Below are 113,252 nucleotides of genomic sequence, written 5' to 3' on the forward strand. Positions count from 1 at the left end.
GGTCAGCAACATCCACTCAATGGGCTGCTCGTTGGCCGGCACGGGGCTGATTTCCACCGCCTGCACGGCGAAGACTTCCACCGGCAGCAGCTTCTTGGTCCAGCCGTGTTTCAGTGGCAGTACCAGCGCAGTGGCTCGCACCTGCATGGTTGCCTCGCGTGCGGTGCGCTTGGGGCCAGCTGGCACCGGCAGCTTGTAGCGCCCCAGGGGCTTTTGGGCCTCCACCACCTGCCACAGCTTGCCCTCCAGCGGCCAGTCCACGCACCTGTCCTGCGCGGCACGTACTGTCATCCAGCCGTCCGTCATGACGGCCCAGTGCAGGATGTCCCGGCAGTCTCCCCCTCTGTCCAACTGAAACCAGGGCCGCCCCTCATACCCGGCCGCTTCTCGCGCTCTCAGCACCTGCTCCATGACGTCCAGCCAGTGGCGCGTCTCCTTGTCCTCCAACGCCCGGCTGGCAGCGGGTTTCTTGCGCACTGCCTTGCGCGCCCACATGTGCTGCCCGCTCGGCCCCAGTGCCACCCCCTTGTCATTGACCACGATGGCACTGACCACCTCCAGGCCCCGTGCTTTGGCTCGCGTCGTGCCCACCGGGCCGAAGCCCTTGGCCTTCGGTTTCTTGCGCGCCGCTGGCAGCGTCAGTGACGTGCCATCCACCGGCACGTACACGTACGGGCCCTGCGCTCGGGCGAACGCCGCCTGGTGCGCCGCGCTCGCCATGTCCCTCGCCTCTACCGCCTCATTCTCCACCAGCCGATACGCCCCCTCCCTCTCGGCTCCCTCCTCCCATACCTGCGTCAGCTTGCCTGCTGGCCTCAGCGCCACATGCGCCGCCATCTCCACCAGCCGCTGCGTGCGCCTGTCATCCCCTATCTGCGCCCTACCGAACTCCTGCTGGGCCCATACCCGGGCTACTGCCGCCGTCACTTCCGTTTCCATTACTTCTCAAGTCATGGAATGCGGCGCCACATTCCTCCAGTTGGAGAAATGTGGCTAATGATCAGCTCCCAGAGGGAGAGGGGACACCTCGCGGCCGTACCAGCTGAGGGCGAGCAGCACATCGCCTCGCCAGGTGGCGTACAGGCCACCCTCGAAGTCCACTCCGGCGCGAGCGGTGAGGGCGAGCCCCCAGGGCCCCAGCCGCCCGCGCGCGCCGAGCAGTACGCGCAGGGGCACCCGGGGACCGCCAGTGCGCAGGAAGGCCTCGAGTCCGGCCTGGGCGCCGAGGAAGCCCTCGAACCGGGGACCCCCGAGGCTCGCGGTGAGGCCCGCGTGCGGCCCGAGTCCCAGGTCCGCGGGGCCTCGCACCACGCCATAGGCGGTGAGCCCGAGCTGCGCCGAGGCCTGGAATGCGCCCTGGCCCGAGGTGAGCTGCCATTGGCCGGCGCCGCGCAATTCCAGCACCCCGGTGGAGGGGAGGATGAAGAACTCGCCACCGAAGGCGGTGGGCCGGGACTCGGGGACGGGGGGCGAGGCGAGGAGGAAACCCAGGCCCACGCCCTGGGTGCCCGCGAGCAGCGACAGGTGCGAGGCATCCACGCGGCCGCGCGCGGTGAGGACGGGGGCCTCGGCGGCGGCCACCGGGGCGAGCAGCAGTGCACTGGCGAAGACGAGGGCCTTCATCGCGCGGTCACCTCCGTACCGGGCACCTGGCGGATGTCATCGGCGCCGGTGCCCTGTCCGGCCAGCGCGGCGTGGAGGAAGCGCGAGAGGACCTCGGCGATGCGCTCGTGCGCGGTGTCGAGCGGCACCGTGGGCGCGCAGCCATCCTCCACGTCCCGCTGGTCGCTGGAGGTGAACTGGAAGTGGGTGACGCCCTGGAGGACGGCGAGCACCGAGGGCGCGGGGAGCCGGGAGGCCTCCTCCCGGACGCGGGGCAGCTCCGAGAGGCAGTCCAGCTCTCCGGCCAGCGAGAGCGAGGGCACCGTGAGGGTGGGGATGCGCTCGGCGTCGGCCGGGTCCGGGTAGCTGGCGAGCAGGGCGAGGGCCGCGAAGCCGCCGTCGAGGGCGAGCTTGGCGGACACGACGCCGCCGAGCGAGTGGCCGGCCACGGCGATGCGCGAGGGTTGGACGAGGCCCTCGAGGAGCGAGCCCTCGGGAGGGGACGTGAGCAACTCGCGGGCGAAGTGGCCGTTGTCGATGGCGGACAGCGGCAGGTCGAGCGGGTGCGAGGGCATCGCGACGACGTAGCCGCGCGCGGCGAGGGACTCGGCGAGCCAGAGGTAGCCCTCGGGGGACACGAAGCCGCCGTGGACGAGGACGAGCCCGGGGAGTGGCGCTCCGTCGGCGGGCCGGGCGGGATGGCCCTCGGCGTCCGAGGGGAAGAGGACGCGCACGGACACGAGGTCCGTGTGCCGGCCGCGCACCTCGAAGAGGGCCTCGGAGACGGGAGTGGGTCCGGTGCTCCGCAATTTGCCCGAGCTGGGCGCGGGAAGCGCGCAGCCAGACAGGGCGGACACGAGGGTAAGGAGGAGGAACAGCGGGGCCGGCTTCATACGAGGGACTCGCGGGGGCTCACGGGTGGGCACTGTGTAAGGCCCGGAGCCGCGGTTCGCCAGCGCGTGTGGGAACCCGGGACGCGCGATACCCTCACCCTGGGGGGCTTGCCCCCCCTTTGAACGACGGGGGGCTCCTCTCCCGGAGGGCGAGGGGAGGGTTGAACAGCGCCCTCCGGTGACGATGTTCGCGAACTTGTCCAACTGTTGGACAAGTTGGAGAAGAGCGCGCCCGGCGGGGGCTCAGTCGCCCACGATGCCGACGCGGACGCGGTGGTGCTCGGCGCCGAGGGCCGTCTTGAGGGTGAAGTCGGCCACGTCCTCGGCGTAGACCTGACGGCCGCCGGTAGGCAGGGACTCCACGGCGGTGCGGTACTTGCCCGTCTTCACGCCGCTGGGCATGACGGGCGGGCACACCACCACCCAGTCGAGCTCGCTCTCCTGCAGCACCTGGAACGCGCCCCGGTGGTCCTCGAAGGCATGGCGCAGGAAGGGCGGCAGGCCGTGCTCTCCGGCGAGTCCCCCGGCCGGGTGGGGCAGCAGTCCCGCGGCGCCCACGGTGACGAGCCGTTTGAGGCCCTCGGTCTTCATGGCGGTGACGATGGAGCGCGTGGCCTCGGTCACCACGGTGACGGCGTGGGTGGCGTCCCGGGCGCCGATGGCACTGACCACGACCTCGGCGCCGCGGAGGGCCTCGGCCACGGTGGCGCCGTCCTCCAGGCTGCCTTTCTTCACGAAGAGCCGCCCGTGCTTCAGGCCCAGCCGCTTCGGGTCGCGTACGTACGCCGTCACCTCGTGCCCCAACCCGAGCGCATCGTGCACCAGCGTGTGCCCGACGCGCCCCGTCGCTCCGAAGACCGTCAACCGCATGGGTGTTGCTCCTCCGAGCCGCGTCCCGTGTACAGGGGCCGGGCCCCTCAGGCCCTGGCTCGGACGAGCGCGGCTCCGGGTGTATAGCGCCCCCGGCCCACGCTTGTCCGCAAGCTGTTCACGGCAGGAGCGTCCCGAGGCGGCCGGTGGGTCGTGGGTTCCCGCTACCGGGAGGCTCGGTGTGTGGCGTCAAGGTGACGCGGCCACCTGCGGGGCCTCGGTCTGGCGCTCATCGTATTTTTTGAGAGTCCGTTCCACCGCCTCCAGCCGGGTGTCGTGTTGAGCGAGCCGCTCGGACAGCGGGGTCCGGAACGAGTTCATCTCCGCGTACATGGTCTGGAGCGTCGCCTGCTGGGCACTCTTGATCTCCCCCACGAGCCAGACGGTCCGGTCCCGGTGGTCATCCTGCGCGTGCTTCAGTTGGCTGGCCAGCTCCCGGTCCCGCTGCTTGCTGCGGATGGCCTCCTCCGCCACGTCGAGCTTCAACTCCGTGAGCTGCCGGTCCATGCCCTCCAAGCGCTGGTCGGTGCGCTTCTGACCGTCTTCCAGCGATTGCAGGCGCTGCTCCAGCCGCTGCTGGCCCTGCTCCAGCCGCTGCTGGCCCTGCTCCATCAAAGCCAGGATGCGCTGCTCGCCTGGCGTGAGGGACTGCTCGCCCATCCCCATGGGCACCGACGTGGATCGATCCATCGACGCACTCCTCCTGTGGTGACTTCTCCAGTAGGTTGACCCATGAGGTCACCTCAAGTCAAGTCACCGCTCAGGTCAGGTGTCTGGCTGTCCGCTCCGTGGGGAAGCGCCGCTCACTCGCCGGTCAGCTTCGCTTCCAGCTCGTCCAGCTCGCGCTTCACTCCGGCGTCCGTCTCGCGCAGCTTCTCCACCTTGCGCACCGCCGAAATCACCGTGGAGTGGTCCTTGTTGAACCGCGCGGCGATCTCCGGGAACGAGCCCTTCGTCAGCTTGCGGCTCAGGTACATGGCCACCTGCCGCGCGTGCGCCAGCGCCTTGTGCCGCCGGTCCTCCTTCAGCGCCTCCACCGGCACCTTGTAGAACCGCGCCACTTCCTTCTGGATGCTCTCCACGTCCACCACCTGCCGCGACGGCAGCACGTCCTTCAGCACGTGCGAGGCGAAGTCCACCGTCACCGGGTGCCTCGACAGCGAGTGGATGGCGCTTACCTTCACCAACGCCCCCTCCAGCTCCCGCACGTTCTTCTGGAACGCCCGGGCGATGAAGTGCGCCACCTCGTCCGGCAGGTCCAACCCCTCCATCACCGCCTTCTTCTGGAGGATGGCCACCCGCGTCTCGAAGCTCGGCTCCTGGATGTCGGTGATCAGCCCCATGCTGAACCGGCTGCGCAGCCGATCCTCCAGCCCGGGCACCTCCGCCGGCACCATGTCGCTCGTCAGGATGATGGCCTTGCCCTGCTCGTGCAGCGTGTTGAACGTGTGGAAGAACTCCCGCTGCGTCTCTTCCTTCCGCCCCAGGAACTGCACGTCGTCGATCATCAGCACGTCGCACTCGTCCCGGAACTTCCTCCGGAACTCGGGCATCCGCTGCTCTCGCACGCTCTCGATGTACTCGTTGGTGAACTGCTCGCTCGACAGGTACACCACGCGCTGCGTCGGGTCCCTGTCCCAGATCTTGTTCCCGATGGCGTGCAGCAGGTGCGTCTTGCCCAGGCCCGTGCCGCCATAGATGTAGAGCGGGTTGTAGGCCCGGCCCGGGGTGTCCGCCACCGCCTGGGCCGCCGCGGCCGCCAGCTGGTTGCTATCCGCCACCACGAAGTTCTGGAAGGTGAACCTCGCGTTGAGCCGGGGCGGCCGGCTCCCATCCGACTTGACCGCCGGTGCGGGTTGCAGCTCCGGCGGAGGCGCCAGGCCCGGCACCACCTCGTAGCCCAGCCGGTTGGGCGTGTCCGTCACCCGCGCCAGCGTCGACTCGAGCAGCCCCCGGTAATGGTCATCCACCCAGTCCTGGTAGAAGCGGTCCGGCACCGCCAGCACCAGCGCGTCCTCGCGCACCTCCAGCGGCTGCATCCGGTTGAGCCACCCCAGCGCGTAGTCCTTCCCATCCCGCTTGAGACAGTCCAGGAGCATCTCCCAGACATTCTCGGCACTTGGCTGGACAGGCAGGGGGCGGGCGAGCGCGTTCACGAAAGGCCTCCAGGACCCCGGCGAGGCCGCCAGGGAGGGGGCCGTCCGTGCTAACAGGCCCCCCCTGGGCGATCAAGTTTGCCGCCCCTACTCCTGACATTCCGTGGCCCTACACCCCCTCGTCCGATCTCAGCCCCCACCGGAATCCTCACCCCCCTCCCACCGGTTGTGGTGCGAGTCTTCCCACCCCCCGCCCGTTTCACCCCGGGTGCGGGGCGCAAAAGGGTGCCGGTCCATCAGATCCCGACAGCCCGGAGTGATCCGACATTGACTTGGGTGGGAGATCGGGTTACGAGCGCCGCCTTCCTCAGTCTCGTGGATAAGGGCGCCCACTTCACGTTCGGGCGTCTCGTCGTCCCAGGAGTCCAGCCGTGTCCAAGCGCACCTATCAACCCTCGAAGATCCGGCGCAACCGCACCCACGGTTTCCGCAAGCGCAACTCCACCAAGGGCGGTCAGGACGTGCTCAAGAGCCGTCGCGCCAAGGGCCGTAAGCGCCTGGTGGTGTCGTCCTACAAGAAGTAGTCGGGACGCTCGCGTGAAGGCCGAGGGCCAGGCGCCACCTCGCGACGAGCGCTTTCCCAAGGCCCTGCGCCTGCTTACCCGGCGCGAGTTCCTCGAGGTCCAGGAGAAGGGTCAGAAGATTCCCTCTGACAGCCTCCTGGGACTCGCCCGGCCCAACGCCCGGCCCTACTGCCGCGTGGGCCTGACCGTCTCCAGCAAGGTGGGCAATGCCGTGGAGCGTGCCCGCCTGCGAAGGCTCCTCCGGGAGCTCTTCCGCAAGCGTCGTGGGCAATGGCCCTCCGGTGTGGACGTAGTCCTGGTCGTGCGCCAGTCCGCCAAGGATGCGTCGTTCTCGGACCTGTCTCGCGCCTTCGATGGCATCACCCGCAAGCTGCAGAGGTTGTTTCCGTCCGGCCCCCGGGAGTCCACCCGATGAGCCCTCTCGCCTGGCTGCTCGCGCTGCCCATCCGCTTCTACCGGCGCTTCCTCTCGCCCCTGCTCCCCCCGGCCTGCCGCTTCCACCCCTCCTGTTCCTCCTACGCCCTCCAGGCCCTCCACAAGCACGGGGGCCTGCGCGGCTCCCGCCTCATCCTCTGGCGCCTGCTGCGCTGCCAACCCTTCCACCCGGGTGGATTCGACCCGGTGCCCTGACGGCTCCCCTCTCCCTATGAACGATCTGGATCCGCTCTCGCCCAACTCGGCTGACTCCCAGCGGCGACTGATGGTGGCGCTCGCCCTCGCGATGGCGCTCACCTTCGCCTACACCTATTTCTTCGCCCCGCAGGGGCCGCCGCCCCAGGCCGGAGGCGCGGACGCGGGGCAGGTGGTGGCCGGCGCCGATGCCGGCACGGCCGCTCCCACCGCCGGTGCGGACACCACCGGGACGCCGTCCACCGGGACGGGCTCGGAGGCCGCCGTGGCCGCCGAGGCGACGCCGCCCCCGCCGGTGCGCACGCTCGACTTCCAGCGCGAGTGGGCCCGCTACTCCTTCTCCACCCAGGGCGCGGGCCTCGTGTCGGCCGAGCTCCAGGGCCAGAAGATGCGCGAGCAGGGCCAGGTGTCCATCGCCGAGGGCTACAAGCTGCTCTTCGGCGGCAACGTGGCGCCTCCGCCGCAGATGAACCTGGCGCAGCCGGTGGCCGGCCAGCCCCTGCCGCTGTCCGTGTCCATCACCGGCCCCGCGCCCCTGGCGGCCGACGCGCGCTACGCCGTGGCCGAGACGGGCACCCCCGGCAACGGCACCCTCTTCACCGCCCGCCAGGGCCCGTGGGAGGTGACGAAGAGCCTGCAGTGGCCTCGCGAGGGCTTCGAGCTGCTCTACACGCTGCAGGTGAAGAACACCTCGGCGCAGGCGGCCACCGGTGAGCTGCAGGTGCACTACAACCGCGCCATCGACCCGAACAACGAGCACGCCCCGTCCTTCTTCGGCGGCGTGGGCAACCTCAGCTACGCCTCGTGCCACGTGGGTGAGGAGAAGCACAAGCTGGCTCCCGAGCAGAGCGCGCCGGACGCCGAGGACTCGCGCGGCCTGGTGCACTACTTCGGCATCGACCAGCAGTACTTCCTCTCCGCGCTCTACCCGCTGGATGGCCCCCTGCAGGGCCGCTGTGACTTCGTGGCCACCCCCGCGGTGCGCGGTGTCACCGCCAGCTTCCCGCTCACCGTGGCCGCCGGCGAGACGGTGACGCTGCGCTTCGGCGGCTACTTCGGGCCCAAGGAGGATGACCTGCTCGCCGCCGTGCCCAGCCAGGCCCTGCGCGACGCCACCGGCCTGGCCGCCACCTCCTACAAGCCCCAGCTCACCGAGACGATCGACTACGGCATGTGGGCCGTCATCGCCAAGCTGCTGGTGGGCGTCATGAAGTTCTTCCACGGCCTCGCGGGCAACTGGGGCGTGGCCATCATCCTGCTCACCGTGCTGGTGAAGCTGATCCTCCTGCCCCTCACCCACCGCTCCATGGTGAGCATGGAGGCCATGAAGAAGCTCCAGCCCCGCGTCGAGGAGCTGCGCAAGAAGTACGCGGACGACCGCGAGCGCCAGAACACGGAGATGATGAAGCTCTATCAGGAGGCCAAGGTGAACCCGCTCGGCGGATGCCTCCCCATGCTCATCCAGATGCCGGTGTGGATCGCCCTCTTCACCGCCCTGCGCAACAGCTACGACATCTACCAGGAGCCCTTCTTCGGCCCGGTGTGGCGCGACCTGACCTTCAAGGACCCCACCTACATCCTGCCGCTGGCGCTGGGCATCAGCATGATCATCACCCAGAAGCTCCAGCCGCAGATGGGTGACCCGACCCAGGCCAAAATCATGACCTGGTTCGTCCCCATCCTCTTCACCGCCACGCTGCTCAACTACCCGGCCGGCCTCGCGCTCTACATCTTCACCAACAACATCCTCTCCATCGCCCAGCAGTACGGGCTGAGGAAGTGGCTGGAGAGCAAGGAGCACAAGGGCGGCGGGGATGGCGGACTGCCAGCGGGCACGGCCACGGCCACGGCGGGAGGCAAGCGCAAGTGAGCGACGTGCAGGCACCTCCGTCCACTTCCACTCCCGCGGGCGGCGCCGACATGCGCTCCCGCGTGGAGCGGCTGCTCACCGACATCCTCGGCATGATGGGCTTCCCCGCCCGGCTCGACTTCAAGGACGCCAGCGATGGCAGCCTCTCCGTCGCCCTGCACTTCCAGGGCGAGCCCCCTCCCGGGGTGGAGCCGGGCAAGCGCAGCCAGGTGGTGGACTCGCTCCAGTTCCTCCTCAACAAGATGCTCCACCGCCCGGGCACCGAGCGGCGCTTCCTCCTGGTGGGCGCCGGCGTCCACCCCGAGCCCCGCAGCGAGCGGTTGAAGCGCGAGCAGGCCACCGCCGCCGCTCAGCCCGCCGCGCCCGCGCCGCAGCCCGCTCCCCCGGCCGCCGCGCCCGCGCCCCGGCAGCAGCAGCCCAAGCCCGCCCGGGGAGCCCAGGCGGCCGCCCAGCACGCCAAGGCGCCCGCCGCCCCGGCCCGTGCGTCCGAGTCGGATGAGCGCTCCCTGGAGGTGGCCGAGGATGCCTCCCTGCGCGAGGTGGCTCGCAAGCTGGCCGAGAAGTCGGCCTCGCTGGGCCGCTTCTATGCCCTCGTTACTGTGAAGCAAGATGACCGCGCGCGCGTCCTGAAAGCAGTAGAGGGTGTGCCGGGGGTGAAGGTCTCTTGCGAGGGCGAGGGCCGCAACCGGCGCGTGGTGTTCACTCCGGAGAAGCCCGCCCCGCTCCCCAAGCGGAGCATGCTGCCGGAAGACGATGACGAGGACGACCTCGAGGGCTAGGCCCTCGGGGCCCACCGACGAAAGGGCATTCCATGGGCAAGGCCAAGTCGCTCAAGGACAAGCTATACGGCGCCGCCGTGATGAAGATGAGCTTCCGGCTGCGCGGGGACGAGGAGTCCCCGGCCTTCAAGTTCGTCTACCCCGGCGTGCTCCGCGACCTGGAGCTGGAGGACGCCGCGGTCGAGAAGTACATCGAGGAGAACCGCGAGAGCGTCGAGCGCGCCGCCCGCGGCTCCATCCCCGCGCAGAGTCCCCGGAGCTGACGTTCCCGGGGGCTCGTCTCGTCCCCGGGGGCTCGTCTCCCGGGGCGATGTCCCGCGGTCCCGGGTAGGTGTCGGCCGGTAGGCTCGCACCCGCGCGGGGCGCCGCTGGTGGACGTTCCGAGCGTCTCCTGGCCGCGCCCCCCCTCGGGTCCGATGGACGCGGCGAGAGAGCGCGCCTAGTTCCTGGAGGCTTCCCGCTGGAAGGGTTCCGGCGGCCGTGCCCCTCGGGGCTCAGGAGGCCTCTCGCATGCGGCGCCTCGTCGTCCTCCCCCTGTTGCTCCTGCTCGTCTCCGCCTCCGCTTGTGGAGGCAAGGGTGACCCCGGTCCCAAGGGAGAGCCGGGCGCCTCCGGTGAGTCCGTCCCCGGGCCTCGCGGTGAGCCGGGTGCCAAGGGAGACACCGGGCCCATGGGACCTCCCGGCAACTTCGCCCGCATCCGCGTCGTGCCCCCGGGGGACTCGCCCCTCATCGGCGGCGAGAACCTGCGCAAGGCCCTCCAGTCCATCACGAAGGTCTCCGCCGAGGAGCCCTGGCTCCTCTTCCTCGAGCCCGGCGTGTATGACCTCGGCACCCAGGGGATTCAGCTGCGCCCGTACATCCACGTGCAGGGCTCCGGACAGCAACTCACCACCGTGCGCTCCAGCGCCGCCGGCCCCACCGTGCTGACCGCGGACCATACCGAGCTGCGCTCCCTCACCGTGGAGCACCTCGGTGGCTCCGGCGAGGCCGTGGCCCTCTCCAATCCCTCGTCCCTGTTCCGCGCCCGCGATGTGGTGGCCGTGGCTCGCGAGGGCTCCTCGCGCACCGTGGCGCTGCTGTCCACCGCGGGCGCCGGCCCCGGTGGCTTCGAGCGCGTGCAGGCGAGTGCCGTGTCCTCCCGCGGCGATACCGTGGGCTTCTCCTGCGAGGGCTGCTCCGTGAAGGTGTCTGGCTCCACCTTCCTCGCCCACGGCGGAGCCCGGGCCACCGGCGTCTCCGTGCGCGGGGGCTCCATGGAACTGTGGGACTCCTCGGCCGTGGGCCAGGGCGGCTCGGAGGCCCTGGGCGCCGACGCCGAGGGCTCCCGCCTCGTGCTCGTGCGCGCCGAGGTCTCCGCCTCCGACGGCGGTGTGTCCGTCGGCCTGCGCCTGGCCTCCTCCCCCGCTTCCGTCCGCGATAGCACCCTCTCGGGCTCCGGCCCCTCGGGTCAGCAGGCTCGCGCCCTGGAGACGCTGCGCTCCGACTCCGCTCCCCAAGTCGTGGAAGTGCAGCGCTCCACCCTCTCGGGTGCTACCCAGACCCTGCGCTCCTCCGAGGGGTATTCCATCCGCATCGCCTCCTCCCAACTCCGTGGTGGCAAGGCCGATGGCAATGGCATCGTGTCCTGCAACGGTTGCTACGACGAGAACTTCCACTCCCCCGCCTCTCCCACCGGCTTGTAGTCCCCCCTCGCGGGGGCACCCTTTCATGAGCTCCCCCGCCACCCTCGCCGCGCTCGCCACCGCCCCCACCGCCGGCGCCGTCGGCATCCTCCGCCTCTCCGGCCCCGCCTCCCTCGAGGTGGGCCGCATGCTCGCCCCCGGCGTGCCCGCTTCGCCCACTCCCCGGCACGCGTACCTCGCCTCCTTCGTCGATTCCTCCGGCTCCGTGCTCGATGAGGGGCTGTTCCTGTTCTTCCGCGCTCCTCATTCGTTCACAGGGGAGGATGTCGTTGAACTCCAGGCCCATGGGAGTCCTCGGCTTCTGCGCATGTTGCTCGCTCGCGCCCTGGAGCATCCCGCCGTGCGCCACGCCGGACCCGGCGAGTTCACCCGCCGCGCCTTCCTGCATGGCCGCATCGACCTCACCCGCGCCGAGGCCGTCGCCGACCTCGTCGCCGCGGACTCCGAGGCCGCCGTGCGCGCGGCCGCGGCGGGATTGGCGGGGGCGCTCTCCGCTCGCGTCCGCGGGCTGGAGGAGCCCCTGCGCTCGCTCCATGCGGACCTCGAGGGGGTACTGAATTTTCCCGAGGAGGCCGAGGGCGCCGATGAGGGCATGGAGGCCCGTGTCTCCGAGTTGCGGAGCGCCGCGGATTCCCTGCTCGCCGAGGTGGGCCGTGGACGGCTCGTGCGCCGGGGGGCCCGTGTCGCCCTGTATGGGCCCGTGAACGCGGGTAAGTCCACGCTGTTCAACCGGCTCCTGGGGGAACAGCGCGCTCTTGTTGATGAGGAGCCGGGGACCACTCGTGATGTGCTGGAGGCCCGCGTCGAGTGGGAGGGGCTCGGTGTGGTGTTGCTCGATACCGCCGGGCTTCGCGAGGCCCCCGGACGCGTGGAGGCACTGGGGATTGCTCGCACTCGCGAGGTGCTTGCCTCTGTCGACCTCGCCGTGCTCGTGCTTCCCCCAGAGGCCAGTGGAGATGATGCACAGCGGTGGCTTCGTGACGCGGGGGCCACTCCTGCTCTTCTTGTCGCGGGGAAGTGTGATGTCCGCGGGTCTCGGGACCTCGCTGACCCTCACCCTGACCCTCTCCCAGAGGGAGAGGGGATTGACTCGGGCTCAACCCGGGATGCGGGCACCCTCACCCCGTCCCTCTCCCGAGGGGAGAGGGGTTCTGTCCGTGGGTCTGTTTCTTCTGCCCTTGGGTCTGGGGTGGTTTCGGCGGAGCCTGTGTTGGCCGTCAGTGGCCTCACGGGCGAGGGGGTTGAATCGCTCCGCTCCCTGATGCTCTCGCGCTTGTGGGGCGGCGGCTCTCCCTCCGCCGTCGCCCTCGTCTCCGAACGTCATGCCGATGCTCTTCGCCGCACCGCGGACGCTCTCTCACGCGCCGAGAGCGCCTGCCGCTTCTCCACCATCGAGGTCGTCTCCGGTGAGGTCGGCCTCGCCCTCGAATCCCTCGGCGAGGTGTCCGGTACCTCCGCTTCCGAGGCCCTCCTCGACGCCATCTTCCAGCGCTTCTGTATCGGTAAGTAGACACCCGCCCCATCGCCCGGCTCGTGTCAGACCCCTCCTTAGAATGCTTCCCCTGCCCGGCCCCCTCTCACCAGGGCCGGAGGAGGACAGGGTGATTCCGATGTGCAACAGCCAGGCGGCTTACTCGGCTCTCGAGGCGCTGCCGATGGGATGGGTTGGGGAGATCCTCGACGAGGAACTGGTGGCTTCGCCCCGGCCGGCGCCAGGTCAGGCCCGTGCCGCCTTCATGTTGGGAGTTGAACTCGGTGAACGGCTCGATCCCCGCCGCGGGGGCTCCGGCCGCTGGTGCTTCCTCCGCGCTCCCGAGCTCCGTCTCGGCCGCGATGTGCTCGTCCCCGATCTCGCCGGCTGGCGCCGCGACCGGCTCTCCGAGGCCCCCGCGCCCGATGAGCCCTTCCTCACGCTCGCCCCGGATTGGATCTGCGAGGTCCTCACGCCCTCCACCGCCGCGCTCGACCGCACCCGCAAGCTGCCCGCATACGCTCGCGCCGGCGTCTCCCACGTGTGGCTCGTCGACCCCGCCGCCCGCACGCTCGAGGTCTTCCAGCGCGTCAAGCGCGGCTGGCTCCTCGTCGCTACCTACGAGGGCGACTCCATCGTCCGCACCGAGCCCTTCCACTCGCTCCCGCTCGAGCTCTCCTCCCTCTGGATGCCCACCGAGAGCTTCCTGGAGCTGGTCCGCTGAGCCCCTGACTCCCGAGGCGCCTCAGCTCGCCGCCCGGAGCCGGGGCGCCTCTCCCTTCAACAGCCGCGCCGCCGGCACCCGAGGCCTCTCGCCCGCCGCGCGCAGCAGCCGCCTCACCGCCCGCAGCATCAGGTCCGTGTCCAGCGGCGCCGCCAGGAAGCCCTTCGCTCCCAGCGCCCGCGCCCTCTCCACGTCCAGCTCCGGCACCTTGCCCGCCGCCAGCAACTGCGCCACCGGCCTGCGCCCCATCGCCTCCAGCGACGGCAACGGCGCCAGCACCACCGCCCGCGCATTCGCCGCCAGCACCTGCTCCGTGCTCGCCACGCCCGCCCGGAATCCCGCCTCCCCCAACACCCGCACCAGCCCCGCCGCCGCCGCCGCGCCCCACCCGTAGACGAGCACCGCCCCCATCTCCGGCTCCGCCCGCTCCGGCAGCGCCAGCATCCCCGCCAGCTCCTCCATCTCCAGCGGCTCCAGCAGCGGAATGTCCAACGTCTCGCGCTCGGGATTCAGGTCCGGCAGCAGGACGCCGCGCACCACCTCGAAAGGCCCACCCTCCGTCAGCTCCGCCATGCCATCCAGGTGGACCGCCATGTCCGCGTCCGCCTCGGGCAGCGTGATGGCCTCCACCTCCGCGCGCCGGGGCGCTGCGTCCGCTCCTCCCTGGTAGAGCCGCTCGATGGCCCGGCCAATCGCCGCGTCCGTCGCCAGCCACGGCACCACCCGCGCCTTGCACGCCACGCTGCGCACCGCGTCCAGCGACTGAAGGCTCGCCGGCGCGGCGATCGCCACCACCAGCACCATGTCCCTCGGGCCCTCCAGCCGCAGCGGCACCACCCGGTGCATCTCCGCCAGCCGCCTCGGCACCAGCTCCCGCAGCCGCGCGTTCATCCGCTGCGCGTCCAGGTCCATCGCCGGCACGCCCGTCTGGTGCGCCAATGCCTCCAACACCTGCTCCGCCGTGCAGAATCGCAGGTCCACCACCACCTGCCCCAGCGGCACGCCCCACTTGCGCTGGTAGGCCAGGGCCGATTGCAACTGCAACCCGTCCATCACCCCCAGCTCCACCAGGATTTCGCCCAGCCGCTTCTTCGTCTGCATTGGCCGCTCCCCCGTGCGTGCGCGGCTCTCTAGAACGTTTCCACCCGGGCTGTCTTGTCTGTTCGCGTCAAAATGTTGCGGCCAGGCGCCATTTCCTGTCTGTCTTCAGGGGCTGTCTGGTTATTCCGGGCGTGCGACAGGCCCGGTGTCCGCTTCCGGACGGCGGCGGAGGACGCGCGCTCCCTCTGCGGGGAGCGCTCGGAACGGCCGGGGCGGGGGCGCTCAGTAACCGGTGCGGCTCGTCAGCGGCCCGGTGAAGCTGTAGGAGAGGCCGTCGGGCCTCTCCACCGAGCCCTTGAAATAGCTGTCGGACGCCATGGAACTGATCCAGACGTGACCCTTGCACCCGGCGCACGTGGGCACGCCATTCCTGGTCACGTCCCACTCGCCGTAGAGATCATCGGCGTAGGTGGCGCTGAGGCGCACCAGCTTGAACTCGAAGGTGTCCGTCTTCGTCTTCATCTGCATGTTGCCGAAGCCGTGCAGCGTCCCCTGCTGCCAGCTGAACGTCGCGTTGCTCGCCGTGGCCGTGTGCTCGATCCAGTCTCCCGGGATGCTCTCCCAGAGCGTGGTGACGGACGCGCGCACGTTGTGCACCGGGGCCAGGGTGCTCCACGCCACCACGGGGATGGCCACCGTCAGGGCCGCCAGGCCATTGAAGACAGACTTCGGCATGTTGCTCAGCATGATGTTCTCCTCGCGAGATGAGGGCCGACAGGCTCCTGCCGGCCACCATGCTGGGGCTCCCGTTCCGGGTCAAGAAACCATGGAATACGTGATTTCACTGACCCGGCGGAGCGCGTCCGCGCTCAGTAGTCGTAGCGCGTGTTGGGGTCCAGGTCGCCGTAGAAGGAGTAGGCAACCTTGTCGTTGCCGATGGAGCTCTTGAGGTACTGGGAGCTCAGCCCCGGCGCCGTCACGTAGAGATAACCCTTGCACCCGGCGCACGTGGGATTGCCATTCTTGAACACGTCCCACTCGCCGTTGAGCTCATCCGCGTCGGACGAGGTGGTGCGCACCAGCTTGAACTCGAAGCTGTCCGTCTTGGTCTTCAGATGCACGTGGCCGAAGCTCTGGAGCGTGGCCTCCTGCCAGCTGAACGTGGCCCGGCTGTAGCCCATCGAGTGGGTGGTGGTCTGCCCCGTGACGTAATCGGACTCGTGGAAGATGCTCACGTTCGACGAGCGCACGTTGTGCACCGGCGTCAGCGTGCTCCACGCCACCACCGGAATGGCCACCGTCAGCGCCGCCAGGCCATTGAAGACAGACTTCGGCATGTTGCTCAGCATGGTGTTCTCCTCGCGAGATGAGGGCCGACAGGCTCCCGCCAGCCACCATGCTGGGTGTCTTCACTCAGGTCAATGAAAACGAGTAATGCGAGCTTTCTCTGATGTGCCGGTGGGGGACTACCAGGTGGGCTCGGGCACCGGCGCGGAGAGCACCTGCCGGCGCGGCTCGCCCACCACGCCCAGTTGCACGCCCAGCCGGTAGAGCGCCCGCGTCTGCTCTTGCAGCGGCCGCCACGGCGCCTCCATCCGCACCCCCGCCTCGTCGTCGCTGTTGTCCCCCTGCTTCTCCCCCAGCAGCTCCGAGAGCACCTCCGCCGCCCCCTTCTTCCTCGGGAAGAGCTCCACCCTCACCGGGCCCTCCAGCTTCGCCGCCTCCTTCGCCAGCTTCAGCGCCACCGGGAATCCTCCCAGCTCGTCCACCAGCCCGTGCGCCTTCGCGTCCTCCCCCGTCCACACCCGCCCCTTCGCCACCTCCTGCATCTTCTCCAGTGGCATCTTCCGCCCCGCCGCCGCCTTGCTCGTGAAGTCCGCGTACACCTGATCCAGGTACGCCTCGTTCTTCGCGTGCTGCTCCGGTGTGAACTCCGCGTCCGTGCTGTACATCGTCGCGTTCTTCCCCGCCCCCAGCGGCTCCCAGTTCACGCCCAGCTTCTCCCAGAAGTCCGCCGTCACCATCTTCCCGTTGTACACGCCGATGCTCCCCGTCAGCGTCCCCGGCTGCGCGACAATCTTGTCCGCGTCCATCGCCACGAAGTACCCGCCGCTCGCCGCGTACGAGCCCATCGTCACGATGACCGGCTTGCCCTTCTCCCTCGCCCGCTGCACCTCGCGGCGCACCGTGTCGCTCGCCACGTAGCTGCCCCCCGGGCTGTCCACCCGGAAGACGATGGCCTTCACGCTCTTGTCCTCCACCGCCTTGCGGAACGCCGCCGCCACCGTGTCGCCCCCCATCGTCGCCTCACCCGACATGGGGCTGGAGCGGCTCTCGCCCCGCGCAATCTCTCCCGCCCCGTAGATGAGCGCCACCGTCTGCACCCCCGTCCGGTTCGGCCTCCCCGCTCGCTCCAGGTACTTCTCCAGGTACAGGAGCTCCGCCTTCCCGCCCGCCTCCTCCTTCACCTTCGCGTACACCTCGTCGCGGTACAGCAGCCCGTCCACCAGCTTCGCCTCCAGCGCCCCTTTCGCCAGCAGCGGCGCCGAGTCCATCGCCGCCCGCACCTGCTCCTCGCTCAGGCCCCGGCCCTCCGCGATTCCCTTCACCATCTGCCCGAAAAGACTCGTCAGGAAACGCTCCGTCTCCTCGCGGTGCGGCGCCGTGAACGTCTGCTCCGTGTACATGTTCACCGCCGCCTTGTACTCCTGGCGCTTGCTCATCCGCGGCTTCACCCCGAGCTTCGCCAACGCGTCCCGCGCGAAGGGCGTCTCGATGGCGATGCCCGTCACCGACAGCTCCCCCGAGGGCTGCACGTACACCTCGTCGAAGGCCGTGGCCAGGTAGTAGCCCCCCGTCGAGCTGTCCCCCTCGCCAAACGTGTCCGCGTACGCCACCGCCTTCTTCCCCTTCTCCCGGAAGGCCTTCACCGCGTCCCTCAGCTCCTGCACCACCGCCGTGCTCCCCGGCGTCCCGTTCACCTTCACCACCAGCCCCTTCACCCGCTCGTCCCCACCCGCCCGCTCCAGCGCGTCCACCACGTCCCGCACCGTCAGCCGCTCCGGGCCGAACGCGCTCGCCAACGAGTCCTCCGGCACGTGCTCCACCAGCCGGTCGTCCAGCTCCAGCTCCAACACCACCTGCCCCGGCACCCCCGGCTTGTTCGATGCCCCCAGGAAGAGCAGCCCCAGCAGCAGCCCGGTGAAGAGAATGGTCAGCGCGCCCACCAGCGCGAGCAGCCCAATCAAAATGCGTTTCATGCGCGAGGCTCCCACCTGCGTGTCCGTGTACGGCGAGGGCTTACTACTAACCGCCTCGCGTGACGACGTCCTCGCCCGCGCTCCCCCCGTGCTTCCCGGTGCGCAGGGCGGCCAGTCATCTGTCTCCTTCCTCGCACTTCCCCGGCCCGCGCCCTGCAAGCGGCCTCGTTCTGGCACCGCCGGGGAATGCGGATTGTCCTGGGATGGACGGGTTTCCCGTGCCCGCGGGGCTTCCGGAAGACTTCTGGAGAAGGGGGGCTCCCGCTCGTGCGGGGGATGCCTATTTCTAACGGAGTCGACTCCTGTGCAACTCGGAGGACCCCACGCCATGATGGACGAACTCCTCTCACTCTCCGTGCAGACGTCTGCTCCGATGGCGCGTGCCCGCCAGCGCCCGGCCGTGACGGTGATGGAGCCGCCCACGGCGTGGAGGGACCCGGAGAACGAGTCGCCCTTCTTCGAGCCCATCCCCGTCCGCGTCCACACCATTGAAGGCGCCGGGGGCGTGTCCCTGCGGGTGTACGACGCGGGGGACATGTACGGGCCGCCGCTCTTCTTCGTCCACGGCTTCTCGCAGTGCCACCTGGCGTGGAGGCGGCAGTTCCAGAGCGCCCTGGGCCTGGGCTTCCGGCTGGTGGCCATGGATCTGCGCGGGCATGGCCTGTCCGACAAGCCCCACGGGGCCTACGGGGACGGGCGCGTGTGGGCCCGGGACATTCAAGCCGTCATCTCCGCGCTCGAGCTGGAGCGGCCGTTGATGGTGGGCTGGTCCTACGGCGGCATGGTGGTGGCCGACTACCTGCGGCACTTCGGGCAGGAGCACGTGGCGGGAGTGCACTTCGTGTCCGCCATGGTGAAGAGCGGCTCGGAGGAGGCCTTCGGGCTGCTGTCGCCCGAGCTGCTCGCGCTCATCCCCGGGCTGTTCACCGAGGAGTCGGGGCAGAGCCGCGCCACCCTGGAGACCTTCGTGTCCCTGCTGCACCACCAGCCGGTGTCGCAGGAGACGCGCAAGCGCGTGTTGGCCTACACGGAGATGGTGCCGGCGTACGTGCGCGAGGCGCTCGGCTCGCGCGCCGAGGACTATGACGACGTGCTGCACCGGCTCACCGTGCCGGTGCTCGTGACGCATGGGATGGAGGACCGCATGGTGCTGCCCGCCTCCAGCCACCACATCCGCTCCATGGTGCCCGGGGCCCAGTTGTCCCTGTACTCGGGCGTGGGCCACTCGCCTTTCTGGGAGGACGCCCGCCGCTTCAACCGCGAGCTGGCCGCCTTCGCCGCCCGGTGCTGGTAGGCGGCGCCGTTACACCTCGGTGAACACCGGGCCGGTGAGGCCCTCGTGCTCCATGGCCTGTTTGACGTCCTCGGAGACGATGAGGACCATCGTCCAGCCCCAGGGACGGAAGACGTGGGCATCGCCGACCTTCGTGGGATCGATGCGCAAGCCCGAGACGACACGGTACTCGCCCACTCTCTCGGGTTGGCCATCCTCGGGCTTGAAGTGACGTACCTCCCTACACCGGGCCTCGTCGATGCAGCGGATGACGCGCAGCGCGTTGAGGATGAACCAGGGCCCGCCGTGGCCCTGTACTTCGACGGGGAGGAATTGAACGTCCTGGATGCCCAGGCGCTCGAAGAGCTGGACGACTCGATGGTGGACCACGGGGATGGAGAAAGAGCTCTGGGTGAACTCCAGCTCCCTTCCGTCTGGCTTCACAGGGAACCGGATGAGCCCATCGCAGTCGAGTCGGCGGCTTTCGATGAACATCCAGGGGTTGATTTTCTGCCCGTGCTCATCGACAGGGTGTCGCAGGTGCCAGCGTCCTGGCTGGTCCATGTCATCCGTCAGATCGTAGAAACGGTTCATCGCCATCACCTGGTGTTCCGCCTTACGTCTTCGTCAGCAGTTGGTGGAGGAGTGTCCCCGGCGTACAGACGTCATCCGCGATCTTCTTGAGCTCCTCCGCCAGGAAGCTTCGGCATTGATTCGGGGTGCGGCACTGGAGGAGCACGGATTCCAATCGACGGTGGACCTCCTGGTGGTACGCCTTGGAATGAGGGCCTTTGTGACCCTTGAGGTAGACGAGGTTCTCTTTCGCATCCAGGCTCATCCCCGCTTGTTCGAAGATATCCTCGAATCGGGGCGTCCACGGACCACCGTGCAGCGCGGAGATGCTGTTCTTGTTGGTGGCGAGGTGGTGCCAGTAGTAGCCGTCCTTGGCCTCGGAGCCATCGGTGCAGGCGCTGCCCACCGTGGTTGCCACGGTGCCCGCGGCCACGCCCGTGACGAGCACGGTGCCGTCGGCCACCATCTGTACCGCTGACGCGCCCTCCAGGGACAGGCCCTTGGGGAGTGCGTAGCGCGGGGCGCGCAGCAATGCTCCGAGTCCGCCCTCTGGTACCTGGGGCAGTGCCCTGGCCATGCCCATGCTGGCCACCAGCATCAGCACCCGCAGCCCCGTGCCGCCCAGCGCCTTGCCGAAGCGCTCGGCCACCGCTTCGAGTTGCTGGGGCGTGCTGGCCGCTTGGGCTTCCCGGTACAGCTGGACACAGGCGAGGGCCACGCGGGTGAGCTCGAGCACGCCCACGGCCAGAGACAGCCGGAGCGTCAGCATCGCCACGAAGGCCTTGGTGAAGACGGGCTCGGGAGCCAACCAGGCGGAGAAGTAGAGGAACACCGAGAGGGCGACACTGGAGAGGAATATGGGCGAGGAGAACAGCTCGTGCGCCGCCTCACGCACTCCTGCGCCCATGTAGCTGGGAGAGCGCTTCAGAGCGAGGAGGACAGGGCTCGTCTCCAGGGACGGGGGCAGGGGCAACTGGGAGGGGCCGAAGCGCGAGAGGAGCTCCTTGTGCAGGAGAGACCGCCATCCCTGGGGCGGGTGTTGTGCCGGGGCCGTGGAGGCCAGGACGAGCCTCAGCCGGGTGCTCTGCCGGGGCTGTAGGGATGTGTGCAGGGTCGTGAGCACTTCCCGGGCTTCCTCCACACGCAGCCGCTCCAGGGTCAGGTCGGATGACACCGGCTCGAAGGAGAGCCGCAGGCGGCCATCGGGCAGTGGACTCGTGCGCACCTGTTTCGGCGCTTCCCTCGGGGGCGAGGCCTCGGGAGCACCGGCTGGAGAGGTTGCGCATGAAGCGCACAGGATGAACCCTAGCGTGAGCACCACGCGTGACAGCGGACCGGCTCTTCTCATGCTCCGGTAGCCTGCACGAGCTTCGGTGCGCCGCGCACCTGTGTCCGCTCTGGACATGCTGGTGAGGGTTGGACGAGCGTGTCCCCTGGGGGATTCGCGCTCCGTGGGGCAGAGTCCGGGGATGCTCTCTTCCTTCCATCGGGCCCGAATCGTGCTCGCGGGCTGCGTGCTCGCCTTGTTCGCGGCGTGTGCGGCTCATCCCGTCGCCACGTCTCCCGCTCGTGAGACCCGGCTCCTCCGCGTCGGAACGAGCGGTGATTATCCTCCCTTCACTTCCATGCGAGACGGGCAGGTGTCTGGCTTCGACGCCGCGCTGCTGGAGTCCTTCGCCTCCGAGCGTGGATACCGCCTCGAATGGGTGCGCTTCCGCTGGCCGGAGCTGATGGCGGACTTCGGTGTTCAGCGCTTCGACATGGCGGCCAGTGGTCTCACCATCCGCCCCGAGCGCTCGCTGGCCGGACGTTACACCGTCCCCGTGGCGCGCAATGGTGCCCTGCTGCTCCTGCGTCGTCCGGCCTGGGCCCCTCCGCCCGCGACGGGAGATACCGAGGCGCCACTCGCGCTCCTGCGGGCGCTCGATCGGCCTGATTTCCGCCTGGCAGTGAATCGGGGCGGCCACCTGGAGCGCGTGGCTCGTGCCCATTTCCAGAATGCGCGCATCCTCGCCATTCCAGACAACGCGCCCGTGCGCGAGGCACTCGCCTCCGGGCAGGCCGACGCGGCGCTCACCAACACCGTCGAGGGACCTCGCTGGGCCGAGGGCCTCTCTGGCATCGAGCGCGTGGGGCCCTTCACCCGGGACGTGGTGGCGCTCTATGTGCAGCCCTCCCGGGCCGCGTTGGCCGCGGAGCTGGACACGTGGCTCCTACGGCAGGAGGCCAGCGGTGCGCTCGAGCAGCTCCGCTCGCGCTACCTGGGTTCCGGCGCCACCGGACCCACCGCGACCCCCGTGGACGCGCTGCTCTCCGCCACCGCCGAGCGTCTGGCTTTGATGCCCTGGGTGGCCATGGCCAAACAGCGCGCGGGGCAACCCATCGAGGTGCTCTCGCAGGAGGCCCGGGTGCTGGAGGCTGCTTTGAAGGAGGTCCACTCCGCCGCCGAGGCCCTGGGCGTTCCGGCCCCTCCGGACGAGGCCATCTCCGCCTTCTTCCAAGCGCAGATGGACGCGGCCAAGCGGATTCAACTCCGCACGCCTCCGGCCGCCGCGGAGGCTTCCGTGCATTCGCTCGACGAGGAGCTCCGGCCGGCGCTCGCGCGCATCAGTGCTCGCATCAGCGCACTCGTGCCCCGTGTGCCGGGAGGGTTGGACCGCGATGACACGCGGCGGAAGGCTCGCGAGGAGCTCGCGTCCACCGGCCTGGCGGGCGAGGAGATCGAGCGCCTCGCCGATGCGCTGGTGGCGCTCGGGGCGGCCCGACGTGAAACGGCCGGTAGGGGCCGGTGAGGACGGCTGTTTTCACACCTCGATGAAACGCGTGCCGGTGAGGCCCTCCTGTTCCAGGGCCTGTTTGAGATCCTCGGAGACGATGAGGGACAGCGTCCATCCCCAGGGGCGGAAGACGCGGGCGCCTTGTGTCTTCGCCGGGTCGATGTGCATGCCGCGCAGGTACTTGTACTCGCCGACCTTTTCCGGCTGGCCATCCTCGGGCTTGAAGTACCGCACCTCGGTGCAGCGGGCATCGTCGATGCAGCGGAGGATGCTCAGTGCATTGAGGATGAAATAGGGCCCGGCGTGGTTCTCCACCTGCACGGGGATGAATTGCACCTCATGCTGGAGGTCCATGCGTTCGAAGAGTTGGACGACGCGGCCGTGGACCACGGGGATGGAGAAGGAGTCCAGGGTGAAGTCCAGCGTCACCCCATCGGGCCTCACGGGGAATCGGATGATTCGCTGGGGCTCGAGCCAGCGGCCTTCGGTGAACTGCCAGGGATTGTGCTTCTGCCCATGTTCATCGATGGGAGTCCGCAGATGCCAGCGCGACGGAATGCTCATGTCATCGGTCAGTTCGTAGTGCTTGGACATGTCTTTCCCGCTTCCGCATCAGTGCTGAGACTTCGTCAACATCAGGTTCAGATACGAGCCAGGGGTGCATACCTCGTTGGCGAGCTCTCCGAGGGACTCCAGGAGTTTGCTCCTGCATTGAATGACGGTCGTGCAGCCTTGGAGCGCCCGGCTGAGCTTCTTGTACACCTCGTGATGGTACTCCTCGGGATGCGGGCCCTTGTGCCCCTTGAGGTAGATGCGGTTCTCCCTTGCATCCAGATCCATCCCCGCCTGTTCGAAGAGTTCCTCGAATCGGGGAGTCCACGGGCCACCGCGCAGAGCCGAGATGTCGTTCTTGTTGGTGGCGAGATGGTGCCAGTAGTAGCCGTCCTTGGCCTCGGAGCCATCCGAGCAGGCGCTGCCCGCGGTGGCAGCCACGGTGCCCGCGGCCACGCCCGTGACGAGCACGGTGCCGTCGGCCACCATCTGTACCGCTGACGCGCCCTCCAGGGACAGTCCCTCGGGGAGTGCGTAGCGCGGAGCGCGCAGCAATACTCCGAGTCCGCCCTCTGGCACCTGGGGCAGTCCTCTGGCCACGCCCAGGCTGGCCACCAGCATCAGCACGCGCAGCCCCGTGCCGCCCAGCGCCTTGCCAAAGCGCTCGGCCACCGCTTCGAGTTGCTGGGGCGTGCTGGCGGCATGGGCTTCCCGGTACAGCTGGACACAGGCGAGGGCCACGCGGGTGAGCTCGAGCACGCCCACGGCCAGTGACAGCCGGAGCGTCAGCATGGCCACGAAGGCCTTGGTGAAGACGGGCTCGGGCGCCAGCCAGGCGGAGAAGTAGAGGAACACCGAGAGGGTGATGCTGGAGAGGAATATGGGTGAGGAGAACAGCTCGTGCGCCGCCTCGCGGGCGCCCGCGCCCATGTAGTGGGGAGAGCGTTTCAGGGCGAGGAGGACGGGGCTCGTCTCCAGGGACTGGGGCAGTGGCAACTGGGCGGGGCCGAAGCGCGAGAGGAGTTCTTCGTGCAGGAGAGACCGCCAGCCCTGGGGCGGGTGTTGTGCCGGGGCCGTGGAGGCCAGGACGAGCCTCAGCCGGGTGCTCTGCCGGGGCCGTAGGGATGCGTGCAGAGCCGTGAGCACTTCCCGGGCTTCCTCCACACGCAGCCGCTCGAGGGGCAGGCCGGGTGACACCGGCTCGAAGGAGAGCCGCAGGCGGCCATCGGGCAGAGGCGTCGTCCACACCTGCTTCGGCTCTTCTCTTGGGCGCGACGCCTCGGGAGCAGCGGCCGGAGCGGTGGCGCACGAGGCACACAGGATGAACCACAGCGCGAGCACCACGCGTGGCAGCGGACGGGCTCTCTTCATGCCCGGGCAGCATGCTCGACCTCTCGGGCGAATGGCACTCGGGGTTCTGGGTCTTCTCTTGGAGCCGCCCGTTCCCCTGGATGCGGACCCTCACCCTGGCTCCTCTCCCAGAGGGAGAGGGGATGGCCCGGGTGCTCCCCTGGTCAGCTTCTCCCCCGCTTCGTTCAGCCCTGGGCTTTCTTCCTCCCCGCCCCTCTTTCGGGAACACCCCCCGGGCATGCCCGGTTGGTAGCTTCCAGATGCCTATGCGCCTTCATTCCCGCTTCCGCCTCCTCGTCGCGGCCCTCCTCGTCGCGGCCTGCACTCCCCCGCTCGTCAACGCGCCGGGCCCCTCCGCGCCCCCCGCTGACGCCGCTCCCCCTCCTCGCGCCGAAGCCCCCGCCTCCCCCGCCGCTCCCTTCACCAGCGTCGAGGGCATCACCGAGTACCGGCTCGACAACGGGCTGCGCGTCCTCCTCTTCCCCGACCCCACCAAGCCTACCGTCACCGTCAACGTCACCTACTTCGTCGGCTCCCGCCACGAGGGCTACGGCGAGACGGGCATGGCCCACCTCCTCGAGCACCTCCTCTTCAAGGGCACCCCCACCACCCCCAACGTGCCCCAGGCCCTCACCCAGCGCGGCGCCCGCCCCAATGGCACCACCTGGCTGGACCGCACCAACTACTACGAGACCCTCCCCTCCTCCGACGAGAACCTCCGCTGGGCCCTCTCCTTCGAGGCCGACCGCATGGTCAACAGCTTCATCGCCAGGAAGGACCTCGACAGCGAGATGACCGTCGTGCGCAACGAGCTGGAGCGCGGCGAGAACAACCCCTCGCGCATCCTCTTCCAGCGCGTCATGAGCTCCGCCTTCCTCTGGCACAACTACGGCAAGTCCACCATCGGCTCCCGCGCGGACCTCGAGCACGTCCCCATCGACCGTCTCCAGGCCTTCTACCGGAAGTACTACCGGCCCGATAACGCCATGCTCGTCATCGCCGGCGCCTTCGAGCCCCAGAAGGCCCTCGCCGAAGTGCAGGCCACCTTCGGCCGTCTGTCCAAGCCCGCAGAGCCCCTCCCCTCCACCTATACCGAGGAGCCCACCCAGGACGGCGAGCGGCTCGTCACCCTGCGCCGCGTGGGCGACGTGTCCGCCCTCTCCGCCGTCTACCACGTGCCCGAGGGCGCCCACCCCGACTTCGCCGCCATCGACGTGCTCACCCACATCCTCGGCAATGCCCCCTCCGGCCGCCTCTACAAGGCCCTCGTCGAAACCAAGAAGGCCTCCAGCGCCGGTGCCTCCAACTTCCAGCTCCACGACCCCGGCATCCTCTCCTTCTCCGCCGAGGTCCGCGAGGGCCAGTCGCTCGACGCCGCCCGCGAGGCCCTCCTGAAGACCGTGGAGGACGCCGCCCGCACGCCCTTCACCCAGGACGAGGTGGACCGCGCGAAGACAGCGCTCCTCAAGTACGTGGAGCTCATGCTCAACGACTCGGAGGACGCCGCCATCCAGCTCTCCGAGTGGGCCGCCATCGGCGACTGGCGTCTGTTCTTCCTCCACCGCGACCGGATCGAGGCCGTCACCGCCGCCGACGTCTCGCGCGTGGCCCAGAGCTACCTCAAGTCCTCCAACCGCACGCTCGGCCAGTTCATCCCCACCGCGAAGCCGGACCGCTCCGAGATGCCCGAGCGCGTCAACGTGGCCTCCATGCTCGAGGGCTACAAGGGCCGCGGCGAGGTCGCCGTGGGCGAGTCCTTCGACCCGTCTCCCGCCAACATCGAGCAGCGCGTGCGGCGCTCGCAGGCCGCTGGCCTCAAGCTCGCGCTGCTGCCCAAGAAGACGCGCGGCGAGATGGCCCACGTCACCCTCAACCTGCGCTGGGGCACCGAGAAGGCCGTCTGGGGCCGCGCCGAGGCCGCCGACTTCGCCGGCATGATGCTCATGCGCGGCACGAAGAAGCACACCCGCCAGCAGTTGCGCGACGCCTTCGACAAGCTCAAGGCCCGCGTGGGCGTGGACGGCGGCGCCACCGGCGGCAGCGTCTCCATCGAGGCCCCGCGCCAGAACCTCCCCGAGGTGATGAAGCTCGTCGCCGAGGTGCTGCGCGAGCCCGCCTTCGATGCGAAGGAGTTCGCCCTCCTCAAGGAGGAGCGGCTGGCCTCGCTGGAGGCCCAGCGCAGCGAGCCCAACACCCAGGGCGGTATCGCCTTCTCGCGCGCGCTGTCTCCCTACCCCGCCGGGCACCCGTACTACGCCGAGACGCTGGACGAGTCGCTCGCCGGGGTGAAGGGCACCACGCTGGAGCAGGTGCGGGCCTTCTACCGGGAGTTCTACGGCGCCTCGCAGGGCGAGCTCGCCGCGGTGGGGGACTTCGACGCCGAGGCCCTCTCGAAGCAGGTGGCCGAGCTGTTCGGTGGCTGGAAGAGCCCGGCGCCGTATGCGCGCATCCCCGTGCAGCCGTACAAGACGGGAGCCCAGGCGCTCATGCTCGAGACGCCGGACAAGGCCAACGCGCTGTTCCTCGCGGGCCATGGGCTGGGGCTGCGCGATGACAACCCGGACTACCCGGCGCTGGTGCTCGGCAACTTCCTGCTCGGCGGTGGATTCCTCAACTCGCGGCTGGCCACGCGCGTGCGCCAGCAGGACGGCCTGTCCTATTCGGTGGGCAGCTCGCTGAGCGCGGGCGCGTTGGAGCCGGTGGGCTCGTTCTCCACGTACGCCATCTACGCGCCGCAGAACGCCGCGAAGCTGGAGACGGCGGTGCGCGAGGAACTGGAGAAGGTGCTGAGCAAGGGCTTCACCGCGGACGAGCTGGAGAATGCGCGGGCGGGCATCCTGGAGTACCGGCGCACGAGCCGCGCGAATGACGGGGGCCTGGCGCGCACGCTGGCGTCGTACCTGTACTACGGGCGCACGCTGGAGTTCGACGCGGCCTTCGAGAAGCGCCTGAGCGAGCTCGAGCCCGAGGACGTGCGCACGGCGCTCTCGCGCTACCTGGACTGGAAGAAGGTGACGGTGGTCAAGGCCGGCGACTTCGCGGGAGCGGAGAAGAAGGCCAAGGCCCCCGTGGCCACGCCGCCCGCGAAGTAGGCACTTCCCCTCTCCCCTCGGGAGAGGGACGGGGTGAGGGTGGTGCGGACCCCGGGTTCGCCACTGCCCTCACCCTTCGTGTTTCCGGGGTCCACTGGTATCAGCGCAGGATTGCGCGGGTCATCGAGGCGTACTCCCCGGAATCCTGCCGCATGTCCTGGAGAAGTCTGCGGGCCTTCGCTGCCTCCGGGTCGCGGAGCGCGATGAGCCGCCGGAGTGCGTTCACCAGGCTCAGGTGCTTCCTGCGTTGCTCGGCCAGTGTTTCCCGCCGGAGACCCAAGGCGCGAATCGTCGCCTCCCCGCGTGCGTTGCCATCCACTGCGTAGGGCACTTCTTCACGGAACGAGATGAAGGACTCGGGGTCGTCCACCGCAGGGTCGAGCAGTAGCGGGTCTTCCGCCGTCACGTCCTCCTTGTGGCTTCGGGCCCGCCGCGCCGGGGTTTGGAGGGGGAAGAGGTTCTTCTTGAACTGCTGATTGCAGAGCGTGCAGGCCAGGAGCAGGTTCGACCACTCGTAGGCGAGCCAGTAGTAGCCCGGCCGGCTCAGTGGCTCATCTTCCCGCTGGCGCCAGCCCGCCTTGGGGCGGAAGTGCTCGACGTCTCCGTAGGAGATGTGAGCGACCTTCGATTCACAGAAGGCGCATTTGCCATGCTGTGCTTCCAGCAGCGCCTGCTTGACGGTCTCATGGGCGTAGATGCCTGGCTCGAACTCGAACAGCCTCTTGCCCTTCTCGTAGCTCCGAGGCGCACGCGAGTACGCCGTGCCCATGGCGCGACGGGCACGTGCACCTTTCGTTCGAAGGACCGCAGGAGGCTCGGCTGGCTTGCGGACGCGAATCACTTCCGGCCATCCCTCAGGCGCTTGGCGGCGCGCTGGATGATCTCGAGGGCTTCGCGCTCGGTCTTCGTCTCACCCGTGGGCAGGGGACCGATTGCCGTTTCCAGTTCCCGCAGTCTGGTTTTGTCCTTGGGTGTCAGTCGGGGTTTGGCGAGAAGCGTGGTCCGCTCCTTGAGCAGTTCCTCAACCTGGGGTGGGCGGGCCGTCTCCAACCCGAACAGGTCGCTCGTGAGGATCTGGTCCACCCGCCAGCCCCGGATGGATTCCACGTCGTTGTCGATGATGACGTGGTCTCCCTCCCGCTTGAGGAGCACGATGTTCGCATCAGGGGCGCTCTGGACGACGAGCGGGCTGTGCGCTGTCACGATGAACTGGGTGTTGGGGAAGCGCTCGGTCAGATAGCCGATGAGCTGGCGCTGCCACGTGGGATGCAGGTGGAGATCGATTTCATCGACGAGCACCACCGCCGGCTCGGCCAACGGGTTGGGGCTCTCGGGGTATCGCTCAAGCAGGCGGCTTGCGAGATCCACCATCCAGGCGATGAGCGTTCGGTACCCCAGACTCAGGCTTCGCATCGCGACCCACCCATAGGGAGTCTGGACCTCTACCCTGGCGGTCGGGTTGCTTGCATCGGGAGGTGCGAAGCGCAGATCACTCACCTCTGGGAGCAGTTCGATCAGGAGTTGCTTGATGCGATCCCGCCTCTGTGCGGCTCCGCCCTTCGTGGTGGACTGCTTGCTGGCCGCGTAGTCAGCCTGCAAGAGCCACTCTTCCGCGTTCCTCAGCGGAACATCTTCGGAGAAGAGACTCTCGCTGGGTGGAGACTCTTTCGCAGCGGACAACGAGCCCGCTCCCATCCGGCGCGTGGCGCCATAGCCATAGCAGACCAGATGGCAGAAGGAACCCTCGACCTCCGTGAATCTACTGCTCTCGTCGCGCACCAAATCATAGTTGATGTGGCCCTGATGTTCTTGGCTGCCTCCCTCCATCATCAACCGTCCAGCTCCAACCCTGGCGACAAAGCGGGCGGGCATGGCGGGATGACGAACAGGAGACCAGGCGGTGTGTCTCGAAAAGACACCCGAGGGGGCGTTGTAGAGTTCTCCCTCCTCGGTCCTGTATCGTTCGGGCTCGAGCGTGGCGAGGGCCTGCAGCAGGGTCGTCTTGCCCATGCCGTTGTTGCCGAGAATCACCGTCCATCTCGCCGGACGTTCCTGGCCATCGGAGAGATTCAGGGTCTGCTTGAGCCCGAAGCAGCGCACGTTCTCGAGCGTCAATGAAAGGAAGTACACGGGCAGAGGCTGATCAGGCGTTTGCTTGCGCGCGCCAGCCCGTCCCCTTCTGGCCTGCTGTGCTCTTCCCCGCGTCTTCGTGGCCATGTCACTCCTCGACCGGTGCCTCCTGGCCCGGCGCCAGACGAAGGCGGTGTACCACGAAGGTTGCACCTGAAAGAGCTGCTCCCCTCGGGGAAGCTCCGCGGGACTGTGGCCTCTCCGTCCCGCGGTCCCTCCGGGCGCTCCGCCCTACCCTCCCATCATCTTCTCCATGCGCCGCTGCATCTCCTCGAGCGACACCTCCTCCACGTGCTGCATCAGCGTCCACTTGTACCCCTCGGGGTCCTCCACCTGCGCCGTGCGGTCCCCGTAGAACTCGTTCTGCAGCGGCCTCAACTGCTTGCCTCCCGCCTTCAGGAAGCGCTCGTACAGCGCATCCACGTTCTCCGTGTACACGCACAGCCCCACCGGCGTGCCCCCGAAGTCCTTCGCGCTCTTGTTGCCCCACTCCGGCATCGAGTCCGCCACCATCAGCCGCGAGTCGCCAATCTGCAGCTCCGCGTGCGCCACCTTCCCGCCCGGCATCGGCAGCCGGAACAGCTCCTTCGCGCCGAGCGCCTCCTTGTAGAACTCGATGGCCTTCGCCGCGTCTCGCAGCGAGAGGGACGGCGTCAGCGAGTGGTATCCTTCCGGAATCGCCTTGGGCATGTGTTGCTCCTGGGGAGAGGCTCCCCGCTCCATACGGGGGCGAGCAGCCTCTCCGGCACCCCTCGTCCGGGCAAGTCCGGATGCTGGGACGGGTCACTCCCGTCCCGGGTCCGCGTTCAGGACACCACGAAGGTGCCTTCCCCCGTCAGGTCCACCTCGGTGTACGTCTCCAACTGCCGCGTAGTGGGGATGATGAACCCCGGCGTGCGCGTGGTGATGCCCAACGTGCGGATCTTCACGCTCTGGTCCCCGTTCGTCAGCAGGGCGTGGGGAATCAACACGCTGAAGAGGATTCCCCCCGCATCCGCCGCGTTCGACTGGAGCTCGATGGTGACCAGCGTGCCGATCCCCACATCCACCTGACGGATTTCATCCCCCTGCGCGTTCACCTGGCGGCGGCGATCCCGGTACTGCATGAGCGGCACACCGGCGAAGCTCGTCGCCGAGAAGCTCACCTGGATGTCCTTGCCGCGTAGGTCGAACTGGTTGGGGGCGACGGAAGATACGGCCGCGGGCTGCGCGGTGGGTTCTACCTGGTCCATGGAATGCCTCGTCTGTCTGGGCGGCGACCCTCCGGGGAACACCGCGGGTTTCGTCGAGGCAGAGCGGGCTCCCGAGAATCGTGACGAGCGCCCGGCCTACGGGGTCAGCCCTGCCAGAGCAGGCCGAGCTCCAGGCGCAGGGGCGTGAAGGGCTCGACGTGCACCTGGGCCTGCCCGGTGTGCGTGTCCAGCGGCGCCCAACGGCCACCGTCCAGCGCGTAGACTTCCAGTGCCTGCCGCCGTGGGTCCACCAGCCACAGGTGGCGCACGCCCACCCGAGCGTAGACCTTCATCTTCTTTTCCCGGTCCAGCACTTCCGTGAAGGGAGAAAGCACCTCGCAGACCCAGTCCGGCGCGAGGGTGACTCCCACCACATCGGGCATCACCGGCATGCGCGCGCGGCGCCAACCCACAATGTCTGGCACCAACACGTCCTCGCCCAGGTGCAGTTCGGGTTCGATGAGCAGCAGCCAGCCACCCTGCCCTCTTCTTCCCTGGTCGAAGGGTCCCTCAAGCGCACAGTACAGAGCCCCTTTCGCGAGTGCCTGGAGCGAGGGGGGCCGGGGACTCACGTACAACTCACCGTCCACCAATTCCGCCACGCGGTGCGGGGGAACCGCCTCTAGGTCCGCGTAGGTCGCCTTGCGTCTCTGGCTTCCGTTCGCGTCCGGAGCAAGGGCCGCCGGACGTGCTTCTTCGCTGGCGCTCTGGGGAGGGTCGTCGGATTCAGGGTGCATCCCCAGACACTACATCCTACTTCTGACATCAGGTAGCCCGGGGTGTCCTGAAACGTTGCCCCTTCCCCGGGCCCGCCTGCTTCCGGGCTCCGCTCAGTTGCCGCAGAACGTCGGGCGGCCGTACAGGCGGCAGAAGGTCTCGAGGTCCTTCCCGGTGAGCGCCGTGCGCGGCTGGGGCTGCTCCCGGCTCATCACGCTGTCCACGTCCGCCGCGGGCGTCCCCATTCCCAGCGCCTTGCCCACCCCCATCAGCCAGTCCCCCCGGCTCACCTCTCCGGGCTCGGCCGTGTTCACGTAGATGACGCTCTGAAGGAGGCGCCCCGTGCTCATCTGGAACGTGAGGGCCGTCTGCACCTTGCTCCCCTCCGTTCCCGGCGGCCTCCCCGACACCAGGTGCACGCGCCTCTGGGTGGTGTCCTCCACCGGCACCGTGCTCTCCACCGGCGCGCTGAAGCACAGGTCGCTGCACGTCTGCTCGTCCCACGCCGCCAGCGCCGCCTCGAACTCCTCCCGCGCGTCCTTCATCTCCGGCGCGTAGCTCGTCTGGATGCAGCCCTCCGAGAGCGCCCAGTGCGCCACCACCCCGTTGAGCTCCTTGAAGGGCACCGCCAGGTCCGCTGGGGGTTCCACGCACGCCGCCTCGGAGCCGCCGTCCACGCCCGGACAGCCCACGAGCAGTGCCGCTCCCAACGCCATCATGAGTCGCATCGGGCCAATCTACCACGCGCCTCCGGGCCTCCCCGCCGTGGCACGCCGTACGACCCGCTCGAATTCGAGGGATTAGCACCACACCCGCAACCCCCTCTCCCCCCTCGGCCTCCCGGCACCCCCGGTGCTATAGCCGCCTCCATGAGCACCGCTCCCCAGTCCTCCTCCGTTCCTCCCTCCTCCGAGACCCCCGCTCCTCGAGGCGGCTCGGGCGCCATGTTCGACATGATCGCCCCCCGCTATGACTTGCTCAACCGGCTCATGTCGTTCGGCGTGGATCAGCGCTGGCGCAACAAGACGGTGGACGCGCTCGAGCTCAAGCCCGGCGCGCGCGTGCTCGACCTGGCCACCGGCACCGCGGACCTCGCGCTCAAGGTGCTCCAGCGCCACCCGGAGACCAAGGTGGTGGGCGTGGACCCCTCCGAGCGCATGCTCGAGGTGGGCCGGCACAAGGTGGCCGCCAAGGGGCTCACCCGCGTGTGCGAGCTGCAGGTGGGTGACGCGCAGCAGCTCGCCTTCGAGGACAAGAGCTTCGACGGGTTGTGCATGGCCTTCGGCATCCGCAACGTGCCGGACCGCGCCCGCGCCCTCCGCGAGATGGCCCGCGTGGTGAAGCCCGACGGGCGCATCGCCATCCTCGAGCTGTCCGAGCCTCGCAAGGGACTGCTCGGCCCGCTGGCGCGCTTCCAGATTCGCACCGTGGCGCCCTTCATGGGCCGGCTGCTCTCCGGGGCTCGCGAGTACCGCTACCTCCAGCAGTCCATCGCCTCCTTCCCCCAGCCCGAGGTGTTCGCGGACCAGATGCGCGAGTCGGGCCTCGAGGTGCTGCGCGTCACGCCGCTCACCTTCGGCGTGTGCTGTCTGTACGTGGCCCGGCCCCGCTGAGGGCCCCGGGCGCTCCTCCCCCCTGGAGCGTGGACCTGTCGACGGAACCGGGGCCGGGGTGCCGCCACGTCTGGCGCGCGGTGTAGCCTCCCCTCCCGGTACCGCGCTCGAAGGGGGAGCTGGCCCACATGTCTGGCCTCTGGCGGCTCGTCGTCCTGGTGCTCGCGCTGCTGCTGCCTCCGGACGCGGTGGCGCAGGCGTTTCCGGTGGACCGGCCCATGCGCGTGGTTTTCCTCAATGCCCTGCCGCCGGGCAACCCGTGGCGGGACAACGTCCTGGGCAACCTGCGCGCCGCCGCGAATGACCTGCACATCGAGCTCACCATCCTCACCGTGGGCCACTGGCCCGGAGAAGTCCTCGAGCGGGCGCGCGAGGTGATGAGCGGGCCCGGCCGGCCCGATTACCTCCTCCTCACCATGCACCGGGGCATCGGCGCCCGCCTGCTGGAGCTCTCCAGGCGCGAGAAGGTCCCCGTCTTCGTCATCAACTCCGGCCTGCTGCCAGCGGATGCCGGGCGCCTGGGCGGGCCGCGCGGGCACTTCCCGCTCTGGCTCGGGCAGATGATGCCGGACGAGGCGCTCGCCGGCCGGACACTGGCCCGGCTGCTCCTGGAGGCCTCCACCCGGGGCCGCCCTCCGCGCGCTTCCGTGCGGCTCGTCGCGCTCGAGGGGCGGCTCGAGGACGCCTCCGGGCTGGGGCGCTCCGAGGGGCTGCTCCAGGCCGTGGACGCGTGGGAGGGCGCCGAGCTGCTCCAGAAGGTCTCCGCCTCGTGGGCCATGGACGCGGCCCTGCGCAAGGCGGAGCTGCTGCTGCTCCGCTACCCGGGGCTCCAGGTCATCTGGGCCGCCAACGACAACATGGCGCTGGGGGCCCTGCGCGCGGTGGAGGCCTCCGGCCGCCGCCCCGGCCAGGACGTGGTGCTGGGCGGCATGGACTGGACGCCCGAGGCCCTCCGCGCCGTGCACGAGGGGCGGATGGTGGCCTCGCTCGGCGGCCACTTCCTGGAGGGCGCCTGGGCCCTGGTGCTGCTGTATGACCACCACCACGGCCGCGACTTCGCCTCCGAGGGGCTCGACTGGCGCACCTCCCTGCTCCCCGTCTCGCGCGCCAACGTGGACGCCGTCCGCGCGTGGCTCGGCGAGGAGGACTGGGAGGCAATCGACTTCCGCGCCTTCTCCAAAGTGGCCAACCCCTCCCTGACGCACTACGACTTCTCGCTCCGGGCCCTGTTCCTCCAGCGGCACCGCCGCTTCCCGGGTCTTCTCCTGGAGTCGTATGGATTCACGCGCCCCCTCCCCTCCGAGCGTCGCCCCTGAGCGTGGCGGGCGGCGGATTCCCGGCAACCGGCTCGGCCGCCGGCTGCTCGTGGCCATCGTGCTCTTCAGCCTCGCCGCCAGCCTGGTGAGCACCGCCGTGCAGCTCGCCGCCGACTACCGCGGCGAGGTCCACGCCCTGGAGGAGCGTCTGGAGCAGTTGCGCCGGAGCTACGCGCAGAGCGTGGCCCAGAGTCTCTGGTCGCTCGACGAGGCGCCGCTGCGCATCCAGCTGGAGGGGATGACGACGCTGCCGGACATCGTCCGGGCCGAGGTGGACAGCGCGCTGGGCACCCACTACGCGGCCGGCATCGCGCCCGGGACGGAGCACGCGGTGGTGCGCTCCATCCCGCTGTACCACGGGACGCTCTTCCTGGGGACGCTGCGGGTGAGCGCCACCCTGGCGGGCATCCACGCGCGGCTGGGAGAGCGGGTACTCGTCACCCTCGCCACCCACGGGGCCCAGACGTTCCTCATCGCCCTCTTCGTCCTCTTCGTCGTCCAGCGCATGGTGACGCAGCACCTGGCCACCATGGCGGCCTACACGCGCGGGTTGGAGCCGGGGCACCTGGACTCGCCGCTGGTGCTGCGGCGCCGCGCCCCCGCGCCCGGCGGTGGCGACGAGCTGGACGAGGTGTGCTCGGCCATCAACGAGATGCGCGAGTCGCTGCGCCAGGAACTCGGCGAGCGCCAGCGCTCCGAGGCCTCCAACGCCCTGCTGGCCGAGGCCGGCGAGGTCCTCCTCACCTCGCTGGAGGTGGAGAAGGTGCTGCCGCGCGTGGCCTCGCTGTGCGTGGGCGCGCTGGCGGACTGGTGTGTCATCGACCTGCTGGACGGCGGGGAGATGCGCCGGGTGGGAGGCGCGCACGTGGACGCGGCGAAGCGGCCCCTGCTCGACGAGCTGCAGCGCCGCTACCCGCCCGGCCCCGGCTCGGCGTCGCCTCCGGCCCACGTCGCGCGCAAGGGCCCGCCGGTGGTGGTGCCCCTCGTCACCGACGAGAAGCTGCGCGCCATGGTGGTGGACGAGGCGCACTTCCAGCTCGCGCGCTCGCTCGGCATCCAGAGCCTGCTGGTGGTGCCGCTGGTGGCGCGGGAGCACCGGCTGGGCGCCATCACCTTCGTCTCGGCCTCGCCCGGGCGCTATGGGCCCGCCGAGCTCGCCCTGGCCCGGGAGCTGGCGAGCCGCGCCGCCATCGCCCTCGACAACGCGCGGCTGTACCGGCACGCCGAGCAGGCCATCCGCCTGAGGGACGTGTTCCTCGCCGTGGCCGCGCACGAGCTGCGCACGCCCCTGCTGCCCCTGCAGCTGCGTCTGCAGAGTCTGCTGCGCCGGGGCCGGAGTGGCGCCGCGGTGGAGCCGGCCCGGCTGTTGGAGGAGGTGGCGGCCGCCGAGCGGCAGACGAAGCAGCTGGGCCAGCTGGTGGACCAGTTGCTGGACGTGTCCCACCTGAGCGCGGGCCACGCGTTGGAGCTGCGGCGCCGGCGGGTGGACCTGGGCGAGCTGGTGGCCGCGGTGCTGGAGGAGATGGGGCCCCGGTTGGCGGCCAGTGGCTCCGAGGTGCGGCGGGAGCTGCACGGGCCGGCGGTGGGCTGGTGGGACGCGCGGCGGTTGGAGCAGGTGGTGACGGGGCTGCTGCTCAACGCGCTGAAGTTCGGCGAGGGCCGTCCCATCGACGTGCGGGTGACGCCGGGGGAAGGCACGGTGCGGCTGGTGGTGGGGGACCACGGCATCGGCATGCCGGAGGACGAGCGGGTGCGGCTCTTCGAGCGCTTCGGCCGCGGGGTGCCGGTGCGGCACTATGGGGGACTGGGGCTCGGGCTCTACCTCACGCGGCAACTGGTGGAGGCGCACGGGGGCACCATCTCCGTGGAGAGCCGGCCGGGAGAGGGCTCCACGTTCACCGTGGAACTGCCGGTGGGCGAGGCTCCGCGCGCGGTGGGCTGAGGGGGAGCCTGCCGGGCGCACTTCTTCCAGACTTGTCCAACTGTTGGACAAGTTGGGCGAGACCGCGCCCGGAGGGGCTCCTCTCGCTCGCTCCCCTGGGGAGTGGAGGCGTGCGTCTCGCGCGGCTTGCCTTCGCGAGGGCTCCGCGTGAGAAGTGGGGCTCCACCTCCTCCCCTCCCCTGCTGGCATGAAGCATCGGTACGACGTCATCGTGGTAGGCCTGGGTCACGCCGGCTGCGAGGCCGCCCTGGCCTGCGCGCGCATGGGCCTGTCCACCCTCGGCCTCACCCTCAAGCGCGAGCGCGCCGCCGTCATGAGCTGCAACCCCGCCGTGGGCGGCACCGCCAAGGGCCACCTGGTGCGCGAATTGGACGCGCTCGGCGGGGAAATGGGCCGCGCGGCGGACCTCTCGGGCACGCACTTCAAGACGCTGAATGCCTCGAAGGGCCCGGCCGTGCAGGCCACCCGCGTGCTCTGCGACCGCGAGGCCTACGCGCGCACCATGCAGTCCGTGCTGTGGGCCCAGCCGGACCTCACCGTGCACGAGGCCGAGGTGTCTTCCGTGGTGGCCGAGGGCGGATGCGTGGCCGGCGTGGTGCTCGGCGATGGCACCCAGGTGGCGGCGAGCGCCGTGCTGCTCACCACCGGCACCTTCCTCCAGGCCCTCATGCACGTGGGCGAGAAGAAGGAGGTGGGCGGGCGGCTCGGCGACGAGGCGGCGAAGGGGCTCTCGGACTCGCTGCGCTCGCTGGGCTTCTCGCTGGGGCGCTTCAAGACGGGCACGCCCGCGCGCCTGCTGCGCGACAGCATCGACTGGGCCTCCATCGAGCCGCAGCACGGGGACTTCCCGCCGCGCCCGCTGTCCCTGCGCACGCGCTGGGGACTCGGGGATGGCCCGTTCCCCAATCAGCCCGCGGTGACGTGCGCGCTCACGTACACCACGGCGGAGACGCACCGGATTCTCCGCGACAACCTCCACCGCTCGCCGCTGTTCCAGGGGGAGATCGTCGGCCGCGGCCCGCGCTACTGCCCGTCGCTGGAGGACAAGGTGGTGCGCTTCTCCGCGCGCGAGCGGCACCTGGTGTTCCTCGAGCCCGAGGGCCCGGACTCGCCGCTGGTGTACCCGGCGGGCCTGAGCACGAGCATGCCGGCGGAGGTGCAGCTCGAGTTCCTGCGCACGCTGCCGGGGCTTCAGAAGGTGGAGGTGGCGCGCTTCGGCTACGCGGTGGAGTACGACTACGCGCCGCCCACGCAGTTGAAGGAGACGCTGGAGACGAAGCAGGTGGAGGGCCTGTATTTCGCCGGGCAGCTCAACGGGACGAGCGGCTACGAGGAGGCGGCCTTCCAGGGCCTGTTCGCGGGGATTCAAGCGGGGCTGAAGGTGAAGGGCGAGCCGGCGCTGGTGCTCGGCCGGGACGAGGCGCACGGGGCGGTGCTGGTGGACGAGCTGGTGACGAAGGGGGTGGACGAGCCCTTCCGCATGTTCACGAGCCGCTCGGAGCACCGGTTGAAGCTGCGCGAGGGGAACGCGGAGCTGCGGCTGGCGAGGCACGGGGCGCGGGTGGGGCTGGTGTCGCGCGAGGTGCTGGAGCGGGTGGAGGAGAAGCGGCGCGCGGTGACGGAGGAGGTGGCGAGGCTGAAGCGGACGGGGCTGGCGGCGCGGCTGAAGAGGCCGGAGGTGACGTACGCGGCGCTGGCGGCGGAGAAGGCGGAGGGCTGGCCGGCGTTGAGCGAGGAGGTGGTGGAGGAGGTGGAGGTGGAGGTGAAGTACGAGGGCTACATCGTCATGGCGGAGCGCGCGGCGGCGAGGGAGGCGGAGGCGTGGGACGGGTGGAGGATTCCGGGGGACTTCGCGTACGCGGGGGTGAGGGGGCTGTCGGCGGAGGCGGTGGAGAAGCTGGAGAAGGTGAGGCCGGCGACGGTGGGGCAGGCGAGGCGGATACCGGGGCTGACGCCGGCGGCGTTCTCGCTGGTGCTGGTGGCGCTCAAGCGGGGCGGGGTGGGGAGCGAGTCAGGGCCGGGCGGAAGCGGTTCCTGATCGCACAGGGGGGTGTGGACAAGGTGTGGAGAAGTTTGGAGCACCCAAAGGTGCGAGACATTTCAAGGGCTTGGAGCCCGAGCAGGGAGGGGTGGCTGTGGATAACGCGCGCTTCGGCGATCTGATTGGGCAGGGGTGCAGGGCGCTGGGGGTGACGGTAGGGGAGGACGTGCCGGCGCGGCTGAACCGGCTGATGGGCGAGCTGTTGAAGTGGAACGCGAAGGTGAACCTGACGGCCATCACGGCGGAGGAGGAAGTGGTGGAGAAGCACTTCCTGGACTCGCTGGCGGTGCTGCCGGAGGTGGAGGGGGCGGGGAGCGTGCTGGACGTGGGAGCGGGGGCGGGGTTCCCGGGGCTGCCGCTGAAGATGGCGAGGCCGTCGTTGTCGGTGACGGTGGTGGACGCGGTGGGGAAGAAGGTGGGGTACGTGAAGGCGGTGGTGGCGGTGGCGGGGCTGGGGCTGACGGGGACGAAGGCGGTGCACACGCGAGCGGAGGGCAAGCCGGAGGCGGAGGGGCTGCCGCGAGCGGACCGGGTGATCGCCCGGGCCTTCATGGATCTGCCGGACTGGTTGGACCTGGCACCGGCGTACCTGGCGGAGGGAGGGAACGTGGTGGCGATGCTGGGGAAGGCGCTGAGCGAGGAGGAGCTGAAGGCGCAGGCGGAGAAGCGGGGCCTGAAGCTGGTGTCGGCGAGGTCGTACCGGCTGCCGTTCTCGGGAGCGGAGCGTCAGGTGGCGGCGTTCGCGAAGTAGAGCGGCGTTCGCGAAGCCGAGGAGGGAAGGAGGCGGACCCAGGAGTCCCCTCCGAGCATCAACCCGCGGGCTCCAACCCGCGCGTATCTGCCCTCACCCGCGCATCAACCCCTCTCCCCTCGGGAGAGGGACGGGGTGAGGGTATCCGGGCCCCGGGTCGAACCCGAGCGGGCCCACCGTGTCCTCCACCGCACGGAAGCGGAACGCCCAAAGCCCGTTCTCCCCGGGCGGGCGGAGTCCGTGTCCTCCCCTTGCCCTAAGCCCCTGGACACGGTTTCTGTCCACGTCGGTGGAGGCGCTGGCTGTAGCTGGCCAGCGCCCGCCGGATGGCGGCGAGCAGCTGCGCCAGGGTGTGGTAGCTGCGCTCGGGCATCTCGTACTGCTTGAGGACTTGAAACACCGCCTCGACCTCGTTGAGCTCAGGCGCATACGCCGGCAGGTAGTAGAGCGTCAGTCCCCGTCGAGCCAGGCGCGGCAACTGCTCGCGCACCTGCCTGCTGACGTGAATGCCCGCGTTGTCCAGCACCACCACGCAGGAGCGCGGGGGCGAAGCGAGCCGCTCGAGCAGGTGCAACACGTCGCGACTGGTCAGCGTGCGTGGGTGCACGAGGTAGCGCAGCGTGGGCCTGGAGCCCAGCGGCCTGTAAGCCACCAGCGCGTTGACTCTCCGCCCCTGGGGGTTTTCGTACGGGACGAGCTTACGCTGGCCGAGCGCCGCCCAGCTGTAACCCGTGGGCTGTGTCGGCGAGAAGCCGCATTCATCCAGGTAGTAGAGGTCTACCCTCCCTGCTCGGGCGTTTTTTTAGCCTGGAGAGATGACGGCGGGCACGTGCCACCTCGTCCGTCCGCTGTTTGTGGGCCAACGTCATTTTCGTGCGCTGCCAGCTCGCCCCCAGGTCCGCCAGATAGCGCCGCACCTGCCGGGCTCCCAGCCGCACGCCATGCTCGCGCAAGGCGAGCGCCAGCTGACCCGACGTCCACGTGCGTGGCTGAGCCAAGAGGGCGGCGAGAGCGGCGTGGACATGTTGGCGTTGGGCCAGGTCAGGTGGCGGCCCTCTGACTTGCCGCTCCAGGGCCTCTACCCCTTTGGCCTCAAAAGCGCGCAGCACACGCCGCACGGTCTTGTCGCTACATCCCAGGTGCTGGGCGATGAGCGGCGCGCTCCAGCCCTTGGCGGCCAGCAGCACCATGTCGACCCGCTCACGCACCCACCAGCCTGCATCAGGTGCGCGGCTCAGCTTTCGCAGCTGAGCGCGCATCTTCTCGTCTACCCCTCGCGGTCTCATCCCGGGGGTGGACAATATCTATGTCCAGGGGCTTAGGCCGAGTGCTGGTCCTCAGCATGGTCATAATCTGGCGCTTCCTTGAATTCCCTATAGGTTGCCACCGCACAAGCGGTGGTGAGGGGAAATGTCACAGGACCCGCTGGAAGATTCAATCGAGGTTGTTCGCCAGGCGTTGGGCTTTGCCCAGCCGACTGCCTTCTCTCACCGCGTGACCGTCATCACAGGCCTCGAAGCCCCGGCCGTCATTGAGGCCCTCGGGCATTACCTGTTTGAGGCGGGGATTGCCCATTCTGTCCGAACGAACTTGGCCATCGCACGTGACCTCTTCGAAGTGAACGTTGCTTTCGCGAACGCCTTTCACGAGGAAGCAGTTCGACTCCTCGGCGCGGACAACAACATCGATGAAAAGCGGCGAACGACGCTACGAGATCCCTGGATTGCTGAGGGCATCGGTCACCTCTTGCTGCTGCTCTCGCGGAAAAGCCCCCCCCTCGCTCCCCCGGGCCAGCTGCAGGTGCTGACCCAAATACATGCAGACGTGCACAGTCATGGGCTGGACCTTGTGGGCATCCACGTCGAAGGCGAAGGCCTAGGTCTCACTATCGGCGAGGTGAAGGCCTCGGACCTTAACATCAGCGCGCACGTCACCGAAACAGCGAGGCTCTTCGACGAAGTCGAAAATGGGTTGCGGGAAGGCGATGTCCGAAGCCAGGTTCAGATGCTACGGGATTCTCTCACTCCAGAGCATCAGAAACTCATCACGCCCGCCTTCTGGCGGGTTCGACGTGTCTTCTTCCCTATTCTGGGATATGCACAGGCGTCGAAATTTGAGCCGACAAATGACCGCCCGACATTTGCAGCCCTCGCCTGCGGCGCGGACCGTATTCGGCTCTTCTCCATGCCCCTGGTGAATCATAAGGAGTTCTTTGATCAGGTGGCCGACCGGATTCGTTTCGAGGCCAGCGGTTTGGCGACGAGGGCAGCCTGATGTTTGGTCCCGGCTCTCGGGAGCTTTTCGAACGCCTGCCCGCGCTGCACGAGCTTGCTCCTGCCGATGCTCGCCGAATGCTCTCGGCCGCATTTCTCGACATCCAGGCGCTCTCTCTTCAGAGCAAGCGCTCCGAAGGCCCCACTGACGCCTCCCTCCTGGATTACCTGCGAAGACTCGCGAGTGCCCTTGAGAGCCATGCCATTTTCGACTGCTCCGAGCCGGATGAAACGTCGCGGGCCGCAGCCTTCGTTGCTGCAGAGGGCCTCGCTCTTCTTGCTGAGCACCAGCGGCTCTCCAACCCTCTGGCCAAGGCGCCAAGCAGTCGGTACCGGTTTGCCGACCCCTCGCTCTTCACATCAATGGAAGCGGCGCTCCTCTACCTGTACGCGGGATTCGACGCGAACGCCGGCACCATTGCAACGCGTCTCGTTGGGGCTACGCAGCCGGGTACCCCTGAAGCGCAAAATGCAGACTGGGCATTCGAGGCGCTCATCCACTTGGCGCGTCTTGACCCACGTACTATCCGCCCACCTCCGGACGCGGTGCCCGCTTCCCTTTATAAGGAGACGCCCCGCAGCGCCCTGCGCGCACAGCTCTTTTGGGAACTCGGCGCTGCGAGCAACCACTACTTGGGGTGGTTGGCTGCCCGCGGCAACGTGTCACCCGACGAGGTAATTGGTAGGTTACAGCGAATCGGCGCTCGCCTGCGTGGGGCGACAGTCGCTGGGCCGAGGGACACGTCCCTCCTCCCAGGCCTTCACTTTGTCGCGACCGAGCACGCGGACATCCACCACCTCGTCCGACTTCTCGCGGCCACCATTGCGTCCACGAAGGATCGGGCTCTCCGGAGCGTTCCGCCTCCTGTTGACCACGAGGATGCCTACTCCGACTACTTGCATCAACGAGCGATGGGGACAACTGAGGCCCCGCGACCGCTCATCTGGCCCAATGCGGTGCGGTTTGTCTCCGAGTGTCTTCCTGGTCCACGGAAGCACTCGGTTGTCAGCTTCCCCACAGGGGCGGGCAAGAGCTTTCTCGCAGAACTCGCAGCGTCCCAAGCGGTACTGGAGGGGTGGGTGTTGTATCTCGTGCCCACTAATGCGCTAGCGAGCCAAGTGGCGACGGACTTGAAGGTGGCACTTCGGCCCCTTTCCGATATATCAGTTCGCCTCTTCTTCGGCGGCCAGGAATACACCACTGCGGAGGGTGATCGGGTCCGGTACGCCCAATCGGGTACGGTTGCCGTAATGACCCCCGAGAAGTGCGCCCTCGCGCTTCGGCTTTCTCCTGAGGTCTTCAACTCCTGCCGTCTCTGCATCTTCGATGAGTGCCATCTCATCGCAGAGCCAGGACGTGGGGCGCTTGCCGAGTTGGTGCTCAGCCACCTGCTCTCCTTGGCCTCCAACTGCAGTGTGATGCTGATGTCAGCGATGATGGCCAACCCAGAGGTGCTCTCCGACTGGCTCAAGAGCGCGACCGGGAGCGAGGTCGCCCTCATCGACGAGCCATGGCGTCCGACGCGCACCCTCCGCGCCACGGTTGCCATCGACCTTCCTCGGACACGTGCTTCGCAACTGGAAGCGATGGCTGACGGACGAGAGAAGGAGGCCCGGCGGAAGAAGCCCCTGAAGCGGCCAAAGCGTTACCCCTTCCGTTGCTTCCATGTGGCGGTTGCCGGCCTTCAGGGAGCTTGGACATCGGACAGCGCCGCAGAATATGCACTGATGCAGTTGCCGACCAGTTTGGAGGGCAAGACCGAAATTGATGGGGTCGGCGACTTGGAGGAGTCTTGGGTCAACTCATCGGCGGGCAGTCTCGCGGCGCACTTCTCGCGCCTGGACCAGCAGGTTCTGACATTTCTCGCCGCCAGCAAGCACCATTGCTTCACTGTTGCTCGCCAGGTTGCACCCGTTACTCAGGCGGTTGCGCGCCCAGTCCTGAGTAACCACGCGCGGGCCCTTCTCGCCGTGGCTCAAGCGGAACTGGGTTGCGAGAGCGAGCCTGGAACTCTCATCGAACGAGGTGTTGCAGTCCACACGAGTGCGCTCTTGGACAGCGAACGCCGAGCCTCGGAGATTGCCTTTCGCGAGGGCAGTGCACGCGCGATGTTTGCTACAGGCACACTCGCACAAGGTCTGAACCTCCCTGCCCCCATCGTCGTTATCGGAGGCACCTCCATCGGTGGCAAAGGTCCGAAGCCATCCGGCGATATGTCGGAGGAGCGCTCTAAGGCTCAGTTGCTCAACGCCGTGGGACGTGCAGGCCGAGCTGGTGTGGCCAACCACGGCTTGGCACTGGTTATTCCAGATTCGCCTATCGCAGTAGCGGCAGCAACCGATGCAGCCAAGGTTCGAAGGGCAGTTGCGTTTCTCAGTGACGAGGATGCCTCTTCGACATTGGACAGCCGCCTCTTGAGCTTGGCCGTGCTTGCTGCAGACCCTTCAGCGACGCTGACGACCGCAAAGTCCGACGAACTTGTCGCAATCTCCTACCTCGCAGCACGCCGAGATGGAGAGGTCACTGCTGAGACAATCCTCTCTAAGAGCTTCGCGGCGAGCCGGTGGCCTGGGCCTAATCGTATTTCGATGGTAAAAGGCGCCGCCTCGGCACTGGAGGGCTTGGAGCGTGTGTTCATCGCGCGTTCAGGTGCTCCGTCGTGGCTCCCTGCGGCCTGTGCGAAGTCCGGTCTCCCCTTCTTCCTCATGCTGCATTTGCAGCAGGCGCTCGAGCAATGTCCGGATGTTCTGGCACTGCCTCACGTAGGGGTGCCCATGTCGCGTTGGACGACGGCACTCTTCGAGGTACTTTGTCGGGTCTCCCCAGTGCATGTGATCGATCTCCTAGGGGAAAAACACAGTTCCGACGCGATTAGGTATCTCTGGGCGGTAGAGCCTTCGAGCGTTGCTCTCGCCTGGACCCCCAGTGACAAATGGAGGTTGGCCTGGAAGGCTTTGCAGGAGGCAGTAGACAAGTACATGGCAGGGAAGCCTTTGGCCGAGGTGGCGCGGGTGCTCGATGGCACTTCGCTATCGCCGGACCCGGGCCGCAGCAATCCCAGCGGCCCAATTCCACGTGCGATTGCTCTCGCCCACTCGACAGTTGAGCGCTTGGCGCGCGCTGCCGGTGGCCTGTTGGCGTTGTTGGAAGCGCGGCGAGAGGCGGAGTCGGCGCAAGAGCCAGTCGCAGTTCACGTAAACGAAGTGGCAAGCACGCTGGCACTGCTTCCATTGGCCATTCGTTCGGGATGCAACTCTCCGAGCACCCTCGCTTGGTACCGTTTTGGGATTCACCTTCGCCGCCCCGCACACCTCCTTTCAGAGTTGTTTCCGCTACCACTAGAGCAGAGCGGAGACAGCTTGGCCGAGGAGTGGGTAAAAGCACAGCGTACGGTGTGGCTCAGCCAGGATGCGGACTCGCGACTTGCCCGGACACCTGAGGAATTGACGTTGCTTGAAGCTGCTCGTGCCATCCTCAAGGGATGATCGATATGTCCCGCCGCACGCTGAGACAGTGTCGTGCTCCTCACGGGCCTCTCCAACTTGAGGCCCTAAAAATCTTGTCCGCCCCGAGCTGAGCCTTTCCACCGTGAGGTGCACGGTGCATCCGGTGGACGCGGCCGAGTTTCTCGAAAAGTTATTGGCCTGGATGTGACTCCAGGCGGCAACTCCCCCGACGCATAGCGCCTCGCTTTTCAGTCTTGCCGTGGTGGCTCAGTTTCAACCTCGTCATTGATGGTGTAACCATCGGCCATCGACAGAGGATACAGGGCGCGGCGTTGGACGTTGGCGTGGTTGACCGCGAGGTGGAATTCACCCGTGATCAGCACCCATGCGCGATCGGGCGGCTCGGTTTGCGCGTTCAGCCAGGTCTCGGCCACCTCACGGCTGGAGAACGAGGCCAGAGCGATGGGCGCCACATCCCGTACGAGCTCCGCGAGGTAGTACTCCATGGCGGGCCACGGCATGACCTTACGGTGGTTGATGTCTCGGAGATAGACGGCTTGGTTGTACTGGTCGCCGATCAACACCAAGGCCCTGCTGAGTGGCTCTGAGGTGTTCTCCAGCCACGCTGTTGCCTCTGCCTGCGTGCCAAATGCGGCGACGACGCGCGGTGGAGAGCCGGCTTCAAGTCTCCGCATATGCTCGTCCAAGGCGACAAGCGCGCCGGTCAAGACGATGTAGCCGACCACATCGAGGAGGAGGCGAATCGGTTCCTGGTCGTTGGTCGCACCCGGCTCGGCTAGCAGCTGATTGAAGAAGCCACGGGTTCTGGCCAGAAACTCTCGAATGTTCGCGCTGCCAGCCGCCCCTGGTTCGGTTGGGGCGAGATCGCGCGGTTCGACCGGTGTCGGGCTGCCTGGGGCCTGACTTTGGCGAAAGTCTTCGAACCGGTAGTCCTGGCCGGTTGCGGATATGAAAGAGAGCGTGTATCCCGCACACTCCAGGATTCTTTCTCGTTCGGGAGATTGCTCCTCCTTCCAGAGCCTCCCGATGAGTTTCTGGGCCTCGATGATTGCATCATGGATTGGCATCAAAGCCTCTCTTGATTCAGGGCATCAGTCGGTGAGGTCTTGAGTCTGCTCGTCAGGAGGACCGCTGAGGCTGGAGCCAGGATGAGGATTCCAGGTCCTCCACATGCCACGAATGTGACTCCAGCGATGATGATGATGGTGCCGGTCAAGATTTGCTTGCGGTGTTGTTTCGCCCATTCAACGGCGGGACCAATCGTCTCGAAGCGGTGCGCCTCCAATTCGCGCAATCGGCAGCAGTCGTTGTAGGGCTGGAGGCATTTCTTGTTGCACCACTCCGCCTTACCTCCTGCTTTGCGTGGAATCTTGACGCTGCCATAGCCGGGGGGGAGGGGGCGACTCATGCAATCTTGATAGCACGCATGCAGTTCCTCTTCGCAGTCGCGCGTGAAGGTGGCACGAAGGATGCGACCTGTATTGGTCTTTCTGCTAACCCGGTGCGGGTATTGCGACAAGTCGATGTCCTGGGCTGGCCGCCACTCGTGGGTGGGTTGTCCGTCCGGCTTCTCCTGAATGATGAGCACGTACTCCGCTAGGTCCTGCGGTCCGGATGGTCCCGCCAGGGTTGGGCGAGTGGCGCTACACGACATCAGCATGAGGCAGAGGTTCAGCACCATGAGTCGCTGGCGAATGATTCTGATGCTCATGTGGAGAACCTCCTGCCCATGCTCAGCGCGGTTGGTTGGCGGACGTAGGAGCACGACATTAGTCCCGCTGCTGCACTTCCCGCTCTGCTCACGAGTAGGTCCCTTTCTGCGGGTCCTGCACTCATGACTCTACCCGCGTATGCTCGCGGACGCCCCATGTCCCTTCGTCTCCACTCACTCCCCGAGTCCGCCGCGCGCATCCTCGAGGAACTGCGCGCGCCTCCGCGGCTGGTCGCCCACCTGACGCTCGTCCATGACGTGGCCGTCAGGCTCACCTCCGCGCTGCGCAAGCGCTGGCCCCGCTTGTCGTTCGACGCGGAGGCCGTGGTCTTCGGCGCCGCGCTTCACGATGTTGGCAAGGCGGTCGTCCGGGAAGAACTCTCCCAGCCAGGGGACAGGCACGAGGCCCTCGGGGAGCAACTCCTGCTCACGCGGGGCGTTCCGGCTCACCTCGCGCGCTTCGCCCGGACGCATGCGCAGTCCGAGCGCGAGGCCCTGGCGCTCGAGGACCTCCTCGTCACGCTGGCCGACACGGTCTGGAAGGGGAAGCGGGACGAGCCGCTCGAGCAAGAGGTCTGCTGCCGCGTGGCCGCTGCATGCGGGCAGGCTCCGTGGGAGGTGTTCCTCTCGCTGGACGAGGTGCTCGAACGGCTGGCGCGCGATGCCGATGAGCGCCTCGAGTGGCAGGCATCCCACGGCCTTTGATGTCACTCTTCAGTAGAGCGGGACTTCTCCGGCGTGGGTGGATGAGACAATCCGTCCCGGTTCGTCCAGTCAGACAATCTCTGACGTTTCACGGGTGCGGCAGGCCGGTTCACAGCACCGGTGGAGCACCTCACGGAACGACTGCGGCCGGCGTGTGCGCGGCTCTGTAGTTTGGCTTCGCAACCCGGGCAGACCGGTGTGCCCGGGGCGCCACCCGCGAGGGTGGTCTCGGCCGTTCACATTCATTCCAGATTCTCAACCATTGGAGAAAACCATGTTCCGCAAACTCATTTCCTTCGCGATTCCCACGGTGGCGCTGGGCCTGGCTGGCTGCGGCGTCGATGCAATGGAGCAGGAGCCCGTCCAGGGCGCCGAGCAGTTGGCCACCACCGAGCAGGCGATCTACTCGGTCATCCTCAATGACACCAACCTGAACTTCTTCCCGCCTCCGAAGGTGGCGGGTGACACCGAGTTCGGCGGGAACGGTCCCCGCATGGACATCAACGTCCAGCTCGAAATCCGCAACAACAGCACCGAACTGTGGGCGGGGATGTACATCAAGGCCCAGGAGACTGGGGGAGGCGACACCAGGGCCGAGGGTTGGGCCTGGTACCACATCTTCACCACCACGGGCGGCGCCATCGAGAAGGTCTGCCTGGCGGCTTTGGATGATGCGGATTGCAACACCCAGACGGCCACGTTGACCCAGCCGTTCTCGTTCGGCTTCACGGATACGGGGCACGGCCTCAACGGATACCAGTTCCCGCAGCTCATCCCCGCCACCAGGCTGGTGTGGCAGCTCTCCTGCGTGGGTGACACGGACGGCAAGGAGGCCGGGTCGAGGACCGGCTGCTCGGCCATCCTTCACGACTTGAGGGTGCGCTACCACTGAGTCCCGCCTCCGGCGGCGGCGCGACGCGTGACGCCGCCGCCGGACACCCCCTCGAGTGGATGCTTCAGCCGTCACGCCTTCGTCACCCCTGGGCCGGTAGGGATGCTCGCAACCCATCTTCATGGACTTGTGCGTGAACCCCCTGGTCATGGAACTGAAAAGATTCATCGAGATCGTCTCCTCCCACGAACCATGTGACACGCGCGGGGAGTACGCGCCGTGAGCCTGTCGACGGAGAGTGTTCCCATCCGCGTACTGCTGGTGGATCCGGAGCGTCCTTCCCGCCAGAGCCTGAGTACACGGCTGGCCGCGGACCCCGAAGTAGAGGTGGTGGGCGAGTGTGACAGTGGTCCCGTCGCGGTGCGGATGCTGCGTCAGCACTCCGTCGACGTGGTCTTCCTCGGTGTGGAGCTGCCGGGCATGGATGGCTTCCAGGTACTGCGGGAAGCAGGTCCCGCGCACACGGGCGCCACCATCTTCGTCAACACGGACGACACCCACGCCCTCAAGGCCTTCGAGGCGCATGCGCTCGACTATCTTCTCAAACCCTACGACGACGAGCGCTTCACCCGGGTGCTGTCACGCGCCAAGGAGCATGTGCGGGGCGGGCGCATCCAGGCGTTGGCGCGACAGTTGATGGGACTGCTGAGCACCTCCCGGTCCGCCGCGAACCTGGCGCCGCCGCCGCCTCCCGCGCCGCGTTATCTGGAGCGGCTGGTGCTCAAGGAGGTCGGCCGGGTCGCCTTCCTCTCCGTGAGCGAGGTGGACTGGCTGGAAGCCGAGGACTACTACGTCCAGGCCCACGCGGGAGGCCAGACGCACCTGCTCCGTCAGCCCCTGCGCGAGCTGGAGGCGCAGTTGGATCCCCGCCAGTTCGTGCGCATCCATCGCTCCACCATCGTCAATGCGCGCCGGGTGCGGGAGATGCGCCCGCTCTTCCATGGCGAGTACCAGGTCATCCTGGGTGATGGCACCTGTCTGAAGCTCAGCCGTGGTTACCGCGAGCGGTTGGACGCGTTGCTGGGCGTGGCGTGACGGACCCGGGTGCGGCACCGCGCCTCGGCGGCGCGTGCCTGCGCGGCATCCTCGGGACGGCCGGTCGCGTCCATGAGGGCCGCCGCGCGAGCGTAATGATCCGCGGCCTGCTCGGGGGGAAGCACCTGCTCGTCCGCGTGCGCGGAGGCCAGCAGGAAAGGCAGGGCGCGCTCCACCGAGCCCGCCTCCATCCAGTGGTGGGCCAGGAGGATGGCCGGGGCTCCCTCGCGCTCGAGCACGGTGGCCAGACGGCCATGCAGGACCCGGGCGGCGGCGGGAGAGAGGCTGGCCCGGACGGCTTCCAGCACCAGGTCATGGCTGAAGCGCTCGTCCACCAGGATCTGCGCGGCCTCGAGCGCGCTGAGCGCGGCATGAATCTCGGTGGCGCTCACCTCGAGGACGTCGAGGGCGATCGCTGGCCGGTAGTGGGCGCCGGCCAGGGCGGCGAGCTGGGCACACTGGAGGGCCAACGTGGACAGCCGCTCGAGGCGGCGCTGGATGAGCGGCCCGACGCGCCCTGGAGGCAACAGCCGGTGGGGCCAGTCCTTGTGGAGGGAGTCGGTCTCGAGGAGGTGCTTGAGGGTCTCGGTGATGTAGAGGGGATTGCCGCCGGTGTAGCGGGCCATGGCCTCGGCATGGGCCTCCGCGCCGGGGAGCCCCAGGCTCGCCAGCAATTGGCGCACCTCCTCGGGGGCGAGGAGGCCGAGGTCGACGACGCGTGCCAGATCCGCGTCCACCAACTGGCGCACGTTGGCCTCGGAGTAGGGCGGGAGCTCTCCCCGGCGGTAGCAATCGATGATGCGCGGTTGTCGAGCCGTCCCCACGTGGGAGTCGAGCATGCGTGCGACGGCGTAGGTGAAGACCTTGGAACTGGCCTTGTCCCAGTACTGCACGTTGTCCACGACGTGGATGACACCGCCCTCACTGAGCAGCCGGAGCGCCTCCGCTTGAGCATCGTAGAAGCGCAGCTCGTCGGCCTCGGAGGCCAGCGGGGAGAGACGGCGTGGGTCGCCCAGCTCGGGGAGGATGCGCGAGAGCTCGTCGCGCACCCAGTCTGGCAGCTTCACGTCGGGGTGGCGGGCCATGTGGGTCCGGAGGGCGCGGGCCTGTGAGGCGAAGGGGACCTCCTGGTCTCCTGGACGTCCTTCAATCCGGAACCACGGTCCCTTGAAGGTCGCGAACTCCTCGGCGAGCCGGGACTTGCCGCTCCCGGGCTCCCCGGTGATGAACAGGACCTGACCGGCGTTCCAGCCCTCCTCGAGCTGGCGCCAGGCGGCCTCCCGGCCCACGAGCACCGGAGGCCGCAGCACGGAGACGGGGAGTGGTGGAGGGAGCGCGGCGGGAGGACGGGGAGGCGGGGTGCCCTGCTCGATGTGCCGCACCAGCTCGAGGGTCTCGGGCATGGGGGTGACGTCCAGCTCGCGAGAGAGGACGGAGCGCAGCCGCTCGAAGGCCGCGAGGGCGGCGCCGCGATCCCCCTGGAGGTAGTGCAGGCGGATGAGGTAGCGGCCGGCCTGCTCGGATTCGGGCTCCTGTTGGACCCAGGCCTGGGTCTGGGTCAGGGCGGTCGTCCAGTCGCCCTGGGCCATGTGGCGTTCGATCTCCGCCTCTCGCGCCTGGCGCACCCAGCCCTCCACGGCGGCACGGGCACCGTCCAGCCACCGCGCCAGCTCGGGGCAATCGTCGAAGTCGAAGCCAGCCAGCAGCGGGCCACCGCCTCCGGGACTCAAGGCTTCGAGGACCTGGGCATGCGCGTGGGACGCGGCGGCGGACTTCAAGTGCGCGACGTCCACGGTCAGCTCGGGACCGCGCTCCAAGCGCTCGGTGTCTGCCTTCACCACCTCGAGGCCGCCACACGCCAGCCGCAGCCGGCGCAGGAGCTGGCGCATGTTGTTGCGTGCCGTGGTGGGGGGAGAGTCGGGCCACAGCAGACCGCTCAGGAAATGCTTGGGCGAGGGGCCTTCCATCCCCAGGTAGGCCAGCAACGCCGCGACCCGCCGCTCCAGCCGTACCCGTTGGCCCTCGGGACCTTCGAGCCACGCCGCTCCCAACACCCGCCCTGTCCACCCGCTCCAGGCCACCTCGGTCCTCCTCTCCCGTCGTCACGCCGGCCGGCTTTCCAGGCTACCAGGACACCTGGAGAGGGAATGCTGTAAAAACTCCAAAGTGGGAAATCCCTGGAAGATTCCCTGCTGGATCCCAGAGGATGCCCGCGTCGTCCTTCCCCCCCCACCAGGAGCCCGTCGTGTCGTCCAGACTCTGTGCGTTCGTCCTTCCCCTGCTGCTCGCCACCTCCGCCGCGGCGCAGACCCCGGTCATCTCCTTCCCGGCGAGCGGCCCCTATACGGTCACCGGCACCCTGCGAGCCGGTCAGCCCTTCACCGTCCAGTACGCGCTCGACCGGCTGAAGACGTGCCGTGCGACGTACAGCGGCATGGACACCTGGCTCATCGCCGTCGAGTACCGCTTCGACTACGGCACCTTCCAGAGCGCCTACGTGACCACCACGAGCGGCTACATCCGGCAGCCCGCGCCGGCCACCATCACGGCGCCGGTGGGGGCGCGCACCCTCGAGATGCGCTTCAAGAACTGGGACCGCGGGAGCTGCGTCGCCTACGACCCGAGCTCCTGGCCCATCTACACGTTCACGCTCCAGCAGTAGCCCGCCGCACGGGGATTGGGCTCAGGGCGTCTTCCAGTCCCCGTAGCAGCCCACGAGGCCGCAAGCGACGCACCGGCAACCGACGTAGAACCACCGGATGTCGGTGCTGTCCTTGTAGAACGCGGCGCCGGTGGCGATCTCGAACCGGGAGCCGCCACAGACGCACTCGCGCTCCTCGAGCTCGGCATCCTCGAGGTAGTCGGCGCTGTCTCCGATGGGGGTCTGCCGCTGGCAGGCCGCACAGACCTGGACGGCCGCTCCCTCGTCCTCGTCCAGCAGCAAGCCCAGCTGCTCGGAGCCGCACTCGCACTTCAGGTCGTCCATCCGCTCGACGGGATATGCGTTCGCTTCGCTATAGCGTGCGAGCATCGGGGCGATGTCCGCCCGCGAGTCCCCGTAGAAGTACTTGCCCTTCTTCTTCAGTGCCATGGCGCGAGAGCCTACTCGGCGCGGTGACGCTCCAGCAGGGCTCCGGCCCAGGTGAGGCCGCTGCCCACCACCGCGAGAGCCACCGCGTCTCCCACCTGGGGGTTGTCCCAGTTCTCCGAGAGCACCGTGGGCGCGCCCGAGGCCCCACAGTTGCCGCGGTGCTCCACGTTGTAGAAGTGGCGCGCGCCGGACACCTCGGTGCGCCGCTGCACCGCCTCCAGCATGCGCAGGTTGGCCTGGTGGCCGATGAGGCTCAGCCCGTCCGGTGTGCGTCCCGGTGCGGCCGCGAGGTAGTGCGCGCGCAGCGCGAGGAAGGTCTCGCTGGCGCGCTTGATGGCGAAGGTCTGCACCGCGGAGCCCTGCTGGGTGAAGTGGCCCGCGCGAGGCACCTTCACCTTGTCCGCGCCCGAGGGGCTCCCACCCAGGAGCGTCTGGGTGATGCGCCAGGGGCCGGGGATACGAGGGCTGAGCAGCGCGGCGCTGGTGCCATCGCCCCACAGCACGCAGCTGGAGCGGTCCGAGTAGTCCACCACGCGGGTGGAGTTCTCCGGGTTCACCACGAGGATGAAGTCCGGGAGGCGCTCCGGCCGCATCCCGGCGAGGAAGTGCAGTTGCGCGCAGAAGGAGGAGCAGGCGGCGTTGAGGTCCAGGGACGGGGCCTCGATGCCCAGCGCCTCGGCGATGCGGCAGGCCTCCGCCGGAATGCACTCGTCGGGCGAGCAGCCACCGGACACCACCATCCCCACGTCCTTCACGTCGCGCCCCGCGCGTTGCAGGGCCATCAGCGCCGCGCGCTTGCCCGTCTCCGCGTTGGAGTACAGCGCGGCCTCGAGTGCTCCGCGCACGTCACGGTTGCGTGTCTCGCGGATGTAGTCGAGCGGCAGCACCGTGTGCCGGGTGCGGATGCCCACCCGCTCGACGATCCATGCGTCGTCCGTCTCCAGGCCGATGTCTTGGAGGAACGCGTTGGTGATGAGGTTCTCCGGGTGGAAGTGTCCGAGCGCGTGGAGGAACATGCGGACCGTCTACCCGAGCCACGTCATGGCTCTGCCACGGGCCCGCGGATTTCACGCGGAGGCCACGGTGTGACGCGGTGCGCGTACGCCGCGCACCGCGTCATTCACCGCCTGCTCCCTCTACTTGCGAGCCGCCAGCACCGGCGCCTGGAGCGCGTCGGGCACGGGCTCATACGTGGCCAGGCGCAGGGAGGCGGTGGCGCGTCCCTGCGTGCGGCCGCGGAGGCTGTTCACGTAGCCGAAGAGGGTGGCCATGGGCACCTGCGCGGAGACGTTCCGCACCGCGCCATGGCCCTCCATCCCCCGCACACGCCCGCGCCGGGCGGACAGGTCCCCGAGCACGTCGCCCAGGAACTCCTCCGGCGTGGTGACCTCCACGTCCATCATGGGCTCCAGCAACTGCACGCCCGCGCTCCGCGCCGCCTCCTGGAAGGCCAGCGAGCCGGCCATCGTGAACGCCTGCGGCGTGGAGTCCCGCACGTGCGTGCTCCCATCCACCAGATGCACCTCCACATCCACCAGCGGGTAGCCCGCGAGCACGCCCTTGTCCATGGCGCCGGCCACGCCCTTCTCGATGGCCGGAATGAACTCCTTCGGGATGACACCGCCATGCGTCTCGTCCACGAAGACGAGCCCCGAGCCTCGTGGCGCGGGAGCCACCTCCAGCACCACATGGGCGAACTGTCCGGGCCCGCCGGTCTGCCGGACGTGCCGGTACTCCTGGCGTACCTTCTGACGCAGCGTCTCGCGGTAGGCCACCCGTGGCTGGCCCACGCTCGCCTCCACGCCGTACTCGGTTCTCAAACGGTCCACGATGATCTCCAGGTGCAGCTCTCCCATGCCGGACAGCAGTTGCTGACCGGTTTCGGGGTCCACTTCCACGCGCAGGGACGGGTCCTCCGCGGCGAGCCGCGCCAGTCCGTCCTCCATCTTCTGTTGCTCCGCCCGAGAGCGCGCCTCGATGGCGAGCTGGACGACCGGCTCGGGGAAGCGGAGCGTCTCCAACAACACGGGAGCCTCCGGAGCGCACAGCGTGTCGCCCGTGCGCACCCCGCGCAGGTTGAGCGCCGCGCAGATGTCGCCGGCATGCACCTCGTCCACCTCCTCGCGCTTGTTGGCATGCATGAACATGAGCCGTCCCACGCGCTCGCGGCGCTCCTGACGGGTGTTGAGCACGGCCATGCCCGTGCGCAGCGTGCCCGAGTAGACGCGCAGGAAGACGATGCTCCCCACCGCCTTGTCGTGCATGAGCTTGAAGACGAGCGCGCACAGCGGCTCCTCGTCACTGGCCGTACGGGTGGCGGGCTCCCGCGTTCCGGGAGTCTCGCCCCGGGCCGCCGGAAGGTCCGACGGGGCGGGCAGGTAGTTGATGATTCCATCCAGCAGCATGCGCACACCCTTGTTCTTGAAAGCCGCTCCGCAGAGCACCGGCACCAACTGCCGCTGCAACGTCCCCGCGCGCAGCGCGCGCTCCAACTCCTCGGCGGTGATGTCCGCCATCCGTCCCTCCACGTACTTCTGGAGGACGGTTCCATCCACCTCGGCGCAGGCCTCGATGAGCCGCAGGCGCAGCGCTTCCGCTTCCGCGCGCAGGTGCGCCGGAATCTCCTGTCCCTCGGCGGGCTCGCCGCGCTCCCCGTCGAAGAGGAAGGCCTTCATGCGCGGCAGGTCGATGAGCCCGGTGAACTCCGGGCCCGCTCCGATGGGCAACTGCACCGGCACCGGGTTGGCGTCCAACCGCTGGCGGATGGAGCGCACGCACATGGCGAAGTCCGCGCCCACCTTGTCCATCTTGTTGAGGAAGGCGATGCGCGGCACACCATGCCGGTTGGCCTGGTGCCACACCGTCTCGGACTGGGGTTCCACGCCCTGGCTGGCATCGAACACCGCCACCGCTCCGTCCAGGACGCGCAGGGACCGCTCCACCTCGATGGTGAAGTCCACGTGGCCCGGCGTGTCCAGGATGTTGATGCGGTGCGGGAGACCCGCGAAGGGCCCCCGCATCGGCTTCCAGGAGGCGGTGGTCGCCGCCGAGGTGATGGTGATGCCGCGCTTCTTCTCCTGCTCCATCCAGTCCATCTCGGTGGCGCCGTCGTGCACCTCGCCCACGGTGTGGATGCGGCCGGTGAAGAAGAGGATGCGCTCGGTGAGCGTGGTCTTGCCCGCGTCGATGTGGGCCATGATGCCGATGTTGCGGTAGCGCTCGATTCGAGTGGTGCGAGACATAAAGGACTCCCGTTCCCGCCGGGTGCACGCACCCGCGGGTTGAAGACAGACACTGGTTGAGAGGGATGAGGCGCTCGGGGTCCTCGGGCGCGCACACGCATGCCCGGAAGCGGCCGCTCAGGGACGCTCAGGACGGCGTGAGGACACACGAAGGCCCGGGATGATCAGCGGCGGAACCAAGCCCCTGCGGCACACGGGAACCAGCCAACCCGCGTACCAGGGAACCCGGTCCGCCTGATCAAATGTCGAGCAGAACCTTGTTGCGGGAGCCGAGACGCACGTCCGCCATCGGCGCGAACTCGCGCTCTGACGGCACACCCAGGATGGTGGTGGTGACGGGCCTCATGACGGGGACATATTTAAGACATCAGCGCGAATTGTCAATCCTGAGCAGGCATTGACCCGGCGCGACCTGGAGGGCCGCGGCGCGTTCACCGTGAGACGGTCCCTGACTTGCAGATGCGCATCGCGATGTTTCGTTCCCACCCTGGAGCCTCACCCATGTCTCGACGTGCCGGCGTACTCCCCCTCCTCTTCGTGCTCGGGCTGGTGCTCGGCGGTTCCCCCGCCGCCGGGCAGCCGGCCCCGCTCTCGGGCTTCGACGGCTACACGAACACTGCCCTCCGCGAGGGGAACGTGCCGGGCCTGTCCGTCTCGGTCGTGAAGGATGGCAAGGTGGTGTTCTCGAAGGGGTATGGCGTGCGGAAGGTGGGCGAGTCCGCTCCCGTCGACGAACACACCCAGCTGTCGATCGGGTCCATCTCGAAGTCCTTCGCGGCCATCGGCCTGGGCATGCTGGTGGACGAGGGCAAGGTCTCCTGGGACGACCCCGTCAGCCAGTACCTCCCGTACTTCCAGCTCCATGACCCCTACGTGACGCGAGAGCTCACCCTCCGGGACTTGCTCGTCCATCGCGTCGGGCTGCCCGAGGTGTGCGGCGGCATCCTCTGGTACGGCTCCGATTTCAGCCGCGAGGAGGTGCTCAAGCGGCTGAGCTACATCAAACCGGTCTCCAGCTTCCGCGGCACCTTCGCCTACCAGAGCGTGACGTACATGGCGGTGGGTGAGGTCATCCGCGCCGTCACCGGGAAGTCCTGGGAGGACTTCACCCGCGAGCGCATCTTCGCCCCGCTCGGGATGAACGAGAGCAGCCCGCTCTTCAGTGACTTGAAGAAGTCGAAGAACCTCGCCCTGCCACACGTCCGCATCGACGGCAGGCCAGTGGCCATCGCCTATCGCGACTCCGACGCGCTCGGGCCCGGCGGCGCCATCGTCTCCAGCGCCCATGACATGGCCAGGTACATGCAACTGCTGCTGGCCGAGGGGAACCTCGACGGCAAGAAGCTCTACAGCGAGAAGGTGGCCCAGGCGCTCTTCACCCCGCAGATGCTCGTGCCGAGCCGGCCCTCGTCACGGCCCGAGCTCAAGCCGCTCGACTCCTGGTTCAGTGCCTATGGGTTCGGCTGGTTCCTGCGCGAGTACCGTGGGCGCAAGCTGGTCTTCCATACGGGCGGCATGGACGGCATGTCCGCCATCGTGATGCTCGTGCCGGAGGAGAAGCTCGGCATCACGGTCCTCTCGCACAACGATGGAGGTCTCTTCTACGCGCTGGCGCTCCGGGTGCTCGATGCGTACCTCGGTGCTCCTGCCACCGACTGGGCCGGGATCCTGTCGAAGCTCCGGGGTGAGGGCGAGAAGAAGGCGAAGGAGGCCGAGGCCGCGCTGGTGGCCGCTCGGGTTCAGGGAACGAAGCCCTCGCTCGAGCTGACGCGCTATGCCGGCAACTACCGGGACCGCATGTACGGGGACCTCTCCATCGCCCAGGAGAAGGGGAAGCTGGTGCTGCGCTTCAGCCACAGTCCGTCCTTCACGGCGGACCTGGAGCACTGGCAGTACGACACCTTCCGCCTCCATTGGAGGGATCCGATGAACTGGCCGAAGGGCTTCGTGACGTTCTCCCTGGATGCGAAGGGGAAGCTCAAGGGCTTCGAGTTCGATCAACCCAGTCTGCTCGATGTGCACTTCAATGAGCTGACGGTCGAGCGCGTTCCCGAGGCGCGTTGACGGAGACGCGGCGCATGGGCTGGGCCTTGCCGTACGTCAGCGAGCGGGTCACCCACTCGGCAGGGCCGAAGCGGAAGCGTGCCAGCCACAGATGGCTGAAGACGATCTGCAGGGCGAAGAGCACCAGGGTCAGCGCGAATTGCTTCGCGGGGCCCAACCTGCCCATGAGCCCCAGCCCGTAGCCGTAGAAGCAGAGCACGCCCAGCACCGACGTCAGCAGGTAGTTCGTCAGCCCCATGCGGCCCACGGGTGCGAGCACGGCCAGCCGCCGGCGCCACGTATCGCGCTGGAAGAGCAGGGTGATGCCCGCCACGTAGGCCGACGCCATGCCCAGCTCTCCGAGGTGGCGCATCGGCCCCATGACATACGGCAGCCAGGGGAGCGTTCCGGGTTGGATGATCTTCCGGGAGAAGAGCTGCCCGACGAGGATGCCCACGCCGCTGGCGAAGAGGCCCAGTGCCAGGCCCCACCCGAGCAGCCGGCGGAAGAAGGGCAGGTGCTGGGGGGCGTCATGGAAGATGCGGCGGCGTCCCGCCCACAGGCCCAGCAGGAAGCGGCCGGTGACGACGGGCAGGAGAACGCTGAGATTCCGGAACAGGTCCCCGCTGTAGTACGCCGCGCCCACGCGCACCGTGTCGAGCCAGGAGCCGTGCGAGAACGCCTCCAGCACCTGGGCGCGGAGGGCCTGGGAGCGCTCCATGGCGGCCTTCGCGGCCTCCTCGGCGCCCGGCGAGCCGAGCAGCTGGGGCAGTCGCAGGGCCGTATTCCAGAGCGTGGGGCCGAGGAAGATGAGCGCGGCGGCCCAGAGGAGCAGGGTGCGGTCCTCACGCTTGTGGAACAGCAGCAGCATGAAGCCCAGCAGGGCGTAGGTGCTGACGATGTCGCCCTGAAAGAGGAGGAACAGGTGCGCGAGGCCGACGCCCAGCATCACCACCAGCCGCCGCGCGTAGACCGGGACGATGGAGGTGCCGCGGCCCTCGGCGCGTCCGAGCTGCACCGCGAACCCCAGGCCGAACAGGAAGGCGAAGATGGTGATGAACCGGCCGCCGATCAGCGGGCCGAAGGCCTGGTGGATGACGGTGTCCATCCAGGATGCCTCCTGCATGAGCGCCTCCACCTGGGGGCGTGGGCGGAACATGAGCCCGCTGAACCACAGGTACACGTTGGCCAGGAAGACGCCGCACAGCGCGAAACCCCGCAGCGTGTCGAGCAGGACGAGGCGTTCACCCTCCTCGACGGGACGGGCGTTCGTGGCGGGGGTGGAAGCGCTGGTGGAGGCCATGAGGGGGCGCAAGGCAATGCCCGGGCCAGCTTCCCGGTGCCACCCCTCCCATGTGTGACAGCGGCGCCCGCTCGCTGGGGCGTTCCCATTTCTGGGACGAGCCCCTTCAAGAACGGACATGCACGGCGGTGGGCGCTGGCTCGCCCGGCGTCCAGGCGACGAGCAGCCCGAGGAGCAGCCGGCCCGGGACATTCCGCCGGGGGCCTTGCCCGAATCATCACCCCACGGGTCCAAGGTTCTGGAGTGCCAGCAGGAGGCCCGCGTCGATGACGATCCTATTGCAGTTACAACCAGGCGGCGGTGGGCCCCGGATGGACGCGCTCGGGTCTGCTAGAGTGCGCTCTTCCCCATCCCCGGTTGACGCATTGAGCCGAGACGACTCGCAGCAGATCTCCCTGCTCTTCAACCAGCATGGGCCCCGGGTGTACCGCCGGGCGTTGCGGTTGTTGGGCAATCCGGCCGACGCGGAGGAGGCCACGCAGGAGATCTTCATCCGCGCCTTCCGTGCCGCCGGGAGCTTCCGGCAGCAGAGTCAGATGACGACCTGGCTCTATCAAATCACCACCAACTACTGTCTGAACCTCATCCGTGACCGCTCGCGCCGCACCGAGCTGCACGAGGAGCACGTGGCGCCCACGGCGGACAGCGACTCGCGGGCCGCATCGGTGAGCCCCGATGATCTCGTGCTGCTGCGCCGGTTGCTCTCGGAAGCCGACGAGCGCCAGGCCGCCGCCGCCGTGTATGTCTTCCTCGACGGCATGTCGCACGAGGAAGCGGCCTCGGTGCTCGGCGTGTCCAAGCGCACGGTGGGCAACCTCCTGGAGCGGTTCCAGGAGTGGGTGAACGCGCGGACGGCGGGAGGCCCGGATGGCGCTCCTCCTCCTGCTGCACCGCCACCGGAACGCAAGACCTCGGGTTTCCTGGGATTTGGAAGGAAGCGCTCATGAAGCCGCCTGACTTCGTCAATCTGCGCGCGGGTGGGCCGGAGTGCCCTTCCGACTTCACGCTGGATCGGCTCCACGCGGGAGAGCTCCCGCCGGAGGAGGCTCAACGGACCGAGCGTCATGTGGCGGGCTGTTCCGATTGTGGTGCTCGCATGGCCGAGCGCCGGGCCGGCTTCGGTGCCATCGAGGGCGTGGACCCGCGCGTGATGCTGGGGCGCATCCGGAAGGGGCTCGATGAGCCCGCCCGGGCTTCGCTCCCCGAGCGGCTGAGCGGCTGGACGCGCCGTCTGCTCGCCCCGCTGGCGATGGTGGCCACCGCGGCCGTCGTGCTGATGGTGGTGGTCCCCGGCCAGCAGGGGACGCGGATGAAGGGGGCGCTCGGGCTGCATGTGTTCCGGCTCACGGGCGACCATTCCGAGGAGGTGGTGAGCGGTGAGGCGTTCGCGCCGGGCGACCGGCTCCGCTTCCGCGTGGACGTGCCGGCGGAGGGGCACGTGACGGTGTTCGGCGTCGAGGCGTCCGGGGCGCTCTATACGGCGTGGCCACTGGAGCCCGGTGTCCAGACGCGCTTCGAGGAGGGCAATGGCATCGAGCTCCCGGGCGCGGTGTCGCTCGACGCGCAGCCGGGCCGCGAGATGCTCTACCTGGTGCACTGCCCGCTCGAGGTGGGTCCGCCGGAGTGCACCTCGGGAGGCGCCGGGGAGAAGCCCGTGTGCCCCGAGGGCTGCGCGATGACGCCGTTCATCATGGAGAAGGGCGGATGAGCCGGGGAGCCGTCTTCCTGCCAGGCCTCGTGCTGGCGGTGCTCGTGTCCTCGCCGGCCCGGGCGCTCCCCGAGCACACCTGGGTGGTGGCCATCGGCCATGATCAGGGGGCTCCCCACGAGGTGGGCCTGCTCTTCGCGGAGCAGGATGCCCGGGCCTTCTCCGACGTGCTGCGCCAGCACGGGGGCGTCTCGTCGCGGCGGACGATGCTGCTGCTCGGCGATGACGCGGCCTCGGTGCGGAGGGCATTGCAGGATGTGAACGCCTCCATCCGCGCCCAGGCGGGGGCGGGGCATCCCACCGCGCTCGTGGTCTTCTACTCGGGTCATGCCGACGCGACCGCGCTCCACCTCGGTGGAACGGAGCTGCCGCTCGAGGAGTTGAAGACGCTGGTGGCGGGCTCGCCCGCGGGCGTGCGCCTGCTCGTGCTCGATGCCTGCCGCTCCGGAGCGGTCACCCGGGTGAAGGGCGTCAACGCCGCCGAGAGCTTCGACATCTCCCTGCGCAACAACATCGCCACCGAGGGCCTGGCCATCCTCACCTCGAGCACCGCGGGCGAGTCGAGCCAGGAGTCCGATGAGCTTCGCGGCTCGTTCTTCACCCACCACCTGATGAACGCGCTGCGCGGCGCGGCCGACCATGACGATGACGGCAAGGTCACGCTGACCGAGGCGTATGGTTATGCCTATACCCAGACGCTGCGCTCGAGTGGTCAGACGGTGGCGTTGCAGCACCCCACCTATTCCTGGGAGGTGAAGGGGCGCGGCGAGCTGGTGCTGTCGACTCCGGCGGTGACGCAGGGAAGGATGGGGCGGCTGCGGCTCGGTTCCTCGTCGCTCTACCTCATCCTGGAGGGGCGGCGCGGGGGACCCGTGGTGGCGGAGGTCTCGCCACAGGGCAACCGCCGGGAGCTGTCCCTGCCCGCGGGCCATTACTTCGTGCAGCAGCGCAGCACCGAGGAGTACCGCGAGTACCAGGTGTCCCTGGCCGCGGGCGCCGTGGCCGATGTGGCCTCGCTGCCCTTCGAGACCGTCCGCTATGACCGGCTCGTACGCCGCCGGGGGGGCGAGAAGCGCTACACCCATCACGTCTCCCTGCTCGGGGGGGCGCAGGGGGAGATGCTCGCGGGAGACGGCACCGCGCCGCAGCTTCGCGTGGGTTATGGGCTCGACTTCGATTGGGGCTCCGTGGGCGTGCGGCTGCGGGGCATGCGGAGCCAGGGCTCCGGGCTGGACGGGCTGTTGCCGCGCACCCACGACGAGGTTGGCCTGGGATTGACGCTCCAGCGCTTCGTGGACCTCGAGCACGTGAGCCTGGCATTCGGGCTCTTCGCCGAGGGCGTGTACCACCGGCAGGCTTTCGACACGGACCGGGTATCTCCGGACCGGCAGTCGCTGGGCGCGGCCTTCGGCGGAATCCTGTCGGTGGAGCGGCATCTGGGGGCGGGGCTCGCGCTGCGGCTCGAGGGCGGGCCGGTGACGGGCCTCTTCCAGAGGGCGGTGATGAAGAACGGGGTGGAGGCGAACCCCGAGCTGGCGAGCCCACTCACCTGGTGGGGCGCGGGAGGACTGGTATGGCGCCGGTGAGCACCGGGGGCAGGGCCGTTTCCCTTCTTCGTCGCGGGCTCGTCTGCATGCTCGCGGGCGGGGCGCTCGCCTGCGGAGAGACGCTCGTCGACGAGACGTACTCGGGGACGCCGTTGTTCACGCTGCGGGGACGGGTGGTGGCCCCCTCGGATTACGTCGATGAGGAGGACGCGGAGGTCTTCCTCATGGTGCTGTGGAGCCCGGGCGGCGCGGCGAACGCGGACAAGCTGGTGCCGCAGCCGGGGACCCTCCGCCGCATGGCGTTCTTCCGGTCCTTCGAGATGCACCTGTTCGACGAGCCCGGACGCGAGTTCCTCTCCACCACGCCCTCCGGCGCGCGGTATGCCATCGGGCGGCTCGGGGGCTTCCGGGATGCGAATGGCAATGGGCGCAAGGATGACTCGGAGCTGTTCGAGGGGTACTCCCAGAACGCCTTGATTCGCGCGCCCGAGGCGCTGTCGGCCAGTGATTCACCCACCGGGGCTCCGTTGAGCGCGGGGTGGCATCTCGTCTCGACTCCGCTCCAGTGTCCCTCCTCCGGTGGACCCCAGCCCACGCCTGGACCCGTCGATCCCGTGGCGGATGGAGAGTGTGGGGTACCGCTCGGAGCCGGGTGCAAGAAGGACGCGGACTGCGGGAAGGGGGTGTGTGTCCTCAACTTCCTCGGAGAGTGGGGCGGTGGTGCCTGCCTCATTCCCGAGCCGCCGCCCAACGGTTGCCGTCAGAAGGGCTCGGTCCTGCTGCGGGCCCCCTCGCCGGACACGACGGCCTATTGGATCAAGGCCTGTGCGGTGTCGGAGGACTGCGGACGTCTCCATCCGTATCAATGCGACCAGCAGATCCGGGGCTGCAGGCCCTCGGCCGAGGCTGTCGTGGACATCAACGGGCGGGAGCCGGCGCGCTCCTTCTGCGGGGGCTCGGGCCCTCCCCAGTGATTCCTTCATCGAAAACAGAAGCCCCCGGGAGGCATGCCTCCCAGGGGCCGTTCAACTCACGTACTGCTCAGCGTGCTCGGGACTAGTACGCGCCCTTGAGCGAGGTGCTGGAGTACGAGCTGTAGCCGCGCAGCATCACGTGGTAGCGGCCGGAGGTGGTCTTCGCGGCGAAGGAGCACGTCTCGCTGTTGCCGGTCTTGTACGGACGGCAGTCGTACGAGGACGTGGTCGGCTGCGAGCCGTACTTCACGTACATGTCCGCGTCACCCGAGCCGCCGCTCAGCGTGAAGGTCACCGCCCGGCTGGCCGGCACGTCCAGGTGGTAGTACTTCAGCGAGCCCGAGGCGCCCGAGATGCCGGTGATCGCCACGTTGTTGGTCAGCGCCGTGGAGGTCGCCGGAGGCGTCGAGGCGCCCACGCCCACCGCCGTCCAGGCCGCCGACACCGAGGCGACCTCGGCCGTGGTGTAGCCCAGCGCCGTGGCGGCCTGCTCCGTGTACGTCTTCGCCTGGGCGAAGGTGGTGGAGGCCGTCATCAGGTCGCGGTTGGCGCGGTAGAAGATCTGACCGGCCTTCTGGATGCCGATGCCCGTCACGTTGGTGGTGGTCACGCCGCGCGGGTGCGTACCACCCGTGGTCAGCAGCTTGAACGCCAGGTTGGCGATACCCGAGTTCCAGTGCACGCCGCCGTTGTCGGAGCTGCCCGTGTAGCGCGTGGGGTAGTAGTCGTAGGACGAGCCGTCCTGCGTCGGGTTGGCCATGTAGCGGAGCGCGTCACCCGGGGTGTTCGGCGTCCACACGTCGTCGCCGACCATCCACACCGCCGCGTCCACCACCCAGCCGCGGCTCCACGACTCGCAGTAGGCGCCGAAGATGTCGCTCAGGCCCTCGTTGAGGGCGCCGGACTCGTTGGCGTAGGTGAGGTTGGACTCGGAGCTGGTCACCGCGTGGGTCAGCTCGTGCACCGTCACGTCCAGCGACTTGCCCAGCGGCGCGGACTGCACGCCGTTGCTGTCGCCGTACACCATCTGGCTGCCGTTCCAGAAGGCGTTGGTGTAGTTGCTGCTGTAGTGCACCGTGCTGCGCAGCTGCGCGCCCGAGCCGTTGTACGAGTCACGGCCGAAGTTCACGCTGTAGCAGTCGTAGGTGGTGCCCAGGTGGTTGTAGTTGTCGTCCACGTGGGTGTCACCGGTGGCCGCGCCACCCTCGGAGCGCTTGAGCGTGCCGGGCAGCGAGGTGCCGTTGTTGGCCGAGTACACCGCGCGGTTCTTCGCCGCGTGGATCTCCGAGTGCGTGGCCTCGATGCCGCCGGTCAGCGCGTTCACGTAGACGCGGTCACGGATGGGCAGGTCCGCGCCCTCGCCCGTCACCACCACCTCGTAGGACAGCTTCAGGCGGCTGTCCTTCTCGGAGCGGATGTACACCAGACGGGCGTCGCCCTCGGAGGCGATGTGGCGGCCCACGGTGTTGTCCAGGGCGGCGGCACGGGCGGCCTCGCCGGAGATGCGCGCCACGGCGGGAACGAGCTCACCGTCACGGGCCGAGCCGTTGGCCATGAAGATCTTGCCGCTCGCATCCTTGTGGATGATGAGCTCGCCACCGACGACCGGCAGGCCGTTCTTGGTCTGGCCGTAGCGGATGTGGGTGTTGCCCTGCTCGTCCACGGTGGTGCGCTTCATCACCAGGTCGGAGGTATCAAGGCGGAAGGCCGCGGCGATGCCCTGCAGGCCGTTCACGTTGTCCAGCGAGCCCTTGAGCATGAAGGGAACGCCGTCCTCGTTGGAGCCGAGGACCTCGGCGGAGGGCAGCGCGGCGAGCGCGGCCTGCACGTCACCGAGAGAGTCAGAGGCCAGGTCGGACTTCGGGGCGCCCTCGGGCAGCTGCGAATTGTCGACCTCGCAAGCGGCGAGGGGAAGGGTGAGCAGCGCGGCAGCGAGGAAACGGGTGCGGATCACGAGTCATCTCCTGACCGATAGCGGGGTGCCATCGGACGGCTCTCGCTTAAGCAGGGAACGCGCCAACCCCGTAAATGCTTGGAAGTCCGAAGGTTGCGGCCCTAGCTTTAAAATTGATGGAGCAAGTATGTCACGCTCCCGTGGTTCCTGGATGTAAGTCGGCTTTACACGACCCGGGGCGATGCTCCTGATTTCAAGTGCTTGTGCCTACTCGAATGGGTGTGTCCTGATTTCGGACGGTGGTGTCCTGGATTGAGACAGGGCTGGAGGTGGGCCCCGAACCCGGAAAATGCCGTGTCAGGAACGCCGGTTTCCGGCGTCTCTCCAGGGTGAAAGGAGCGGTGACGATGAAGACGACGAACCCGAAGCACCCGTACAGCCGCTCCCCCTGGCGTCGCTCCCGCCGCCTCTTCTGATGCTCCGCCTCCCCGTGTGAGGCGGTCCAGATTTCCTGGCCCCGTAGCTCAGTGGATTCAGAGCACTCGGTTGCGAACCGAGAGGCCGCAGGTTCGAGTCCTGCCGGGACCACTCTCTGTAACCCCGCCCCACGCCTCGGGATTTTCCGCTGAGGCGCGGGAGCGGAACCCCGCCCCCTCCAGACTCCGCACCACCGGCGCACCATGCGGGCCGCCCACGGCCAGCGGGAGCACCTCGGCAACTGGCGCCTCGGACGGCTGGAAGCTGAGCTGCTCCAGGCCCGCGCGCATGTCGTCAACGTCGAGGTGTCCGTAGACGCCTGCTGTGATGGTGGGCGTGGAGTGCCCGAGGATGCGCTGGACCACCGCCAGCGGCACCCGCGCCTTGAGCAGGAGCGTGGCCGTGGTGTGGCGCAGGTCGTGGAAGCGGATGGTGCGCGGCTTGGGCGAGGGCCAGAGCGTGAAGCCGCAGCCCGCCTTGGAGCAGCGGCGCACCTCGGAGGAGGCCGAGTGCTCGACGTGCCCGCAGCGGCGGCACTTGTGGGCCCACCCTTCCACGAACTGGGCCCGGTTCATCGCGGAGCGGAGCAGCGCGGCAAGGTCCACGTTCAGGGTGTGCATCGAGCCATCCGGGCGGGGGAACACCAGCGCCGAGGGGCTCTCCCGCATCGCCTGGACGAGATAGGGCCTCAGTTCGTGGTGGATGGGGACGACGCGGGCCCGCCCGCTCTTCGTGGTGCCCGCCTCCCAGCTTCGCGTCACGAGGATGACCCCCTGCTCCAGGTCCACGTCCCCTTTCTGGAGGGCCACGAGTTCACCCCGCCGCATCCCCGTGTAGACGGCGGTAGCGAAGAGGCACCGCCACTCGGCGGGCACCTCGGCGAGCACGGGCCCCACCTCCTCGGCCTTGAGGTAGGACGGCGCGCGCTTGGGCACCTTGCGCCGGGGCACGGCACCCGCCGGGTTGGCGCCCTTCCAAAGCCCGCGCTGGATGGCCTTGGAGAAGACGGTCTGCACGAAGCCCCGCAGGTTGTTGAGCGACTTGGGCGAGAGCGCATCCGCAGCGGCCGAGAGCGCCTCATCGATGCGGGCCGCTGTCACCTCGGGAAGCCCCAGCGCCCCCAGGGAGGGGCGGAGGTGCTTCTCAGCCGCGAGCCGGTCTCCCTGTGAGCGGAGCTGTCCGGCGAAGTTCTGCGCGTACCAGTCGAGCAACTCCCCGAAGGTCAGGGACACGGGCGCCTCGATGGGCTCCAGCCCGAGGCGCTGAAACTCGGCCTTGCGCTCCAGCTCGCGCGCCAGCGTCTGGGCTTCGAGCTTCGTGGCGCAGTCCGTCCGGCGCTGCATCCACCGGCCCGCCCCGTTCTTCCACTTCACCACCCAGGAACCATCACGCTTGAAGATGGAAGCCACGGTCAAACCTCCTTGAGACGAACCCGCTTCGAGCCAAAGCGGGCGAACACTTCCAGCTCTCCCCCGAGCGCTTCGACGTAGCGCCGGAGCGTGGAGAGCCGGTGGTCTGCCCGGCGCTCTGCCTTGGACAGCTCGGATTGATCCATTCCCGCCCCGGCTGCCGCCTCAACTTGAGTGAGGCCGCGAAGCCTCCGGAGTTCGGCCAGGGTGAGCGCCTGGGGGGCGGGAGTGCTGCGCTTGGAGCGTGAGCGGCGGGTTGTATCCACGATGGGGAGCATGCACTCAACCTCCTATCCGCGCAATGGGATGACGGCCCCACGGGGGGCGCGCTGGCGCTCAAGGAACGCTCGGATCTCCTCGGGCCGGAACCGGAGCGCCGCGCCGATGCGCACGCAGGGGAGCCGCCCCGCCTCGGCCTCCTTGTAGACCCAAGAGATGGACATCGAGAGGAAGCGGGCCACGTCCTGCACCTTCCAGAGCGGTTCGGGGTTGCTGCTCATGGCTCGCGCTCCGTGGCCGTGTCCGGGGCCAGGATGTATCCGCCCCCTTCCTTCTTGAGTTCGCCCCGCGCTTCCATCGCGGCGATGACGTGGAAAGCGTCTTGCCGTCTCCCAGGCAGCAACCCGGCCAGCTTCGACTTGGGAAGAGGGGCCGCAGCGGATGCGAGCACCTGCCGCACCTGTTGCGCCTTGTCCTGCGCGACTGCCGCGCTCACGTCTTCAACCGTCACTGTGCCTTTGCCGAGTGCGAGCGTGAAGCGGAAGCGCTGCGCCGTCTCCCCATCTCGTCCCTTCGCCACCTGTGCAACGAAGGAGACAAGCCCCGAGTTGCGTGGCGTGTCCTCTCTGGTGAGGTTCACCTGCATATCCGCCCACCCCGGAAGCACCGTGCTTCCCCTTGCCGCGTAGATGGCTGGGCCCTCTCCGCGTTCGCCTGCCTTCGAGGTGTGGTGCAAGAGCACGACAAGCGCCCGAGGGTTGACGGTGGCGAGCCGCTGAACGTGTTCCTTCGCCTGGTTCACGGCCTCGGTGTCGTTCTCATTCCCGAGGAACAGCGAGGAGAACGGGTCCAAGACCAGAACGGGCGCTTCGTGGGTGCGCAGGAACTCGGCAATCTGAGCGCGGATCGTCGCGTCCTCGAGCCGCACGCCTTTGCGGTGGGCAATGAACACGGGGGCATCCGGAGGGAAGGCGAGAGCGGTGAAGCGGTCGAACATGCTGCGCGGTCGTCCTTCCTCCAGCACCAGCAAGGAGGGCCGTCCTTCCGCTGCCGCCGTCTTGGCGATGACGAGCGCGAAGAACGTCTTGCCCGCTCCCGGCGCGGCAACGATGAGGAGGTTGCCGGAGTCGGGCACCACCCATTCAACGAGCCAGGAGAGGGGCGGCAAGTCCTTGGTGCGGTCGAGGAAGGCCGCAAGGGGCTCGAAGAGGGAACCGGTTCCGCCGGTTCCGGATGGTTCCGGGAACGGGTTCCCGGTTCCGGGGTCTACGGGCGGAACCGGAACTGCTCCGCGCGGGCTGGGGGCGCCGGTGGGCTTCATGCCGCATCTCCCCAGTAGCCAACGCGGTGCAGGATGTAGTTGCTCAGGCGGAACAGCGCGAGCTGTGCCCGCTCAAGCTCGCCGCTCATCTCAGGGCTACCCAAGCTCCCGGGTAGCCCCGCCTCGATGCGGGCCCCTGCGAGGGCCAGCTCAAGCGCCTCGGTGAGAAGTTGGAGCCGCCAGAGAGCGAGCCGCAGTCGGAGCGGCAACCGGGACGCGGTTGGGGTCGCTTCGAGCGGAGGCGCCAACGGCTTCGGGGGCGGTGCGCTCATCGCGTCCCCTCCTTCCGGCCGAGGAGCGTGTCCACGTCCGTCGCCAGCGCGTGGGCGAGGAGGTTGAGCGTCTCCGTGGTAGCCGCGCCAAAGCACTCGGCATCGCGAAGCCGGGGAATGGAGATGCCCGCCCTCGTTGCGAGTACCTGCTGAGAGAGACCACGACTCTGGCGGAGCGATACGAGGCGCTCTGCGAGCCCGGGGAAACTGCGCTTCCGATTGTGATTCTGCATGCGGACCAAGGTGCTCGCAGGAGCGCACTAGATCCGCCCTCCCAAATCAGGAATCGGGACGGTTTCTGTGGGCGGCTCGGCGTCGGCGGTCGAGCTTCATCTTCCAGCGCTTGCGACGACCTGCGAACTCGGCGGCATCTTCGCAGGGCGTATCCACGCCCATCGCGATCGCGCCGAGGGCCGCAAGCTGGGCAGTCGGCTCAGCGCCCGAGATGACCTTGACCCACCGGAACACAGCCGAGTCCCTCGTCTGCGTCTCCGCGTCGTCGAGGGACTTCCCTCGCGCGGTCTTGGGCGCACTCAGCTTGCGGAATCCGCATTCGCTCCACGCTTGCTCCATGCGCAGGGTTGCCGCTTCCAGGCCGTCGAGTGCCTCAAGGATGCGTGGGAATGGGCACCAGCCGGAACGCTTTCGCACCCGGTCAACGATTCGACGGAGTTCGGCGAGGTCGTGGCTCATCGCTTCCGCCTCCTTCGCATCTGCGGAAGCGCGCTTCGGGCTGTACGCGCGCGCGATGGCGGCAACGAGGAGCGCTTGGGACGGGTCGAATGTGTAGTGCTTGCTGAACCACAGGTACGCGGTGCTCAGCGAAAGCGATGCAGCCGCCGCCCCTCGCCCGGTCGTGCGCCCGTGAACTGGCAGGCGCGTCGCGCGCGCCGCTTTCGTTGCTGGCATGAACGCTCCCAGGCGTTCCCCCAGGCTGAGAAGGTGCGGGCCGCCAAGCCTGGGAACCTGGCCGACCGGCCAGCCGTGCCCGCGAGAACAGTCGTAGCATGGGTGGGGGTGGGTCGAATCTCTGGTGGGATGGCGCTTAATGACCGCTGGTCAGTCAAATTCTCTCGCTGCCGGAACTCTGACCCTTTTTCCGGAGCCCCATGCCCACCCTGAGTCTCACCGCCGGTCGGCCGCCCAAGCCCGCCGAACAGAAGAGACTGGAGGGCACCGCCCGAAAGGACCGGGACAACCCCCGAGCGCCTGGGGGGGCCCTGCTCCTCCCCTGCCATGAGGGGGGCTGCTCGACGGGGGCACCTCGCTCGTCCCCTCCTCGTGCGATACCTGCAAAGGCATCGGGTGCGTGGATGCCCCGCAGTAGTGCCCCTTCTATCCTCCGACACCGGACGCATCCCGCGCCGGTCGTTCAGGAGGAATCATGCTCTCGCTCAAGAAGCGGCTCCCTCGGTCCATGTGCTGGCGGTATTCACTCTGCTGGCGGCCAGCATCGCCCTCGCCGAGACGCCGCCGCTCTACACTGGACGTGCTCTCCCTCCGGCTGTCCAAGAAGCGGGTAAAATGCCCAGCCCATGCCGACGCCCTCACTTGTTGACGAACTGATCCGGCTCGCCCAGGACGATGACACTTCGCTGTCCGAACTGCTCCGACGTACACGCGTGCTCGCCGCGAAACTCAAGATCCCCGAGATGGAGGCTTGGGTGAAGAATGAAACGTCGGGGTACAACAGGGGAAACAGCGAGGTTCCCGACTACCGGCGGATTCCATGCGAATTGAAGGCGCTCAACATCGTCCGCGGCTGGATTCCTGTGCTGCTCGGGGACGAGGAGCACTTCAGAACGGTCGACATCCACCAGTCGGTGGCTGAGATCGAGACCTTGCTCGAATCAGAGAGCTCGGACAGATTGTCAGCGCATGTGTCGTCTGGGGAGCACACAATACTTGCCCAGGCCATCCCCGAACTCAGGCAGACCCAGGTCGCCCGCATAATCGGGAGGGCGAGCCTCAAGGGTGTGTTGGAAGCTGTCCGAAACCGCGTACTGGAGGCTGCGCTTGAACTCGATTCAAAGGGAATCCGAGGTGAGGGCTTGAGTTTTTCTGATGAGGAGAGGGCCAAGGCCGCAGCAGTGACCACCAGCATCGTCAACAACATCTATGGAGACAATGCGAACATCGCCTCGGCCGCCCACTCGCCCAATGCGGGTGCGGCGTTCGCGAGTGGCAGCGCGACCATCAATCAGCACATAGGGAACATCCAACAGGGCAACCAAGAGTTGGCGAACGCATTCAAGAGCGTTCTTGAGGCACTGAAAACCGATGCCTCGCTGGAGCCTGCGAAGCGGGCCGAGGCTGAGCAGCAACTGGCGTTCTTGGCGGAACAGGCCGCGAAGCCCGAGGAGAAGCGGCAGCCGAAGGCAGTGGTCAAGCCGATGCTCCTGGCGCTTCGAGAGACCCTCGGCCTTTCTGCGGACCTGCTTCAAGTGTGGAGCACCTTCGGCCCTGTTATCTGCGCAGCCCTGGCCGTCCAGGGCTTGGGCTAGGCGCGACGCCGAGTAATCCTCCTCGGGTAAGTCAGTTAAGGGTGAGCCGTGCATGGCGGAAGACGTCTCGCAGGGCCGCCTTAACCCAATATCCCGAGGGGGATTAGTTGCCCGGGTGGAGCACTCGGAACCCGAGCGGGATTCATTGGAGGTGATACTCTCTTTGAGCGCAGAACCAACCGACCGGCTGACACCGCGCGCCCTATGATGGACTTAATCGACAAGTTGGGTGGGTACGTCGGCCTGACCATTGGGGTCCTATTCACGGTCGCGCTGTTCCTCTCGTTCGTCGTGGAGTCCGTGGAGATTGTCCGGGAGCCTGTTCGGGAGTTCTTCCGGAAACTCACCATCAAGCGCGTGATTAGGGCCGTGCCCGGTCTGCTGGTGCTGGGGGTGCTGGCGTGGGTGGTGTTGCGTCCGTGGATTGCCCCGGAGGGAACCCCTCTAGAGCGGTGCCTAAAGGGCCAGGTTCCCCGTGAGTTCCTAGAGGGGGACCGGGACAAACTCCGAACGTTCGATCTCGCCTTTGATCTTGCTGCCGCTCGCATGGAGGCCCGCCACAAGCAGCAATGGGAACAATCCACTGAAAGGCTCGTGCTCGAAGGGCGGAAGACGACCCCCGAGCAGAGAGATGCTCTCATGTCCGCCCAGCTTCAGGAGGTGAAGCGGCTTTGGGAGTACGGGGAACAGAAACACGAGACGCTCTGTAGAGAAGCCGCTTCCCGAATAGCGAGCGCGGCCCCCGTTGCTGTCTCCGCCGAGCCCTAGCAAACCCCTCCAGGCCATCCAGGTGCCCCGCTGGGCCTCTTTCGGGGCCTCGGGGGTCCGTGGGTAGCGGGCTCGGCCCTCCCGGGGCGCCTGAGGGCCGAAGAGGATGCGGAAGCCGAGCGGGAGGCAGTGGGGGGGCTGCTGGGTGAGTCGGCTCCCCCTGCTCACCAAGCTGCGGCTTTATGCTAGGGGCGAAGAGAAAATAACGCGGACTCTCATACCCGGGGGACTTCGAATTTCTAGGTCGCGGATGAGTCCGGTCACATTCGAGATTCGTCCATCTGGATCATAGACGAAGCAAACCAACGTCTTGCACTTGGGGTGCTCATGATACCGGTTAATGTCCGCGAAGAGTTCGTCGGAGAGTTGCTGGCGAGTCTGCCGCTCTCTCGGTTTCTTCACTTCGATGCCGATTTGCTCATCCTTGAGCAAGAAGTCCAAGCGTGGCCGCACGCCAGCATGACTCGGCCCATACTCCTCGTCGCGAACATCATCGAAGGACACGAGCAGCAGCGCGTGTAGTAGATCCTGAACGTCGTACTCGTCTTTGATCTCTAGGGTGCTGCGTCCGTCGTGCCGCACGCGTAGCTGGGTTGCGGCTTTGTGGAACCGGCTGAAGATGTTCTCCAAGATCGCAAGGCTTGGAGTCGCAACCTGGGCAACGGTCGATGGGAAGCGGGTCGTCTTTCGCCTGAGTTCGTTGACCGCCTCGGCGAGCAGCAGGTTCTTCTCCTCTATCTCTTTGCCTCGCCAGAGGATGACGTCCTCATGCTCATCGCCAAGAAAGAACTGCCCTGCTGCGGTTACTTCGGCCCACCAATCGGAGTCGCTCCCGAACACGTCGATCAAGGTGCTCTTTACAGCTTTGTTGTAAGCGCGCATTTCTGCGGCGCTCGGCCCCTTCCGACTCAGATTGTTGCCCCGCTCGATGAGTTCTTGCAGGTAGGTAATGCCCTCCTCGGGGGTGCATGCAGGAGGGGTGGCACTGGGGGAGGAGTTCGCTTCGGCCATGTTCGGAATCATGGCGAAGGGCTCAACAACCGCAAAGAACCTTCCCGAAGGACGAGCTACCGCAGCCCATCCTAGCGATGCCCTCCAGGGCCTCCAGGAGCCCCGCTGGGCCTCTTTCGGGGGCCTCGGGCCGTGGTCCCGTCCGGTGCCCTCGGGTTCCGCAAGTTGTCCCGCTTGCTCAAGTTCCCTCTTCTTCCTCGGGGAACAGCTCACGTAACGGGACCTTGTAGGCCACGGACGCGGCAACCAGGGTGGCCACCGTGGGGTTAGCGGTGCCTCCCTCTATGCGCGGCATCGACTTGGGGTGAACCCCGATTGCTTCGGCTGCCTGCTCCTGGGTAAGCCCCTGCTTTTCCCGAAGCTCTCGGAGTCGCATCCCGAGGCGCTTTAGCTCCCGCCGGATGACAGGGGCCAAGTCCTTCCGCGTCCGAACTTCGGAGGGGCCGTGAGAGTGGGGTGACTTGCGAGCAGCGGGCACGGGGCGACATTGGCCGGGTCAACTTGAGAGTTACACAACTCGCATGTTTCCGACCTGACTGGGCGGCCCGGTCCACATTAGCTCACAGGTAACTCAACAGTTGAGTTACACCACACGTGAGTTACCATGCCGTCAGGCCCCAACCGACGGAAGGACCGCCTACATGACCGAAGAGACCGAAGAGACCGGGGAGACCTCCATGGGTTCAGACCGGAACGCGATCAGCCTGGACCTGGAACTGTCCACCCTCGGGGATGCTACGCGGGCGGCGCAGATGCTTAGCGACCTTCAAGCCCGTAGAGGCTTGATGGACCAGGACATGGAGGACGACACCCCCATGTGCATTTTCTCCGTCCTCGCTCTCGTGGTGGCACGCATCGAGCAAGTGCGCCGAGTGCTTCGCGGTGAGGACAGCCCGGTGAACATCGCGGCTCCTCACAATGAGATTCTGACCCCGAAGCTCACGAGCGACGTTGAAGGGGATGTCCTCCTGTTCAACTACGACGACTTCCGGGGGAGCATGTCCGTCGGTAAAGGGGCCGTCTGGAGGAGCCTTGAGGAGAAGGCCGAGAGGGCGAGGGCGCTGAAGGTGCTGGCGCCGAAGGAACGGAAGCCGAAGGAACGAAAGGCGAAGGGGCCCAAGGGACGGAAGCCGAAGGGGCCCAAGGGACGGAAGCCGAAGAGGTCCCTTACCGTTGTTCGGGGTGGGGCGCCGAAGGCCCCCCAGGCACCCGCTCCCGCGTCCACCTGACGGACAGAGCAAGAGACCCGAAGTGGACCGATAGAGCGCGCTGGGATGCTCCATCGGTCTCCATTCCAGGGGCCAGGGATGCGCCTGGAACCATGGGCATCCCTCTCACTCCATCCCCCGGACCGTGGCACCACAGGGCAACCAGAGGCCATGGCAGCCGCCCGGCATCACATCCGGAACCGTTCCGGCTTCAATGCTGTCGGCAGCACCTGAGCCCCATTGCCCCACTCCAGGCAGCCCGCCTACCCTCAGGGCCATGGTCGGCGTTGCCTTGCTGGTGCTTGTGATCCTCCTCCGCATCATCTTCTGGGCCAAGGGCTGGAAGTGGCGTGACACGCCCACAACCCGCGAGAGGCTGCCCCAATCTCGGGACCACAAAGGACGGTTCACGAGCCCATACGAGTAGGAAGCGCACAACTGCCAAGCGGCGAAGTGCGCAGGCAGTTCCGGTTCCGCCTATAGGGGCGGGAACCGGGAACCACCGGCCCCACCTCAGCGTCCAGCCACGAGGGCATCTCAGGGACGCCGGGGGGCGGCTCCACCTCGCGCACGGCGGCCCTGTCCGGCCGGTAGGTGCCCTGGGCCTTCTTCAGCGCGCTCGGTGTCGGTGGCGGTCCCCTGCGTCCCATGGCTGCGTCCTCGACAAGCCCTCACTCAAAACCTGACGGCGTGCACCGAAAAGGGACCAACGGTCTCTAGGGCGCAACCCTCCAGAGATTCGACCCGCCCCTCCACCTCAGCGCCGCCCCCGGGCGATGAGCGCCTCTAGCGACGCAGCCGGGATGCGGATGGAACGCCCGACCCACACCCGCTCCAGTTCCCCGCGTTCGAGGAGCGCGTAGACGGTGGCCCGGCAAACGGCCAGCTCTTCCGCCACCTCGCGCACCGTGAGCATGGGCGGGCCCACCGGCCGCACCATGGACCGCACCACCGGCGCACCACGGCCAGTCGAAGCCGTGGAAACGGTGCCAACCGGCACCGCCCCCACCTGCTGAGGAACCCCAGTCCTTTCCGCAGGTTGCGAGCCGGTGACAGGGGCGGCGAACCCCTGCCAACCCGCTCCCTCCCGGTTGCGAACCGAGAGGCCGCAGGTTCGAGTCCTGCCGGGACCACTCTTCTCCTTCATGCCGTTTCATGCAGGCCGCGCTCCGGGAGCAGCCCGAACTCCAAATCCGGGCGTGCGGGGTTCAACTCCCTGGCGGCCTGCCATCTCTTTGCCCACGTCACTCCGCTTCGTCTGGCTCCACGAGCTCCGTGGCGCCCGAGTCCTTGCGCAGCGGGAGGATGGACGCTCCGGCGTGCTTCTCCAGCGCGGTGGCCAGTTCGTGGGCGTGCGTGGTGACGAAAACCTGTCCCTTCCGGCTCGCGGTGGCGATGAGGCGCCCCAATGGCTCCAGCAGGGAGGGGTGCAGGCTCGTCTCCGGCTCGTTGAGCGCGAGGAAGGGCGGGGGACGGGGCGACAACAGCGCGGCCAGCAGGCAGAGGTAGCGCAGCGTTCCGTCCGACAGCTCCGTGGCCTCCAGCGGACGCGTCAGCCCGGGCATGCGCATGCGGAAGGAGAAGCGCCCGTCCTCGCTGTCCAGCTCCAGCCGTGAGCCGGGGAAGGCGCTCTCCACGGCCGCGTGCAGTGCGCGGTCGTCGCCGATGTCGGCGATGGTCATCAGCGCCGCCGCCAGGTCCCTCCCGTCGTGCGCGAGCGCGGGAGTCCGCACGCCCACCTGCGCGTGGCGCAGGGGCGAGTCCGGGTCGGTCCGGAAGTGGTGGTAGAAGCGCCAGCGGAGCAGCTCCGCGCGCAACGCACTCAGCAGCGGGAAGCGGTGGGGCTCGGAGAGCTGGGCCAGCACGGACTCGCTGCTCCACAGCTGGGCCGCGAAGGTGGTGCGGTGGCCTTCCGCGTCGCGCGCGAAGACGCTCTGGGATTTGCGCTCGGCCACCACGTGCCGGCGCTTGCCTTCATGCACCCAGACCGTCTCCTCCTTCACGTCCGGGTCCAGCGAGAAGGGCCCTTGGGGCGGAGGCACCACGCCGCAGGACAGCTCGTAGGCCAGGTCCTCCAGCCGCACGCCCACGGTGAGCCGCACCGGGGCGGACTTCGGCGCGCTCTTCGGGCGTGGGCCCGCCCACAGCACGGAGGGCATTCCCCCTTCCTCGGCCAGGGTGCGCGCCAACGTCCCCTCGGCACCCGCGAGCAGCAACTGCAACGCGCGGTAGACGTTCGTCTTGCCGCTCCCGTTGGGGCCCACCACCACCGTCACGGGAGCGAGCGGGAAGCGCAGCGCCCGCACCGAGCGGTAGTTTTCGATCCACAGCTCTCGGACGGGCATGGGCTACCGGTTCTTGCGCCAGGCCTCGAGTTCCGCCTTCTTGCGCACGCCCACCTCGTCGAGCCGGTCCTGCCAGGCCTGACGGTAGGGACGGAGCGTCTCGACGAGGGAGCGGGCCACCACGAGGTTGCGGTACCACTTCGAGTCCGCGGGAACGATGGTCCACGGGGCCTTCTTCGTCGAGGTGCGCGAGAGGGCTTCCTCATAGGCCCGCGTGTAGTCATCCCAGTGCTCGCGGTCCTCCCAGTCTCCGGCGTTGATCTTCCAGGCCTTGCGCGGCTCCTTCTCCCGGTCCCGCAGGCGCTGCTCCTGCTCCTCCTGGCTGATGTGGAGGAAGTATTTGAGGATGATGGTTCCGTGCTCGGCGAGCATCTCCTCGAAGTCACGGATGTGCCCGTAGCGCTCCTTCCAGAGGGACTCGGGGACGAGCCCGTGCACGCGCACGACGAGCACGTCCTCGTAGTGGGAGCGGTTGAAGATGGCGAGCTCGCCCTTGCGCGGCGTGTGGAGGTGGATGCGCCAGAGGAAGTCGTGCTCCCGCTCCTCCTCGGAAGGAACGCCGAAGGAGGTGACGCTGACGCCTCGCGGGTTGAGGAGGCCCGCCACGTTCTTGATGGTCCCATCCTTCCCGGCCGTGTCTCGCCCCTGCAGGACGATGAGGACCGAGTTCATCTTCGCGCCCCACAGGAGATCCTGCAGATCGAAGAGCTCCTCGCCCAGCGTCTCGAGCTCGCGCTTCGCCGCGTCCCGGTCCGTCTTCTTCGGAGGCGCCGCGGAGATGCCGTCGAGTCTGACCTTCTCGCCCTGCTTGTCGATGGTGATGATGTCCATGCCCACACCTCCCTTGGCTCCCGTGAGCAGGTTTCCACGGGGCGTGAAGGCTGACAACCCGGACTGTCCACCAGTGGAATGGTAAGGTCCGGTCCATGCAGCTCATCATGAACCCGGGCGCTCTGGATGAGCAGACGTTCGTGCTTCCCGAGGGCCCCGTCACGATCGGGCGCACGCCGGAGTGCACCGTCTGCGTCGTCCACAAGAGCCTGTCGCGGCGGCACGCGCGGCTCGAGTGGGAGGGTGGGCGCCTCGTCCTGGTGGACCTGGGCAGCAAGAACGGGACATTCATTGGTCAGGCCCAGGTCCAGCGCCACGAGCTGCGCGAGGGCGAGACGTTCCGGTGCGGCCAGGTGTCGTTCCGGCTCGCGAGCACCTCCCCCTCGCGCTCCGAGGAGCCGATGCCGACGCAGGTGCGTTCGCTGCAGACGCGCTTCTCTCCCACCACCATGGGCGAGCTGCTGGGGCCTCATGCAGATCCTGATTCGCACACCGCCCTGAAGATGAAGCCCGTGAGCGGTGACGGCCGGGCCCACAACAAGCTGCAGATCCTCCTCAAGGTGAGCCAGCTGCTCTCCTCTCCCGGCTCCATCGACGAGGTGTTGGATCGCGTCCTGCAGCTCGTCTTCCAGATATTGGAGGTGGACCGGGCGGCCATCCTGCTGGTGGAGCCCACCAGCGGACAGCTGCGCCCGCGGGTGGCCCGGGCGTCGGGCGAGCTGCCCGCGGGGACCTTCTACAGCCAGCACATCGTCGACTACGTGCGCAAGCACAGCGTGGCGGCGCTCTTCTCGGATGCGCGGAAGGATCCCCGGCTGGGCTCCGCCGACTCGGTGTTGAAGCAGTCCATCTGCGCGTCCATGTGCGTGCCGCTCAAGCCCCGGGACACGGTGATGGGGGTGCTCTACCTGGACAACCTCTCCCGGGCCCATGGCTTCACCCAGGAGGACCTGGAGTTCCTCACCGCCTTCGCCAACCAGGCGGCCATCGCGCTCGACAACTCCCTGCTCCGCCAGCAGCTCGAGGAAGAGGCCGTGATGCGCACCACGTACCTGCGCTTCTTTCCCCCGGCCACCCTCAAGAAGCTTCAGCTCGCGCGCAGCGCCCAGTTGGGCGTCATCGAGACGGAGGTGACCATCCTCTTCTCGGACATCAGCCACTTCACCGCGCTGTCCTCCACGCTGGAGCCCCGCCAGGTGGTGGACCTGCTCAACGACTACTTCCCGGTGATGGCGGAGATCGTCTTCCGGCACGAGGGGACGCTGGAGAAGTACATCGGCGACGCGCTGATGGCGGTGTGGGGGGCGCCCGTCGCACACCCGGACGACGTGGACCGCGCCGTGCGCGCCGCGGTGGAGATGCAGCGGGCGCTGGCGCGGTTGAACGCGCGCTGGCGGGCCGAGGGCCGGCGCGAGCTGAACATCCACGTGGGCCTCAACACGGGCCGCGTGGCGGCCGGGAACATCGGCTCCGAGAAGTACCTGCAGTACGCCACCATTGGAGATGCCACCAACGTGGCCAGCCGGGTGTGCTCCGCCGCCCCGCCCGGGCAGATCCTCCTCACGGGCACCACCCTCGAGCGTTGGCGGGAGCGCGCCTGGCCCGTCACGCCCCTGCCGCCGCTCCCGGAGCACGGACGGCAGGAGCCGCTGGCGCTCCACCGGGTGGAGTGGCGAGGGCCCCTCGGCGAGGCCTCGAACACCGGCTGAGGCGCCCCGTGTCCGGGTGCTCCCCTTGACGCCTTAGGGGAACCTGGGGGACACTTCCCTCAACACCTGAGGGGAGCGTACGCGCCGTTCCCCTGAGCATCTGAGGGGAAGGGCCACATGGCGGGCAACTCGCTGGAGTTGATGCAGGGCACGCTGGACGTGCTGATTCTCAAGAGTCTGTCGTGGGGCCCGTTGCACGGGTACGCGGTGGCGGAGCTGGTGAAGGAGCGGAGCGGGGCGGAGCTGAAGGTGGAGGAGGGTGCGCTCTACCCGGCGCTGCACCGGCTGGAGAAGCGGGGCCTGCTGGAGGCGGAGTGGGGCCTGTCGGAGAACAACCGGCGGGCGAAGTTCTACCGGCTCACCTCGGAGGGCCGGGCGCACCTGAGGGCCGAGACGCAGGCGTGGCAGCGCTACGTGGCGGCCGTGTCCCGGGTGTTGGAGGCGGCCTGAGGACTCCCATGCGCTACCCGGGTTTCAAGCGGTTGTTGAAGCTCGCCGTGCGGCCTCGCGCGGTGGAGCAGGACGTGGACGAGGAGTTGCGGTTCCACCTGGAGATGCGTGCCGCCGCGCACGAGCGGGAAGGCCTGTCCCCCGCGGAGGCACGCGCGGCCGCCGAGCGCGAGTTCGGCGACGTGGCCGGCGTGCGCGAGGAGTGCGTGCGCATCGGGCACGAGCGGGAGCGGATGATGAAGCGGTTCCTGTTGTGGGACGCCCTGGCGCAGGACGTGCGGTACGCGGTGCGGATGTTGCGGCACGCGCCGGGCTTCGCGCTGGTGGCGGTGCTCACCCTGGCGCTGGGCATTGGCGCCACCACCGCCATCTTCAGCGTGGTGCGCGGCGTGCTGCTGCGGCCGCTGCCCTTCGCGGAGCCCGAGCGGTTGGTGCGGATGTGGCAGGCCAACCCGTCCCAGGGCGTGGCCCGGGGTGATGTGTCCCCGCTGGACTTCGCGGACTGGAAGGCGCGCCAGCGCTCCTTCGAGGACATGGGCACCTGGTGGTACGTGGAGGGGATGTCCGGCAGCAACCTCAGCGGGGATGGGGAGCCCCAGCGGCTGCCGGCGGCCTACGTGAACGATGGTTTCTTCTCCACCCTCGGGGTGGCGCCGGTGCTGGGGCGTGCGTTGCTCGCCGGGGAGCACCAGCCGGGGCACAACGCGGTGGTGGTGCTCAGCCATGGCCTGTGGCAGCGGCGCTTCGGCGGGGACCGCGCCATTCTCGGCCGCACCCTCACGCTGGATGGGTTGCCCATCACGGTGGTGGGCGTGATGCCTCCGGGCTTCTCCTTCCCCTCCGAGCGCGTGGACCTGTGGCTCTCCGATTCGCTCATCGACGAGAGCGGCATTCCGCGCCAGCGCCAGGTGCGCTGGCAATCCGTGGTGGCGCGGCTGAAGCCCGGGGTGTCCCTGGAGACGGCGCGCTCGGAGATGAACGGCGTGGCCCGGCAGCTCGCGGAGGAGTACCCGGCCACCAACCTCCAGACCTCCGCCGTCACGGCGGTGCCGCTGCACGAGGCCGTCACCGGGGATGTGCGGTCGGGGTTGATGGTGCTGCTCGGCGCGGTGGGCTTCCTGCTGCTCATCGCGTGCGTCAACGTGGCCAACCTGATGTTGACGCGGGCCACCGCGCGCGAGCGGGAGCTGGCGGTGCGGGCCGCGCTGGGCGCCGGGCCGGGGCGGCTGATGGGGCAGCTCCTCACCGAGAGCCTCGTGCTCGCGACGCTGGGCGGCGCGGCCGGTCTGCTGCTGGCGGCGTGGGGCACCGAGCTGCTGCTGGCCTTCTCCGTGAAGCAGTTGCCGCGCCTGCACGAGGTGCGGGTGGACGGGGCGGTGCTGGCCTTCGCCATGGGCGCCACGCTCTTCACGGGCGTGTTGTTCGGCCTGCTGCCGGCGGTGCGCGCGGGCTCGCCCCGGCTCGCGCCGGTGCTCAAGGCCGCTGGCCGTGGCATGACGGGCACGGGCGGAGCGCGGCTGCGGGGCGCGCTGGTGGTGACCGAGGTGGCTCTCGCAGTGGTGTTGATGGCCGGAGCGGGACTGGCCGTCCGCAGTCTGATGTCACTGCTCTCGGTGGAACCGGGCTTCCGCGCGGAAGGCGCGGTGGTGGTGAGCTTCTCCTCGTCCCCGGCGGGGCGCCCGTCGCGCCAGTACCTGGCCGAGGTGCTCGAGCGCGTGCGCGAGGTTCCCGGTGTCCAGGTGGCCGGCACGACGAAGAACCTCCCCCTGGAGGGCTCGGGCGAGCCGGCGCCGCTGATTCTTCCGGGCCAGTCCCAGGAGAGCGCCGCGGACGCGCCTCGCGTGCATTACCTGTACGTGAGCAACGACTACTTCCGCGCCATGGGGATTCCCCTGCTGCGCGGCCGCGCCTTCACCTCCCAGGACACGAGTGAGATGCCCGTGGTGATGATGGTCAACGACGCCTTCGCCCGCCGCTTCTTCCCGGGCGAGGACGTGCTGGGCAGGTCCATCCAGTGGGGACAGGTCGCGGCGCCCATCGTGGGAGTGGTGGGCGACGTGCGCCAGGAGAGCCTCTCCGAGCCCGCTCCGCCCCTCGTGTACGTCCACGTGTTGCAGCAGTCCCGCTCGAGCGTGAACCTGGTGGTGCGCGGCCAGGGCGCGCCCCTGCAACTCGCCGCCGCCGTCCGTCAGGCCATCTGGTCGGTGAACCCGAACCAGACCATCACCCGCATCACCACGCTCGAGGAGGTGGTGGGGGGCTCGGTGGCCCGTCCCCGGCTCATCGCGGCGCTGCTCGGCCTCTTCGCCGTCCTGGCGCTGGTGCTCGGTGCGGTGGGCATCTACGGCGTGCTCGCCTATACGGTGGGCCAGCGGCAGCGGGAGATCGGCGTGAGGCTGGCGCTCGGGGCCCGGCCGGCGGAGGTGCTGGGCATGATCCTGCGCGGCGGCATGCGGCTCGCGGGCCTGGGCGTGGCACTGGGCGTCGCCGGTGCGCTCGTCCTGTCCCGGGTGATGAGCAGCATCCTCTACGGCGTGGCACCGCATGATCCGCTCACCTTCGTCGCGGTGGCGGTGGTGCTGCTGGGGGTGGCGTTGGTGGCGTGCCTCGTGCCGGCGCGGCGGGCCATGCGCGTGGACCCGGCCGTCTCCTTGAGGGCGGAGTAGGTCCCCGTGACGGGCGTTCGGGGACCTCGTCACGGCCCCGTCACGCCCCCGCGGGTACTCGTTGCTCCACGTCAGATGAGGTGCATGGGGGGACTCCCGCGCCCGCGACGAGGAGTGACGCATGAAGAGCGCTGAGACGACGAAGGTGGTGCAGGCCGCGCGTGAGCTGGCTCCGGTGATTGCCGACCGGGCCGCGGACATCGAGTCGGGACGGCGGTTGCCGGTGGACCTGCTCGCCCAATTCAAACAGGCGGGGCTCTTCCGGGCCTTCGTCCCCCGGAGCCACGGCGGCCTCGAGGTGGACGCGCGGACCGGCTGCGAGGTGCTGGAGACACTCGCCCGCGCGGATGGGGCGGCCGGCTGGACGACGATGATTGGCATGGAGAGCCCGCACCTCTTCGCGCTCCTGCCGCGCGAGCGCTTCGACGCCATCTACTCGGCCGGGCCGGACGTCATCATGGGCGGGGCCTTCAACGCACAGGGACAGGCCGCGGTGGAGAAGGGGGGCTACCGCGTCAGCGGACGCTGGGGCTTCGCCAGCGGCTGCGAGCATTGTGACTGGCTGTTCGCCAACTGCGTCATCGTGCAGGACGGCCAGCCCCGTCCAGGCCCCGTCCCCGGCGTACCCCAGACGCGCTCCATGCTTCTCCCGGCCCGCGAGGTGCGCATCATCGACGCGTGGAACGCGCTCGGCCTGCGGGGCACGGGCAGCCATGACCTCGCGCTGGAGGCCGCCTTCTGCCCCGAGGAGAACACCTTCGACATCTTCGCCGGTACGTCCACCGTGCCGGGGCCGGGCTTCGTCGCGCCGGTGCTGCACTTCGTGTTGCACATGGCGGCGGTGTCCCTGGGCATCGCGCAGGGCGCGGTGGATGACCTTGTGAAGCTCGTCACCACGGGCAAGCGGCGCATGTACGCGCGTGTCCCGCTCATCGAGTCTCCCGTCTTCCAGCTCGAGCTCGGCCGCGTGGACACGAGCGTGCGGGCCGCCCGGGCCCTCCTGTACTCCACGGTGGAGGAGTTCTGGTCCGCGTGTGTGAACGACCCCGCTTCCGCCGTGCTCCTGGCACCGCGCTTGTCGGCCACCCTGGCGTGGGTGACGGAGAATGCCTCGGGTGTAGTGGAAACCTGCTACCGCGCGGGAGGTGCGAGCTCGCTCAAAGATGGCTCGTCGTTGCAGAGGCGCTTCCGTGACATCTACACCTTCAGGCAGCATGCGGCTGCCGCTGAGGGGTGGTTTGGTCAGGCCGGGGCCTCCCTCCTCGGGCAGCCGACGGGATTCTGGACCTGAGGACGCTCCCTCGAGAGCGCCTGGGGTGCTCGGCTGCTCCATGGAGTGGCGGGGGGGGAAGTCGTGACGGACTGGCGGTTGGAAGTGCTCGGGGGAGCGCGGCTCCTGGGGCTGGCCGAGCCCCTGGAGTTGCAGCGGCGCGTGGCCGCGGTGATGGCGTGGCTGGCGCTGGAGGGGCCCACTCCCAAGTACAGGCTGGCGGGCATGCTGTGGCCCGGCTCCGGCGAGGACACGGCGCGCAACAACATGCGCCAGTTGCTGCGCCGGCTGCGGGTGGCCACCGGGACGGATCTGGTTCTCGGTGGGGACGTGGTCTCCCTCTCCGAGCGGGTGGTCACCGACGCGGTGGAGTTGGAGGCCCATGTCTTCGCCGGCCGCCACGCGCAGGCGCTGTCGCTGGCGGGCACGCTGCTGGGCACGCTGGACTTCGATGACTGCCCGGACTTCGAGACGTGGCTGCTCCAGGCCCGCGAGCAGCTGGAGGCCCTGCGGTGCCGTGCCGCCATCGCCGAGGTGGAGGCCCACGAGCAGCAGGGAGACCTGGCCAGGGCGCTGCACTTCGCCGAGCGGCTGCTGGTGTTGGCACCCTTCTCGGAGGATGCCTACCGGCGGTTGATGCGGCTGCACTACCTGCAGGGAGACCGGATGGCGGCGCTCAACCTCTTCGAGCGCTGCCGCAAGATGTTGTTCGAGGAGTACGACGCGGTGCCACACCCGGACACGCTGGCGCTGGCGCGGGACGTGGAGCGCGGACAGGTGATGCCTCGTGCCGCGGGGAAGAAGCCGGAACGGACGCTGCCGCTCTCCGTGCTGCGTCCGCCGGTGCTGGTGGGCCGCGCGCGGGAGTGGGCGCGGATGGAGGCGGCGTGGCAGTCGAGGCAGCTCATGCTGCTGCTGGCCGAGCCGGGCGAGGGCAAGACACGGCTGGCACATGACTTCGCGGCCTCCAAGGGGCGCTACCTGACGTTCTCCGCCCGGCCCGGTGACGCGGAGGTGCCCTACTCCTTGTTCGTGCGGCACATCCGGGAGCTCTTCGCCGAACGCCCCGAGCTGCGGCTGGGCCTGGAGCCATGGATTCGCCGGGAGCTGGCGCGGGTGATGCCCGAGCTCGCCGCGCCCGGGGAGCGCATTCCCTCCGTGCGTGACGAAGGCGAGCGGGTGCGTTGCCTGGATGCCTACAGCGAGGTGCTCCGCCGCTGCACCGAGGGTCTGGAGAGCCTCATCACCGATGATTTGCAGTTCGCCGACACCGCCAGCCTGCAGGTGGGGGCCTACGCCCATGCGCGCTTCCACTCGGCCGGCACCTTCCCGCTCATCATCGACTGCTGCCGCAGCGGCGATTTCGGGGGCGAGGTGCTCGCCATGACGAAGCGGTTGGAGGTCGCGGGACTGGCGATGCTCGTGCAGTTGGAGCCGCTCCCGCCGGATGCGGTGGGTGAGCTGCTGGAGAGTCTGGAGCTGCCCGGGGCGGGGTCGCTCACCCGGGAGATGATGCGCTACACGGGGGGAAATCCCCTCTTCATCACCGAGACCCTCAAGCACCTGATGGAGTCGGGGAGCCTGGAGCAGGGGTGGCCGGAGCGGCTGCCTCCACCGGGACGGGTGCGCCAGCTCATCCAGCAACGCCTGGAGCGGCTGTCCCCGCTGGCGTTGCAGCTGGCGCAGGTGGCGGCGCTGGCGCTCATGGAGTTCGGCCTGGAGCTGGCCGGGGAGGTGCTGGAGGTGAGTCCCCTGTCCTTCGCCGGGCCGCTGCGCGAGCTGGAGGCGGCGCAGATCTTCGGAGGCGAGCACTTCACGCATGACCTGGTGTTCGAGGCGGTGAAGGGCTCCATTCCCCTGGCGCTGGGGGGCCTGTTGCACCGGCGCCTGGCGCAGCGGTTGGAGTCGAGGCGGGCGGCCCCGGCCGTCATTGCCCAGCACTGGTTGGAAGGAGGGGAGACCCGGCGCGCGGTCCCCTTCCTGCTGGCGGCGGCCCAGGTGGACGAGTCGCACCTGCGCCGCACGGAAGCGGCCACGAACTACGCGCGCGCCGCGGCCATCCTGGAGTCCTCGGGAGAGCTGGAGGAAGCGGCCCGGTTGCGGAGCAGGATTCCCTCGGCGTGAAGCCGGGGGCGGGGCCGTCCCCGGCGTCAGGGCCCGGGCGTGCACACCGTCCGGGGAGGGACGCGCCATGGACCTGGTCCTCTTCATCGGCTTGCAGGGCTCGGGAAAGAGCAGCTTCTACCGGGAGCGCTTCGCGGGCACGCACGTGCATGTGAGCAAGGACCTGTGGCCCAACGCGCGCAAACGCGAGGCCCGGCAGCGGAGGCTCATCGCCGAGGCGCTGGCCCGAGGGGAGCCGGTGGTGGTGGACAACACCAACCCCCTCGTGGAGGACCGGGAGCCGCTCATCGCGCTGGGCCATGCGCACGGTGCGCGGGTGGTGGGCTACGTCTTCGAGTCGGACCTGGAGACGTGTCTGGCGCGCAACGCGGGGCGGGTGGGGCGGGCACGGGTGACGGACAAGGCCATCCACATCACGTACCGGAAGATGCGGTGGCCCTCGTCCGCCGAGGGATTCGATGTGTTGTTCCACGTACGGGTCCGCCCGGAGGGAGGCTTCGACGTGAGGGAATGGAGGGAGGGACATGAGTCCGAATGATTTCGAGGCCCGGATGCGGGAGGGCGAGTTCTTCCACTCGCTGAGGCTGCTGAGCGGGGCGTGGTGCGTGCTGCGGGTGGACGGGCGGGGCTTCTCGCGCTTCACGGAGGCGCGTTACGAGAAGCCCTTCGACGCGACGCTGCACCAGCAGATGGTGCGCACGGCCTCGGCGCTGCTGGAGGAGTTGCAGGGCGTCTACGCGTACACGGAGAGCGATGAGATTTCCGTGCTCTTCCGGCCGGACTGGTCGCTGTTCGACCGGGAGGTGGAGAAGCTGGTGTCCATCTCCGCGGGTGTGGCGAGCGCGACCTTCACGCACGTGGCGGGGGTGCCGGCGGTGTTCGACAGCCGGGTGTGGATGGGGGTGAACGAGAGCGCGGTGGTGGACTACTTCCGCTGGAGACAGGCGGACGCGACGCGCTGTGCGTTGCACGGCTGGTGCTACTGGACGCTGCGCAAGGAAGGGCGGAGCGTGGCGCAGGCGTCGAAGGAGCTGCACGGCAGGTCGGTGGGCTTCAAGAACGAGCTCCTCTTCCAGAGAGGCATCAACTTCAACGAGCTGCCGCTCTGGCAGAGGCGTGGTTCGGGCATCTACTGGGAGCAGTACGAGAAGGAGGGGGAGGACCCGCGCAGCGGCCGGAAGGTGAGCACGAAGCGCCGACGGCTGAAGGTGGACGAATCCCTCCCGATGAAGGAGGAATACGACGCCTACGTGAGGGAGCGGATGAACGCCTCCGCCTCCTGAGCGCACAGGCGCCCCCTCCTTTCCCTTTGGGAAAGGGCCGGGGGGCGGGTGGTTTTAAATGCAACTGGGTTGCATTTTCTCTGGCGTCCGCTATCTATGTCCGAGGATCTCACGCGTGCTGAAGTGAAGAGGCGCGCCAGGAGCACCCGACATGAGTACTTCGCGGAATCGGTCGTCCACCGACGGCGGAGCGCGTTCCAGAGGCGTCGAGGACGAGCGCCGCCCGGGCCGCGGTGGTTTTGGCCGCCGCAAGCCCAACCCCCTGGGTACGGCCCGTACGGTGGATTTCAAGGACGTGACCCTGCTCAAGTTCTTCGTCACCGAGCGCGGGCGGCTCATCCCCCGCCGCATCACCGGCGTGACGGCACAGCAGCAGCGGCAGGTGGCTCGGGCCGTCAAGCGCGCGCGTCTGCTCGGCCTGCTGCCCTACCTCGCCGCGGGCACCTGAGCCCCCACCCCGCCCCCATCCCCCGAGGACCCCATGCCCAAAGGTAATCGCACCATCATCCAGCTCGTGTCGACGGCCGGCACCGGCTACGTCTACACGACGACGAAGAACAAGCGGAAGTCGCAGGACAAGCTCCAGCTCAAGAAGTACGACCCGCGCGTGCGCAAGCACGTGCTGTTCGTCGAGGGCAAACCCTGATGCGCAGGCAGCGGCGCATTGCCGGCGGGCCGCGGTATGGCGCGGCCCGCCGCCGGGAGCGTGGGCGTGAGTACGCCCCGCCCGAGCTCATCGACGTGGAAGCCGCTCCAGAGGACGCCAGCGAGGAGGACACCGCCGAGGCGCCCCCGCGCGCCTTGTGCCTGGTGAGCCCCGGAGGTGATCGCGCGTCCGAGTCCGGAGCCTGAGTGAAGGGCGGGGTCCGCGCGGCCCCGCCCTTGCGTGCTTCAGAACTTCTCGCCCCGCGCGCGCATCTCCTCGAGCACCCGCTCGATGCCGCGCTTGTTGATGATGCGGATGCCGTGGGCGCTCACCCGCAGGCGCACGAAGCGCTTCAGGCTCGGCACCCAGAAGCGGTGGTATTGGAGGTTGGGCAGCGAGCGCGTCTTCGCCTTGTTGTTGGCGTGGCTGACGGTGTTGCCCACCAGCGGACGTTTTCCGGTGACCTGACAGACCTTGGACATGTGCGGAACTCCTACCAACTGGACTTGGTGACGCCGGTGATGTGGCCGGCCAGGGCCTTCTCGCGGAAGGCGATGCGCGACAGGCCAAAGCGCCGCAGGTAGCCGCGCGGCCGGCCCGTGAGTGCGCACCGGTTGGTGACACGGTTGGGATTGGAGTCGCGCGGCAGCTTGCCGAGCGCCGTCTGGGCCCGCATCCGCTCCTCGAACGTGGCCGCCGTGCGGATGGCCTCCTTGAGGGCCGCCCGCCGCTCCGCGTACTTGCGCACCAGGGCCTTCCGCCGCTCGTTCTTCTCGATCTTGCTTGTCTTCGCCATGGGCCCGGGGAGATAGCGCGAGTTCGTGTTTATCGCAACTGAGTTGCGTTTGTGTCCGGGGCTCACCTGTCCCTTGAAGCGTGTGTGGACGAGCCGGGCCACGCGCCTGCGTGCCGGGGTGGTCCGGGCCCTGCCACTGAGCGCCTCGAGCAGGGCATGGTCCGCATGAAGCCGCGGCGCCAGCGCCACCGTGCGGCGGCTCTCGAGTGCCACATGCCGGCCCGCACCTGCCGGGGCCCCGGAGGTTCCGTGGTGCTTGATTTATTCGCAATCAAATTGCATCTATCGGGGCGTGCGAACAAGGCCGGAAGAAGCGCTTCGACTATCTGCTCATCGAGTCCACGGGCATCTCCGAGCCCATGCCCGTGGCCCGCCGTCAGGAACTGGTCTTCATCGGCGCTGGGCTGGACGAGAGGGCCCTGCGCGCCAGATTGGATGCCGCGCTCCTGACGGACCTGGAGTTCGCCAAGGGCCCCAAGGCGTGGAAACGCCTGCGAGACCCCTTTCCGGCCTGGCTCGACGTGACGGCCTCGGACAGCGCCGGGAGTTGACGGAGATGAGAAGGAGAGAATGACCCTCATGACCAACGAGCAATCCGACGTTTGGGGATGGCACGCCGCGAAGTACGCCCGGTTCGCTGCCCCGTTCACTGGATACATCGCGCAGTCGCTGTTCCTCTCGGTCGCGGGGCGGCTACCGCCCGAAGCCCGCATCCTCGAGATCGCGTGTGGGACGGGCGAGCTCGCGCGTGCCGCGGTCCTGCACTGTCTCGAGGAGCGACGCACGACAGGCAGGTGTGGCGGCGTCGTCGCCACTGACTTCTCGCCCGGGATGGTGGCACTCGCGAAGAAGACCCTTGATGCCCTCGACGCCCCCGACATCGCTCGAGCCGAGGTCCAGGACGGGCAGGCGCTCGGGTTCGATCCGGCGAGTTTCGACGCCGTGTTCTCGGCGTTCGGCATCTTCCTCTTCCCGGATCGAAACGCGGGCTGGCGCGAAGCGGCGCGCGTGCTGCGTCCGGGTGGGCTGTTGGCGACGGCGGTGTGGCGAGGACCGGAAGATAACGCCTTGGCGCGCCTCCAGATGGCGCCGGTGGTGTCGGCTTTGCCGGAGCGGGTGCGCTCCTCTCTTCCGCGCTCGGGCTGGCTCGACATTGCCTCGGCGGAGGGGCTCGAGAAGGAGGTCCGCGCCGCGGGGTTCGTGGCCCCGGAGGTCTCGGTGTTCAACGCGGTCCTGACGGCACCAACGCCCCAGGCGATGTGGGACATGATGCGTGAGAACCCCGTCTCGAACTCGCTGTTGGCGGCGTGCTCCGACGAGGAGATTGCCGTCATCGAGCGGTCGGTGCTGTCGGCCTTCGAGGCGCTCGCGGGGGGAACAGACCGGCCGGTGCGATTCGATGCCTCGTGTCACTTCCTCATCGCGCGCCGCGCGTGAGCCCATGGTTGAGGCGGCCCCAGGACGCGCTGCTCGCGTTCCCCCAGACGCGCTGAAAAGACGCCAGGGCCCGTGCGGCCCGCGGTGATGGCCCCGGGGTTTCCCCCGGGACTCGCCAGGGGAGCGCTTACTGGCGTACCAGCTTGTAGGCTGTAAGCGTGCCGTTGAAGCGGCCCACTCCCGTGATGTCTCCGCGGGTGTTGATGTCCTCGGCGCTCAGCAGCGTCCACCCGCTGTTGGGAGGGAGCACGCTGTTGAGGTCGTGAATCCGCTCGCCGAGCCACACGACGGCGGCGGCGGTGCCCAGGGTGGTATTGCCGTAGAACTGGCCCACGTAGCCCACGACCCAGCCTTCCGAGTTGATGCCCTTGGCCTCGCTGTGGACGGCGACGGGGAGGCCAGGCAGGGTGCCCAGGCTCCGGATGGTGCCGTCGCTCCAGATGAACGCGTTGTAGATGGGGGAGCCCCCGGAGGTGGCGCCCACGACGGCGGAGCCCACCACGGTGCCCGCGTCGTTCACGTCATACGCCTGGCTGGCGCGCGTGACGTCCAGCGCTCCCAGATTCACTCGGATGCCCTCGCGAGTCCACAGCGTGGCCCGCGTCACGCCCTGCGCGTTCTTGCTGTAGCCCGCCACCTCGCCGTGGGCATTGATGGCCCACGCGCGGGCCAGCGTGGTGTCCAGGCCATCCAGTGAGCCCAGGTCTGTCATCGTCCCGTTCTCCCAGCGGAACGCCCGGCTGGAGGTGCCCGTGGACGCACCGCCCACGATGACGCCGCTGTCGTTGATGTCGGTGGCCACCGAGGAGGTGCCTCCCAGCGTGCCCAGCTCGGTCAGCACGCCGGCCTCCCAGCGGAAGGCCCGGGGCACGTTGTTGTCGCTCTCTCCCACCACCACGCCATGGGCGTTGATGCCGTAGGCGCGACTGAAGGCGTTGCTGCCGGGCAGCGTGCCCAGTTCGGTGAGGGTGCCGCCGCTCCAGTGGTAGGCGATGAGCGGCGGCGGCGTCCCACCCGCCACGGCCGAGCGCACGTTGCCCACCACCGCCCCCTCGTCATTCAGCGCTTGGGCATAGCCGCCGGTGCCGGCGGGGTAGCCGATGGGAACCAGCGTATACGTGGGCAGCTCCGGGGAGCCGGGCGGCGGCCTGGCGACGCAAGTGCCGTCCTGCTCGACGTAGCCGTCGTCGCAGTGGCAGTGGTCGCCGTGGGCGTGGCCATGCTCACCGCAGTCGGGCGTGGGCTCCTCGGCGGGTACGCAGGTGCCGTCCTGCTCGGTGTAGCCCGCGTCGCAATGGCAATGGTCGCCGTCAAGGTGCCCATGGCCGCCGCACTCGACCACGGGCTCCTCGGAGGGAACGCACGTGCCCCCCTGCTCGGTGTAGCCGTCGTCGCAGTGGCAGTGGTCGCCGTGCAGGTGTCCGTTGCCACCGCATTCGGGAGGCTCGGTGCCGTCGGAGGAGCCGCAGCCTCCCAGGAGGATGGCCGTCGCGGCCAGGAGGGCCAGAGGGAGAGTTCGTAGGTGCATCGCGTGTCCGGGCACTGGGTGATGAGCGGCGCGGGCGGGGGTCGCCACGCGCGGCCAGGACATACGTCACGGCGGGTGGATGTTGCAACTGTGTTGCATATTTGGATTTGAATGATGGCCTGCGCGCGGCCCTTCTCCTGGCGAGCGGTCGCCTGCGCAGGGGAGGGCCCTCCTGCACCGTCCCATGCGTGTCGCGCGGCCCTCCTGGACGACCATCTGCCCCGGCGCTCTCCCACAACAGGGCTCCCATGCCGCCTATGCTCCATCGCCGTACCTGCCGAAAAAGGGGGAGGTGGAGATCAACGGCGGCTGTTGGAAGACACTCGAAAAGCGCCCGCCCTGTTACGAGGACGATGCTGAATACCAAGGCAAGTGCTACGCGCCGGTGTCGGCGCGTTCGCGGAAGCCGCGTGAGCCACAGTCCATCCAACCGTAGACACTGTAGCTACCGTGAAATCGCGGTCGTCCCCCAGGTGCAGCTCGGGCTCATCCAGGATGACCCAGCCTCCATGGCCTTCATCGCCCACTGCCATGAGCCCTCAGGACCGTGGACAGGACCACACTATCCGTGAAATTCAGTGGCCTCTGCCCTCTCCAGGGCGCACACTGAATGAAAGGACCCGTCATGCAGGCTCGCAGACACTTCGTCATGCTCCCACTGCTCGCCGCGCTCTACGCCGGAATCGGAGCAGCCAGCCCTGTCGCCCGGTACCGCTCACCGCTCGAGAGCCAGCCCCTGGCATCCCTGGTCGCCTGCGGGCTCTCTCAGGTGCCGGCAGACCATGTCATCACGCTCATCCGATCCTCCAGTACATGCAGCCCCTACTTCGCCTACACGATCACCGCGCCTTATGACGGCGTCGTCATGTGCAAGCTCACCCCGGTGCCAACGGGTTGGGTCGTGACCCGGATCTCCAGCCCCTCGAGCTGCACCGCTGGCGGCATCGGCAACCCCGCCTACTTTGGCTACACGCTGTATCAACCCAACGCTGGCATCGTTATGTGCAGCGTCCCCGATTACGTGGTTCCGAGCGGCTGGGTCGTCACGCAGATTCTCAGCACGTCGAACTGCACCGCCGGTGGCATTGGCAACCCTGCCTACTTTGGACGCAGACTACAACTTCCCGCCACGGGTCTCGTCGTCTGCGCCAGCTCGCCGGTTCCCACCGGGTGGGCGCTGGGCACGCGGGTCTCCACGAGCATGTGCAATGGAGAGTGGGGCTACAAGCTTCGCACGCTCTAATAGCCACGTTCCGAGTCGAGTCGCGGCCCGGACTTGGGGCAAGGCCGGGTGGGGGCTCACGTACAGCTCGCCATCGACGAGTTCCCCCACGCAGTTGGAGGGGATGGTCTCCAAGTCGTCGTAGGTGGGTATCCGTCCGGCCAATGACGTGCTGCGGGGCTTGGCCAGGGTGAAGGTGGCGGCGGACCCTGCCGGCCATGACCAAGCGCAGTGAGAAGCCGGAGTGGGTTCGGGTCGCCGAGGAGTACGAGGCGAGTGGGCTGACGCAGAGGGAGTTCGCGGAGCGTCGGGGCATGACGCTGAGCACGTTGCAGTCGTGGGTGTACCGGCGCAGGAGGAAGGAGGGAGCGCCAGTGGCCCAGCCGGTGCGGCTGCTGCCGGTGCAGGTGACGGCGGCCCCGGTGGAGCGCGGGAGCGACAGCCTGGAGGTGCACACCGCGAGCGGAGAGCGCGTGCGTTTCGCGGTGGGCACGGGACGGACTCATGGCCCTGGTGCGCACCGCCTGGGGCGAGGACGTGTACTCGGGGCATCTCTTCGTCTTCGTCAGCCGCAAGGGCGACAGGGTGAAGATTCCCACCTTCAGCCGCGGCGGCTTCGTCCTCTACTACAAGCGCCTGGAGACAGGCCGCTTCCGGCTGCCGCGAGTGGATGCTGACGCCCAGGCCGTGCAACTGGACGCCACGCAGTTGACCATGCTGCTGGATGGCATTGATGTGGCGCGCGTGGAGCGCCCGCGAGACTGGACTCCTGCCAGCCAGCCTTCCGGAGAAGTCGCCTCGGAGAAGTTACCGCCCCAGTAGGGTGTTGGCGGGGGCATGGCTCGCCAGCTCCCCTTGGACCATTTCTGCCCCTGGCGCGAGGAGGCCGAGGAGCTGCGCGAGCGGCTGACGACGCTGGAGGCCAAGACGGCCGCCCTGGAGCGGCACGTCTTCGGCAGGAAGGCCGAGCGGCTGCCGGGAGTCGAGCAGTTGCTGCGGCGCGAGCAGGCCCGTGAAGACACCGAGGCACGCCGACAGCAGGCCCTGAACAAGCGTCGGGAGCGAGCAGCGCGCCGGGCCGAGGCTCCCACCCGGCAGGGTACACCACCCCATCCCCGAGGCCGAGCGCATTTGCCCCGAGTGCGGAAGCGACGAGTTGAAGGCGCTGGGGCAGGGACGCACCACGGTGGTGTACGAGTACATTCCGGCGCGCCTCGAGCGGCAGGTACACGTGCAAGAGACGCTGGCGTGCGCGTGCGGCAAGGGCGTGGTGACAGCGCCAGCACCGCCGAAGGTGGTGGACAGGGGCGAGTACGGGCCGGGTTTCATTGCCCACGTGGTGGGCTCCAAGTGCGCCGACTCCATGCCCTTGCACCGGCTGGCGCAGCGGCTGGAGCGCGGCGGCGTGCCCATGAGTCGCAGCACGTTGACGGACCTGTTCCACCTGGCGGCCGAGGTGCTCTCGCCCGTCTCCGTGCGCCTGTTGCAACACATTGCCCGTGCCGAGGTGGTGTGGGCTGACGAGACGCCCTTGCGCGTGTTGGACGTGAAGAAGACGCGTCTGGGTTACCTGTGGACATTCCTCACCCAGAATGAACAGGGCCAGTGGCTCATCGGCTACCGCTTCAGCATGGGCCGTGCGGGCAAGACGCCCAAGGACGTGCTGGGGGCACCACGGGCGCTCTCGTCGTGGGCGTGAACATGTCAGCAGTGTTGCTACCGTGCCCACCCGCTGTCGAGGACAAGCTCCACCCCATGCCGGGGGGGTCCTCGATGAAGACCGGGGCCTTGCGGATTGGACCTGAGACAAGGGAACCACTGTCCCCGGAACCGACTCGCGATTCCGGGCCCTTCTATTGGCGAGGAGTACGGGACTTGAACCCGTGCCCCTACCGCGCCTCACTCAGCCCGGAGGGGCAAGAGGGCTGCCCGCCACCGGAGAAATAGGCCTTCGAGCGGCGCAGGAAATGACCACCATCCGTGGAGGGATTGGTCTGTCCCTCCATCCCGGCGCCGAAGACCATGCCGAACCCATGGGCGGCGGCGACCTGGTCCGGGTGGTCGAAGAAGTAATCCAGCCGGTTGTCGCGCCACCGTTCCCAGGTTCCGGGCATGGACATGTTGCCCACGGGGAGCTGCCACCAGAGGTGAGGCTTTCCGAGGCGCTCGGAGAGGGCCTTGGACCAGGAGAAGGCCTGGCGGAAGCTGGGGTAGTTGAAGTTGCTCGGGTCCCACCAGCGGTGGGTGCCGGTGGTCACCTCGTACCACTGGGCATCGCGGTCGCTGGCCTCCACGGCGATGAAGTCCCCCTCAGCGGCGCCGCACAGACTCAGGAAGTCGGCCACCTTCCGGGCCTCCACTGTCACATCGAGCAGTGGGTTGGTGTTGAGGTGGGCGTCGAGCTTCGTGGCCCACGCCGAGGCATGCAGGCCCACCTTGGCGTTGGGCGCGTACTTGCGAGCCATGGAGATGAGGCAGCGCCCCATGCCAGCCACCGAGTTCGGCAGATGTCCGCAGTCGGTGGGATTGGCCGAGGCGACGGCCGCGGGCAGCAGGCGCGGATCCAGGGCGAGGAACTGCGCATAGGCCCAGAAATCCGGCTCCAGGTGGAGCAGGGCGGTGGTGCTTCCAATCTGCTTCAGCACGAAACGCCAGTCATTGAAGTAGCGCCGCATGAGGGAGACATCCACCACCCGCAGCACCTCGGCGGTTCCATCCACGACGCCGCTGGTGTGGAGGAGCTCGTAATAGGTGATCATCGGAATCTGCCTGCGGACGGCGGCGGCCTGGAGGAAGTCACGCAGGTACTGTCCCGGGGCCTGCTGGTCCCACTGCCAGCAGCCCCACCAGGCGCAACCGCCGCTCGCGTGGGAGCAGGAGCGTGCCTGGGCGCTGCAGCTCAGACACGAGCCGCAGGGCTCCGCCGAGTCGAACAGCCCGCCGGCGAGGTAGATGTAGCGGACGTCGAACGGCGCCTGCGCGGCGATGTCATCGCTCATCTTCCCCCCGACGAGCACGCGGCTCTTGCCAAGGGCGGTGAGCAGGGGCCTGGCGAGGCAGCTCGTGGTGGCGGACTCGCCATTGAGGGCCTGGGCCGCATGCAGCGGCTCGGGAGCGGGTGCCTCGAGGGTGGTTTCGCCGTCCTGCTCGGGAGGCAGCGCGAGGCAGGCGGGGAGGGCCCACAGGCCGAGCAATGACAGGATGAGGCAGCGGGAGATGGACGGCATGGCGACCTCCGGTAAGGGGTGCCCACCACGCACTCCGGTGCGGCCCGAGTGTCGAACGGGATGCACGGGAGGGAGCCAATGCGAGTGAAGAAGTACGGCGGTTGAAGAAGGGCTCGGCGGGGGGGCGCCTCGGGGTTGGGCAGTGAAGCTTCGTCCCCCGGCGTGCTCGGGGAACCCACCCTTCGGGCCAGATGCCGCTTCGACTACTCCACGCCTCCGGACACGGGAGTGTCCACCTCGTTGACGGATGAGCCCGTCTCCCCGGGCAGTTCCGGCATGGGCAGAACCTTCCACAGGTGGGGCTTGTCGTGCTGGGGCGGAATCATTCCGAGAGGCCATCCCTCGGTGGTGAGCTCCGCGTAGCGGTACACCCGGTCGCCGAGGCGGATGGGAGGGCCGCGCACGGGCAGGGCCACGCCCACGGCGGCGTGGGCGAGTGGGTCCGAGTAGAGGATGGCCGCGTCGATGCCCGCTTGCCTCAACAGCATCACCGCGAGCACGGCCTTGGAGTCACAGTCGCCCTCGTCCCGCGCGGCGACGAGCGCGGGTGGCAGCACGCCGAAGGGCTCGCCCTGGGGCTCCGTGTAGTGGATGCGCTGGACGAAGCTGATGATGAGCTCGGCGGCCTCCAGCGGATTCAACCGCCGCTCGCGGATGTGCTCGATGAAGCGGGTGCCCAGCGCGTGCACGGGCTCGGCGTTGCTGCGCATGAGCTCGGCGTAGATGCAGCGCATGTCCTGGTGGCACCCGGGCGGGGCCTGGTAGGTGAATCGGGCGCGGCTCAGCGGGCGGAAGCGCAGCTTGTGTCCGTAGGCCCGGTGTTGTTTCTCCAGCGAGCTCGCGAGCGACTCCCCGAGGCCGTAGCCCAGCCGGTACTCGGGCGGGAGGAGCGATTCGGCGCGCCACTCATAGGTGCGGGCCTGGCTCAGCGGGGTGGAGCCGGGCACGAGCGCCATGCCGAGGTGGGTGCCCCGGGTGCCGGGAAGCTCGGGAGGCTCGGCCGTGCCCGGGGCCGGGGAGTGGGAGCTGACTCCGCGCGTGAAGAACCAGTGCAGCCCGAGGAAGCTGCAGCTCGAGGTGAACAGGAGGAGGAGGAAGAGCTGGAGGAGCGTCTTCCGCGGGCTGGACGGCGGGTCGGCCACGGCGGGTCAGGAGGGAGACTGGAAGGTGGAGGGGGGGAGGTCGGGGAAGGGGATGAGGCCGTTGAGGGTGGCCTGGAGGCCCGGCGCGGTGAGCCAGGCGAGCACGAGGAGGATGGCGGCCAGGACGAGCGCGAGCGCCACGTTGCCGCGGCGCACCTCGGCGAGCTCGTCGACGCCGGGGGTGATTCTGTCGAAGAGGAGCACGCCCAGGGCGAGCACGCCGGTGCCCACCAGGAGGGCGACGCCCACGTGCGTGAGGGCGAAGAAGAGGAGCCGTCCCAGGGCCGAGGGCTCGATGGAGGAGCCGCGGAAGGTGAGGTCCACGGCGTCGAAGGTGGCGCTGACGGCGTTGTGCACCAACACCCCGAGGGCGAGCAGGCTGGCGGCGTGGACGATTCCGGCGGCGGCATTGCCCTGGCTCAGGTCCACGGTGGGATCCGTGCCGAGCAGCCGGTTGAGGCCGCGGAAGGCGAGCCAGATGCCGAGCGCGGCGACCAGCCCACCGAAGACCACCTTGGACAACCCGACGGCGACGAGGAGCAGGTTCATGGGAGCGGGCTCACTCTAGGAGGAAGCCCCCGGGTACGGAACCATTCAACGCTCCCTCTCCCTCTGGGGGAGAGCCGGGGTGAGGGTCTGCCCGGCCGCTCACCCCGAGCCCGGGTTCCTCACTTCGTCTCGCGCAGGATGAGCAGGCCGCGGGAGGTATCGACGACGTAGATCAGCCCCGCGTTGACGTCGGTGACATCCGGCACCTTGGGGACGCGGATGCCGATGGCGCCTTCGTAGAAGCCCAGGCCGCGCAGCCGGTCCTCGGAGCGGAAGTTGTTGTAGTAGGCGATCTCCCGAGGCTGGGTGGGGTTGGCGACATCGAGGACGCGGACACCCTCGTGGTAGTAGGCGATGTAGAGCCGCTTGCGGGCCTCATCGAGGATCATGTTGTGGATGGAGGCCTCCTCGCGCAGCCGGTAGCGGGAGAGCAGCTTCACCTGCTTGGGGTCGGTCACATCGAGCACGCGCAGGTGGGCGCCCCAGTCCTCGCCGCCCTCGAAGGCGATGAGCCGGTCCACGTAGGTGCCCACGGCGCCCGCGTGGCTGGTGGAGTAGCTGCGCATCGGGCTGCCATCGCTGTTGATGGCATAGCGGTAGGCGCCGAGCGGCACGGGGCCCTGCTCGTCGCTCAGCCGGGAGACGTCGCTGATCTGCATGCCGTAGGACCAGTAGTAGCTGTACATCCGGCCCTGGTAGACGAAGGCATCGTGCACGTAGGCGTACGGGTAGGACTCGGAGCCGGGCGGCACGTAGCGGCCGAGCAGCCGGGGCGCGAGCGGGTCGGAGATGTCATAGATGCGCGTCGGAGCTCCCATGGCATAGAGGTGGTTGCCCTCGACGAAGACGGTGTGGGCGTTCACTGCCTCCTGGACCTGCACGGGGGTGTGGACGGGGTTGGCGGGGTCGGAGATGTCGAAGGTGATGACGCCGTGCTTGCCGCTGGCCACGTACAGGGCGTCTCCCTTGGCCCAGACGCCGTTCCAGTAACCGTTCTCGGCGGAGATCTGATTGACGATCCGCGGGTTGGCGGGGTCGCTCACGTCGAAGACCGTCAGGCCGCCCCAGCCCAGGTAGGCGTTCTCGACGGACACGACATACGCGTGGCTTTTCGTCACATAGATGTCCACCGGCATGCCGAACGTGTAGTCCGGGTCGTACGGGTAGACGACGGGCGACTCGGAGACGAGCGTGAGCCCGTTGGCCTCGCTCTCGCCGCGCGCGGGCACGATGCGGGCGGTCTTGAAGGTGCCCACCTCCAGGGACTGCCCGTTGCGGCACGTGGCGTAGCACCCGGTGACGTGGTTGGCGTCCTGGGCCGAGCAGCCGGCGTAGCTCCACGTGAAGTTGCTCGTGCCGCCGTCCGCGAGCCTGCTCGTGGTGAGCCGCGACACGAACCAGGTGTCATTCGCGAACTGCTTGTTGAGGCTCATGGTGGGGCTGGTCGTGGCCCAGCTGTTGAAGGTCTGGACGCCGCCGTCATCGCGCAGCGAGTGGCTCTGGACGGAGTAGCGCACGCCGCCGTCGCTCAGGTCGGCGCGGAGGTGGGTGGTGAAGGTGCCTTCCTGGCCGGCGCCGCCGAGCGTGGTGCGCGGGCACCCGGACAGGTCGAAGCTGGGGAGCTCCCCGCACTGCGTGCCCGTGGTGCCTTGGATGAAGTGGCAGCCGGCGTAGGGGCCGTTGTCCTCGAAGTCCCCCGTGTCGACGACGCCCGCGTCCGTTCCGGCGTCTGTTCCAGCATCTGTTCCGGCGTCCAGCCCGGCATCGACGCCGTCACAAGAAGTGCCATTGCACGGGGGATTGGGACATCCGGTGGCGAAGGCCAACGGCAGGAACAGCAGGACGGCGAGTCGGCTGCGCTGCATTGCGAGCTCCACTGAACAGCGGGGAAGGAGCACGCAGCATAGCGGATGCGGCGGAGCGGCCGTCCGGGCCGGGCCTCGGAGCCACTCAGGGCTTCGCGTCGCGCAGCCGCCAGACGGAGAAGGTGTGCACGCGGCGCCCCTGGAAGTCGGCGGGCAGCTCCACCGGGCCCTCCACCGAGGTGAAGCGCGCGGTCAGCTCCTCGGGGGGCGGCTTGTCCTCGGTGAGCCACAGCGCGTCCTGGCCGGGCGCCGCCACGGGCCTGGGCCAGAGGTCATACTGGCTGTAGCGGGCGCCCCCCGCGGTGCTCGTGGGCAGCCGGGTGTACCAGGCCACCTCGGAGGCGAGCTGATAGCTGGGGGAGTACACGCCGGCCACGTCCTCGCGCTCGAGCCCGGGGAAGAGCCGCGAGGGCTCGGCGAGCTGGGACAGCACGGACCAGCCGTGGGTGCGGGCCAGGGGAACGTCGCGCTCGAAGCGCAGCAGGGGGAAGAGCAGGTGGGAGCCCACCGTGAGCACCCCGGCGAGGTTGACGAGGGCCGCGGCGCGGAACCACCCGGGGCGCATGCCGGCGAGCCCCACGCACGCGGAGAGGTACGCGGCGGCGGGCCAGTTCGCCTCGCCCCGGGTGCGGATGGACGCGTAGCCGAAGAGGAGCAGGGGAGCCGCCGCCGCCGCGCGCAGGAGGAACTGCTCCCTCGGGCCTCGGAGGACGTACACCACCGTCAACGGGAACAGCACGGGGCCGCCGAGCGCGAGCTGGCCGGCGAGGAACTCCCCGAAGGTGCGCCAGCCCCCGGTGCCGCCGAGGCCGTGCTTGAGCTGGAAGGCGAAGCCCACCCACTCATGCCGCGCGTTCCACAGCACGACGGGCAGGAAGAGCAGCACCCCGAGGAGCGCGGTGAGCCACGCTCCGGAGGGCAGACGGCGCGCGCGCACGCAGGCGGCGACGAAGGCCGCGGCGAGCAGGACGCCCGGGTACTTGGACAGCAGGGCCAGCCCACAGGCGAGCCCCGCCAGCACCCACCGCTCGCGGTACAGCGCCCACAGCGCGAGCACCCAGCAGAGCAGCAGGGGCGTGTCGGGGGTGCTCCAGACTCCGGCGAGCATGCCCGCGGGCACCACGCTCCACAGTGCGGCCGCGCGCCAGGCGGCCTCCCGGTTTCCGTACACGTCCCGGGCGAGCCCCCACACGGCGGCCACCGTGCCCGCGCCGCACAGCAGGGCCGTGAGCCGGATGCCGAGCGCGGCGATGAGCCAGGCCACCAGGGGCGGGTGGTCGTAGTAGCCCCAGTCGAGGTGCTGGGCCCACTGCCAGTAGTAGGCCTCGTCGAAGTAGATGTCCGTGCCGAAGGCGAGCGCGAGCCGCACCCCGGCGCTCACCGCCAGCACCACGAGGCTGAGCGTCACGGGGGAGGGGGCTCGGGTGGGGAGGGGCTCGGCCACGACCCAGGACAAAGCGCAACCCGAGGCATTTGCCCAGCCCCTTTTCCACCCGTCCCTGAACACTCGGAAGGGTGCCGGGGAACACGCACGCTCCGAGGAGCTTGCCCGCGCCGGGTGTGCCCCTTATCAAAGTGCGCCCTTCCCCTTCGTCAGGAGCATTCCGTGGCCCAGACTCCGCCTTCCGGTGCGAACAACCGCCTCGCGCGAGAGCCGTCGCCCTACCTCCGCCAGCATGCGTCGAATCCGGTGGATTGGTACCCGTGGGGGGACGAGGCCTTCGCGCGGGCCCGGGCGGAGAACAAGCCCATCCTGCTGTCGGTGGGCTACTCGGCCTGCCACTGGTGCCACGTCATGGCGCACGAGTCCTTCGAGGACCCCACCATCGCCGGGTTGATGAACGAGTGGTTCATCAACGTGAAGGTGGACCGCGAGGAGCGGCCGGACGTGGATCAAATCTACCAGGGCGTGGTGCAGCTGATGGGGCAGGGCGGTGGGTGGCCGCTGACGGTGTTCCTGACGCCGGACCTGCTGCCCTTCTACGGGGGCACGTACTTCCCGCCGGGGGACAAGTACGGGAGGCCGGGCTTCCCGAGGGTGCTGGAGGCGCTGCACACCGCGTGGACGGCGAAGCGCGAGGAGGTGCTGCGGCAGTCGGAGGAGTTCCGCGAGGGCCTGGGCGAGCTGGCCGGCTACGGCCTGGACGCGGTGGCGGGGGCGCTGAAGGGGGAGGACATCGTGGCCATGGGCGAGTCCATGCTGCGCCGGGTGGACGGGGTGAACGGGGGCTTCGGTGGAGCGCCCAAGTTCCCCAACCCGATGAACGTGGCGCTGCTGCTCCGGGCCTGGCGGCGCAACAGTGGCAACGAGGCGCTGAAGAAGGCGGTGCTGCTGACGCTGGAGCGGATGGCGCTGGGCGGCATCTACGACCAGCTCGGGGGCGGGTTCCACCGCTACTCGGTGGACGAGCGGTGGACGGTGCCGCACTTCGAGAAGATGCTGTACGACAACGCGCAGCTGCTGCACCTGTACACGGAGGCGTACCAGGTGGAGCCGAGGCCGCTGTGGCGCAAGGTGGTGGAGGAGACGGCGGAGTACGTGCGGCGCGAGATGACGGACGCGCGCGGCGGCTTCTACGCCACGCAGGACGCGGACAGCGAGGGCGAGGAAGGGAAGTTCTTCGTCTGGAAGCCCGAGCAGGTGAGGGAGGTGCTGGCGCCGGAGCTGGCCGAGCTGGCGCTGCGCCACTTCCGGCTCACCCCGGGAGGCAACTTCGAGCACGGGGCCACGGTGCTGGAGGCGGTGGTGCCCGTGGCGGCGCTGGCCACGGACTTCCAGCTTCCGGTGGAGGAGGTGGAGGCGCGGCTCGGAGAGGCCCGGCGGAAGCTCTTCGAGGCGCGGGAGAAGCGGGTGAAGCCGGGGCGGGACGACAAGATCCTCGCGGGGTGGAACGGGCTGATGATTCGAGGCCTGGCCTTCGCGGGACGGGTCTTCGGGCGGGCGGACTGGGTGGGTCTGGCGCGGCGGTCGGCGGACTTCCTGCTGAAGGAGCTGTGGGACGGGCAGCGCTTGCTGCGCTCGTACCAGGAGGGACAGGCGCGCATCCCGGGGTTCCTGGAGGACTACGGTGACCTGGCCTCGGGACTGACGGCGCTGTACCAGGCCACCTTCGAGCCGAAGTACCTGGAGGCGGCGGAGGCGCTGGTGAAGGCGGCGGAAGCGCGCTTCTGGGATGCGGAGAAGCGGGCGTACCTGACGGCGCCGAAGGAGCAACAGGACCTGGTGGTGGCGACCTATGCGACGTTCGACAACGCATTCCCCTCGGGGGCGTCGACGTTGACGGAGGCGCAGGTGGCGCTGGCGGCGCTGACGGGCAACAAGCAGTACCTGGAGCTGGCCGAGCGCTACGTCTCGCGCATGCGCGAGCAATTGCGGCAGAACCCGATGGGCTACGGGCACCTGGGGCTGGCCGCGGACGCGCTGGTGGAGGGAGCGCCGAGCGTCACCTTCTCCGGGAGCCGGGAGGTGGTGGAGCCGCTGCTGTCGGTGACCCGGGCGGCCTACGCTCCGACCTTCGCCTTCGCGTGGAAGGAGCCGGGAGCGCCAGTACCACCGTCGATGCGGGAGACCTTCGAGGGCCGCGAGCCGGTGGGCGGCCAGGGCGCCGCGTACCTCTGCCGCCACTTCGCTTGCGAGCCACCCATGAAGGAGCCGGGCGAGTTCGCGAGACAACTGGCCCTGGTTCCGGCGGGAGCCTGATTCCAGGGCACCTCACGAGCGGAGCTCATGGCCCTGTGTGGCCATGAGCTCCCGCTCCTCACCCGGACCGAGCGGTTGTTTCCGCTCGCTCCGGGCTCATCATCCGAGGATCAGAAGAGCTGGATGTTGCTGTTCTGGTCGGAGCCACCCGTGCGCAGGTTGTACAAGTCGCCCACGGTGTAGCCGGCGACGGCCGGGCACGCGCCCACGCCGCCGATGGCGCGGATCTCGTTGGACGAGGTGGAGCCACGCGGGCGCACGATGATGCCGCTGAAGTAGACGTAGGTGCCGCGATCATCCGGATCGAACGGCCGCTCCGCCTTGAAGCCCAGCGTCAGCGTGAGCCCGTCGGAGGAGATTTCCGTGGTGACGGACTCCGACACGCCGTTGGTGGTGGAGCCCGCGGGCGTCGGGTAGATGGCGCCCGTGACACCGTCGGCGTCCGGGTAGAGAATGGACGCCGCGGCGTACTGGCAGTCCGCCGTGCCCATGACGATCTCCACCGGACGGTTGAAGGTGATGGTCAGCTTGCCGTCCGCGCCCTGCAGCCTGGTGGTGTCGTCCGCGTTGGAGCGCAACGCGTAGAGCAGGGTGTCGGTCGAGCCGATGCTGCCCATCACCAGGCGCTGCTCGGCCTGGCTCACGCCGGCCGTGAAGGTGCCCTGTCCCGACAGGGTCAACCCGTCCATGGACTGCGCCATCACCGCCTCGCAGCGGTAGTTCGCGCCATTGACGAGCGACGAGCCCGGGATGGACGCCACGCCATCACCATTGGTGGTGGCGGTGACGGTGGTGGTCCCAGTGGTGACCGGCTCCAGGAAGTTGCCCGACACCTGCAGCGTGTTGCCGGCCGTCGGCGTGTACTGGCAGAAGATCTGCGCGTTGGGCACCGGCTGGTTGTTGAAGCTCACGTTGAGCCGGTAGTCCACCGAGAAGCCCTTGGGGAACAGCCGGATGTTGCCCACCTCCTGCGCGTGCTCCTGATCCAGGTCGATCAGATCGTAGGTGTACTCACCCACGAAGCGCTCGTAACCCGGGGCCTGCGCGAAGATGGGGATCGTCATCCCCTCCGGGATGTTGTCGATCTGGAAGCAACCATCCGCCTCGATGGCGTTCTTGTCGTTCAGATCACCACGGCCGCACGGCTTGGCCCGGCGGAACTCACCGTCGATGACCGCGTACACCTGGCTGGTGCTGTCGCCGTCGTCGCCCAGGTTGCCCTTCTCGCCGTTCTCCTTGAAGAAGTTCAACCGCTGACCGGTCTGGCCGTCCACGATGAAGCCCACGAGCCGGCCACTGTTGGCCTCGTACTCACAGCCCGCGAGGGCGAGAAGCGAGACCGCCAGGAACTTCTGAGTCAACTTGTACATGAAACCCCCGTTACAATTGCCACAAAGGCAGGGGGCTCCTTAGTCGACTCACCAACGTGTTGCCAAGGGGGGGGTCCCCCCGGGCCACGCCCTACCTCACCTCGACGACCTTTAGCGTCCCAATGAGCGGGGTGATTTCCGCGTTTCCTTCCTGGCCCACCCCGAAGTGGGTGGCATCCGCGACCATCTGGTTGAAGGTGGGGTCCATCTGGGTCCACTCGCCCACGAAGGCCTCCACCCACTCGTGCCAGTAGAGGGCGGGCACCCCGTCCTGGTTCACCATGTAGATGACGCCGTCCACGCGCCGGGCGGGGATGCCCGAGGCGCGCAGCAGGGACACCGTCAGCAGCGAGTGCTCGGTGCAGTCCCCCTTGCGTTGACGCAGCACGTCAGTGGCCCGGTCCGCGCTCGCCCCGTAGTCCTTCTTCAGGTGGGTGGCCACCCAGCCGACAATCTTCTGGGCGGCCGTGTAGGCGTCCTTCTCGGTCCCCACCAGCTGCGAGGCCAGCTCGCGGATCTGCGTGCTGTCGCTCTCGACGATGATGGAGCTCTTGAGGTTCTCGCCGCCGTCGGGGTCCTTGAGCGGCCTGGGGGCGAGCTTCTTCGGATCAGGCGGCTGCGCTGACATCGTCACCAGCACGCGCCCGTCCGGCTGCGCCTGGTACTTCTGGCGGTAGGTGTCGCGCTGGAACTTCTCCGGCAGGTTCTCCATCACCAGCTTCACCTGTCCGGGGATGGCCTGGGCCTCGGGTGGCAGCGCCCTGGGCAGCACCACGCGCGTGAGGCCGAACACCTCCACCATGTCCAGCCGCCTGGCCACCTCCTCGGGCTCGGCGCGGGCCTTCATCGTCTGGCCGTACTCCAGCTCCAGCAGCCGGCCGTCCTCGGCCACATACGCCGTGACGGGCACCTTCTCCTTCTCCGACACGCTGACGGCCTTGCCCACCTTCACCTTGATGCCGCTGATGAGCCGCTCCTCCGCCGGGTGCACCGTGGTGCTCACCGGGTGGGTGCCGAGGTCCGTCCCATCCAGCGCATTGCCGCTCACGTTCGCCTGGCGCAGGATCGCCACGCGCACCTGATCGGCGTCTTCCACCACCTCCGAGGTGGGCGGCAGGTTCACCGTCTCGTCCGGCATGCCCGGGCGCTTGCGCACCACGCTCATTCCGCCGGGCGTCACCGTGCCCACCAGCGTCTGGTTGCCGCCATCTCCCCGCTGCTCGATGGTGAAGGCCACCAGCTTGCCGCCGGGCCGCGACTCGTAGACGCGTTCCTCCCGGTGGATGCGCTCGGAGAGCCGGGCGCCCACCTGCGCCTTGAAGTGCAGCTCGTTGATGCTGCGCACCCGGTCGCCGCGGCCCGGGACGGGGGCCAGGTCGTTGAAGACGTAGCCCACCTTCTTGTCCACCAGGTACAGCCCCATGTACTCGCCGCCCTGGGGGCGGGGGGCCTTGAGCACGTCGGATACCGTGGCCGGAGCCTGCGCCTGCTGGGCCTGCTGCTCCTGGGCCGGCTGGGTCCGGGCCTGGACCGGGGCCGCCTGGGGCGCGGGCTCCTGCTTCTTGCACTGCACGAGCGCCAGGCTCAGCAGCGCGGCGCCCACGGGAAGGAGGACTCTTCTGGGAAGTCGCATCGCTCGCTGTGCTCCGGCGCGGGGTCGGCTACGTCGTCAGACCCGCTTGGTGAGGATGATGAGGTCGTCGCCGGCCTTGTAGAAGTCGCGGATGCGCGCCTCCTCCGTGTACTTCATGGAGGCGTAGAAGCCGCGGGTGGGGCCATAGGCCTCGGTGGCGCTCGTCTCCACGCGGATGATGCGGGCCTGGATGCGCCGCAGGTCCGCTTCCATGCCGGAGATCAGCGAGGCGCCCACGCCCTGTCCGCGCACCGCCGGGTCCGAAGCGATCCAGTACAGGTCGTACGTCCCCTCCGTCATCGGCGTGGGGCCGTAGCAGATGTACCCCACCAGCGTGCCGTCCCGGTCCGCGACGAGAATCTTGTAGTCGGGGTTATTCGGCTGAAGCGCGAGATCGACGAGCTCGATCGCGACCCCCACTTCTTCCTGCGAGAACGTTTCGATTCGACGGATCAGGGAGGCGAGCGGCTCCCGGTCCTTTCCTTCGAGCGGTCGGATGTCCATGGGCATGGGCTCTCTCTAGCGCGATCTCGACCAGCCGGGTGGCCAGGGCGGGGTAGTCGATGCCGGCCGCACGGGCGGCCTTGGCGAATCCCGCCTCGGGGTGGAGGTCGCAGTTGGGGTTGATGTCGATGACGTAGGGCACGCCCTCCGGAGTCACCCGGAGGTCCACGCGGCCGTAGTCCTGGCACTCGAGGGCGGCGAAGGCATCCAGCGCCGTCTGCACCAGGCGGGCCTCCAGCGCGGCGTCCTCCAGCAGGCAGGGCGCGGTGGGCGTGTGCTGGAACTCGGGCGACTCGGACTCCCACTTGGCCGCGTAGGTGACGATGTTGGGCCGGTCCTCGAAGAGCTTGCCGAAGCGGATCTCCGTCAGGGGCAGCGCCCGGCGCGGGTGGTTGCCCAGCAGCGGCACGTAGATTTCACGCCCGGGGATGAACTGCTCCACGAGGGCGGGCTGCTGGAAGGTGCGCAGCACGGCATCCACGGCGCGGCCCAGCGCGGCCCGGTCATGCACCACCGAGTCGCTGGTAATCCCCACGCTGGCGTCCTCGCGCGCGGGCTTGACGATCAGCGGGAAGGGCAGCTGCACCGTGGCCACGTCCTCGAGCCTGTCCACCCGGGCGAACCCCGGCGTGGACACGCCGCGCGCCTTGAGCAGCTCCTTGGCCTTGTCCTTGTGCAGCGCCAGTCCGAGCGAGAGCGCCGGCGAGCCGGTGTAGGGCAGCCCGAGCATGTCCAGCAGGCAGGGGATGACCATCTCGCCCCGGGCGTCCGCGGCCACGGACTCGCACAGGTTAATGACCAGGTCTGGCTGCATCCGGGCGAGCAGGTCCACGAACTCCAACCCGGCACCCTCGACGGCGAGCGGCTCGGCGTGGGTGTCGCCGCGGGAGAGGGCGTCGGCCAGGGAGGAGGCCACGCGGGTCACGTCTTCTCGCGCCTCCCGACCCGGGTCGTCCTCCAACAGCTCATGGTCTCGGTTGTACAGGATGGCGATATGCATGCGTGGTGCGTGTGCGGCGGCCAGGGTTAGCACGTCCCCCCCGGGGATGACAGTTCACAGATGGCCCGTTTGGCTGGCCGCCGAGCTGGTCCCGGAAGTATGAGAGGAGAACCATGCGGATTCGCGACCCCATCCACGGCACCATCGACGTGAGTGACGAGGAGAAGGCCGTCATCGACAGCCGTTACTACCAGCGGCTGCGTCACGTCCGGCAGTTGGGCTTCGGCGACCTGGCCTTCCCCGGCGCCACCCACACCCGGCACGCCCACTCGCTGGGCGCGATGCACGTTGCCTCCCGAGTCTTCCAGGCCGTCACCGCCCGCTCCAGTCTCCCCGCGGATGTCCGGGCCCGCTTCAGTGCCGCGGTGCGTCTGGCGGTGCTGTGTCACGACCTGGGCCACATGCCGCTCTCCCACGCCTCGGAGCGCATCGCCCCGGCGCGGGCCACCCTGCGGCTGCCTCCCTGGTTGGATGCCGTGGCGGAGAGCGAGCAGGCCACCCACGAGGACTTCACCGCCAAGTTGCTGCTCGACAGCTCGCTCACCCCCATCATCGAGCAGCGTTACGGGCCGCTGGGCATCACCCCCGCGGCGGCGGTGGGCCTCATCACCGGGGCGCGGGCGCCGCAGGATCCGGGCTTCTCGCACGCGGGCGTGGACTGGACGCCGCTGCTGCGCGCCATCGTGTCCGGCGAGCTGGACGCGGACCGCATGGACTACCTGGTGCGCGACTCCTTCTATACGGGAGTCAACTATGGCCGGTACGACATGGACTGGCTCATTTCGAACCTGAACCCGGCGGTGAAGGATGGGCGCGTCTACCTGGCGCTGAGCCGGGCGGCGGCATTCGCCTTCGAGGACTTCCTCCTCAGCCGCTACCACATGTTCGTCTCCGTCTACTACCACCACACCTCGGTGAACTTCGACTACATGCTGCGGCGCTACTACGAGGAGGCGCCCGGCGAGTTCGAGATTCCCTCGGATCCGGAGGCCTTCCTCGCCTGCGACGACGTGGCGCTCTGGTACACGCTGCGGCGCTCGAAGAACCGGTGGGCCGATCGCATCTCCACGCGCCGGGGCTTCAAGCTGCTGGCGCAGTTCACCGAGCGGGACGTGGGCTACGACCTCGAGGTGCTGCGCAGCGCCCTGGTGACGGGCGGCTTCGAGCACTTCACGGTGGAGTCCAAGGGCGTCCTCTCCAAATACTTCTCGGAGGGCTCGGGCCCGAGCCTCTTCATCGCGGACATGTCCACCGGCAGGCTGACGGAGGTGGCCCGCTACACGCCGCTCTATCAGCGCTACAGCGGCGCGGTGCGGCTGTCGCGGTTGTACGTGCGGCCGGATCAAATCGAAGACGCGCGCAACATGATGGCGCGTCTGTTGGGACAGGCGGTCCAATCATGAGCGAGGCTCTTCCCGGGATGCCGCCGCCGCCCCCCGTGGCGGCGACGAGGCCCGCGTCGGTGGTGGTGCCCTACCGCAGGACTCCGGAGGGCGTGGAGGTCTTCTGGGTGCGGCGCGAGAAGGCGCTCGCCTTCGCCGGGGGCTTCTACGCCTTCCCGGGCGGCAAGGTGGACAAGACGGACGCGCTGGTGCCGGTGCGCGGGGCCTCGGGGCAGGACGCGGCGCTGCGGGTGGCGGCGGCGCGCGAGCTGTTCGAGGAGGCCGGGCTGCTCGTGGCCGAGGGCGCCCGGCGGCTGGGGGCGGAAGAGGTGCGGGAGGCCCGCCGCGCGCTGCTGGAGAAGCGGAGCACGTGGTCGGAGCTGCTCCAGCGCCACGGCCTAGTGCTCCGGGCGGAGGACTTCCCGGACGCGGGGCGGTGGGTGACGCCGGAGTTCGCCCCGGTGCGCTTCGACACCTTCTTCTACCTGCTGGAGGCGCCGGAGTACGCCCAGGCGGAGTGGTGGCCCGGGGAGCTGTCGGAGGCCGCGTGGGTGAAGCCGGCCGACGCGCTGGCCCGCTGGGAGCAGGGCTCCGCGCTGCTGCACCCGCCCGCCCTGCACGTGCTGCGGGTGATGGCGGACTTCGACACGCCGGAGCGGGCCCTGGCGCGCCTGCGCGATCAACCGGACTGCCCGGACTTCATCGCCCAGCGCATCGAGTTCCACCAGGGCGTGCGGGTGTTCCCGCTGCGCACGGCCACGCTGCCTCCCGCCACGCACACCAACGCGTACGTGCTGGGCAATGGCGAGCTGCTCATCGTGGATCCGGGCGCGGACGACGAGGCCGAGGTGGCGCGGCTGTTGAAGATGGTGGACGCGCTGGTGGCGGAGGGGCACCGCGTCCAGGCGGTGGTCCTCACGCACCACCATGGGGACCACGTGGGCGGCGTGCGCGCGGTGACGGAGCGGTTGAAGGTGCCGCTGTGGTGCCACGCGCGGACGGCGGACCGGGTGGACGTCCCGGCGGCCCGCCTGCTGGAGGACGGCGAGGTGTTGGAGCTCGCGGGCAGCCCGCCCCAGCGCTGGCGCGTGCTGTACACGCCGGGGCACGCCCGGGGCCACCTGTGCCTGGTGGACGAGCGGTCGCACGCGGCCGTGGTGGGCGACATGGTGGCCAGCGTGGGCTCCATCGTCATCGACCCGCCCGAGGGGGACATGGCCGAGTACCTGAAGCAGCTCGCCCGCCTGCGGGACTGGCCGGTGACGACGCTGCACCCCTCGCACGGCTCGGCCGTTCCCGATGGGCCGGGCAAGCTCCAGGAGTACCTGGATCACCGCGCGGCGCGCGAGGCCCGCATCGTGGAGGCCGTGCCCACGGAAGGTGTCACGCTCGAGCAGGTGGTCGAGCGGGCGTACTCGGACACCCCCCCGTTCCTACACCCGGTGGCGGAGCGGAGCGCACTCGCGGTGCTGCTGAAACTCCAGGGCGAGGGGCGGGTTCGGGAGTCCGCCGGCCTCTACTTCCGCACGTGAGCCCTCCTTGGGGGGGAGCTCGTTTGATTCAGCCGCTTTTTTGCCATCAGAATGAAGCCGCGGGGCCCGGTGGGGGCCTCGTGCGGTGGAAACGAAGTGCCATCAGGGGGCACCTGCTTGGAAACGCGTCGTAGTGAGACGACGGTCGAGGAGCTGCTCGAGGTGATCGCCAGGCTGGCGGCGAACGAGCCCAATGTCCGGTGCCGGGTGGGAGAGGGGCCGCTGGCGCCGCTGGCCACGGCGCTCAACACCCTGTCCGGTGAGCTCGATTCACGCCGCATCAGGTCGGATGAGACGTTCGGCCCGGAGGTGCTGGTCTCGCAGTCGCCGGTCGCGATGATGGCGTGCGACGCCGACGAGCGCATCCGGTACATGAACTACACCTTCCCGGGCCTGACGCTCTCCGAGGTGGTGGGCAGGAAGAACAGTGAGTTCACCCCACCGGAAGACGTCGAGATGGTGCGGGGTCACGTCCGGCATGTGCTCACGACGGGTGAGCCCGTCTTCTACGAGCACCGGCCCAACATCGGCTTCGGTCCCGAGTGGTTCGGCGTGCACGTGGGGCCCATCCGGTCGGGTGGCGAGGTCGTCGGCTACACGATGAGCCTGACGGACATCACGGAGCTCAAGCGGACCCAGTTCCGCCTGGAGCAATCCAACCGGGAGTTGGAGAGCTTCGCGTCCGTGGCCTCGCACGACCTGCAGGAGCCGCTGCGGAAGATCCAGACCTTCGGCGAGCGCCTGAAGACGACGTGCGGCGCGGCCCTGAGCCCCGAGGGGCGCGACTACCTCGAGCGGATGAACAACGCCGCGGGCCGCATGCGCAGGCTGATCGACGATCTGCTCTCCTTCTCGCGCATCTCCTCCAGGGCCCCCACCTTCGTCCGTGTGGACCTCGGGCGCGTGGCCCGGGAGGTGTTGGGGGACCTCGAGACGGCCATCGAGCAGTCAGGGGCGTCCATGACTGTCGGCGAGCTGCCCACGCTCGAGGCCGAGCCGATGCAGATGCGCCAGCTGCTGCAGAACCTCGTGAGCAACGCCCTCAAGTTCCGCCAGGAAGGCGTGGCGCCGTCCGTCTCCATCTCGGCCACGGTGGATGCGGACGCGGGGCAGTGCGAGCTCCGGGTGAAGGACAACGGCATCGGCTTCGACGAGAAGTACCTCGATCGCATCTTCAATGTCTTCCAGCGGCTACACGGGCGGGGCAAGTACGAGGGGACGGGAATTGGTCTGGCCATCTGCCGGAAGATCGTCGAGAGACACGGCGGACACATCGGTGCGCGGAGTTCGCCCGGCCAGGGGGCAACCTTCATCGTGTCCCTGCCACTCAAGCCGCCCCAATCCAGGTAGAGAGGACCCATGCCACACCGAAAGCTCGTCACGATCCTGATGGCGGATGACGACATCGACGACCGGGAGTTCGCCCGCACGGCCATGCAGGAGAGCCGGCTCATGAACGAGCTCCGGTTCGTCGAGGATGGGGAGGAGCTGCTCGACTACCTCTACCGGCGCGGCGCCTACTCGGACCCCAAGAATGCTCCCCGGCCGGGGTTGATCCTCCTGGACCTGAACATGCCCCGCAAGGACGGCCGCGAGGCGCTGCGGGAGATCAAATCCGACCCCACGCTCCGGCAGATCCCCGTGGTTGTCTTGACTACATCCAAGGCTGAGGAAGACATCCTCCGCAGCTATGATCTCGGGGCCAATTGCTTCATTTCCAAACCCGTGACGTTCGATGGACTGGTCGAGGTCGTAAAGGTTCTCGACAAGCACTGGTTCCAGATCGTCGAACTGCCACGCCCCGCTGGTCCTCATGAAACCTGATGCAGAACAGCCCTTCATCCGCATCCTGCTGGTCGAGGATGACGAGGATGATTTCGTCCTGACCCGTGATGCCCTGCGCACCATCAGCAAGGGGCGCATGGTGCTCGAGTGGGTGGACAACGGCGCGCAGGCGCTCGCGGAGCTCAAGACCGGGCGTCATGACGTGTGTCTGCTCGACTACCGGCTGGATGCCAGCACGGGACTGGAGCTGCTCGCGAAGATGCGGCAGCAGGGGTGGCTCGGTCCGGTCATCCTGCTGACGGGAATGAGTGACGAGGCCCTCGACGAGCAGGCGCTGAAGGCCGGGGCCGCGGATTTCCTCGACAAGTCGCAGTTGTCGCCGACGCTGCTGGCGCGCTCCATCCGCTACGCGTTGCAGAACGCGCGCACGCTGGAGGCGCTGCGCCGCTCCCAGGCGAGCTTCCGCGCCCTCATCGAGCGGCTGCCCGATGGCATCGGCGTGACGCAGGACGAGCGGCTCGTCTACGCGAACCCCGCGCTCGTCTCCCTGATTGGCATGTCGTCCGCGGACGAGCTGCTGGGCGGCTCCCGGGCCGAGCTGGAGGGGCTCTTCATCCACGCCGAGTCGCGTGCGATGCTCCCCCGGGATGATCAGGCGGGGATGGAGGCGAAGGGGTCTCCGCCTCCCATGGAAATCCGCATGGTGCGCAAGAACGGGACTCCGGTCTTCGTGGAGCTCGCCCACGCGCCCAGCGTGTTCGACGGCCATCCGTGCATCGTCTGGCTCGTGAGGGATTTGACGGATCGCAGGCAGATGGAGGCCCGCCTGGTGCGCGCCGACCGCATGGCCTCGCTCGGGACGCTCGCCGCGGGCATCGCCCATGAAATCAACAACCCGCTCGCCTTCACGGTGGCCAACCTCAGCCACCTGGAGTCGGACATGCTCCCCCGGCTGAAGCTGCCCACGGGCGAGCAGGAGGAGATGCGCAAGCTGGTCTCCGACGCGCAGCTCGGCGCCACCCGGGTGCGCGACATCGTCCGGCAGTTGAAGATGTTCTCGCGCGCGGACGAACAGGCCCGGCCCGAGCCCGTGGAGGTGAACCGCGTGCTCGAGAGCGCCATCAGCATGGCCTCCAATGAAATCAAGCACCGCGCCCGGCTGGTGCGGGACTTCACGGACCAGCTCGTGGCCGTGGCGCACGAGGGCCGGCTCGGCCAGGTGATGGTGAACCTGCTCGTCAACGCCGCCCAGGCCATCCCCGAGGGGAACGCGGAGCTCAATGAGATCCGCGTCCTCACGCGGACGCATGCCGAGGGCC

At 68.6% G+C, this 113,252-nt stretch carries 103 protein-coding genes, 2 tRNA genes and 1 pseudogene (1 of these 106 running past the window's edge); 54 read left to right on the top strand and 52 right to left on the bottom strand.

All coding sequences use genetic code 11. From position 1 onward, the window contains the following. The 6 genes from BO221_RS48485 to dnaA form a co-directional block, all read right to left on the bottom strand. Positions 1-939: transposase DNA-binding-containing protein (locus BO221_RS48485; protein ID WP_143196129.1), on the bottom strand; the 939-nt coding region annotated here is incomplete at its 3' end. 54 nt (positions 940-993) lie between these two features. Next, positions 994-1,623, bottom strand: a complete 630-nt coding sequence (locus BO221_RS48490) for a hypothetical protein (RefSeq protein WP_073567763.1) — start codon at positions 1,621-1,623, stop codon at positions 994-996. After that, positions 1,620-2,495, bottom strand: a complete 876-nt coding sequence (locus BO221_RS48495; protein WP_073567764.1) for an alpha/beta fold hydrolase — start codon at positions 2,493-2,495, stop codon at positions 1,620-1,622. Before BO221_RS48495 ends, BO221_RS48490 begins: the two co-directional genes overlap by 4 nt. Positions 2,496-2,738: 243 nt before the next feature. Further along, positions 2,739-3,365 carry an NAD(P)-dependent oxidoreductase gene (locus BO221_RS48500; RefSeq protein WP_073567765.1) on the bottom strand — a complete coding sequence of 209 codons (627 nt, stop codon included), beginning with the start codon at positions 3,363-3,365 and terminating at the stop codon, positions 2,739-2,741. Positions 3,366-3,554: 189 nt separating this feature from the next. Next, positions 3,555-4,055 (bottom strand): hypothetical protein, encoded by a 501-nt coding sequence (locus BO221_RS48505; RefSeq protein WP_073567766.1) that lies wholly within the window; start codon positions 4,053-4,055, stop codon positions 3,555-3,557. A 113-nt stretch (positions 4,056-4,168) separates the two neighbouring features. Beyond that, positions 4,169-5,521 carry a chromosomal replication initiator protein DnaA gene (gene dnaA / locus BO221_RS48510; protein ID WP_073567767.1) on the bottom strand — a complete coding sequence of 451 codons (1,353 nt, stop codon included), beginning with the start codon at positions 5,519-5,521 and terminating at the stop codon, positions 4,169-4,171. Positions 5,522-5,892: 371 nt separating this feature from the next. Here dnaA and rpmH point away from each other — a divergent pair, with 371 nt between their 5' ends. The 9 genes from rpmH (at position 5,893) to BO221_RS48555 (ending at position 13,202) form a co-directional block, all read left to right on the top strand. Further along, on the top strand, positions 5,893-6,045 hold the full coding sequence (gene rpmH / locus BO221_RS48515) for a 50S ribosomal protein L34 (RefSeq protein ID WP_043401084.1): 153 nt from the start codon (positions 5,893-5,895) through the stop codon (positions 6,043-6,045). 13 nt (positions 6,046-6,058) lie between these two features. Next, the gene (gene rnpA / locus BO221_RS48520) at positions 6,059-6,460 is read left to right on the top strand and encodes a ribonuclease P protein component (RefSeq protein ID WP_073567768.1); all 402 of its coding nucleotides are present in this window, start codon (positions 6,059-6,061) and stop codon (positions 6,458-6,460) included. Then, positions 6,457-6,675, top strand: coding sequence for a membrane protein insertion efficiency factor YidD (yidD, locus tag BO221_RS48525; protein ID WP_073567769.1), 219 nt, complete (start codon positions 6,457-6,459; stop codon positions 6,673-6,675). Before rnpA ends, yidD begins: the two co-directional genes overlap by 4 nt. A 16-nt stretch (positions 6,676-6,691) precedes the next feature. After that, positions 6,692-8,545 (top strand): membrane protein insertase YidC, encoded by a 1,854-nt coding sequence (gene yidC, locus BO221_RS48530; RefSeq protein WP_073567770.1) that lies wholly within the window; start codon positions 6,692-6,694, stop codon positions 8,543-8,545. Then, positions 8,542-9,324, top strand: coding sequence for a hypothetical protein (locus BO221_RS48535; RefSeq protein WP_369866247.1), 783 nt, complete (start codon positions 8,542-8,544; stop codon positions 9,322-9,324). Before yidC ends, BO221_RS48535 begins: the two co-directional genes overlap by 4 nt. Positions 9,325-9,356: 32 nt before the next feature. Next, complete coding sequence (locus BO221_RS48540) at positions 9,357-9,587, top strand: hypothetical protein (RefSeq protein WP_073567771.1); 231 nt, start codon at positions 9,357-9,359, stop codon at positions 9,585-9,587. A gap of 247 nt (positions 9,588-9,834) precedes the next feature. Beyond that, the gene (locus BO221_RS55735) at positions 9,835-11,007 is read left to right on the top strand and encodes a hypothetical protein (protein WP_198956337.1); all 1,173 of its coding nucleotides are present in this window, start codon (positions 9,835-9,837) and stop codon (positions 11,005-11,007) included. Positions 11,008-11,032: 25 nt separating this feature from the next. Further along, entirely contained in the window at positions 11,033-12,517 is a 1,485-nt protein-coding gene (locus BO221_RS48550; RefSeq protein ID WP_073567772.1) for a tRNA modification GTPase, read from the top strand. A gap of 100 nt (positions 12,518-12,617) precedes the next feature. Continuing rightward, complete coding sequence (locus tag BO221_RS48555) at positions 12,618-13,202, top strand: Uma2 family endonuclease (RefSeq protein WP_073567773.1); 585 nt, start codon at positions 12,618-12,620, stop codon at positions 13,200-13,202. 21 nt (positions 13,203-13,223) lie between these two features. Here BO221_RS48555 and BO221_RS57535 read toward each other — a convergent pair whose 3' ends face one another. The 4 genes from BO221_RS57535 to sppA all read right to left on the bottom strand — a co-directional run bounded on the left by BO221_RS57535 (position 13,224) and on the right by sppA (position 17,503). Then, on the bottom strand, positions 13,224-14,303 hold the full coding sequence (locus BO221_RS57535) for a hypothetical protein (protein WP_073567774.1): 1,080 nt from the start codon (positions 14,301-14,303) through the stop codon (positions 13,224-13,226). Positions 14,304-14,525: 222 nt separating this feature from the next. After that, complete coding sequence (locus tag BO221_RS48565) at positions 14,526-14,990, bottom strand: hypothetical protein (RefSeq protein WP_073567775.1); 465 nt, start codon at positions 14,988-14,990, stop codon at positions 14,526-14,528. Positions 14,991-15,112: 122 nt separating this feature from the next. Beyond that, positions 15,113-15,592, bottom strand: coding sequence for a hypothetical protein (locus tag BO221_RS48570; RefSeq protein ID WP_073567776.1), 480 nt, complete (start codon positions 15,590-15,592; stop codon positions 15,113-15,115). A 117-nt stretch (positions 15,593-15,709) separates the two neighbouring features. Then, the gene (gene sppA / locus BO221_RS48575) at positions 15,710-17,503 is read right to left on the bottom strand and encodes a signal peptide peptidase SppA (protein WP_073567777.1); all 1,794 of its coding nucleotides are present in this window, start codon (positions 17,501-17,503) and stop codon (positions 15,710-15,712) included. Between the two features lie 328 nt (positions 17,504-17,831). Here sppA and BO221_RS48580 point away from each other — a divergent pair, with 328 nt between their 5' ends. Then, on the top strand, positions 17,832-18,797 hold the full coding sequence (locus BO221_RS48580) for an alpha/beta fold hydrolase (RefSeq protein WP_083682642.1): 966 nt from the start codon (positions 17,832-17,834) through the stop codon (positions 18,795-18,797). A 9-nt stretch (positions 18,798-18,806) separates the two neighbouring features. Here BO221_RS48580 and BO221_RS48585 read toward each other — a convergent pair whose 3' ends face one another. After that, positions 18,807-19,370: an imm11 family protein gene (locus BO221_RS48585; RefSeq protein ID WP_233166599.1), complete on the bottom strand. Its 564-nt coding sequence runs from the start codon at positions 19,368-19,370 to the stop codon at positions 18,807-18,809. A 22-nt stretch (positions 19,371-19,392) separates the two neighbouring features. After that, positions 19,393-20,574 carry an AHH domain-containing protein gene (locus BO221_RS48590; RefSeq protein ID WP_233166600.1) on the bottom strand — a complete coding sequence of 394 codons (1,182 nt, stop codon included), beginning with the start codon at positions 20,572-20,574 and terminating at the stop codon, positions 19,393-19,395. Positions 20,575-20,818: 244 nt separating this feature from the next. Here BO221_RS48590 and BO221_RS48595 point away from each other — a divergent pair, with 244 nt between their 5' ends. Next, the gene (locus BO221_RS48595) at positions 20,819-22,141 is read left to right on the top strand and encodes a transporter substrate-binding domain-containing protein (RefSeq protein WP_073567780.1); all 1,323 of its coding nucleotides are present in this window, start codon (positions 20,819-20,821) and stop codon (positions 22,139-22,141) included. A gap of 12 nt (positions 22,142-22,153) precedes the next feature. Here BO221_RS48595 and BO221_RS48600 read toward each other — a convergent pair whose 3' ends face one another. Continuing rightward, positions 22,154-22,720 carry an imm11 family protein gene (locus BO221_RS48600; RefSeq protein ID WP_073567781.1) on the bottom strand — a complete coding sequence of 189 codons (567 nt, stop codon included), beginning with the start codon at positions 22,718-22,720 and terminating at the stop codon, positions 22,154-22,156. 18 nt (positions 22,721-22,738) lie between these two features. Continuing rightward, on the bottom strand, positions 22,739-24,049 hold the full coding sequence (locus tag BO221_RS48605; protein ID WP_083682644.1) for an AHH domain-containing protein: 1,311 nt from the start codon (positions 24,047-24,049) through the stop codon (positions 22,739-22,741). Positions 24,050-24,294: 245 nt separating this feature from the next. On the opposite strand from BO221_RS48605, the gene BO221_RS48610 reads away from it, so the two are divergent. Then, a complete protein-coding gene (locus tag BO221_RS48610; RefSeq protein ID WP_073567782.1) occupies positions 24,295-27,120 on the top strand; it encodes a pitrilysin family protein in 2,826 nt (941 codons plus the stop codon). 100 nt (positions 27,121-27,220) lie between these two features. Here the strand turns inward: BO221_RS48610 and BO221_RS48615 are convergent, their stop codons facing one another. The 6 genes from BO221_RS48615 to BO221_RS48640 all read right to left on the bottom strand — a co-directional run bounded on the left by BO221_RS48615 (position 27,221) and on the right by BO221_RS48640 (position 31,927). Next, positions 27,221-27,889, bottom strand: a complete 669-nt coding sequence (locus BO221_RS48615) for a hypothetical protein (protein WP_073567783.1) — start codon at positions 27,887-27,889, stop codon at positions 27,221-27,223. Between the two features lie 68 nt (positions 27,890-27,957). Continuing rightward, entirely contained in the window at positions 27,958-29,337 is a 1,380-nt protein-coding gene (locus tag BO221_RS48620; RefSeq protein WP_083682646.1) for an AAA family ATPase, read from the bottom strand. Positions 29,338-29,481: 144 nt separating this feature from the next. Next, positions 29,482-29,940, bottom strand: coding sequence for a VOC family protein (locus tag BO221_RS48625; protein ID WP_073567891.1), 459 nt, complete (start codon positions 29,938-29,940; stop codon positions 29,482-29,484). 116 nt (positions 29,941-30,056) lie between these two features. Then, positions 30,057-30,482 (bottom strand): hypothetical protein, encoded by a 426-nt coding sequence (locus BO221_RS48630; protein ID WP_073567785.1) that lies wholly within the window; start codon positions 30,480-30,482, stop codon positions 30,057-30,059. 104 nt (positions 30,483-30,586) lie between these two features. Next, the gene (locus BO221_RS48635) at positions 30,587-31,219 is read right to left on the bottom strand and encodes a Uma2 family endonuclease (RefSeq protein ID WP_073567786.1); all 633 of its coding nucleotides are present in this window, start codon (positions 31,217-31,219) and stop codon (positions 30,587-30,589) included. Positions 31,220-31,312: 93 nt separating this feature from the next. Beyond that, a complete protein-coding gene (locus BO221_RS48640) occupies positions 31,313-31,927 on the bottom strand; it encodes a hypothetical protein (RefSeq protein WP_143196131.1) in 615 nt (204 codons plus the stop codon). Between the two features lie 141 nt (positions 31,928-32,068). Here BO221_RS48640 and ubiE point away from each other — a divergent pair, with 141 nt between their 5' ends. From ubiE to rsmG, 5 genes are all read left to right on the top strand, one after another. Continuing rightward, positions 32,069-32,812 carry a bifunctional demethylmenaquinone methyltransferase/2-methoxy-6-polyprenyl-1,4-benzoquinol methylase UbiE gene (gene ubiE, locus BO221_RS48645; protein WP_198956338.1) on the top strand — a complete coding sequence of 248 codons (744 nt, stop codon included), beginning with the start codon at positions 32,069-32,071 and terminating at the stop codon, positions 32,810-32,812. A 128-nt stretch (positions 32,813-32,940) separates the two neighbouring features. Beyond that, the gene (locus tag BO221_RS48650; RefSeq protein ID WP_073567789.1) at positions 32,941-34,128 is read left to right on the top strand and encodes an ABC transporter substrate-binding protein; all 1,188 of its coding nucleotides are present in this window, start codon (positions 32,941-32,943) and stop codon (positions 34,126-34,128) included. Next, entirely contained in the window at positions 34,088-36,070 is a 1,983-nt protein-coding gene (locus BO221_RS48655) for a HAMP domain-containing histidine kinase (RefSeq protein WP_073567790.1), read from the top strand. The genes BO221_RS48650 and BO221_RS48655 overlap by 41 nt, the downstream gene beginning before the upstream one ends. Before the next feature lie 187 nt (positions 36,071-36,257). Beyond that, the gene (gene mnmG / locus BO221_RS48660) at positions 36,258-38,108 is read left to right on the top strand and encodes a tRNA uridine-5-carboxymethylaminomethyl(34) synthesis enzyme MnmG (protein WP_073567791.1); all 1,851 of its coding nucleotides are present in this window, start codon (positions 36,258-36,260) and stop codon (positions 38,106-38,108) included. A gap of 97 nt (positions 38,109-38,205) precedes the next feature. Beyond that, positions 38,206-38,862 carry a 16S rRNA (guanine(527)-N(7))-methyltransferase RsmG gene (gene rsmG / locus BO221_RS48665; protein WP_073567892.1) on the top strand — a complete coding sequence of 219 codons (657 nt, stop codon included), beginning with the start codon at positions 38,206-38,208 and terminating at the stop codon, positions 38,860-38,862. A 256-nt stretch (positions 38,863-39,118) separates the two neighbouring features. On the opposite strand, the gene BO221_RS53235 is transcribed toward rsmG, so the two are convergent. Beyond that, positions 39,119-39,628, bottom strand: coding sequence for a transposase (locus BO221_RS53235; RefSeq protein WP_083680704.1), 510 nt, complete (start codon positions 39,626-39,628; stop codon positions 39,119-39,121). Next, on the bottom strand, positions 39,621-40,121 hold the full coding sequence (locus tag BO221_RS53240; protein ID WP_158079782.1) for a helix-turn-helix domain-containing protein: 501 nt from the start codon (positions 40,119-40,121) through the stop codon (positions 39,621-39,623). The genes BO221_RS53235 and BO221_RS53240 overlap by 8 nt, the downstream gene beginning before the upstream one ends. Before the next feature lie 151 nt (positions 40,122-40,272). Here BO221_RS53240 and BO221_RS48680 point away from each other — a divergent pair, with 151 nt between their 5' ends. After that, on the top strand, positions 40,273-41,136 hold the full coding sequence (locus BO221_RS48680) for a hypothetical protein (protein WP_073567792.1): 864 nt from the start codon (positions 40,273-40,275) through the stop codon (positions 41,134-41,136). A 911-nt stretch (positions 41,137-42,047) separates the two neighbouring features. Continuing rightward, a complete protein-coding gene (locus BO221_RS48685; RefSeq protein WP_233166609.1) occupies positions 42,048-44,621 on the top strand; it encodes a DEAD/DEAH box helicase in 2,574 nt (857 codons plus the stop codon). Positions 44,622-44,830: 209 nt separating this feature from the next. On the opposite strand, the gene BO221_RS48690 is transcribed toward BO221_RS48685, so the two are convergent. Both BO221_RS48690 and BO221_RS56880 read right to left on the bottom strand, forming a co-directional pair. Further along, positions 44,831-45,670: a hypothetical protein gene (locus tag BO221_RS48690; protein WP_073567794.1), complete on the bottom strand. Its 840-nt coding sequence runs from the start codon at positions 45,668-45,670 to the stop codon at positions 44,831-44,833. Beyond that, complete coding sequence (locus BO221_RS56880; protein WP_073567795.1) at positions 45,670-46,314, bottom strand: hypothetical protein; 645 nt, start codon at positions 46,312-46,314, stop codon at positions 45,670-45,672. Before BO221_RS56880 ends, BO221_RS48690 begins: the two co-directional genes overlap by 1 nt. Positions 46,315-46,470: 156 nt before the next feature. Here BO221_RS56880 and BO221_RS48700 point away from each other — a divergent pair, with 156 nt between their 5' ends. From BO221_RS48700 to BO221_RS48710, 3 genes are all read left to right on the top strand, one after another. Next, positions 46,471-47,019 (top strand): HD domain-containing protein, encoded by a 549-nt coding sequence (locus tag BO221_RS48700; protein WP_073567796.1) that lies wholly within the window; start codon positions 46,471-46,473, stop codon positions 47,017-47,019. A gap of 274 nt (positions 47,020-47,293) precedes the next feature. Next, entirely contained in the window at positions 47,294-47,911 is a 618-nt protein-coding gene (locus BO221_RS48705; RefSeq protein WP_073567797.1) for a hypothetical protein, read from the top strand. A gap of 219 nt (positions 47,912-48,130) precedes the next feature. Next, a complete protein-coding gene (locus BO221_RS48710; protein WP_233166601.1) occupies positions 48,131-48,946 on the top strand; it encodes a LytTR family DNA-binding domain-containing protein in 816 nt (271 codons plus the stop codon). Here BO221_RS48710 and BO221_RS48715 read toward each other — a convergent pair. Next, positions 48,907-51,027, bottom strand: a complete 2,121-nt coding sequence (locus tag BO221_RS48715) for a BTAD domain-containing putative transcriptional regulator (RefSeq protein ID WP_073567798.1) — start codon at positions 51,025-51,027, stop codon at positions 48,907-48,909. The genes BO221_RS48710 and BO221_RS48715 overlap by 40 nt on opposite strands. A 164-nt stretch (positions 51,028-51,191) precedes the next feature. Between BO221_RS48715 and BO221_RS48720 the strand changes: the two genes are divergently transcribed. Continuing rightward, a complete protein-coding gene (locus tag BO221_RS48720) occupies positions 51,192-51,608 on the top strand; it encodes a DUF6209 family protein (protein ID WP_143196132.1) in 417 nt (138 codons plus the stop codon). A 21-nt stretch (positions 51,609-51,629) separates the two neighbouring features. Here BO221_RS48720 and BO221_RS48725 read toward each other — a convergent pair whose 3' ends face one another. The 3 genes from BO221_RS48725 to fusA form a co-directional block, all read right to left on the bottom strand. Then, positions 51,630-52,037: a hypothetical protein gene (locus tag BO221_RS48725; RefSeq protein ID WP_073567800.1), complete on the bottom strand. Its 408-nt coding sequence runs from the start codon at positions 52,035-52,037 to the stop codon at positions 51,630-51,632. A gap of 11 nt (positions 52,038-52,048) precedes the next feature. Next, positions 52,049-53,053 (bottom strand): 3-oxoacyl-ACP synthase III family protein, encoded by a 1,005-nt coding sequence (locus BO221_RS48730; RefSeq protein WP_073567801.1) that lies wholly within the window; start codon positions 53,051-53,053, stop codon positions 52,049-52,051. A gap of 120 nt (positions 53,054-53,173) precedes the next feature. Next, the gene (fusA, locus tag BO221_RS48735; RefSeq protein WP_073567802.1) at positions 53,174-55,279 is read right to left on the bottom strand and encodes an elongation factor G; all 2,106 of its coding nucleotides are present in this window, start codon (positions 55,277-55,279) and stop codon (positions 53,174-53,176) included. A 501-nt stretch (positions 55,280-55,780) separates the two neighbouring features. Between fusA and BO221_RS48740 the strand changes: the two genes are divergently transcribed. After that, the gene (locus tag BO221_RS48740) at positions 55,781-57,343 is read left to right on the top strand and encodes a serine hydrolase (RefSeq protein ID WP_073567803.1); all 1,563 of its coding nucleotides are present in this window, start codon (positions 55,781-55,783) and stop codon (positions 57,341-57,343) included. Here BO221_RS48740 and BO221_RS48745 read toward each other — a convergent pair. Next, positions 57,303-58,625: a DUF418 domain-containing protein gene (locus BO221_RS48745; protein WP_073567804.1), complete on the bottom strand. Its 1,323-nt coding sequence runs from the start codon at positions 58,623-58,625 to the stop codon at positions 57,303-57,305. The two genes, BO221_RS48740 and BO221_RS48745, sit on opposite strands and share 41 nt — an antisense overlap. 365 nt (positions 58,626-58,990) lie before the next feature. Here BO221_RS48745 and BO221_RS55230 point away from each other — a divergent pair, with 365 nt between their 5' ends. The 4 genes from BO221_RS55230 to BO221_RS48765 are packed head-to-tail and all read left to right on the top strand — an operon-like array spanning position 58,991 to position 62,854. Further along, complete coding sequence (locus BO221_RS55230; RefSeq protein WP_073567805.1) at positions 58,991-59,572, top strand: RNA polymerase sigma factor; 582 nt, start codon at positions 58,991-58,993, stop codon at positions 59,570-59,572. Then, positions 59,569-60,333 carry a zf-HC2 domain-containing protein gene (locus BO221_RS48755; protein WP_073567806.1) on the top strand — a complete coding sequence of 255 codons (765 nt, stop codon included), beginning with the start codon at positions 59,569-59,571 and terminating at the stop codon, positions 60,331-60,333. Before BO221_RS55230 ends, BO221_RS48755 begins: the two co-directional genes overlap by 4 nt. Then, positions 60,330-61,919: a caspase family protein gene (locus BO221_RS48760; protein ID WP_073567807.1), complete on the top strand. Its 1,590-nt coding sequence runs from the start codon at positions 60,330-60,332 to the stop codon at positions 61,917-61,919. The genes BO221_RS48755 and BO221_RS48760 overlap by 4 nt, the downstream gene beginning before the upstream one ends. After that, complete coding sequence (locus tag BO221_RS48765; protein ID WP_073567808.1) at positions 61,907-62,854, top strand: hypothetical protein; 948 nt, start codon at positions 61,907-61,909, stop codon at positions 62,852-62,854. Before BO221_RS48760 ends, BO221_RS48765 begins: the two co-directional genes overlap by 13 nt. Positions 62,855-62,936: 82 nt before the next feature. On the opposite strand, the gene BO221_RS48770 is transcribed toward BO221_RS48765, so the two are convergent. Next, positions 62,937-64,808 carry a M4 family metallopeptidase gene (locus tag BO221_RS48770; protein WP_073567809.1) on the bottom strand — a complete coding sequence of 624 codons (1,872 nt, stop codon included), beginning with the start codon at positions 64,806-64,808 and terminating at the stop codon, positions 62,937-62,939. Between the two features lie 453 nt (positions 64,809-65,261). Here BO221_RS48770 and BO221_RS48775 point away from each other — a divergent pair. Then, positions 65,262-65,336, top strand: a tRNA-Arg gene (locus BO221_RS48775). Between the two features lie 248 nt (positions 65,337-65,584). On the opposite strand, the pseudogene BO221_RS57765 reads toward BO221_RS48775, so the two are convergent. From BO221_RS57765 to BO221_RS48815, 5 genes and pseudogenes are all read right to left on the bottom strand, one after another. Beyond that, positions 65,585-66,568: pseudogene (locus tag BO221_RS57765) on the bottom strand (tyrosine-type recombinase/integrase); the annotation flags it as partial. 68 nt (positions 66,569-66,636) lie between these two features. Next, the gene (locus tag BO221_RS48790; RefSeq protein ID WP_233166603.1) at positions 66,637-66,912 is read right to left on the bottom strand and encodes a helix-turn-helix domain-containing protein; all 276 of its coding nucleotides are present in this window, start codon (positions 66,910-66,912) and stop codon (positions 66,637-66,639) included. 12 nt (positions 66,913-66,924) lie between these two features. Beyond that, positions 66,925-67,134: a helix-turn-helix domain-containing protein gene (locus BO221_RS48795; RefSeq protein WP_073567811.1), complete on the bottom strand. Its 210-nt coding sequence runs from the start codon at positions 67,132-67,134 to the stop codon at positions 66,925-66,927. Next, on the bottom strand, positions 67,131-68,174 hold the full coding sequence (locus BO221_RS48800) for an AAA family ATPase (protein ID WP_073567812.1): 1,044 nt from the start codon (positions 68,172-68,174) through the stop codon (positions 67,131-67,133). The genes BO221_RS48795 and BO221_RS48800 overlap by 4 nt, the downstream gene beginning before the upstream one ends. A gap of 551 nt (positions 68,175-68,725) precedes the next feature. Further along, complete coding sequence (locus BO221_RS48815) at positions 68,726-69,355, bottom strand: hypothetical protein (RefSeq protein WP_073567815.1); 630 nt, start codon at positions 69,353-69,355, stop codon at positions 68,726-68,728. A 626-nt stretch (positions 69,356-69,981) separates the two neighbouring features. Between BO221_RS48815 and BO221_RS48820 the strand changes: the two genes are divergently transcribed. Both BO221_RS48820 and BO221_RS48825 read left to right on the top strand, forming a co-directional pair. Then, complete coding sequence (locus BO221_RS48820) at positions 69,982-70,950, top strand: hypothetical protein (protein ID WP_073567816.1); 969 nt, start codon at positions 69,982-69,984, stop codon at positions 70,948-70,950. Between the two features lie 204 nt (positions 70,951-71,154). Continuing rightward, positions 71,155-71,718, top strand: a complete 564-nt coding sequence (locus BO221_RS48825) for a hypothetical protein (RefSeq protein ID WP_073567817.1) — start codon at positions 71,155-71,157, stop codon at positions 71,716-71,718. Positions 71,719-71,898: 180 nt separating this feature from the next. On the opposite strand, the gene BO221_RS48830 is transcribed toward BO221_RS48825, so the two are convergent. Both BO221_RS48830 and BO221_RS57770 read right to left on the bottom strand, forming a co-directional pair. Further along, positions 71,899-72,741 carry a hypothetical protein gene (locus BO221_RS48830; RefSeq protein WP_143196135.1) on the bottom strand — a complete coding sequence of 281 codons (843 nt, stop codon included), beginning with the start codon at positions 72,739-72,741 and terminating at the stop codon, positions 71,899-71,901. Positions 72,742-72,907: 166 nt separating this feature from the next. Beyond that, on the bottom strand, positions 72,908-73,105 hold the full coding sequence (locus tag BO221_RS57770) for a helix-turn-helix transcriptional regulator (protein ID WP_073567896.1): 198 nt from the start codon (positions 73,103-73,105) through the stop codon (positions 72,908-72,910). Between the two features lie 265 nt (positions 73,106-73,370). On the opposite strand from BO221_RS57770, the gene BO221_RS48840 reads away from it, so the two are divergent. Next, entirely contained in the window at positions 73,371-73,958 is a 588-nt protein-coding gene (locus BO221_RS48840; RefSeq protein WP_073567818.1) for a hypothetical protein, read from the top strand. A gap of 736 nt (positions 73,959-74,694) precedes the next feature. Here the strand turns inward: BO221_RS48840 and BO221_RS48845 are convergent. Further along, positions 74,695-74,877 (bottom strand): helix-turn-helix domain-containing protein, encoded by a 183-nt coding sequence (locus BO221_RS48845; RefSeq protein WP_073567819.1) that lies wholly within the window; start codon positions 74,875-74,877, stop codon positions 74,695-74,697. Positions 74,878-75,096: 219 nt separating this feature from the next. Between BO221_RS48845 and BO221_RS55235 the strand changes: the two genes are divergently transcribed. Beyond that, positions 75,097-75,167, top strand: a tRNA-Trp gene (locus BO221_RS55235). Between the two features lie 14 nt (positions 75,168-75,181). Here BO221_RS55235 and BO221_RS48850 read toward each other — a convergent pair. Both BO221_RS48850 and BO221_RS48855 read right to left on the bottom strand, forming a co-directional pair. Continuing rightward, positions 75,182-76,282 (bottom strand): AAA family ATPase, encoded by a 1,101-nt coding sequence (locus BO221_RS48850; RefSeq protein ID WP_073567820.1) that lies wholly within the window; start codon positions 76,280-76,282, stop codon positions 75,182-75,184. A 3-nt stretch (positions 76,283-76,285) separates the two neighbouring features. Further along, positions 76,286-77,113: a polyphosphate kinase 2 family protein gene (locus BO221_RS48855; protein ID WP_073567897.1), complete on the bottom strand. Its 828-nt coding sequence runs from the start codon at positions 77,111-77,113 to the stop codon at positions 76,286-76,288. Positions 77,114-77,208: 95 nt separating this feature from the next. On the opposite strand from BO221_RS48855, the gene BO221_RS48860 reads away from it, so the two are divergent. From BO221_RS48860 to BO221_RS48905, 10 genes are all read left to right on the top strand, one after another. After that, entirely contained in the window at positions 77,209-78,822 is a 1,614-nt protein-coding gene (locus tag BO221_RS48860) for an adenylate/guanylate cyclase domain-containing protein (protein ID WP_073567821.1), read from the top strand. A gap of 117 nt (positions 78,823-78,939) precedes the next feature. Then, positions 78,940-79,272 carry a PadR family transcriptional regulator gene (locus BO221_RS48865; protein WP_073567822.1) on the top strand — a complete coding sequence of 111 codons (333 nt, stop codon included), beginning with the start codon at positions 78,940-78,942 and terminating at the stop codon, positions 79,270-79,272. A gap of 8 nt (positions 79,273-79,280) precedes the next feature. Continuing rightward, positions 79,281-81,938, top strand: coding sequence for an ABC transporter permease (locus tag BO221_RS48870; RefSeq protein WP_083682656.1), 2,658 nt, complete (start codon positions 79,281-79,283; stop codon positions 81,936-81,938). A gap of 121 nt (positions 81,939-82,059) precedes the next feature. Then, entirely contained in the window at positions 82,060-83,229 is a 1,170-nt protein-coding gene (locus BO221_RS48875) for an acyl-CoA dehydrogenase family protein (protein WP_073567823.1), read from the top strand. 63 nt (positions 83,230-83,292) lie between these two features. Continuing rightward, a complete protein-coding gene (locus BO221_RS48880) occupies positions 83,293-85,332 on the top strand; it encodes a BTAD domain-containing putative transcriptional regulator (RefSeq protein ID WP_233166604.1) in 2,040 nt (679 codons plus the stop codon). A gap of 67 nt (positions 85,333-85,399) precedes the next feature. Then, on the top strand, positions 85,400-85,870 hold the full coding sequence (locus BO221_RS48885; protein WP_073567825.1) for an ATP-binding protein: 471 nt from the start codon (positions 85,400-85,402) through the stop codon (positions 85,868-85,870). Next, positions 85,857-86,615 (top strand): tRNA(His) guanylyltransferase Thg1 family protein, encoded by a 759-nt coding sequence (locus tag BO221_RS48890; protein WP_073567826.1) that lies wholly within the window; start codon positions 85,857-85,859, stop codon positions 86,613-86,615. The genes BO221_RS48885 and BO221_RS48890 overlap by 14 nt, the downstream gene beginning before the upstream one ends. Before the next feature lie 151 nt (positions 86,616-86,766). Beyond that, entirely contained in the window at positions 86,767-87,063 is a 297-nt protein-coding gene (gene rpsR / locus BO221_RS53255; protein WP_083682658.1) for a 30S ribosomal protein S18, read from the top strand. Positions 87,064-87,096: 33 nt separating this feature from the next. Then, positions 87,097-87,261, top strand: coding sequence for a 50S ribosomal protein L33 (gene rpmG, locus BO221_RS48900; protein ID WP_073567827.1), 165 nt, complete (start codon positions 87,097-87,099; stop codon positions 87,259-87,261). Further along, a complete protein-coding gene (locus BO221_RS48905) occupies positions 87,261-87,467 on the top strand; it encodes a hypothetical protein (RefSeq protein ID WP_073567828.1) in 207 nt (68 codons plus the stop codon). The genes rpmG and BO221_RS48905 overlap by 1 nt, the downstream gene beginning before the upstream one ends. 39 nt (positions 87,468-87,506) lie before the next feature. Here the strand turns inward: BO221_RS48905 and rpmB are convergent, their stop codons facing one another. Next, positions 87,507-87,743 (bottom strand): 50S ribosomal protein L28, encoded by a 237-nt coding sequence (gene rpmB, locus BO221_RS48910; RefSeq protein WP_073567829.1) that lies wholly within the window; start codon positions 87,741-87,743, stop codon positions 87,507-87,509. 11 nt (positions 87,744-87,754) lie between these two features. Next, entirely contained in the window at positions 87,755-88,057 is a 303-nt protein-coding gene (gene rpsN, locus BO221_RS48915) for a 30S ribosomal protein S14 (RefSeq protein ID WP_073567900.1), read from the bottom strand. A gap of 365 nt (positions 88,058-88,422) precedes the next feature. Between rpsN and BO221_RS48920 the strand changes: the two genes are divergently transcribed. After that, positions 88,423-88,608 carry a GTP-binding protein gene (locus tag BO221_RS48920; protein ID WP_233166605.1) on the top strand — a complete coding sequence of 62 codons (186 nt, stop codon included), beginning with the start codon at positions 88,423-88,425 and terminating at the stop codon, positions 88,606-88,608. Between the two features lie 28 nt (positions 88,609-88,636). After that, positions 88,637-89,494, top strand: coding sequence for a class I SAM-dependent methyltransferase (locus BO221_RS48925; protein ID WP_158080051.1), 858 nt, complete (start codon positions 88,637-88,639; stop codon positions 89,492-89,494). Positions 89,495-89,621: 127 nt separating this feature from the next. Here the strand turns inward: BO221_RS48925 and BO221_RS53260 are convergent, their stop codons facing one another. Beyond that, positions 89,622-91,022, bottom strand: a complete 1,401-nt coding sequence (locus BO221_RS53260; RefSeq protein ID WP_083682660.1) for a DUF3466 family protein — start codon at positions 91,020-91,022, stop codon at positions 89,622-89,624. A gap of 625 nt (positions 91,023-91,647) precedes the next feature. Here BO221_RS53260 and BO221_RS48950 point away from each other — a divergent pair. The 3 genes from BO221_RS48950 to BO221_RS48965 all read left to right on the top strand — a co-directional run bounded on the left by BO221_RS48950 (position 91,648) and on the right by BO221_RS48965 (position 93,943). Next, a complete protein-coding gene (locus BO221_RS48950; RefSeq protein ID WP_073567831.1) occupies positions 91,648-92,265 on the top strand; it encodes a hypothetical protein in 618 nt (205 codons plus the stop codon). Positions 92,266-92,748: 483 nt separating this feature from the next. Next, positions 92,749-93,066: an IS66 family insertion sequence element accessory protein TnpB gene (gene tnpB / locus BO221_RS48955; RefSeq protein ID WP_073567832.1), complete on the top strand. Its 318-nt coding sequence runs from the start codon at positions 92,749-92,751 to the stop codon at positions 93,064-93,066. Positions 93,067-93,373: 307 nt separating this feature from the next. Then, positions 93,374-93,943, top strand: coding sequence for a transposase (locus BO221_RS48965; protein ID WP_255408564.1), 570 nt, complete (start codon positions 93,374-93,376; stop codon positions 93,941-93,943). A 190-nt stretch (positions 93,944-94,133) separates the two neighbouring features. Here the strand turns inward: BO221_RS48965 and BO221_RS48970 are convergent, their stop codons facing one another. From BO221_RS48970 to BO221_RS48990, 5 genes are all read right to left on the bottom strand, one after another. Continuing rightward, positions 94,134-95,471, bottom strand: a complete 1,338-nt coding sequence (locus tag BO221_RS48970) for a hypothetical protein (RefSeq protein ID WP_083682662.1) — start codon at positions 95,469-95,471, stop codon at positions 94,134-94,136. Between the two features lie 203 nt (positions 95,472-95,674). After that, a complete protein-coding gene (locus tag BO221_RS48975) occupies positions 95,675-96,613 on the bottom strand; it encodes a transglutaminase domain-containing protein (protein ID WP_073567834.1) in 939 nt (312 codons plus the stop codon). Between the two features lie 6 nt (positions 96,614-96,619). Next, positions 96,620-97,162 (bottom strand): DUF350 domain-containing protein, encoded by a 543-nt coding sequence (locus BO221_RS48980; protein WP_073567835.1) that lies wholly within the window; start codon positions 97,160-97,162, stop codon positions 96,620-96,622. Between the two features lie 119 nt (positions 97,163-97,281). Continuing rightward, positions 97,282-99,027 (bottom strand): LVIVD repeat-containing protein, encoded by a 1,746-nt coding sequence (locus BO221_RS48985; protein WP_073567836.1) that lies wholly within the window; start codon positions 99,025-99,027, stop codon positions 97,282-97,284. An 85-nt stretch (positions 99,028-99,112) separates the two neighbouring features. After that, positions 99,113-100,435 (bottom strand): glycosyltransferase family 39 protein, encoded by a 1,323-nt coding sequence (locus BO221_RS48990; RefSeq protein ID WP_073567902.1) that lies wholly within the window; start codon positions 100,433-100,435, stop codon positions 99,113-99,115. Positions 100,436-100,633: 198 nt separating this feature from the next. On the opposite strand from BO221_RS48990, the gene BO221_RS48995 reads away from it, so the two are divergent. Next, complete coding sequence (locus BO221_RS48995) at positions 100,634-102,727, top strand: thioredoxin domain-containing protein (RefSeq protein WP_073567837.1); 2,094 nt, start codon at positions 100,634-100,636, stop codon at positions 102,725-102,727. 110 nt (positions 102,728-102,837) lie between these two features. On the opposite strand, the gene BO221_RS49000 is transcribed toward BO221_RS48995, so the two are convergent. From BO221_RS49000 to BO221_RS49015, 4 genes are all read right to left on the bottom strand, one after another. Further along, entirely contained in the window at positions 102,838-104,097 is a 1,260-nt protein-coding gene (locus tag BO221_RS49000; RefSeq protein ID WP_073567838.1) for a hypothetical protein, read from the bottom strand. Between the two features lie 91 nt (positions 104,098-104,188). Beyond that, positions 104,189-105,730, bottom strand: a complete 1,542-nt coding sequence (locus BO221_RS49005) for a transglutaminase family protein (RefSeq protein ID WP_083682664.1) — start codon at positions 105,728-105,730, stop codon at positions 104,189-104,191. A 36-nt stretch (positions 105,731-105,766) separates the two neighbouring features. After that, positions 105,767-106,150 (bottom strand): GNAT family N-acetyltransferase, encoded by a 384-nt coding sequence (locus tag BO221_RS49010; RefSeq protein ID WP_233166606.1) that lies wholly within the window; start codon positions 106,148-106,150, stop codon positions 105,767-105,769. Continuing rightward, positions 106,104-107,234, bottom strand: coding sequence for a D-alanine--D-alanine ligase (locus BO221_RS49015; RefSeq protein ID WP_073567840.1), 1,131 nt, complete (start codon positions 107,232-107,234; stop codon positions 106,104-106,106). The genes BO221_RS49010 and BO221_RS49015 overlap by 47 nt, the downstream gene beginning before the upstream one ends. A gap of 113 nt (positions 107,235-107,347) precedes the next feature. Here BO221_RS49015 and BO221_RS49020 point away from each other — a divergent pair, with 113 nt between their 5' ends. The 5 genes from BO221_RS49020 to BO221_RS49040 form a co-directional block, all read left to right on the top strand. Continuing rightward, positions 107,348-108,637, top strand: coding sequence for an HD domain-containing protein (locus BO221_RS49020; RefSeq protein WP_073567841.1), 1,290 nt, complete (start codon positions 107,348-107,350; stop codon positions 108,635-108,637). Then, positions 108,634-110,148, top strand: coding sequence for an MBL fold metallo-hydrolase (locus tag BO221_RS49025; protein ID WP_073567842.1), 1,515 nt, complete (start codon positions 108,634-108,636; stop codon positions 110,146-110,148). The genes BO221_RS49020 and BO221_RS49025 overlap by 4 nt, the downstream gene beginning before the upstream one ends. Before the next feature lie 117 nt (positions 110,149-110,265). Then, entirely contained in the window at positions 110,266-111,498 is a 1,233-nt protein-coding gene (locus tag BO221_RS49030; protein ID WP_233166607.1) for an ATP-binding protein, read from the top strand. Between the two features lie 9 nt (positions 111,499-111,507). Continuing rightward, a complete protein-coding gene (locus BO221_RS49035) occupies positions 111,508-111,972 on the top strand; it encodes a response regulator (protein ID WP_073567844.1) in 465 nt (154 codons plus the stop codon). Further along, on the top strand, positions 111,962-113,252 hold the 5' portion of the coding sequence (locus tag BO221_RS49040) for a response regulator (RefSeq protein ID WP_073567845.1). Its footprint extends 641 nt past the window's final position; only the first 1,291 of its 1,932 coding nucleotides appear in the window; it begins with the start codon at positions 111,962-111,964; its stop codon lies off the right edge, out of view. The genes BO221_RS49035 and BO221_RS49040 overlap by 11 nt, the downstream gene beginning before the upstream one ends.

It is taken from the genome of Archangium sp. Cb G35 (assembly GCF_001896145.1).
Classification (GTDB): Bacteria; Myxococcota; Myxococcia; order Myxococcales; family Myxococcaceae; genus Archangium; species Archangium violaceum.

Bases quoted from the DNA above. Each gene is read 5' to 3' on its own strand.
- BO221_RS48490 (WP_073567763.1), bottom strand. From the start codon at position 1,623: ATGAAGGCCCTCGTCTTCGCCAGTGCACTGCTGCTCGCCCCGGTGGCC.
- BO221_RS48495 (WP_073567764.1), bottom strand. From the start codon at position 2,495: ATGAAGCCGGCCCCGCTGTTCCTCCTCCTTACCCTCGTGTCCGCCCTG.
- BO221_RS48500 (WP_073567765.1), bottom strand. From the start codon at position 3,365: ATGCGGTTGACGGTCTTCGGAGCGACGGGGCGCGTCGGGCACACGCTG.
- BO221_RS48505 (WP_073567766.1), bottom strand. From the start codon at position 4,055: ATGGATCGATCCACGTCGGTGCCCATGGGGATGGGCGAGCAGTCCCTC.
- yidD (WP_073567769.1), top strand. From the start codon at position 6,457: ATGAGCCCTCTCGCCTGGCTGCTCGCGCTGCCCATCCGCTTCTACCGG.
- yidC (WP_073567770.1), top strand. From the start codon at position 6,692: ATGAACGATCTGGATCCGCTCTCGCCCAACTCGGCTGACTCCCAGCGG.
- BO221_RS48540 (WP_073567771.1), top strand. From the start codon at position 9,357: ATGGGCAAGGCCAAGTCGCTCAAGGACAAGCTATACGGCGCCGCCGTG.
- BO221_RS55735 (WP_198956337.1), top strand. From the start codon at position 9,835: ATGCGGCGCCTCGTCGTCCTCCCCCTGTTGCTCCTGCTCGTCTCCGCC.
- BO221_RS48550 (WP_073567772.1), top strand. From the start codon at position 11,033: ATGAGCTCCCCCGCCACCCTCGCCGCGCTCGCCACCGCCCCCACCGCC.
- BO221_RS48555 (WP_073567773.1), top strand. From the start codon at position 12,618: ATGTGCAACAGCCAGGCGGCTTACTCGGCTCTCGAGGCGCTGCCGATG.
- BO221_RS57535 (WP_073567774.1), bottom strand. From the start codon at position 14,303: ATGCAGACGAAGAAGCGGCTGGGCGAAATCCTGGTGGAGCTGGGGGTG.
- BO221_RS48565 (WP_073567775.1), bottom strand. From the start codon at position 14,990: ATGCTGAGCAACATGCCGAAGTCTGTCTTCAATGGCCTGGCGGCCCTG.
- BO221_RS48570 (WP_073567776.1), bottom strand. From the start codon at position 15,592: ATGCTGAGCAACATGCCGAAGTCTGTCTTCAATGGCCTGGCGGCGCTG.
- sppA (WP_073567777.1), bottom strand. From the start codon at position 17,503: ATGAAACGCATTTTGATTGGGCTGCTCGCGCTGGTGGGCGCGCTGACC.
- BO221_RS48580 (WP_083682642.1), top strand. From the start codon at position 17,832: ATGATGGACGAACTCCTCTCACTCTCCGTGCAGACGTCTGCTCCGATG.
- BO221_RS48585 (WP_233166599.1), bottom strand. From the start codon at position 19,370: ATGAACCGTTTCTACGATCTGACGGATGACATGGACCAGCCAGGACGC.
- BO221_RS48595 (WP_073567780.1), top strand. From the start codon at position 20,819: ATGCTCTCTTCCTTCCATCGGGCCCGAATCGTGCTCGCGGGCTGCGTG.
- BO221_RS48600 (WP_073567781.1), bottom strand. From the start codon at position 22,720: ATGTCCAAGCACTACGAACTGACCGATGACATGAGCATTCCGTCGCGC.
- BO221_RS48605 (WP_083682644.1), bottom strand. From the start codon at position 24,049: ATGAAGAGAGCCCGTCCGCTGCCACGCGTGGTGCTCGCGCTGTGGTTC.
- BO221_RS48610 (WP_073567782.1), top strand. From the start codon at position 24,295: ATGCGCCTTCATTCCCGCTTCCGCCTCCTCGTCGCGGCCCTCCTCGTC.
- BO221_RS48615 (WP_073567783.1), bottom strand. From the start codon at position 27,889: ATGGGCACGGCGTACTCGCGTGCGCCTCGGAGCTACGAGAAGGGCAAG.
- BO221_RS48620 (WP_083682646.1), bottom strand. From the start codon at position 29,337: ATGGCCACGAAGACGCGGGGAAGAGCACAGCAGGCCAGAAGGGGACGG.
- BO221_RS48625 (WP_073567891.1), bottom strand. From the start codon at position 29,940: ATGCCCAAGGCGATTCCGGAAGGATACCACTCGCTGACGCCGTCCCTC.
- BO221_RS48630 (WP_073567785.1), bottom strand. From the start codon at position 30,482: ATGGACCAGGTAGAACCCACCGCGCAGCCCGCGGCCGTATCTTCCGTC.
- BO221_RS48635 (WP_073567786.1), bottom strand. From the start codon at position 31,219: ATGCACCCTGAATCCGACGACCCTCCCCAGAGCGCCAGCGAAGAAGCA.
- BO221_RS48640 (WP_143196131.1), bottom strand. From the start codon at position 31,927: ATGCGACTCATGATGGCGTTGGGAGCGGCACTGCTCGTGGGCTGTCCG.
- ubiE (WP_198956338.1), top strand. From the start codon at position 32,069: ATGAGCACCGCTCCCCAGTCCTCCTCCGTTCCTCCCTCCTCCGAGACC.
- BO221_RS48650 (WP_073567789.1), top strand. From the start codon at position 32,941: ATGTCTGGCCTCTGGCGGCTCGTCGTCCTGGTGCTCGCGCTGCTGCTG.
- BO221_RS48655 (WP_073567790.1), top strand. From the start codon at position 34,088: ATGGATTCACGCGCCCCCTCCCCTCCGAGCGTCGCCCCTGAGCGTGGC.
- mnmG (WP_073567791.1), top strand. From the start codon at position 36,258: ATGAAGCATCGGTACGACGTCATCGTGGTAGGCCTGGGTCACGCCGGC.
- BO221_RS53240 (WP_158079782.1), bottom strand. From the start codon at position 40,121: ATGCGCGCTCAGCTGCGAAAGCTGAGCCGCGCACCTGATGCAGGCTGG.
- BO221_RS48680 (WP_073567792.1), top strand. From the start codon at position 40,273: ATGTCACAGGACCCGCTGGAAGATTCAATCGAGGTTGTTCGCCAGGCG.
- BO221_RS48685 (WP_233166609.1), top strand. From the start codon at position 42,048: ATGGGGACAACTGAGGCCCCGCGACCGCTCATCTGGCCCAATGCGGTG.
- BO221_RS48690 (WP_073567794.1), bottom strand. From the start codon at position 45,670: ATGCCAATCCATGATGCAATCATCGAGGCCCAGAAACTCATCGGGAGG.
- BO221_RS56880 (WP_073567795.1), bottom strand. From the start codon at position 46,314: ATGAGCATCAGAATCATTCGCCAGCGACTCATGGTGCTGAACCTCTGC.
- BO221_RS48700 (WP_073567796.1), top strand. From the start codon at position 46,471: ATGTCCCTTCGTCTCCACTCACTCCCCGAGTCCGCCGCGCGCATCCTC.
- BO221_RS48705 (WP_073567797.1), top strand. From the start codon at position 47,294: ATGTTCCGCAAACTCATTTCCTTCGCGATTCCCACGGTGGCGCTGGGC.
- BO221_RS48725 (WP_073567800.1), bottom strand. From the start codon at position 52,037: ATGGCACTGAAGAAGAAGGGCAAGTACTTCTACGGGGACTCGCGGGCG.
- BO221_RS48730 (WP_073567801.1), bottom strand. From the start codon at position 53,053: ATGTTCCTCCACGCGCTCGGACACTTCCACCCGGAGAACCTCATCACC.
- fusA (WP_073567802.1), bottom strand. From the start codon at position 55,279: ATGTCTCGCACCACTCGAATCGAGCGCTACCGCAACATCGGCATCATG.
- BO221_RS48740 (WP_073567803.1), top strand. From the start codon at position 55,781: ATGTCTCGACGTGCCGGCGTACTCCCCCTCCTCTTCGTGCTCGGGCTG.
- BO221_RS48745 (WP_073567804.1), bottom strand. From the start codon at position 58,625: ATGGCCTCCACCAGCGCTTCCACCCCCGCCACGAACGCCCGTCCCGTC.
- BO221_RS48755 (WP_073567806.1), top strand. From the start codon at position 59,569: ATGAAGCCGCCTGACTTCGTCAATCTGCGCGCGGGTGGGCCGGAGTGC.
- BO221_RS48760 (WP_073567807.1), top strand. From the start codon at position 60,330: ATGAGCCGGGGAGCCGTCTTCCTGCCAGGCCTCGTGCTGGCGGTGCTC.
- BO221_RS48765 (WP_073567808.1), top strand. From the start codon at position 61,907: ATGGCGCCGGTGAGCACCGGGGGCAGGGCCGTTTCCCTTCTTCGTCGC.
- BO221_RS48790 (WP_233166603.1), bottom strand. From the start codon at position 66,912: ATGCTCCCCATCGTGGATACAACCCGCCGCTCACGCTCCAAGCGCAGC.
- BO221_RS48795 (WP_073567811.1), bottom strand. From the start codon at position 67,134: ATGAGCAGCAACCCCGAACCGCTCTGGAAGGTGCAGGACGTGGCCCGC.
- BO221_RS48800 (WP_073567812.1), bottom strand. From the start codon at position 68,174: ATGAAGCCCACCGGCGCCCCCAGCCCGCGCGGAGCAGTTCCGGTTCCG.
- BO221_RS48815 (WP_073567815.1), bottom strand. From the start codon at position 69,355: ATGCCAGCAACGAAAGCGGCGCGCGCGACGCGCCTGCCAGTTCACGGG.
- BO221_RS48820 (WP_073567816.1), top strand. From the start codon at position 69,982: ATGCCGACGCCCTCACTTGTTGACGAACTGATCCGGCTCGCCCAGGAC.
- BO221_RS48825 (WP_073567817.1), top strand. From the start codon at position 71,155: ATGATGGACTTAATCGACAAGTTGGGTGGGTACGTCGGCCTGACCATT.
- BO221_RS48830 (WP_143196135.1), bottom strand. From the start codon at position 72,741: ATGATTCCGAACATGGCCGAAGCGAACTCCTCCCCCAGTGCCACCCCT.
- BO221_RS57770 (WP_073567896.1), bottom strand. From the start codon at position 73,105: ATGCGACTCCGAGAGCTTCGGGAAAAGCAGGGGCTTACCCAGGAGCAG.
- BO221_RS48840 (WP_073567818.1), top strand. From the start codon at position 73,371: ATGACCGAAGAGACCGAAGAGACCGGGGAGACCTCCATGGGTTCAGAC.
- BO221_RS48845 (WP_073567819.1), bottom strand. From the start codon at position 74,877: ATGGTGCGGCCGGTGGGCCCGCCCATGCTCACGGTGCGCGAGGTGGCG.
- BO221_RS48850 (WP_073567820.1), bottom strand. From the start codon at position 76,282: ATGCCCGTCCGAGAGCTGTGGATCGAAAACTACCGCTCGGTGCGGGCG.
- BO221_RS48855 (WP_073567897.1), bottom strand. From the start codon at position 77,113: ATGGACATCATCACCATCGACAAGCAGGGCGAGAAGGTCAGACTCGAC.
- BO221_RS48860 (WP_073567821.1), top strand. From the start codon at position 77,209: ATGCAGCTCATCATGAACCCGGGCGCTCTGGATGAGCAGACGTTCGTG.
- BO221_RS48865 (WP_073567822.1), top strand. From the start codon at position 78,940: ATGGCGGGCAACTCGCTGGAGTTGATGCAGGGCACGCTGGACGTGCTG.
- BO221_RS48870 (WP_083682656.1), top strand. From the start codon at position 79,281: ATGCGCTACCCGGGTTTCAAGCGGTTGTTGAAGCTCGCCGTGCGGCCT.
- BO221_RS48875 (WP_073567823.1), top strand. From the start codon at position 82,060: ATGAAGAGCGCTGAGACGACGAAGGTGGTGCAGGCCGCGCGTGAGCTG.
- BO221_RS48885 (WP_073567825.1), top strand. From the start codon at position 85,400: ATGGACCTGGTCCTCTTCATCGGCTTGCAGGGCTCGGGAAAGAGCAGC.
- BO221_RS48890 (WP_073567826.1), top strand. From the start codon at position 85,857: ATGAGTCCGAATGATTTCGAGGCCCGGATGCGGGAGGGCGAGTTCTTC.
- rpsR (WP_083682658.1), top strand. From the start codon at position 86,767: ATGAGTACTTCGCGGAATCGGTCGTCCACCGACGGCGGAGCGCGTTCC.
- rpmG (WP_073567827.1), top strand. From the start codon at position 87,097: ATGCCCAAAGGTAATCGCACCATCATCCAGCTCGTGTCGACGGCCGGC.
- BO221_RS48905 (WP_073567828.1), top strand. From the start codon at position 87,261: ATGCGCAGGCAGCGGCGCATTGCCGGCGGGCCGCGGTATGGCGCGGCC.
- rpmB (WP_073567829.1), bottom strand. From the start codon at position 87,743: ATGTCCAAGGTCTGTCAGGTCACCGGAAAACGTCCGCTGGTGGGCAAC.
- rpsN (WP_073567900.1), bottom strand. From the start codon at position 88,057: ATGGCGAAGACAAGCAAGATCGAGAAGAACGAGCGGCGGAAGGCCCTG.
- BO221_RS48925 (WP_158080051.1), top strand. From the start codon at position 88,637: ATGACCAACGAGCAATCCGACGTTTGGGGATGGCACGCCGCGAAGTAC.
- BO221_RS53260 (WP_083682660.1), bottom strand. From the start codon at position 91,022: ATGCACCTACGAACTCTCCCTCTGGCCCTCCTGGCCGCGACGGCCATC.
- BO221_RS48950 (WP_073567831.1), top strand. From the start codon at position 91,648: ATGCAGGCTCGCAGACACTTCGTCATGCTCCCACTGCTCGCCGCGCTC.
- tnpB (WP_073567832.1), top strand. From the start codon at position 92,749: ATGGCCCTGGTGCGCACCGCCTGGGGCGAGGACGTGTACTCGGGGCAT.
- BO221_RS48970 (WP_083682662.1), bottom strand. From the start codon at position 95,471: ATGCCGTCCATCTCCCGCTGCCTCATCCTGTCATTGCTCGGCCTGTGG.
- BO221_RS48980 (WP_073567835.1), bottom strand. From the start codon at position 97,162: ATGAACCTGCTCCTCGTCGCCGTCGGGTTGTCCAAGGTGGTCTTCGGT.
- BO221_RS48985 (WP_073567836.1), bottom strand. From the start codon at position 99,027: ATGCAGCGCAGCCGACTCGCCGTCCTGCTGTTCCTGCCGTTGGCCTTC.
- BO221_RS49000 (WP_073567838.1), bottom strand. From the start codon at position 104,097: ATGTACAAGTTGACTCAGAAGTTCCTGGCGGTCTCGCTTCTCGCCCTC.
- BO221_RS49005 (WP_083682664.1), bottom strand. From the start codon at position 105,730: ATGCGACTTCCCAGAAGAGTCCTCCTTCCCGTGGGCGCCGCGCTGCTG.
- BO221_RS49015 (WP_073567840.1), bottom strand. From the start codon at position 107,234: ATGCATATCGCCATCCTGTACAACCGAGACCATGAGCTGTTGGAGGAC.
- BO221_RS49020 (WP_073567841.1), top strand. From the start codon at position 107,348: ATGCGGATTCGCGACCCCATCCACGGCACCATCGACGTGAGTGACGAG.
- BO221_RS49025 (WP_073567842.1), top strand. From the start codon at position 108,634: ATGAGCGAGGCTCTTCCCGGGATGCCGCCGCCGCCCCCCGTGGCGGCG.
- BO221_RS49035 (WP_073567844.1), top strand. From the start codon at position 111,508: ATGCCACACCGAAAGCTCGTCACGATCCTGATGGCGGATGACGACATC.